Origin of the sequence: Hymenobacter latericoloratus, from assembly GCF_014199535.1 — a bacterium.
Lineage (GTDB): Bacteria > Bacteroidota > Bacteroidia > Cytophagales > Hymenobacteraceae > Hymenobacter > Hymenobacter latericoloratus.
Genome location: NZ_JACHNV010000001.1, coordinates 338,070 through 452,050 on the forward strand (window position 1 = coordinate 338,070; position 113,981 = coordinate 452,050).

Consider the following 113,981-nt stretch of genomic DNA (forward strand, 5'->3'; position numbering starts at 1 on the left):
TGAGCACCTGCAAACCAACGTGCCCGGCATCTACGCCATCGGCGACGTGATTCGCGGGGCTATGCTGGCCCACAAGGCCGAGGAAGAAGGCGTGTTCGTGGCCGAAACCATTGCCGGCCAGAAGCCGCACATCAACTACCTGCTCATCCCGGGGGTAGTGTACACCTGGCCGGAAGTGGCCGGCGTGGGCTACACCGAAGAGCAACTGAAGGAGCAGGGCAAGGCCTACAAAACCGGCTCGTTCCCCTTCCGTGCCTCGGGCCGCGCCCGCGCCTCCATGGACCTCGACGGCTTCGTGAAAGTGCTGGTCGACAAGGAAACCGACGAAATCCTGGGTGTGCACATGATTGGCCCGCGCATCGCCGACCTCATTGCCGAAGCCGTTACGGCCATGGAGTTCCGCGCCTCCGCCGAAGACGTAGCCCGCATGAGCCACGCCCACCCCACCTACGCCGAAGCCATGAAGGAAGCTTGCCTCGCTGCTACCGAGAACCGGGCTATTCACATGTAGTTCTATTTCCGCACCTGCGGGAAAGCACACGCGCCCCCTCTGCGAGCAGAGGGGGCGCGTGTGCGTTATGTTAGGCCAGGGTTGGCTTACGGCCGAAGGCGTAGTCGGCCAAGTCTTTGGGGTAGTAGCGCATGGTTTGCAACTCGGTGTCATCCAAGCAGAGGCTGTAAGCCGCCGCCGCCGCTTCCCAGCACCAGTAGCCCGTGAAGCCAGCGGCATCCAGGCGGTGGGCGTGGATGTTGTACCAGGTTGTGTCGAGGCTCTCGTACCAGCCGGCCAGGAAGCTGCGCAGCAGTTGCGGCTGCAGGTCCGGTGGGGCCTGTAGGGCGTCGCGCAGGCGGGCGTAGGTTTTAGGGAAGAGCAGCTTGGTGGTGGTAGGCAGGCGCTCGGGCAGGCGGCGGCTAATGAGCCACTCCAGCACGTAGTCTTGCTCTGCGGCTCCGATGGCATCAGCCAGGCGGCGAAACACATCTGCGTCTACGTGTAGTAGCAGCGCGATAGACAATAAGGTTACCGCCTGCATGTACTCGTCTTGCTCACCATTAAAGAAGAAATTCTCTTCTACTGGGTGCTGCTTATACTGCTCTAAGGCTTTAATAGCAGCCAAGAACTCTTGTTTCACCTCTTCGATGGGGTAACCGCGAGAGTACTTCAGTTCCGCCAATTCTACGCGGCGGTTGAAAATACCTAAATACACTAGGTCGTGGCGGACTTCGTCGGCTGGCAGTTGTGCATCCTCTTCTGAGACAGCAATAAACCGGGTGCGACGCTGAATAGATTTATCGAAGTGATCCTCCGTTAGCAGTAGCTCGCGTTTGTTCATAAGGTCAGGTTACAACAAAATGGTTTCGGTGAGCTGCCCAGTGGCATCTACGTGGTGTAGACGCTTTTCTACACGCCTTAACCGTATAGCTCGTTCTATTTCAAAAGCTTCATCTTCTCCAACTGCTTTTGTCAGACGCTTGCTCCCTACTATCCACGTGTCGCTCATCTGGCGGCCGTCCTGGGTCATGCCTAGGCGGCTCTTGCCATACTTAGCTTCTGTGATGATATAGTCGGGTGGCGGGTTGCCGTGCTTCCACACCCCGTCGATGCCGTTGCCGCGGGCCGTGCCGCCGGGAGGAGGGGGCGTTACCAGGCCACCATCGTTGAGTTTGGTGTGGCCCTGACCCCGCATGTACGTATCGGAAATGTGCTCCCCGTACACGCCCTTTTCCGAATTGTCAGTCAGCCTGGGGACGTTGCTTAGCGTTGGTGCCTGCACCTTGGCCAGTTGGCCGGTAGGTTTAGCCACAGCGCGGGCGGCCGCCAGGTTGGTTTCGTCGCCGAGGATGCGGGCGCGGCGGCGCACTTCTTCCGGTGCCTGCCAGGGCAGCACGCTGTGCGATTCGATGGTCATGCCATCCAGGGTCAGGGCCGCCGCTGTCAGGCGAAGCGTAATGGTTTCGCCGGGCCAGCCGGCTGGGTCTCCGGGCGCGAAGTAGCTGCGCAGCCCTACGCAGTGTGCCGCCTGAATGTGCAGGCGGTGTAGCCGGGACCCATCGGGGCGATACTGCTCCAGGTGGCTGCTGGCTCGCTGATAGGGGTCAAGCATGTAGCTGCTTAGGCGGGCGTCCTCGTCGGAAGCGTCGAGGGTAAGCGTAACTACCTGCGGCCGAACTGTGGTGCTGGGTCGCCCTACATAGTCAATGCCTTGGTGGAAGCCGTAGTGCCCTTCTAGCACCTTATACGTGCGCCCATTAAAGATCCAGGAAACCAGCTCAGGCGTAGCCGCCATAGAAGTTGAATAAGAATCAGGATAACATGTAAAAGCCTCTCAATATAGAGGAAGCCACTTAAAACCGACAAAATCCTGGGGTGCGCATGGGCCTGAGTATCGGGGCCGTAACGGCTATGAAGTTCCGCGCCTCGGCCGAGGACGTGGCCCGCATGAGCCACGCCCACCCCACCTACGCCGAAGCCATAAAGGAGGCCTGCCTAGCCGCCACGGAGAACCGGGCGATTCACATGTAATGATAGAATCTCCTCACTATAGAACAAAAAACCTCAGTTAATTTTTTAGGATTAACTGAGGTTTTTTGTTCTATAGTGAGGAGATTCTAAAATATCCCGTTATGCTATGTTGCTACCTACTTGCTGACCCACCTAGGCCACCGAGACCTATTAAAAAGCCAAGCCAGTAGAAAAAACCAGAATTATTATCTGCGTAAATTCCATATTTCATTCCGAATAGTTTTGCTATTAAGGCAAAGGGCAAAACTATTCCATGAATTACTCCACCAAAGAACCCGTATTCATGGCTGCCGCTATGCGCCGGTGCACAAGAGCTTATTAAACAGGCAAGCAAAATGAATATGGTTGTGTGAATGTATATTTTTTTCATAAGAGTCTTTTACGTGCTATTTCATGCCTCCGAATATTAGGCCAGCCCACCCAATAAGTAAGATGTAGCCAATTATTCCTGCTTTACCTCCGGCTAATTCCAAAGGCCATAATGGTCCAAGGATAAATGCAAAAATAATATACAGTACCAGAGCCGCAATTAACATATTTATTTTTTCAAAGATTGCCTACTCTAGATTGGTTTTCAGCTTCCCCATTATGTCGGAGTAAATCTACATCTATATCAATATAAATGGTTTTAATAATTTAAAGATAATATTTAATTTTTTTTAAAATTGCAAATATAGGTATATAAGTTCATGATTACTGTGTCAACATATTACAGATATCCTAAGTCTTCTGCACAAGCTTAAACCCATCCTTCGTCACTTGGTACTGCTGGCTCTGGATGGTGATGGTTTCGCCTTCCAGCAGCTTGCTTAAGTTCTCGATGTCGCCCTCAATGGTGTGGAGGGTGAAGCCGTGCTTGCGGGCCAGGGCGAGGTATTTGGGGTTGATGTAGTCGTGGACGCCGCAGAGGATGATGCGAACCTGGGCCGTGGTGTTTTTGAGCAGCTTGGCGTCGCGGGGGAAGGTGTAGTTGTCGGCAATCAGGATGAGGTCGGGCGAGGCGTCGGGGCCGGCGAGCTGCTGGGCGTAGAGCAGGGCTTCGGCGTCGTTTTCGGGTGCGTCGCCGCCCCCGCCGGCCTTCATGGTTTCAATCAGCTTGTTTTTAATGGCCTCGTAGCTGTCGGTTTTTACGTGGTGGAAGCCGCCGGTTTTGCCCACGCGCTTGTCTTTGTCGGGCTGGTCGTTGCCGTCGTTGAAGAACACAAAGGTTTTCGGGTCTTCGAGGGCGCTGAGCTGCAGCCAGGCCAGCAGGTCGTAGGTGTAGGGGAACATGCTGCCGGTGGCGTCGGTCACTACTACCTCCTTGTTCCACTCGGGGTGGCGCTGCATCACGCGGGTTACCACATTGGCATCGGGCGGGAGGGGTAGGGTTTCGGTGGTGGTATCCGAGGCGGCCAGCAGCTCGCCTTTCTTGGTGATGCGCGCCTCGCAGTAGTCGTGCTTGTGCTGGGCGTTCTTCTTTTTCAGAAAGACGCGGTACAGCCGGGCCACCGAATCGGGGAGGGCGAAGCTGGTGAGGGCCAGATCGGGCTTGCCCACCAGCTGCAGCGGCCCCAGCGGCAGGCGCACGGCCCCCTTCACAATAAACGGAAACATGCGGCGGTCAACGGGAAAGCCCGAGTTGAACACCACGCTTTTCCGGATGGCCTCTTCCAGCTCCGCAGTGCAGAGGGCCTTGCCGGTGGGCCGCACCTGTACGCTTTGGGTAGTACCGCGGGCATCTACCGTCAGCTGAAAGCGCACGATTTGGGGCTCCCGCTGAGGGCATTTGTAATTCCGGCGCAGGTTGCGGGCCATATCCCGGCTGCTGAATCGGCTGGAAGGCAGGTTGCAGGCTACCTGGCAGCCCTGAGTTTTCTTGGCGGCTTTGGGGCGCTTCTTTTCCAGGATGCGCAGCTTGCGCGTGAGGCTGTCGAGGTCGGCGCGGGAGGTAGCGGCGGTGGCATGCCGGGCCACGTACACCACAAACCCATGGAAAAACGGCTGGCACTCGGCGGGACTGTTGCAGCCGGTTTGCTCTACCAGGGTCCAGGTCACGGACTCATCTTGGAGCAGGCCCGGCACGCCCGCCGCCAGGTTGCGGATGCGGCTGAGGTTGAGCTGGCGCTGATTAAAGGCCGGGTTCAGGCGGAAAGCGGTGTACACCAAATCAACGCGCACGATGTGGCGGTCCTGCAGCTGCAGGGCCCGTAAGTCGGCGCCGGAAAAGGTGGAAGGGAGCCGCAGGGCTTCCAGCTCCGGCAGGGGGTGGTACCGCTCGGTGCGGTAGGCGTTAAGCTGGTCGTAGAAGGTGTTCAGCTCCGCCTCAGGGGTAGGAGATTGGGCATGCGCCGCGCTGGTGGCCAGCAACAGAATAATGCCACAGAGAAAAGCCCGAAAGAATACGCAGGACATGTAATAGGATAGCAAACACAAGAGAGTGCAAAATACGGGTTTGCTCGGAACAGGCCTTGTGTAAGCAGCAGGGGTAGGGAAATAAGAAGTCCGTCATCTCGCGTGGTTCGCCTCACCCCCCGGCCCCCTCTCCAAGGGGAGAGGGGGAGTGAATACCATTGCAACGTCAGCACGCGAGATGTCTCGACTGCGCTCGACATGACAGTTCTTCCATTCTATTTACAGCAGCCTGGCACGGGTAGGGCAGGAGCGGATGGCTGCTGCCTGTGGGCGTTCGGCTTGGTCATTGATGCGGAATACAGCAACGCACAAGCGGCTGAAGCTCTGGTAGCTTCAGCCGCTTTTGTGGGGTAGTACTTTGTTATTCTGGCTACCACAAACCCAGGAAGCCTTTTTTGGCGGCTACGTTGGGGCGGTCGAGGTCTATCACGTCGGTGATGCCGCGCTCCTCGAATTTGTCGATGAGGGCCTCCACGCCTTTGCGCATCTTCAGGTCCATTTCTTCCTTGTAAATAGCGTAGAGGGAGTAGAAATAGATAGTTTTCTCCTCGCTGATTTTCAGCGTTGTGAATTCTTCGGGCAGAACAAGGGAGGGCAGTAGCAGCATACAGCCCAGCTTGGTGTTGGAGGCGAAGGGCTCGGCGTTTTCCCCGTTCGGGATGGTGTGGCCGGAGCCCAGCCAGGTGCGGTACTCGTGGGGGAAGCGGGCCAGGTACTTCAGCCACCGGATGGGCCAGTACTGGTCTTCCGTGGCGTCCTCGTCCTCATATTCGGCCTCGGGGCCCAACTGCGGGAACTCCCAGGTGCTGGGCAACAGAATGCACAGTTCGGCGTAGCGCCAGTCTTCGGCGCCTTCGGGCACCGTCATGGGTAGGTCGCTCATGCCGGAGGTGACCAGCACCTTGAACGGAAAATCGGCGCTGGGCTCCACGAAGTGCACGTCGATGTGCACCTTATCGGAAATGATTTCGTGGAACACCCCGCTCACCGGGCCAAGGTGGCGCTCAATGTGGTTGGATATGGCCTCAATACTCTCATCGTCGCCGGAGGCCAGGCTGAACCCGGCGGGCTCTACGCCCTCGTAGCGGTACACCGGTGCCCCGGACGGCGACAGTTCCTGTTCTGAATCGGGCTCTTGCTCGGTCATATAAAGTACGATAAAGATGGAGAAACGGAGCAGGTACTACGGGCTAGCCCCGAAAGGTGCCCGCCGCTAGGTAAGCAAAAGGCCCACTACTGGGGTAGTATCAACACATCTTCCCTACCCCCGCCATAAGGCTGAACCCCAAGCGTTGGCGGCGGGGCAGAGCAACCCGGGCTTACTTTTTCAGTACGTCTTTCAGCTCCTTCAGGCGGAAGCGGCTGTCGAAGCTGAGGAACTCGCGCATCATGGCGGCGTGACCGGAGCCCACCAGCACCACCACTTTATCGTCGGTGGGGGCCACGGTTTTCTGAATGATGGAATACATGTAGAGGTTGCGGCGGTACCACTCCGACACCAGGAAAGGGCCGTTGAAATTGCTGGCGGTGCCCGCCCGGTTGACTTTATCGAGGTAGAAACCCTTGTTGGAGTCGAGGGTGGCTTGGGTGTTCTCGTCGAGCAGGAGCTGGGTGAGGGAGTAGGTGGCCAGCTTCCGGTTCATGTTTTCCTCGTACGATTTCACGTAGGCCTGCACCTGCTGGAGCAGGGCCTCCTGGCGGGCGCTCTGCATGGCGTGCATCACGCTGTCGTAGGGGAACTGGGTGTTGCGGTAATCCATGGCGTACACCCTGGGGAGCTTAGCCTTCCGGGCCGCCCGGAAAGCCAGCTGAATAATTTCATTGCGGGCGTAGAAGCCACCGGCCTGCTTGGGAAACTTCGTTTTCACGTACCCCGCGTAATCGGGGCCGAGGTAGGCCGCGTACAGGTCGTCGAGGCCCTTCTGGTCATCGGCCGACCATTCCACGAAGATTTTATCGGGCTGAAAGGCCGCTATGCGGCTGCTGATGGTTTCCAGCTCCGTCTGCACTTTGGGGGCCAGCACATCCAGGGTGTTAATCTTGGAGACGTCGAGGCCGGGATTATCGAAGTGGAAGGTGCCAATCAACAGCAAATCAGCGGGCTTGGTCTGGGCCTGGCCCGTCGTGGCGGCCAGCAGCAGGGCAAGCAAAACAAGAATAGAAAAGCGCATCGGTCGGGTTCGTATATCTTCGGCTAAAGCTACACGGCCGGGTCTGAATTTCAGCTTCCTGCGGCCCGCGGGGTAGGCGCGGCCCGCCGTGGAAGCCCCCGCAGGCTGCCGCCCCGCACGTGGTTCAGGCTACCCCCGCGGTGCGCGGTGCAAGAAGGCTGTTTGCCGCGCACTGCCGGGCTGGCCGTAAAAGGCGCCCGGCGCGGCTGCGGGCCGGTGGCGGCACAGCGGCCTGGCCCCAGGGTTTCATCATTACCGGACCAAGCGAACCGCGCACCGCGAAAAGGCCCGGAGCGGCCTGGATGGGGCTCCCGACCTTTGTTATCTTTCGCTAATGAAGAAGCTAGTGCGCGGTGCCTTACTGGGAGCGGGGCTCTGCTGGCCCCTGCTAGCCTACGCCGGCGAGCAGGAAGACAAATACGTGTTTCTGCTGGTGGGCGGCGTGGGCGGCATGCTGGTAGGGGTGGGCCTGTACGGGCTGCTGATGGTGCTGGTGGCCCTGTTTGTGCGGCCGCGGGCGGTGGTGTGGACCGCCTTTGCCCTGGGCGGGACCTTTCTGGTGTATATGCAGTACACCTCACTGCAGATTTTGGGCGCGGCTGCCCGCCTGGGGCAACGGCTGGAGCAGGCGCCCGCAGCAGGCACGGTGGCCGTGCTGCTGAAGGCCGGGGGCGTGGTAATGCTGCTGTTCGGAGTGCTGATTTTTCGAGTGGCTTTCCGGCTGTGGCAGCGTCGGGAAGCCCGGCGTAAGTAGCGCCTACCCTTGTAGACATCGGCTTTCTGTAAAAAGCAAGCGGGAGCGGCCCAGATGGCCGCTCCCGCTGCATCAGAGAGTAGCGCGGAAGAGCTAGTACGCCAGCAGGGGCGCTGCTTTGGGGTCAGGGCCGTAATGGTTGTCGCCGTGGGTGCCTTCGGTGCACATGAGCACGAGCAGCCAGATGCCGCCTACCAGCGGAATGAGAGCAATAAACATAAACCAGCCGCTCTTATTCACGTCGTGCAGCCGCCGCACGGCTACTGCCAGGCCCGGAACCAGCATAGCTAGCGTGTATATCAGGTAAATGGGGCCGTAGCCGATGCCATCCATAGTTGTGCCCAGCACGTTATCGAGCACCATGGCGGCAATGGCAAACAGCAGGTTAAACAGCACAAACATCCAGTACTCCTTGCGGCGGGCGCGGCCCCGGAAAATGGCATAGTTCTTCAGTGCTTGTAAAAAGTAATTCATGCATACGGTAATAAAGAGAGTTCCTACTCGTCAGGCTTTTCGGCAACGCCCCGTTTTTAAGGTGGTTTCTGGACTCCACCGGGAACAAGTCAGCCAGCGCGCCGTTGCAGCCGGCCGGCCGGGTTGCTGACCCGCCCGGAGGCAATATAGGGAGTTGAACAGTATCTTGGGAAGGGCCCCGGGCCAGGTTCTAGCAACGCCAGCGCCCTGCCCCCTACTACGCCGCGCGGCCGAAATACCCTCCCGGGGCCTTAGCCGCGTGGTGGGGGTAGGGGGTAGCCGGGGCTACTGCTGGGGCAGGGTCAGGCGGAAAATCTGGAAGGGCTCGGTGCGCTCCTTGCGCGGAATATGGAGCTGCGAGGTAGTAACGTAAAGTGAGTTATTGGGGCCCACGGAAAAGCTGTCGGGCCACTTCAGCTGGGTTGCCTGGGCCACCTGCTGCAGCTCGCCGCCCGGGGTAACGCGCGTCACGGCGTTGTTCTGAATGTCGGTGAGGTAGAGGTTGCCGGCCGGGTCGAAGATCATGCCATCGGGCGGGTTGGTGTTGCCTACCAGCTCAATACGCTGGGGAAGCTGCGTGGGCGCTAGGTTTTCGTCGCGCAGGTACTGGGTGGCAATGCGGTAAAGCGGCCGGCCCGTGAGGGCGTGGTAGTAGAGGTAGGCGCGGTCCGGCGACAAAGCAAGGCCGTCGGAATCAATGGAAGGCAGCTCCCCGCTGGCATTGCGCCACACCCGGCCTTCCACCGTCAGCACCAGGTTCTCTGACTTGGTAGAAGGGTTGTTTTCCAGCAGGCGCCGGGCTTTTTTGGTCGCCAGGTTTACCACAATAATAGCCCCGGAGCCCGAGTCGGTGATGTAGGCGAAGTTGTTCTGGGTATCCACGCGCACATCGTTGAGGTAGCTAGTGGGGTAGGCAATGGTTTCATCGAAATCAATGCGCTGCACCAGCTGGCGGGTGGTGGGGTCAAACTTGAGCAGCTTGGCGCCGCCGGGCACTACTCCCCGCATTTTGGGCGAGGCCGCGTCCAGCACCCACAGAAAGTTGTTGGCATCCACGTACACGCTCTGCACGCACACAAAGCGGTTCTGGGGCGGCAGGGTCCGGTCCCAGGTGTTCCACTCCGCATTAGGGAAGGGCGTGGCCTGGGTGCCGCTTACCTCCGCCACCGAGTACGGAATGGTATCGGTTTCCATGCGCGGAAAGTTGGCGAATATGCGCCCCTGCTGGGTAACGGCCACCCCGGTCCACTGCACCGTAGAGGTAGCTACCGAGGTCAGAGCCAGGTTCAGGTTGGTTAGGGTCGGCCCAAGGGCATCATCATCATCGTTGCTGCAGCCGCTAAGCAGAAGCAGCGCGGCAAAACCTGCAGTAAGTAGTTGTTTCATAGCGAGGTATAAGAAAAGTGCGGCAGGTGCTGCCTGCTGTTGCTGCTCCATGCCTACGCGCTCCGCAGGAGCCGGGGTTATCCGGAGCTCAGTCTTTGCGGTATAATTCCGCGTTTATACGGAACGCCGCTGGTGGCAAATACGGAGCGGAGGCTGCCCGGTAAACCAGCCGGGCGGCTGGGCTGTTGTGGTGCCCCGGAGCGGCCACTGCGGTTGCTGCCTACAGGCGCCGCCGCCCGGCTGGTTTACCGGCCCAGGGCATCCTGTTTCCTCACGTCTCGTGCTCTTTATGCTTTCCGAACCGACCTACCTGGCGGCCCGCATGGTGGCCCCCATGATTGAAACTCACTTTGCCCGCCACCACGCCCTGGCCATGGAGCAGGCCCTGCCCGACCTGGCCCCGCCCCCGCCCATGCAGCAGGTTGAAGCCATGATTGACGCCGCCTTCTGGGCCAGTCTGCGCCGCGAGGAGGGCCACCCGCCCCGGATTTCGCTTACCCTGCTGCGCCCCGAGCAGGCCGGGCAGCCCGTCGTGTTCGGGAAACGCCGCCTGACGCCCTACAACCTGCTGAAGCTGGCCCCGGCCGTGGAGCAGCCCAGCATTCATCTGGGCGTGTGGTACGATGACGAAGGCCTCTACGTCTGGGGCACGGCTACCGAAATTCCGCCCCTGTGCTTTGTGCTGGAGGTAGTGGAGCCGGGCCTGCTGGTAGTAAAGCACCGCCGCGCCGATGGCTTCGGGAAGTTTGTGAACGTGGCCATCCTGCGCGGCGACCAGCTGCAGCTGGTAGATGCCGAAAACGCCGCCGTGGACGACTGCCCGGCCCTGCAGCTGTTTCTGCCGGGCCAGGGCCTGCCCGCCCGCACCGGCACCACCGACAACGTGCTGGTGGAGCTGGCGGCGGCCATGCGCGCCCACGGCCGCGGCGGGTTGGTGCTGGTAGTGCCGCCCGGCTCCACTACCTGGCACGAGTCCATTGTGCAGCCCATGACCTACCCCGTGCACCCGGCCTACACCGGCATTGCCCAGGTGCAGCAAGACCTCTCGAAGCGCAAGTGGCTGGAGGAAATTCAGCGGAGCATTGCCATTGTGGGCGGCTTTACGGCCGTAGATGGGGCCACCATCATTACCCGCGACTACCACCTGCTGGCTTTCGGGGCCAAGGTGGCGCGGGCCGAGTCCAGCGCGCCCGTGGATAAAATGGTGCTCACCGAGCCCGTCGTGGGCAGTGTGGCCCGCTACCTGCACCCCGCCCAGAACGGCGGTACCCGCCACCTGGCGGCCGCCCAGTTCGTGCACGACCAGCACGATGCCCTGGCCCTGGTAGCCTCGCAGGACGGCTTTTTTACCCTGTTTGCCTGGTCCGCAACCCTGCAGATGGTGCACGCCCACCGCATTGACGTGCTGCTGCTGTAACCCCTTCTGCGCCTGGCCGCCCAGCGCCTGCTACTAGCAACGCCCAGCGGCAGCAGTCTCGAAAAACTGCCGCTGCTGGGCGTTACGCTTCTGCCCGCCAGAAGTAGAGGCTTGCCTGCTACCGGGCAGGTAGGTAGTAAGAAGTACCTATACGAGCATAAGGAGGCGGTTACGCGGCCAGGCGCACGCGCACGGCATTCAGGCCCTTCTGGCCCATCTCCGTCTCAAAGGTCACCTTATCGTTTTCCTTGATCTGGTTAATCAGGCCGTTGGCGTGCACGAAAATGCTCTCGCCCGACTTCTGGTCCTTAATGAAGCCGTAGCCCTTGGAATCGTTGAAGAAGGAAACGGTGCCCTGCCGGATCAGGTCGGCGGGATCTTCCTCTTCCTGCTTGCGGGCGCCCAGGGTAATGTCTTCTACTTTAATTTCTTTCCGCTTCCGGGTGGGGTCGGGTGGGGTAGAGGTGATGTTGCCATCCTCATCTACGTAGGCCAGCATCTCGTCGAGGTTGCCGCCGTTTTTGGCATTGGCCTGGCGCTCTTCTTTGCGCTCGGCCTTGTCCATGCGCTTTTTCAGGCGCTTCTTCTCGTTTTCTTTCTTTCCAAAAGTGGCTTGTGATCTGCCCATGGCCTGTGGTCGTTAGGATGAAATATTCTGGTAAGGGGTGGAAGTGGGGGAAAGCTTACGCACAAGCGCAAGGGCTCGTGTCGGAAAAGGGTAGCAAATGATAACTAGCCGCGCGGATAATAAATTTCATGTTCTTAGAAATTATATAGAAGCTCTGGGATATACCCGGCTGCTGAGCTGCTCTGTTCGGTAAAATACGCACCAGAGGAATACTATAAGTAATTGTTTTGCTGATGAATATGCGGGGCTGGCGGCCCCCAGGGAGAAGACGAGCCGGCCGACAGCGGACCGAGCTAGCTGGCTGCCGGGCCTGCGGGCAGCAGCAGATCGGCTACTTCCCGCACCTGGCCGGGCTGCAACTCGCCCAGTGTAATTTCACCAATACGCACGCGCACCAGGCGCAGGGTAGGAAAACCGGCGGCGGCCGTCATTTTGCGCACCTGCCGAAACTTGCCCTCCGTGACCGTGATGGACACCCAGCTGGTAGGCCCGTGGCGGTCAGAGCGGATGCGGCGGCCCCGCGGGGGTAGGGTGGGGGCTTCCGGGAGGCGGCGCACCTGGCAGGGCAGGGTCTGGTAGCGCACGGCGCGCAGGCCAATTTCCACGCCGGCCTGCAGCCGGGCCACGGCCTCGTCGGTAATCAGGCCATCGAGCTGGGCGTAGTACTCCTTCTCGATGTCTTTGCCGCGCACCTGGGCGCTGATCTGGCCATCGGTGGTGAGCAGGAGCAGGCCTTCGCTGTGCTCATCGAGGCGGCCAATGGCCATGGTGCCCGCCGGGAAATGGTGTAGCTCGCCTAAAAAACGCTTCTTACGCTGCTCCCGCTCAAACTCACTGGTAAACTGGCTGAGGTAGCCGTAGGGTTTGTAGAGCAGGAAGTGACGTTGGGGCATGTAGGCGGGGTAGGGGGCAGGAAATCCGGAGCAAAGCTAGGCACTAACACCAAGCTTCCGGCGCGCCGCCCCCGAATTAGTGCCCCGCCTGCAAACTCTACCCATGAATTACGTGGTTTTGTACAAGTACCAGCCGTGGCCCAGGGGCCTCATCACAATTACGCGCTCAGGACGCATGGGGGGCACCAGGGCGGCGTTGGGCTGATAAAGCAGGCCTACCGTATTATCGGTGACACCCCCAATGATAAACTCCAGCCCGGCGGGCGAACCCAGGGTGCGCTGCGTAACCCGGCTGATGTACAGGGGCCGCAGCAGCGCCAGCACTTCCTCATCGGCGTTGGCGGCCTGCTCGCCGGCGAGGGTAGAGTCGAGGGGGGCGGTGAAAAACTGGCGGCTCTGAATCAGGCGCGCGGCCTGCTGAAACTGGGGCCGATGGCGGTTGAAGTGCTCTAGGATGTCCGCGTCGGAGCCAATCCAGAGGCGGATGTTGCCGAGCATGAAAGCGTGACTGGCCTCGGGGTGCTTCTGGTTGTACTGCGTGATTTCAGCCGGGGGCATGTCGGCCAAGATTTTCAGCATGGGCGGCCCGAGCTGGGTCATGGCCAGGCTGCGCACGGCGGCCAGTGTCCAGGGGGCGGCGGTGGTAGCGGAGTCGCGGCGGAAGTGCAGGTAAATGTCGCTGCGGCGCACGGAGTCGCGCAGCTCCACGGTTACCACGGCCGTAGCGGGGCCCTGGTACAGCAGCTCGCAGCGGCGCTGCAGGGTAGCCGGAATCTGCTGGCCCAGGCTTTGGCGGCGGGCCTGGCCGGCGGCTTCCCCGCTCAGGTAGTCGCGCATCGCGGCCCAGCCGCCGGGGGCCACAAACTGCTCGGCAATCTGCAGGGGCTGCAGGGGTGGCTCGGCCCAGCTCAGCAGGGGCAAAGCCCACAGCAGCAACGCAAGAATATACTTCATCAAACAGGCGTCAGCTGCCCGCTACTCCCACCCGGGCGCGGCCGCCGAACCTCTAAGGTACGCAGAAAACCCGTGGGACTGAACCGCATACGCCGGCCTGGTCTTGCCATTCCGACGCAGGAGGAATCTGGGGTGATGTGGTGGATGGTAACCCCAGATTTCTCCTGCTTGGAATGACAACCTGCGCTACTCCGGCAGCCGGCGCACCAGTAGTACCACTACCCCGCCCAGCAGCGCCATCAGCCCAAACGACCAGCGCAGGCCGGCCGCCTCGGCAATAAAACCTACCACCGGCGGCACCAGCAGAAACCCAAAGTAGCCCACCGTGGAAACCGCCGCAATGGCCGAGCCGGAGCTGAGCGCCGCCGTGCGCCCGGCCATGCCAAACACCATAGGTATCACGCACGACACGCCCAGTCCCACCAATACAAACCCCAGCCCCGCCAGCAATGGCTCCGGAAACAAAGCCGCCAGCAGCAAGCCCGCCAGCAGCAGCACGCCGCTGTAGTGCAGAATAGGCTTCACCCCGAAGCGGTTGGCCAGCGGGTCGCCGCTGAAGCGCCCGGCCGTCATGGCCACCATGTACACCGTGAAGCCCAGGGCGGCGGTTTCCCTGGGCACCAGCACGGCCTTCTGGAAGTAGATGGCGCTCCAATCGTACATAGTGCCCTCGCAGGCCATGGAGGCAAAGGCAATCAGGCCAAACTTCAGCAAGGCCTTGTCGGGCCAGCGGAAGCCGCCGCGCTTGGCTTCGGGCGCGGGCGGCAGCACCAGGCTGTGGCGGTAGTTGTACAGGGCCAGGCCGGTAAGCACCACCGCCACCGCCGCAAAGTGGGTGGCGGTAGGTACGCGCTGCCTAATCAGCAAAGTACCCACGGCCGCGGCTGCGAAGCCCGCCACGCTCCACACCCCATGAAAGCTGGCAATGATGGACTGCTGGTAGCGCGCCTGCACCCCCACCGACTGCGCGTTCATGGAAATGTTGAGCAGGTTGCGCGAGGAGCCAAAGCAAAACAGCAACCCCACCAACTGCCAGGTATGCTCCACCAAGCCCAGCAGGGCCAGGGCCAGGTTGTACAGAATGGCGCCCACCAGCATCACCTGCCGGCTGCTGACGCGCTGCAAGAGCCACCCCGTGACGGGCAACGTGAGCATCAGGCCGGCCGGTAGGGCAAACAGCACGCCGCCCAGCTCGGCCTCACTCAGGTGGAGCTGCTGCTGAATAGTGGGAATGCGCGAAGCCCAGGTGGAAAAGCCAAACCCCGAAACAAAGAAAAACAGCGCAATGGCCCACCGCGCCTGCCGGGGCGTAACGTCTTCCTCTACTACCTGTGTCATGTGTTGCTGCTACCCCTTGGTTTGGGCCAAAGCTACAACCGGCCCTGAACCTTCAGGCGCCAAAACGGCCGCAACTCCGGGGAGCTACGGCCGCCTAGTGAGGTAGGGTTATGTTGAGCTGACGGGGGTAGGAGTTGAGCTACGCTACAACTCGTTGATCGGCTTGAGACGAAAACGGGGGCGCTTGCTCCGTAATGCGGCTACTTTTTGAAGAAGGCCAGCAGGTCGGCTTTGTAGGAGTTGCCGATGGGAATTAGGGTAGCGTCGAGGAGCTGCACTGTGTCGGGCTGCAGGAGCTTGATGTGGGCGGCGGCCACGATGAAGGAGCGGTGCACGCGCAGGTAGCTGGGTCCCAGAATTTCCACCATTTCCTTCATGGTTTGGTGGAGCAGGTAGGTTTTGGTGGCCGTCATCAGTTTCACGTAGTCCTTGCAGCCTTCCACATAAATAATGTCGCGGTGCGGGACTTTCAGCAGGCCCTGGCGCTCCTTCACCAGCAGGTATTTTTCCGCGGTTTCCTCGGCGGGCGGGGCCGGCTGCAGGGCTGGCAAGCGGCTGATGGCCTTCATGAACCGCTCGTAGGAAAACGGCTTGAGCAGGTAGTCGAGCACATCCAGCTCGTAGCCTTCGTAGGCGTACTCGCGGTAGGCCGTAGTCAGGACGGTTTTGGGCGGCTGGCGCAGGTTGCGCAGGAAATCGAGGCCCGTCATCAGGGGCATTTCAATATCCAGAAACAGCAGGTCCACCGGCTGCTGGGCCAGGTGCTCGTAGGCTTCCATGGCGTTGCGGCACTTGCCCGTGAGGGTAAGGCCGGGCGTCTGGCCGATAAACTGCGTGAGTACCTGGTGGGCCAGCGGCTCATCGTCCACAATCAGGCACCGGACCGGAGCAGGGGTAGTCGTCATAGCAACAAAGTGATGGAGTAATGAGGTGATAGAGTGATGAAGTAAGAAAGCCCGTCACGTTTTGCTCCCGCTCAGCACAGCGGGCAACTACAGCTGCAGCGTCAGCTCGGCGCGGTAGCGGCCCGCGTGCTCCGTGAGGTGCAGCTCGTGGGCGCCGGGGTAGTAGAGCTGCAGCCGCTGCCGGATATTGACCAGCCCGATGCCGCCGCTGCGCTTGGTGGCCGGGGCCGGCGCTGCGGGCAGCATGTCGTTTTCAATGACGAAGTGCAGGCGGCCGGGCTGAATACTCAGGGTAGCCTGCACGCTGGCCTGGTCGGAGAAGTGGTGGCGGCCGTGCTTGAAGCTGTTTTCTACCAGGGGCAGCAGCAGCAGCGGGGGCACCTGCAGGCCGGCCGTTGGGCCCTGGGTAGTAAGCTGAATCTGGGCGCCGGGGTACTTGCGCTGCTCCATCTCGAAGTAATTTTCCAGAAAGGCCACCTCCTCGGGCAGGCCAATGTATTCCTTGCCGCTGTCGTAGAGCACGTAGCGCATCAGCTCCGAGAGCAGCAGAATAAAGCGCGGCGTTTCCGGCGAGCCCGCCAAACTCAGGCCGTAGATGCTGTTGAGGGTATTGAACAGGAAGTGGGGCTGCAGCTGGCTTTTGAGCTGCTCCAGCTGCAGGGCCAGGTGGTCCTTCTCCAGGTGGCGCCGCCGGTACTCATTCTCGAAGGCATAGCGCACAAAGGCCACGCAGCTAAACGCCAGCAAATCGGTGAACAGCAGGCTGATGTAGGTATTACGCAGGGCCAGCACCTGGGCGGCCGCCCCGGCAAATCCCTGCTGGTAAAACCCGCGCAGCAGGGGCGGACTGGCTACCCCCTGAAACAGCCAGTGCGCTACGGCCACGTTCACCTTAATGCCCCACCACAAGTACAGCACCGATACTATCCCCAGCAGGGCGTAGCGCCGGCGGCGCAGCAGCACGGGCACCAGCCAGCGGTAGTACGGGATGATATAGAGGGTAGCCGCCAGGGCAAACAGGATCAGCTGCGGGTAGGGAAAGTTGGCCCCGCCGGCCAGAGGTACGGCCACGCTCTCCATGTACACGGCGTACTTGTACAGGCCCACGTACAGGCCCCACACCAGAATTTCGAAGATGAGGGGGAAGCGGCTGGGCCGGTCGGCGGTGTCCTGTTGCATGGGGGCAAGTTGGCAGATTTCCCGGCGGGCTGGTGCTTTGGTCAGCGGCTATTTCGACTAAGCGGGGTGTTTTTTCGACCAAAAAACGGGGCCTCCGGTTTGGTCGGATGCGGGGCCGGGTTGGTCTAATAAAGCTTCATTCTGGCTCAGGAAGGGCATTCCTTTGTGTCGTTGCCAGTCGCTGAACGGCTGGCTTTCCTCTGACACTCACTACCCTTCCTCTCCATGAAAACCTTCTTCCGCTCCCTGCTCGCCTCGACCCTGCTCGCCACCGCTACCCTTGCCGCCCAGGCCCAACCCAGTGCCCCCACTGCTGCCGCTGCTACCCCCACCGATACCGCCCGCCTCACCCTTGACCCTGGCCTGATCAACCCCGTGAGCATGCAGAGCTTCGAGGCCTTCCGCACCGCCGTGCAGCCCCTGGTAAAGCAAATGGCCGGCAAAAAGGTGGTGGCTATGGGGGAAGGCACCCACGGCACCGCGGAGTTCTACAAGCTGCGGTTCTGGCTGACGCGCATCCTGATGGAGGAGCACAGCTTCGACCGCCTCGGCCTGGAAAACACCTACGGCGACACCTATCTGCTCAACCAGGCCCTGCAGCAGCGCACCGCTACTACCGACCTCAAGCCCCTGATGCAGAAGCACCTGATCAGCATGTGGCAAAATCAGGAAATGGTCGAGCTGCTCACCTGGATGCAAGCTCGCAACCGCCGCCAGCGCCGCCAAGTGGAGCTAACCGGCATCGACAACATGTTCACGACCGCCGACGCCCAGCTGCTGCAGCAGGGCCTGGCCAAAGCCAAGAACCCGGAGGTGCAAGCCGCCGTGGCCCAGCTCCTGAAAAGCGCCCAGTACAACGATAACTACTGGTACAAGCTGAGCGACAAAACGTTCAAGCGCAACCGCCCCGAGTGGCTTAGCAGCGGCTACGCGGGCTACCTGGCCGCCGAAAAGCTGGTGCAGCTGCTGCCCGCCACCAAGCTGCCCCGCAAGCAGCGGGAAGTGCTGGCCGGCGCCGCCAAAAACGCCCACCTGGGCCTCGATGTGTTCTATCAGTACGAGAAATTCAAGCGCGACTCCTCCCGCGACAGCGCCTTTGCCGAAATGACCAAGTTCATTGCCGGCGGCAGCCACAAAGTGATTATCTGGGCCCACAACGCCCACGTGGGCCGCACCGTGGCCGCCACCGATGACCGCAGCAACGGCGGCGGCACCGGCGACTACCTGGAGCGCATGTTTCCCGGCCAGTATTTCGTGCTGGCTACCGCCACCGGCGCGGGCACCTTTGCGGCTACCCAGGATGTGTTTATTTCTCCCGCCAGCGTCATGGCATCCTACCCCCTCTCGGCCCCCAAGGCTGGTTCCTGGGAAGCGGCCATGAGCCAGGTAAGCAGCCCGCTTTACTTCTTCGATACCCACCAGCTGGGAGCCCAGGACCTGAAGCGCCCGCACCGCTTAGTAGGCCAAACCGTGGGCGGCGAGGACTACTACGCCGACACCCAACTCGGCGTCACCTACGATGCCATGCTCTTCGTGCGCCAGGGCACGGCCGCTACCCCGCTGCGCTAAGCCAACCTGTTATTTAAGTGTCGTATCGAAGTGCCTTATCCTTTGTGCATCATACCAGCGGCGGCAGCTCCCAGGAGCTGCCGCCACTTACTTTATAAGTCGGTATCCTGCCTTTCTTACTTCGTGACCCGCGGCTTGCCCTTATAATGAATGTCGCTGGCGCCGCTGGTGCGCGACGACAGCTCTTCGCTCACGGCCACGTAGGCATCCGAGGAGCCGCTAGCTTCCACGGCGGCCGTGCGGCTCTGCAGGTTGTAGGCCTGGTAGTCGCTGCTGCCGCTCAGGTGCACTTGCTGGCGCTCCACGCGGCCGGTCAGGCGCAGGTCGGAGGCCCCGGAGGCGTGGGCCATCAGGCTCTTGGCGTTCAGGGCCATCGTCACGTCGGAAGCCCCGCTGGCCCGGATGGTGAAGTTATCGGCCGTGAAGGGCGTGTCGCTTTTTACATCGGAAGCGCCGCTTACCTCCAGGCCCGTGAGGGTAGGGCAGGTGATGTACACATTCACTTTCTCGTTGCCCCAGGACAGCATGGAGCCCTTCTCGCGGTAGATGGCCAGGGTGTTGCCCTGCACCTCGGTTTTAATGCGCTCCAGTACGCCGGCCGGGGCATCTACCTTCACCTCCGTAGCGGCGCCCTGCCGGAGAAATACGTTGATGGCCCCACTGGCCTTGATAACCTGAAACGAGCTGACCGAGCGGGTTTGCTGGGCCGAAGCGCCCACAGCAGTAGCACTCAGAAGGGCCGCGGCGGCCAGGCTGCGAAAAAGAAAAGGAGCGTTCATGGCAGGAAGGATAAGAAGGTGAAAGGATGGGTACCAAGAGCTAGATGCCGGCCGGCTCCAAACCGTTGCCTGGGAGTGCGGTATCCGGAAGGGCTTAGCCTGAAGGTGTTACCGTAAGTAAGTCGAAAATTCTATATAGCGCGGCCACGGGCCGGCAACATCCGGGCGGTGGCCTGCGTAAGCGCCCCCAGCCCCACAGTCGGGCTTTACGTCAAGCTGAATTTCCCATGAATAAGTCATTGCTTTTACTTTCCGCCGCCGCCAGCTTGGCCGTGGCTTCCTGCACCCAGGACAAACAAGCTGCCGTGGACGCAGCTACCACGCCCTCGGCCGATACCGCCGTGGTTGTGCGTGACGAAACCATGACCACCAACGCTACGGCTACGGCTGACGGTGACACCGCCGCCTACCGCACCGAAGCCGACCGTATTGCCGACCGTATTGCCCAGGACCTGCGCCTGACCGATACCGTAGTGGTAACCCGCGTGGAAAAAACCTACTACACCCGCGGCCGCCGCCTCAACGAGGTAAACTCCCGCTACACCACCGATACCACCGGCCGCTACGCCGCCCTGCGCCAGGTAAACGACGACACTGACCGCGAGGTGCGCACCTACCTCACCGACCCGGCCCAGTACCGCACCTACCAGGAAAACCGCAACAGCTACTACGCCGGCACGCCCTACAGCAACGCCACCATCACCACTACCACTACTACCGAAACCACGCCCGCCCGTCGGCGCGGCCCATCGGTGGTGAAATACGACAAAAAAGCCAACGGCGAAACGAAAATCGTGTACTCCAACGGCAAAACCGTGAAGGTGGATAAGGACGGTGATACCAAAGTGGAGTACCCCAACGGCACCAAGGTAAAACGCGACGCCGACGACGGCGAAGTGAAAGTGAAGCGCTAAGCGCCTACCCCCGGCTATCATGAAAAAGCCCGCTTTCCAAACCGGAAGCGGGCTTTTTTGTGGCATGATAGTCCGGTAATTACTGCTTAATGCCGTATTGGCGCAGCTCCTCCTCAATGCGGCGGTTCCAGCGCTCCTGGGCCAGGGGGCTGCCGTGGGTTTCGGCGTCGTACTGCTCCTGCAGGCGGTTCATCTCGGTGAACGACTTCAGATACTGGAGCTGCAGAATGCTGTTGTAGTCCTCCACCGTGAGGCTGTCGGGGGAGGCTTTGCGGCGGAACCGCTCGGCTACCAGCCGCACAATATCAAAGTGGCGCTGCTCATGGTTGAGGTGCTCGGCCGTTTGCTGGCCCGGCCCCACCCACGAGGAGCTGCGCACCACAAACACCTTCAGAATCAGCTCCAGCTCCACTACCCCGTTCACCACCCGCGGGCGGCCCTGGTAAGCAAAGCTCGGGAACACGGAAGCGGCATAGCGTCCGCCCTTGGGCCGGGGCTGGCCCGTAAAATCGGCCCACGCCAGGGGGCGGGCCGGGTCGTAGAATACAGTGTCGGCTTCCGTTTGGGCGGTGTGGAAGCGGAAAGTGGGGTGTACGGCCGTGGCCAGGCGTACATCGTGGGCGGCGGCGCGCGTGAGCCAGGTGTTGAAATAGGTAAGCCCGCCCAGCAGGGTCTGGCGCAGGGTAGGCTCCACCACGGCCCTGTCCGCGAGTGGCCGCAGGTAGCGGGCCCCGCCGCGGTACTCCGTGAGCGTAATCGTGCGCCCTTCGGAGTTAACCCAGTCGAAAGCCAGGTGCACGTTAAGTTGGCCCGCGGCCTGCCCGTTGGCCGCTGCTGTTTCCTGTATCCGGCACTCGCGCACCCGCAGAGTAACGCCGTAGCGGGTGGGCCGGGCTGGCAGGGTGCGGCTTATAAACTGCCGCAAGGCCGCCTCGGTGCCGCCCTGCAGGTCCACGGGCTGCGCGGCCTTGGCCGCCGCCGGAGGGGTAGGCAGCAGCCACGCCACGGCCGGTCGGCCGGGCCGCTCATCGCGCACCTGCTTCACCGTAAACAGGGGCGAGGTAAAAGAAGGGGTAGCGGGCCGAAGAACCAGGGGTTGCTCTGCCACTGGCAGCCCGGCGGCCATCAGCAGCCCGGTTACCAACAGCCCCCACCAGATTCTACCACCAGCCCAACGAAAAAACAAGGCTCTCATCATAGCAGACATTCATCTGCCAGACATTTCCTACCCGCCCCGCGTTCCGTGGTGGCGAAGTGGTGAGATGGTGAGGTGGTGAACTGGTGAGTTTGTGAAGTGGTGTCAGGGCGAGGAGGCCCGACGACGCCACCCGTCCTGACCACTGTGCTACCCCCTGATAACCTGACAAGCCCTTACCTCCGTGCTGGAAGTAAGGGCCTGTCAGGTCAGAAGGCTGGTCACAAAGTGAGGAAGGATGGCCGCGCTTCGCTCGCCATGACGGCACATCAACTCACCAGCTCACCTACTTGCCCATGCGCTGGCGGCGGTACTCGGTGGGGCTTTGGCCGGTGTATTTGCGGAAGGTTTTGTTGAAGTGCGACAGGTTATTGAACCCGCAGGAGTAGCACACTTCCGTCACGGCCAGGTCATCGTCGAGGAGGAGGCGGCAGGCCTGGCCCACGCGGTATTCCTGCAGGAAATCGGTGAGGGTGTGGCGGGTCATCTTCTTGAAATAGCGGCAGAAAGCGGGCACCGAGAGGTGGGCCACGTCAGCCACTTCCTGCACCGAGAGGCTGGCCCGCTGGTAGTTCTGCTCCACAAACTGATACACCCGGCTCAGGCGCTGCTGCTCCTTGCCGCTCAGACCCTGGCCGCCCGTGCCCGCGTGCAGCGGGAGGCAGTCGGTGGCGGGCGCCTGGGCCAGCTGCTGCAACGCCTGCAGCAGCAGCAGCAGGCGCATGAAGGGCGGCGCCCCTAGCAGCTGGCGCAGCACCGGCCCCACTGCCGTGCGCGTGCTGCCCCCAAACGACAGGCCCTCGTGGGAGCGGGCCAGCAGCTGCCGGATGGCGGCCATTTCGGGCTTATCCCAGAAGTCAGAGCCCAGGAAGTCGCCGCGCAGCTGCACCACAATTTCCTCGAACGGGGTGCCTGCCGGATGGCCGTAGCTGAAGGTAAGGTGGGGCAAATCAGGCCCGATAAGCACCAGCTCCCCATCCTCGAAGCGGGAAATATGCTGGCCGATGTGCCGCCGCCCGTGGCCCTGCGGAATGTACACCAGCTCGTACTCAGGGTGGTAGTGCCACAGCAATTCGGCCTTGCCTACCTCGGTGTAATGAAGAAGAGTAAAGGAGCTGTCAACGGTTGGGTGGATGGGTTCGAATTGTAATTTCACGGCGGAGTGGTGCCCCAATGGCGGGGTGGTAACGTGAAATTAATGCATTTGGTCAACATGGCATCAAATTTTGCGAACCAGGCAGTGGTACTTCGTCGTATGAGGTAGCAACTTGCACTATCAAGTTGCCCTGCCGCATGAAAACGCTGCCCACTTACTTCCGGACTCTGGCGCTGCTGCTCCTGTTAGCGGCTGCCGCACCCGTTGCCCAGGCGGCCCGGCAGCCGGTAATGCCCGCCGCTCAAAATACGGCAGAGCAACGGGCCGACAACCTGACGCGCTACCTGGCTCAGGCCCTGAACCTAAGCCGGGCCCAGCAGAAAGCAGTGCGGAAAAGCGCCCGGCAGTACGTGCGGGAGCTTGAGGTGCTGGCCGTGAAGCCCGGGCTGGTAGCCGCCACCACCGATGACCGGCTGCTCTCGGGCCGCACGGTGGCGCAGGCCGATAAAGAATTTGATACCGCACTGGCGCGGGTGTTCACGCCGGGGCAGTACAACGCATATAGCTGGCTGCGCGAGCACCAGCCGGAAAGCCGCCGCTAGGCTGCTTTCCCAAGCAGACATCCAGCGGCTTTGGGTGGGAATTTTAGCCGCTGGCCGTTTCCCGGGTACCTTTGGCATCCGGAAAACGCAAAAAGAGGTTGAGGCTGTGGGAGCTTCAGCCTCTTTTTTTTGCTTATCCACGTATGAGGGGGCCGGAAGCAGCCTGCCCGGCACGCGGGGTCCGGCCTTTTTCCTCTACTTTAGGATTCCAAGTTGTCCTTTATGCGCCTATTCTTGCTTGGCTGCCTGTTGCTGCTCTCCCTGGGGGCGCGGGCACAGCAGCCCGATACGGCCCGCCCGGGCCGTCAGATTAACCTTTCGAACGTGGACGTAGCTCCCGCCGCCGTGGATATTTCCGGGTGGCTGCTGCTGGACAAGGATATTCAGACGGAGCTGGAAGGAGCGGTGCAGAACATCTATAACTTCAAGCACGACCGGGCCGAGCGCCAGTTCCGCAGCCTGCGCCGCCGCTACCCCAACCACCCCATGCCCTACTTCCTGCTGGGCCTGACTACGTGGTGGAAGATCATGCCGTCCAACATCACCTCCCAGCAGTACGACAAGGTGTTTCTGGCCTATATGGATACGGCCATTACCCGGGGCGAGGCCCTGTATAAGCGCGACCGAAGAAACTACGAAGCCTGCTTTTTCCTGTCGGCGGCCTACGGCTTTTCGGCCCGCCTGAACGCCGAGCGCCACAACTGGCGCAAAGCCACCGTGGCCAGCAAAAACGCCCTCGACTACCTCGAAAAAAGCCAGGAAGCCAACGGCCTGAGTCCGGAGTTTCTGTTCGGGCAGGCCCTGATTAACTACTACGCTCCCTGGATTTCGGATACCTACCCGCTGCTGCGGCCCGTGCTGCTGTTTTTCCCCAAGGGCAACAAAAAGCTGGGCCTCTCGCAGCTGCGTAGCGTGGCGGCCAACGGGTTTTATACCGCCCCGGAGGCCCGGGTTTTCCTGATGAAGATTCTGCAGAACCAGGAGAACAAGCCTGATGAAGCCCTGGCGCTGGCCCGCATTATGGCCACCACCTACCCCGACAACGGCTATTTCCAGCGCTTCTATGCCCTGATGAGCTACCAGGTAGGCGACCTGAATGAGTGTGAGCGGGTCAGCCGCGACATTCTGGACAAAATTAACCGCGGCATGCCCGGCTACGAGGGCATCAGTGGGCGCTACGCCACGTACTTTCTGGGCAGCCTGATGCAGAACCAGTACAAGGACCTGACCAAGGCCAAGGAATACTACCAGCGCTGCATTGTATTCGCGGAAAGCACCAATGACACCAAACAGGGCTTTTACCTGTACGCCCTGCTGAACCTGGGCCGCATTGCCAGCAAGCAGAACGATGCCGCCGCGGCCACGCGCTACTACAAGGAAGTACAGCAGAAAGCCGAGCGCAAATCGGAGGCGTACAATGAGGCCCAGGCGTACCTGAAAAAGAAAGGAAAGAAGCCTGCCAAGGCAGCTGGCCGATCTTAAGGGGTGCGGATTTTAGTCGAGCAAACGGCCCGGCTGGTGGCGGAGGGGTAGGGGCTTCGTCGGAAAAATGACCGAAAGAGAGGGCCGGATAGATCGGGTAGGGGGGCGGCTACGTATCTACTCCACCTCCGACCTTCTGCCGACACACACCTGTTACCCCTTTATGGTCCCCCCGTGCACAACACGCCTAGTATCCCGTTACACAGTTCAGCTTCGTATGCTTCGGTTCTGGTGGCCCGAAGCCGTTGAGTCCTTTCAGGTCGCCTCGCTGCTGACCGACGTCCTGAAAACGGTGCGGCGCTACCAGGCCCACCAACTGCTTCTGGACCTGCGGCAGATACCCCTCTTAGACGCAGAATCGCAGCGGTGGGTAGAGGCTAGCTGGCTGCCCCGCTTGCGCAGCTGCAGCCTGCGCCGGCTGGCCCTGCTGCTACCCACAGACACGTACAACAGGCTGGTAGTGGAGAGTTTGCTGTGGGTTTCGGCCCACGAATCGTTGCCCTATGAGGTGCAGTATTTCACGGAGTTGCCCGCTGCCCTCGATTGGCTCACCAACTCGGAAGTGGCTACGGCCGATGCCGACTGGCCGCGCCGCCAGCAGGAGCCCCTGCTGCGGCGGGTGCGGCGCCGCCGCTGTCCGGCCCAGTGTCTCTCGCCGGCCTAGCGGCCAGGTTGAGCGTAAGCTGTGGCCTGGCCCGCCCAAGCACCGCTGTACCAGTCAGGCCGTGGCCTGGGGGCCGGCTGCTCTGGCTACGGTTTCCGTAGCGCAGGCCGGGGCAAAACAAGCACGGCCAAAGGACGCCGCCCACTACTGCCGCTGGCCTTGGCCAGGGAGCAGGGGGTAGGGTTGGAACTGTGGTGCGCATCCGGGACTTTTACCAGTGCTTTACCCATCAGTCCGTTTTCCTGCCTCCATGCCTACTCCCGCTACTTCCGCTCCTGCTGCGCCCGCCGCCCCCGCCGGTACCCTGCCCGAGCTGTTCGCCCGCCAGCAAGTCCGGGCGGCGGCGCTGCGCCAGGAGCCCCTAGACGCCCGCGCCGCCCGCCTGCGCCGGCTCAGTGCCTGGGTGGCCGATAACCGGGCGGCCATTCAACAGGCCCTCTACTCCGATTTCAGAAAGCCTGCCCCCGAAACCGACGTTACCGAAATCTGGTCTACCCAGACGGAAATCAAGCACACGCTGCGCCACCTGCACCAGTGGGCCCGGCCCCGCAAGGTGGGCACGCCGTTGTCGTTGGTGGGCACGCGCGGCTGGGTGCAGTACGAGCCCAAGGGCGTGTGCCTGATTATTGCCCCCTGGAACTACCCCTTCTACCTGGCCCTCGATCCGCTGGTATCGGCGCTGGCGGCGGGCAACTGCTGCATCATCAAGCCCTCCGAGATGACGCCCACCGTGGCCGCCCTGCTGAGCCGCATGTGCCGGGAGGTGTTTGACCCCGCCGAGGTAACGGTGGTGGAAGGCGACAAAGACGCGGCCACGGAGCTGCTGGCTTTGCCCTTCAACCACATCTTCTTTACGGGCAGTCCGCAGGTAGGCAAAATTGTGATGCGCGCCGCCGCCGAGCACCTCAGCAGCGTAACCCTGGAGCTGGGCGGCAAAAGTCCGGTGGTGGTAGATGACACGGCCGACCTGCGCGACGCGGCCGAGAAAATTGTGTGGGGCAAGGGCCTGAACGCCGGCCAGACCTGCGTAGCCCCCGACTACCTGCTGGTGCACGAGGCCGTGCGCGACCAGCTGGTGCAGGAAATCCGGGAAGTGGTGCAGCGCTTCTACAACCCCGAGGGGCAGGGTGTAGCCGCGTCCGGCTCGTTTGCCCGCATCGTGAATGACCACCACTACGCCCGGGTAGCGGGCCTGCTCACGGAGGCCCGGGAGCAGGGTGCCACCGTGGCCCTGGGCGGCCAGACGGATGCTGCCCAGCGGTTTATTGAGCCCACCGTGCTGCTGAACGTTCCGGCCGGGAGCCGCCTGATGCAGGAAGAAATCTTCGGGCCCCTGCTACCCATCCGTTCGTTCCGGACGCTGCCGGAGGCGGTGGAGGAAGTAAACGCGCGCCCGCACCCGCTGGCCCTGTACGTGTTTTCGCAGCACAAGGACAACCAGCGCTACCTGCTGCGGAACATTCCGGCCGGGGGTGCCTGCGTCAACGAAACCATCCTGCACTTGGGCCACCCCGAGCTACCCTTCGGCGGCCTGGGCAACAGCGGCCTGGGTAGGGCCCACGGCCTGGCTGGCTTCCAGGCCTTCAGCAACGAAAAATCGGTGCTGCAGCAGCGCGTGGGCCTTACTGGCCTCAAACCCATCTACCCGCCCTACACCCCCAAAGTCAAGAAGCTAGTAAACTGGCTGCTGAAGTGGCTGTGAGAAGGTGATGAGGTGACAAGTGAGTGAATTGTGACAGGTGAGTTTCCCATCCCGGTCCGACGGGCGGAGCCCGTCCGGTTGGGTTCGTGCTGACTTCCGCCCAGGAGGGTTTGGGCAGATGGAGGGGGTAGGCGGATGCTGTTTCCGGGAAGCAGGCGGCGCGGGCGACAACCGGTCGGACGGGCTCCGCCCGTCGGACCGGACCGGGTGGCTTGCTTGGCTATCCGGCTTCACCTGCTTACTCAACTTCGTATGCAAGCCGAGCATTTTCGGGAAAAAATGCCGAACTTTTACGGCGCGGCTCCAGTGCGTTATGCCGGCCCATCCTGTTCGTTCCTACTTCGCTATGCAGTTCACCGAAGCCCAGTGCGCGACCCTGCGCGCTCTTGCTGATGCATTTATTCCGTGTTTGCCCGCCCCGGAAGGTGCGCCCGACCCGGCGTACTGGGCCCGGTGCGGCTCGGCCGGCGTGGATCTGGCTAAGGCGGCCCGGCTGATTGAGGCGCAGACGGCAAGGACGCGGCAGGAGTTTCTGCAGCTGCTGCAGTTGCTGGATACGCCCGCCCTGGGCCTGACGTGGTTTGGGCCGCTGCGGCCGTTTGGGCGGCTGGCCCCGGAGCAGCGGGAAAAGCTGCTGCAAAGCTGGGCCGCCAGCAACGTGCCCCAGCTGCGCAAGGGATTTCAGGCCCTGCGCAAGCTGTTTGTGTTTCTGTTTTACGGCGGCTCTACCCCGGAGCAGGGCAACTTTGTGTGGGAGCATATCGGCTACCCCGGCCCCCAGGTCCCCGACCCCGCCGTGGCCGCCGAGAAGCCTATCCGGACCCTGCAGCCCACCCAGGACGCGCATTACGACTGCGACGTGCTGGTGATTGGGAGCGGGGCCGGCGGCGGGGTGGTGGCCGGCGAGCTGGCCGCCGCGGGCCACGAGGTGCTGGTGCTGGAAAAAGGCCCTTACTTCCACGGCCCCGACTTCACCCAGCGCGAAGTGGACATGCTGGGGGAGTTGTACGAAGCCCAGGGCGGCCTCAGCACCCAGGACGGGGGCATTGCCCTGCTGGCCGGCTCCTGCCTGGGGGGCGGCACCACCGTCAACTGGGCCGGGGCCTTCCGCACCCCCGACTACGTGCGCGAGGAATGGGCCCGGGAGCACCAGGTGCCCCACTTTGCTACCCCCGAGTTCAGCCGCAGCCTCGATGCCGTCAGTCAGGCCCTGAGCGTAAACACCGAGTACCCCCGCCACAACGGCCAGAACCAGGCCCTCTGGGACGGTTCCCGCGCCCTGGGCCAGGAAGTGAAACTGATTCCGCGCAACGAAAAAGGCCTCACGGATTCGGAGCAGCACTTCTGCGGGCTGGGGTACAGTGGCTTCGGCGACCGGCACGGCATCAAGCAGGGCACCCTGAACACCTATCTGCAAACCGCCTTCGAGCACGGCGCCCGCCTGCTGTGCGCTACCACCGTCACGCGCATTACCCTTGCCCGCGGCCGGGCCACCGGCGCCGAAGCCGTGCATACCACCCCCGACGGCCGCTTGGTGCGCGTAACGGTGCGGGCCCGGCGGGTGGTGGTGGCCGGGGGCTCCATCCAGACGCCGGCCTTGCTGCTGCGTAGCGGCCTGCGCCACCCCCACCTGGGGCAGCATCTGCACCTGCACCCTACGGTGGCCGTTTCGGGGCTGTATCGGCAGCGCATCGAGCCCTGGCACGGCCCCATGATGTCGGTGGTGAATGACACGTTTACCCGCCTGGAGGGGAGCAACTTTGGGGTGAAGCTGGAAACGCCGCCCGCCCACCCCGGCCTGATGGCCATGGTGCTGCCCTGGCGCTCGGGCCGCCAGCACAAGGAGCTGATGCAGCAGGCGGCGCACCTGGGCTCCTTTATTGTGCTGACCCGGGACCGGGACGGCGGCCGGGTTTCGGTGGACCGGCACGGCGCCCCTTGCATTGACTATACCCTCAGCGACTACGACCGGGGCCACCTGCTGCGGGGAGTACGGGCCGCCGCCGAGGTGCACGTAGCGGCCGGGGCTCACTCGGTGTTGCTGCCCCATGGTACCCTACCCACCCTGCGCGCCGAAAACGGCCGCCTGCTCAATCCCGAGGTGCTGGCCGGCTTGCCCTACCTGAGCTGGAAGGCCAATCAGTTTGGGCTTTACAGCGCCCACCAGATGAGCACCTGCCGCATGGGCGGCAACCCGGCCACGCACCCCACCAGTCCCACCGGAGAGCTGTACGAGGTGCAAGATTTGTTTGTGGCCGATGCCTCGGCGTTTCCGGCCTGCAGCGGCGTGAACCCTATGCTCACGGTAATGGCGTTGGCTCACCATACCGCCCAGCACCTGAAAGCCAGTTTGCCGGCCGAACCAGCGCGGGGGCGGGTGGCGGTAGCCGGCGAACAGGAAAGCAGATAGCCATTGGCGCATTTTTCGCGTAGGGAGAGCACACGCCTTTCCCTTGCGCCGTATGTACATTTCCCGTTTCCCCCTCGCCCTCGCGCTGGCGGCTAGTCTGCTGGTTGGTTGCGCCCGCCGCAGCAAAGCAGTTATTCCCGCCGCCAAATCGGGGCCGGCCGCGCCGGCCCCCGCGCCCGTAGTTGCCTCCAGTGCCGCCCGCGACCTGACTGATGTGCTGACGGAGGAGCTGAACCTCACCGCCGACCAGCGCCGCAAGGTGCGGACCGTTTTCACGAACACCACCGAGCAGGCCAACGCGGCCAAGCAGCGCCTGGGCTCCAACCGGCCCGCGCTGCTCGCGGAACTCAAGCGCATCAATGCCTCCTCCGACCAGGAGCTGCAGTCTATCCTGACGGTTACGCAGTACAAGCAGCTCAAAGCCAAGCAGCGCCAGGTACAGGCCCAGATGCAGGCCCGTAAAGCCCAGTAACGGTGACACGGTGAATAAGGGAAGTGTGTCATGGCGAGCGGAGCGAAGCCATCCGTCCTGACCAGTGTGCTACCCCCTGAAACGTGACAAGCCCTTGACGACTGCGCGAGCGTCAAGGGCTTGTCTGTTTACCAGGCTTCTCACATGTAGAGAGGAAGGAGGGCGTCGGTATCCTCGCCATAACAGCTTACTATTTCACCCGCTCACCAGTTCACTGTCCTCAGGCAACCCTTTTATCCTGAATACCATCTGGCCCGGTAAGAGCCCGCCGAAGTACGGTGGGCCGACTGCACTTTTTACTTTCCGGAACCCGACGATGAAAACGCTACTTCTGGTTGCTGCCCTTCTGGCTACTTCGGCAGCCTCCGCCCAAACAGCATCCTCGGATGCGGCCCTGGCCAAGCGCCTGAACCAGCTGATGCGCGATCCGGCAGCCCCGGAAACGGAAGTGCGGGCCGTGCTGGATGGCTGCCATTTCACGCAGGTAATCCGGAAGTACCGCTCCGCCGGCCAGCAAAACGAGGCGGTGGTTTTCCAGGTGAGTCACCAGAAAAACGGTGCCGACTGGGCCGTGAAATCGGATGATAAGGTGGAGTTTGAGCTGAAGCTGGGGGTAGAGTGGAGCCAGGTTACCTCCCTGACCTACGCCCCGGCCCTCGATGAGAAAACCAACCGCCGCTATTTCGAGGTGAAAATAAAGCGGGAGCGCACCGCCAAAAACGGTTCCGGCACCAACAGCACTACCCTGGAGCTACCCCTCTACACCTCCGACGAGGCCGTGGCCCGCGACCTGGTGCGGCAGCTGGAGCAGGTGCGGCGGCGCTGCGCCGGGTAGGGCCGGGCTCAACCTTCCGCGGCCGGGTGCGTTTGCCACAAACTCCCGTGTCTTTTTCGCCTTTGTATGCCGCGCCGCCAGCCTTATACCCTCCGGTTCAACCCCAAGCTCAGCCTTAATGCCAGCGGTAAGCACGTGCGCGACGGACTTTCGTCCACGCTCCGCACCGGCGACAACCTGTGGGTGAGCTGCGACGAGCGCACCTCCATTGAGCGGCTGCGCCTGACGGGGCCGCGTGAGTTCGGCCAGCACTGCTCCTACGAGCTGACCGAGCTGCTGGACCTGCCCTCCGACAAAACCGAGGAAATTGATATTGAGGGCCTGGCCGAAGGGGAGCACTACCTCTGGATAGTGGGCTCGCACAGCCTGGCTCGTAAAAAGCCCGACGCCGACGGCAAAGACCCCGCCAAGGAAATTGCCCGCCTGGCCCAGGTAAAGTCAGAAGCCAACCGCTACCTGCTGGCCCGGGTGCCGCTGCTGCTCAACCCCACTGCCGGCGACTATGAGCTGCATCGTGAAGCCCCGCACCCCACTGACCCCACCCAAACCCTGCGGGCCGCTCAGCTGCGCTGCACCGACGACTCCAACGACCTGCGCGACCTGCTCGCCGACGACCCCCACCTGAAACCCTTCCTGGCTATTCCGGGCAAAGACAATGGGTTTGACATCGAAGGGCTGTCGGTGACGCCCGACGGGCGCCTGTTTGTGGGGCTGCGCGGGCCGGTGCTGCGGGGCTGGGCTCTGGTGCTGGAGCTGCTCCCGCGCGAGGACAAGCACGGCCGCCTGCGCCTGAGCGAGCTGCCCGGCGCTACCGAAACCTATTACAAAAAGCACTTCCTGGCCCTGGGCGGCATGGGCGTGCGCGAGCTGCGCCAGTGCGGCCCCGACCTACTGCTGCTGGCCGGCCCCACCATGGACCTGGATGGTACCATTGCCGTGTACCGCTGGCCCGAGGCCTTGCGCCTGCCCCAGGACAGCCTCATTGGCCCCGATAAGCTGGAGCGCCTCTTTGATGTGCCCCACGGCTTCGGGCCCACCGCCGGCCAGGACAAGGCCGAAGGTATGGCTCTGCTCGATGAACAGCACGTTCTGATTGTGTTCGACAGCCCGACCGATGACCGGAAGCCTACCCCCCAGGCAGTGGTAGCCGACGCCTTCAAATTAACCGATACGCTGGGCTAGGGGCGGTGCGCCTGAGCCTGCCCGGCTGATCGGCCTACCTTGTGCTCCTTAACCTGCCTGTTTTCCTTATGGCCTCATCTCTGATTAAAACGCCCGAAACCACGCACCGCATTCAGTTTCAGGACTGCGACATGCTGGGCCACCTCAACAACGCCCGCTACCTTGATTATTTCCTCAATGCCCGCGAAGAGCATACCCTGCGGCACTACGCCCTGAACCTGGGGCAGGTGGCGCGGGAGCTGGGCGCCAGTTGGGTCATTACCAAGCACTGCATTGCCTACCTGCGCCCCGCCAACCACGCCGAGATGGTGCGCATCCGCACCCAGCTGATTCACTTCGATAACTCCAACCTGGTAGTAGAAATGCAGATGCTCAGCGAGGACGGCCAGCGGCTGAAAGCCGTGCTGTGGTCGGAAATGGCCTTTGTGAAAGTGCCCGGCGGCACCCGCACTGAGCATTCCGACGCCCTGATGGATATGCTGGAAGAGCTGGACGTGGAAGAAGTAAGCTACGACCCCGACGGCTTCGACGACCGGGTGCGCCGCCTGCGCAAGCAGCTTAAGCGCGAGCGAAACGAGCTGGACTGAGCCGTAATGCCAAAATGATGCGCCAACCCCCCCGCCGGGGGGTGCGTTAAACCAAAGCCGGAGCAGCGTGAGTTGCTCTGGCTTTTTTCATCACCTGACCTGATACAACATGAATATTTTTGGAAGCAACGACTTGAAAGGTAAGAAAATAGCCATTGTCGCCACCGACGGGTTTGAACAGTCGGAGCTGGAGAAGCCCAAGAAGTTTCTGGAAGGCGAGGGCGCCGAAACCCACGTTATTTCCCTAAAAAGCGGCTCGATTAAGGGCTGGGACGAGAAGGATTGGGGCGACAAGGTGGACGTGGACAAGGTAATCGGGGAGGTGAAAGTGGCCGACTACGATGCCCTGGTATTGCCCGGCGGCCAGATGAACCCCGACGTGCTGCGCACCAAGCCCGAGGCAGTACGTTTTATAGGCGAGTTTGTACGCTCCGGTAAGCCCGTAGCCGCCATCTGCCACGGCCCCTGGACCCTGATTGAGGCCGATGCCGTGCGCGGCAAGCAGCTCACCAGCTGGCCCAGCCTCAAAACCGACATCCAGAATGCTGGTGGCCGCTGGGTTGACGAAACCGTGGTAGTAGATGGCAACCTCATCACCAGCCGCAACCCCCAGGACATTCCCAACTTCAACGACAAAATCAAAGAAGCCCTGGTAGGCAAGCAGTAGCCTACCTTTCTTCCGAAGCTCCAAGCCCCGGCTACCCGAATGGTAGCCGGGGCTTGGAGCTTCTGCTAGCACGACGACTCGCGCCGGTCCGGCGCCGAGGGCGTCCGGCCGGTTGCCGGCCGCGCCGCTTGTGCTACCCGGGAAAGGTCGGCCGCCTACCCCCTCAGGGCTCCCAAACCCTTCCGTGCCGGCATCAGCAACGAAGCCAGTCGGACGGGCTCCGCCTGCCGGGCCAGACCGGACCGGCGTGGGGCTTAGGAAAGCAACTGCAGCAGCTCGGCGGCGTGCTGGTGATACACAAAGTAGAAAGCAGCGTCAAATACCAGCAGAAAGCCACCCTGCAGCCACAACGACCGGCCAAAGCCGGCCAGCCGTTCCGGCCGGGCCGCAGCGGGGGCAGCAGCGCGGGCCCGGAGCCAGCTGCCGATGCAGAGGTAGGCCACGTCGAGGCCCACGTTCAGCAGCAGTATCTTCTCGAAGCTGAACTGGGCGCTCAGGCTTTCGGCCAGGCCCAGGCCGGCTACCTGCTGCGGGTGCGCCTGCAGAATGCCCCACACGGCCAGCAGCGCGTTTATTACATTCCAGCTCATGTTCATCAGGTGGAAGTGATGCACCTCCGAGCGGACGTCGGTGCGGGCCACGTGGTAGCAACTCACCACCAGGTTAAGCAAAGCCCAAAAGCCCAGAACAGCCATGCCGCGCTCGGCCAGCAGTTCACGGGCGTGGTTGATGCCGGGTAGCGCGGCTTCAGGAGCAAGGAGTAGCATGAGCGGAAAGGAGCAGCTGACGGACGGCATTTCTACAACAAAAAAAGGAAGTCCGGGCAGACTTCCTTTTTGAAAAACAGTAGGGTAGGGAGTGGCTAGTTGGAAATTCCGATGCCCAGATACACCTGGAACATGCCGTTCTTGATATTGGTAATGGCCGTATTGCCAGTCTTCGCCAGGTTCTGATCCTGGATAATATCGGCGAAGCCCGCCGTGTAGCGCCCGCCTACCCGGGCCGGCCCTACGCGAGCCTCTACGCCGGCGGCCAGGCCGTAGTCGAGGCTGTTGTAGCTGTAGCCGTAGGTGTCGTTTTCATCGGCAATTTTCCGCTCCCGGTCACCTTCCTTCACCTTCGTGAGCAAGGAAACCTGCGGGCCTACGTGCACGCTCACGTTGTCCAGGAAGTTATACACCAGCAGCACGGGCACCTGCACGTAGTCGAGGCGGGTGGTGTACGTGCCGGTTTGGGAGGTGCTGGCTGGATTGTCGCCCTTGAAGCCCTGGCGGCTGTAGAGTACTTCCGGCTGAATAGAGAACTTGTCGTTGAACCCAAACTGGGCATATACCCCGGCGTGGAACGTGTTATAGATGCCTTCGTTGCCAAAGTTTTTCTTGTCGTCGCCGCGGAAGTTAGCAGCCGTGAAGCCACCCTTAATGCCGAAGCCGTTGTTGCGCGAGTCGCTGCCGGTGCCGGGGGCATAATCAGTGGAGGAGCGCAGGCCGCTCACGCGAGGAGCTTCGGTTGGAGTCTGGGCCAGGGCGGTGGCGCTCAGCGCGCAGCCAGCCAGCAGGAGTGCAACGTGTTTCATGGGGAAAAGGGGGGGAGGAGGGAGTTTGCAAAGAAGTGAGCTACCGGCCGCAGCCCAGGAAGCATCAGTAAGGCGCTATACTTACGGCAGCCCAGAAGGTTACAGGGGGCAGGTGGCAAAGGCAGAAATTTTGTACCCCTCCAAGAGTAATTATCTTTTGCAAAAGAGTACCTTTGGCCCCTTACGGCCGCCGCCAGTAGGTTTTGCCGGGGCGTTAGCTCAGTTGGTTCAGAGCACTACCTCGACAAGGTAGGGGTCACTGGTTCGAGCCCAGTACGCCCCACGTCAAAACCCCCGAATCCGAAAGTAACCGCTTGAAAAGGCGGTTATTTTTGTGTGGCCCCGCCGGCAAAGGCACCGGCCATCTGCCGCCGGATGCGTAGGTTCGCGGCCTATGCTTTCCATTGCCTGGGCTCCGCTGTATGCCCACCCCCTACCGGCCAACCACCGCTTTCCCATGCTCAAGTACGAGCTGCTGCCCGAGCAGCTGCTGCGCGAGGGCATTGTGCCGGAAAGTGCCTTCTTTCTGCCCCAGCCCCCACCCGATGAGCATATTCTGCGGGTGCACGCGGCCGACTACTACCAGCGGCTGCGCACGGGCCAGCTTACCCGCCCCGAGGAGCGCGCCACCGGCTTTCCGTGGAGCCCCGCGCTGATTATGCGCGAAACCACTATCCTGGGCGGCACGCTGGAGTGCGCCCGCCGGGCCCGGCAGCACGGCGTGGCCCTCAACATTGCCGGGGGCACCCACCACGCGTTTCGTGGCCGGGGCGAAGGGTTTTGCCTGCTCAATGACCAGGCCGCGGCGGCTGCCTACCTGCTGGCCCAGCCCGAGCTGGGGGTAGAGCGCGTACTGATTGTGGATCTGGATGTGCACCAGGGCAACGGTACCGCCAGCATCTTTCAACACGAGCCGCGGGTGTTTACCTTCAGCATGCACGGGGCCCGCAACTACCCCCACCGCAAGGAGCAGTCGGACCTGGACCTGGCCCTGCCCGATGGCACCGACGATGCCGCCTACCTGGACCTGCTGCGCGAAACCCTGCCCCGCCTGCTCGACCAGCACCGCCCCGATTTCGTGTTTTATCTTAGCGGGGTTGATGTGCTGGCCACCGACAAGCTCGGCCACCTGGCCCTCAGCCGCGAGGGTTGCCGCCGCCGAGACGAGTACGTGCTCGGCCTCTGCCACCAGCACCAACTGCCGGTAGTCGTGTGCATGGGTGGCGGCTACTCTCCTCGCATCGCCGACATCGTGGACGCCCACGTAAACACCTTCCGCGCCGCCGCGGCCTTGTGGGGGTAGGGATTGAAGTGGTGATGGAGTAGTTGAGTGAAGCGCGTCATGGCGAGGGCACCGAAACCGTCCTTCCTCGCCTCTGTGACAAGCCTGATAAATAGACAAGCCCCTGACGCTAGTACAGTCGTCAAGGGCTTGTCACATGTCAGGGGGTAGGGCGTTGGGCAGGACGGATGGCTTCGTCGTACCTCCTCGCCATGACAACCCGCCAGTTCACCATCTTACTGTTTCACCACTATCACCTGCCAGCGGAAGGCCCAGCGCCAGCGGAGCTGGTAGCGGGTGGTGCCGGCACCCGCCAATAGCCGCTCCCACTCGGGGCGCGTGAAGGCGCGGGCCACGGAAAGCGGGGCGTCGTGCCGGACCAGGCGGGAGCCGCCCAGCAGGCGCGTCAGCCACCGGATGCTGTGGTAGGCCAGCGGGTGGCGGTGCAGGTCGTTGATGATGACGGCCAGGGTAGCCTGGGCCTGCCACTGCCGCAGCAACTGGCTTAGCTGCTCATCCGGGAAGTGGTGGCAGAACAGGCTGGCCGTCAGCACATCAAAGGATTGCCGCTGAAACTCGGGGGAGAAGATATCGGCCTGTTGGTAACAGATTTCGGGGTAGGCGGTGCTGCGGGTGGCGGCGTAGTCCAGCATGAAGCGGTTGGCATCAATACCGGTAAGCTCTACGGCCACGCCCCGGCGGCGGGCCCAGCGCGCAATCTGGCGCAGGGTGTCGCCGCCGCCGCTACCCAGGTCGGCCAGCCGCAGGGGGCGGCCCACCGGAAAGTGAGGGCGCAGCCGGTCCAGCGCGTCCAGCACCGGGGCGTAGCCGCCCAGCCACGTATTGATGGTTTCCAGCTCGTCTAGGTTCTGCCGCAGTTCATCGGAGGCCAGGGTCAGGTCGTCCATCAACTCTTCTTCCGTGGCACGAACGCGGAAATCAGGCATGCTATAGAGTGCGCGGAAGCGGTAGGGAAAAAGGGAATCAGATAGGTGGCCTAAGCGGGTAGTATTTCGGCCGCCTGCGCGTGGTGTTCCAGGATGTGCTTTCGAGCTGAGGGTTCCGAACCCCAGGCCACAGTCAGGAGCATGGCTTCCAGCGTCAGGCCCGGCCCGAAAGCGAAGCTGAGCACCGGCGCACCGGCATCAGCGGGGGCGAGGGTGCGCAGCAACTCCCGCAGTACAAACAGCACCGTCGCCGACGACATGTTGCCGTAGTCGCGCAGCACCTGGTAGGCAAAGCGGTTATCGTGAGCCGTCAGGCCCAGCGCCTGCTCAATAGACTCCAGAATTTTGCGCCCGCCCGGGTGAATGGCAAACGCCCGGATGTCGGCGAGCTGCACCGGCAAATCGGCCAGCAGTCGGGCCGTGAGCTGCCCAATGCCCTGCTGAATCATGCGCGGCACGTACGAGGACAGCGTCATCTCAAACCCGAAGTTGTTGATGTGCCAGGCCATATCGGCGTGCCCGTCGGGCTCCAGGCCGCAGTGAAAGGCGGTTAGGGCCAGGCTGGGGCCGGCGGCCCGGGGCCGGCCCTGCACCAGCACGGCCGCCGAGCCATCCCCGAACAAGGCATTGGACACCAGATGGTCTTCCTCGGTGCTCTTCTGAAAGTGCAGGGTGCACAGCTCGGTACACACCACCAGTACGCGGGCCGCGGGAGTGGCCCGGCAGAAGGCATCGGCCAGCTTCAGGGCATTCACGGCCGCGTAGCAGCCCATGAAATTCACGCAGGTGCGCTGCACGTGGCCTGGCAGCCCCAGGGCCGCCACCAGCTCAATATCCAGGCCCGGCGCGTACATGCCCGTGCAGCTTACCGTAATCAGGTGGGTGATGCTGGCGGCCGTGGTTTCCGGGACCTGACGCAGGCAGTCCTGGGCGGCCTGCACCGAGAGTGGCAGCGCGTGGCGGCGGTACTCGGCCATGCGCTGCCCCACCGACGGAAACGGCTCCAGGTCAGGAGTGTTGGGGAAAAACTCGAAGCGGCCGTTGGCGCGGCCGTAGTCGGGTAGCACGGTGTAGCGCTGCCCAATGCCCGAAACGCGGTACAGGGCCCGGAGCTTGCGCGTGCCGCCCTCATCGAGCTGCAACGCGCCAGCCATGAAGTCGGCAATCTGAAGTTGGGGAATGCGGTGGGGCGGGTTGGCCGTGCCAATGGCACACAGGTAGCTACTCATCAGTGCAGTTTACGCAAAATACCTCCCGGGTGCTGTTCGTTTTTTTGGGATAGGGACGCAGGGATGTACGCACAACCTGGGCCGGCCGGATGAGGCGGGCATCAGACCAGCTAAAAGGCCTGCCCATGCGTGCGGCGCATCAGGGCCCGCAGGCCGGCCGGCCACAGGCGCAGCCCGGCAACAGCTACCTCGCTCAGTAAGGGCTGCCCAAACAGCTGCTGCACGGCCCGTCCTACCCGCAGCCGGGGGCCAAAGTGGTGCTGCCACTCGTGGTGGTAGGCGGCTTCCAGGGCCGGGCGGGTTGCCCGACCCCGCAGAAAGGCATCGAGGTGGGTGGCGGCCAGCTGGGCGCCGTGCATGGCCATGGCCATGCCGTTGCCGCAGAGCGGCGTAATCAGGCCGGCTGCGTCGCCGCAAAGCAGCACGTGGTTTTCCACGCAGGTTTTGGGCGCGAAGGAAATTTCGTTGATAACCTCGGGCTGCGGGTACAGCACCTCGGCGTGCTCCAGAATATGCCGCAGGTGGGGGTTGCGGGCCAGTACCTTAGCCTCCAGCTGCGCAATGGTGCCGTGGGCCTTCAGGTTGCGCCGGGTGGTGAGGTAGCAAAAGCAGTACCGGTCGTCTTCCACCGCCGAGATGCCCGCGTAGCCATCGGCAAAGTTGTGCAGGGCAATCAGGTTGCGGGGCATGGCGGGGTAGCGCAGGTGATATTTCACGCCCAGGTAGGGCGAGCGTTGCGCGAAAAACGGCCGCTCTAGCTGCCGGTCCAGGCTGCTGCGCTTGCCGTAGGCGCCCAGCACGGCCCGGGCCTGCAGCTGACCTCCGCCGGCCAGCTCCACGGTGTGCAGGTCGGTAGCCGGGTTGAAGGCCACGGCCGTGACGGTGGTTTGCTGCCGCACCACCACGCCCGCCGCCTCGGCCGCCGCGCACAGAAACGCATCCAACTGGTAGCGGCTGATGCCAAACCCCCCCAGATCGAGAGCCGAAGTGAGCAGGCGGCCAGCCGGCGAGCTGACCTGAAAGCGGGTGATGCGGGCCGGATTCAGGACGGCTACATCCAGGCCCAGGCGCTGCAGGTAGGGTAGCACCTCGTTGGAAATGTACTCGCCGCACACCCGATGAAACGGATACTGCCGCCGCTCCAGCAGCGTAACGGCGTGGCCGCGCCGGCGCAGGTCCAGCGCCGCGCACAGTCCGCCCAGGCCTCCGCCAATAATGACAACGTCCAACTTATTTCGTCTGCTAAAAAGGTGGAAAAGAAGATAAAAGCCCGGCCTTTATCGAAGATCAGTTATATTCTAGCCCAAGTAGCTAAAACCCCTGTTACTTTTGTTAACCTAAACCCGTGTCTGTCGTTTATACGCATTCCGCTCAGGCGCAATTCTGTTCCTCCCACCACGTTGTATGATGAAACCCTTACGCTATTTAGGCTTCTTCGTTTTGCTTGCCTTAGGGCTCCGGCAAGGGCTGCCATCGGCGGCGGCCCAGCCCACGGCGCCCCGGCCCGCGCCCGCGGCACGCCCGGCCGCCGAGGAAAAAGCATTGCTGGTATATCCTAACCCGAGCACGGGCATTGTGCACATTGCTATCAACGGATTTGAGGGGCGCAAAGTGGAGTTGCGCGTACTGAACGTTATTGGCTCGGTTATGTACCGCGAAACGCTAAGTGAACTCAACGACCGGGAAACCCGCACCCTCGACCTGAGCAAGTTCGCCAACGGCCTGTACTACGTGAAGCTTGAGGCCGATAACGCCAGCGAAATGCGCAAGCTCGTTATTCGCTGAGCGAAAGGCCTGCCCATCTGACTACCGCCATTCCAGTATTGATGCAAAAAGCAGCCCGAGGGCTGCTTTTTGCATCAATACTGGAATGGCGTATCTACAGCAAGCAAAAAAGTAGGAGAAAGGCCAGAAGCTGCCTTAAAAGAAGAGCGCCCCCGCCGCAGGCGGGGGCGCTTTGGTATGGAAAGGCGGAAGCCCGGAATTAGCGGCCGTTGTTGGCGCGCACCGGAACCGGCTTCAGCATTGCTTTCACTTTGTTCACCGTGTCGAGAGCAAGCAAGGCAGTTGCTAGTGCAATCCCGAAGAAAATAAGCAACGTCATACAAAAAGAAATTAGGAGAAAAAGAAAACGCAGCCCCCAGCAAGTCTATGGTCGGCTATCCGTGGCTGAGCTGATACAAGTATAACCCTAAACTACCCTTGGTAGTTGCAGCATAATTATGTCTTTTTCAAGAGAGACGCCACCACGTAGGCCGCATCAGAACCGGCCCCGCCCATGAGGGCCGAGCGGCGGCTGTGCAGCCACGGTAACCCCAGAAAGGCTAGGCCCGGGACCGGGCTCAGCCCGCGTGCGTGGCGGGGCTGGCCGGTGGGGTCCAGGGCGCCGGGCACCTGCAGCCAGCTGTAATCGGGCCCGAAGCCGGTGGCCCAAATAACGGCGCTCAGGGGTGGAGTAGCGTAGCGCTGTCCCTGTAGGGTAGCGGCGGCCGTGGCATGCAGGGCCCGCCCAATGAAGTGCACGTTCGGGAATTGCCGCAGCCGCCGCAGGTCCTGGCGAACCACGGGTTCAGGGCGGCTGCGCAGCAGGCGGCCCACCACCGAGTTGCGGCCGACTTGCAGCAGCCCGGTGCCTAGCAGCAAGACCCACATGGCCGTATTGTTGGGCATGGCCGGGGTTTTCTCATCGAAGGCCACAAATACCTCGCGCTGACCAGCGGCGGCTAGGTCGGCGGCTATCTGCAGGGCCGAGTTGCCGGAGCCTACCACCGCCACGGGGCCGGAATCACTGATTTGGGCCGGGCGCAGATACTGGCTGCTGTGCAGCTGCTGGGTGGCCGGCGGTAGGCTCTGGCTGAAGGCAGGTACTTTGGGGGCCGTGTACGGACCGGTGCACACAATCAGCTGCCGGGTGCTGATGCGCCGGCCAGCAGCCGTCCGGACCAGAAAGCCCCCGGGTGCCGGCTGCACGCTGGTTACGCGCTGCCCGGTTTCTATTGGCAGCCGGAAGTGCTCGGCATACTGGCGCAGGTAGGCGGCTGCCTCCTGCTTGGTGGGGTAGCGGCGGCCGCGGCCGGGCCAGGGCAGTCCCGGCAGGTTGCTGGCCCAGGCCGGCGAAAACAGACGCAGCGAATCGTAACGGCCGGCCCAGACTTCACCAACGGCGGCGCGCTCATCCAGCACTACAAAAGGCACCCCGGCCCGGCGCAGGTAGTAGGCCGCCGCCAAACCGGCTTGGCCGGCCCCAACTACCACGGTATGCACTTCCGACGAGCAAGAATCAACAGCAGAGTTCATCGTGCATAGTACACCACTGGCCGCACTTAAACCAGCGCGGCCCTGTCGTTAGGGGGTTGGCTCTTCCGAGGAAAACTCCTGCCGGAGCTGCCACACTACCTCCTCCACCACCTGCCGCACCTGCTGCACCCCGCGCCGCAGCAGGGGCCATTCGGCCGACTCGGGGGTGTGCGCCGCGGCCTCCAAATCGCGCAGCACCGGGCGGAGCGCCTGCACCTGCAGCCCGTCGATGGAGCTTTTCAGGTGATGGGCCGCTGCGCCCAACTGCGCCAGGTTTTGATTTTGCAGGTGGGTTTCCAGCTCGGCCACTACCGGCGGAGTGGTGTTGATAAATAAGGTAGCCAGCCGCCGGACAAATTTTTCGTCGTTGTTGGAAAGCCGGCGCAGCCCGCTCAGATCATAGAGCTTGCCGGCCGGTAGCGGGGTCGGATCCGGGTTGGCGCCCATGGCCGGCAGCGGGGCCTCGGGGTAGGTTTGGGGAAGGCCATGGGGGTAGAGCAGCCCGGCAATGGTTTGGAAGAGCGCTTCCTCCCGGAAGGGTTTGGAGAGGTAACCGTCGAGGCCGGCAGCCTGGTAGCGCTCGGCCTCACCGTGCATGGCGTGGGCTGTAAGCGCGATGATAGGGGTAGCGGCGCGCTCCGGGTCGGGGTGTTCGCGCAGCAGGCGGGAGGCTGCTATGCCATCCATGCCAGGCATCTGAATGTCCATGAGCACCACATCGTAGTGGTGCTGGCGAAACAGAGTTAGAGCCTCGGGGCCCGAAGAAGCCGTATCTACTTCCATGCCCCAGCCCCGCAGCATTACCTGCACCAGCAGCTGGTTTACGCGGTTATCTTCGGTGAGCAGTACTCGGCGGCCCCGCAGGCGCTGGAACTCGGGTGTGGGGGTAGGCGGTGGCGGAGCGGGCGCCGCCGCTACCCCAAAGCGCAGCGCAAACCGGAAGGTGCTGCCGTGGTGGAGGCGGCTTTCGGCCGTCAGCTCGCCGCCCAGCAGCTCCACCAGCCCCCGCGAAATGCTCAGGCCCAGCCCAGAGCCCCCGTACTCGCGGGCGGTGCTGGCCTCGGCCTGGGTAAAGGGCTCAAACAGCTGCTGCAGCTGCCCCTCCGAAATACCGATGCCCGTGTCGAGCACGGCAAACTGGTAAGTCAGCTCGTCCGGGGTCTGGCTCAGGCACCGGCAGGTAAGCAGCACGTGGCCTTTATCAGTAAACTTGATGGCGTTGCTGAGCAGGTTCAGAATAATCTGCCGCAGGCGGTAAGGGTCGCCCACCACCCAGCCCGGGGTAGGCTCCGGCGGTAGCTGTAGGCGCAGACTGATGCCTTTTTCGGTGGCTTTGGGCATCAGGGCCTGGCAGCTGGTTTTCAGCACTTCCGTCAGGTCAAAAGGCACTGACTCCAGCCGCACGCGCCCGGCTCCCAGCTGGGCCATGTCCAGAATGTCGTTGATGACCACCAGCAGGTGCTCGGCCGAGTGGCGGATATGGTGCAGGTACTGCTGCTGCTCGTCGGTGAGCGGCGTTTTGGCCATGAGTTCGGCTAGCCCCATGATGCCGTTCATGGGGGTCCGGATTTCGTGGCTCATGTTGGTGAGGAAGGTCTGGCGGGCCTGGGCATTCTGCTCGGCGGTTTCCTTGGCTTCCTGCAGGGCCTGGCCCGTACGCTTCAGCTCCGTAATGTCATTATCGACGCCCAGCACCTGCACCGTGCCGTCGGCCAGCACGAAGGGGCGCTTGATGCTATGAAACCAGCGCATCTGACCGTAGGCGTCGGTGAAGGTGTCTTCCTGGGCTACCTCCTGCCGGCTCTGGATAACCAGCTCGTCCTGCACGCGGTAGCGGGCCAGGTCCGGAAACATCTGCTGGAGCTGCGGGGCGGGCGTTTGCAGCAGCTCGTCGTTGCCCAGGTTGTAGAGGTGGGCGGTAGCCTGGTTGGCCAGAATGTAGTTGCCGTTGCCGTCTTTGAGGTAAATCAGGTTAGGCACCGTGTCAATCACCTGCCGGAATAGGCGGTTCTGCTCGGCCAGGCGGCGGTTGGCCGAGCGCCGCTGCTCATCCGCAATTTTCCAGCGGGTAATATCCTCCGCCGAGCCCACAATGCGCTGTACCTGCCCGTGTTCGTCGCGCTCAAAGGGAGTATTGCTAATGCGCAGCCACCGAATAGAGCCGTTGCGGTGGTACAGGAAAAACTCCAGGTGCAGAATCTGCCCGTCGGCTACCCGCGCTACCTCATCAAAATGCCGCAGCACCCGCTGTTTCTCCGACTCCGGCATGAGCTGGCGCAGCATGCTCTTGCCCATGTACTGCAGCTCGTGCTCCGAGTAGCCCAGCATGGTTTCAATGAAGCGGTTGCAGTACACGTTGGCCTGCGTTTCCACATCGTATATATAAATCAGGTGCGGGGTGGTGTTCGTAATCCGCTCCACGAACAGGCGGCTCTGGCGCAACTCCTCCTCCGTGGTGCGGCGCTCCGTCACGTCGGCCGCCGAGCCTACTATCTGCCACACGGTCCCGTCGGGGTGGCGGGTGAAAGCGGTGCTTTTCAGGCTTAGCCACCGCCACTGGCCGTTGCGGTGCTGAAACCGGTACTCAGACGTGGACACCTGGCCTTCACTCAGGTTCTGCAGGAAAGATTGTTTCCGGCGTACCGTAGCCAAGTCTTCCGGATGAATGAGCAGCTGGGTGAGCTGGGAGCCCATTTCCCGGATTTCCTCCTCCGTGTAGCCCAGCATGGGCTCCACCTGGCGGTTGCAGTAAAGCACCGTGTACGAGTCCATATCGAACAGGAACACAATGTCCGGAACCGTGTCGTTGATGCGGGCCGTAAACAGCTGGCTGCGCACCAGCTCCGCCTCCGCGTGCCGGCGCTCGGTAATGGTGGTCAGGTACACGTTAGCTTCTTGCTCCTGTAGCAGCGGGGCAATGGTCCAGAGGTAGAACTCGTCGCCGAGGCGCTTCTCTACGGTGCGCGGCTGGTGGGTATTCAGGGCCTGGGCAATTTCCTGGCGCAGCATCAGCAGGCTGTCGAGGTTGCTGACCTCCGACAGGGCCGACAGCACAGGAGTAGCCGCCGGGTTAGCGTACTGGGCTTCGGCCTCGCGGTTAAACCGGATAATGGGCTGCGGGCTTTGCTCGGCCAGGCGCGAAAGCTCCTGCACCCGCTGCTGGGCCTGCTGGCGCACGGTCGCGTCCTCATAGCTCCAGATATGAAGCATGGTTACCCCATTCTGCACAATGGGCAGGTAGTCCTGCTGCAGAATGGTGCCGTTCTGCAGCGGAATCAGCAGGCCGCTTGCCCGCTGCTGGGCCTGCCGCAGCTGCTGGTTGCGTGCGCGGCTACCTTGCTCATCCTGGCGCAGAACCCGGCCCTCCTGCACTAAGTCCAGGCTTTGTTTGCCCAGGTAGTAGTGGGGTGGGTGGGGCAGCCCGAACAGGTCGCAGAGGCGCTGGTTGAGCAGGGTGATAATCCGGTTCTGATCTTCGGCCAGGATGCCAGTGCTCATGGTTTCCAGCAGCGCCGTCGCCTGGGCCGCCGCCGCCGAGGTCCGGGCTTTGAGCTCCGTTACCTGGCGGCGGGCCTCCTCACAGTCGGTTTGGGCCTGTTGCCAGGCCTTCCGGGCCTGGCGTAACTGACGCTCCAAGTGACGAGTACTGATAGAACTCATAAGATAGTAACTAGCTGGCTAATCTGGGTTTCAGCGAATCCGCACTTCGTTGTTCTGAACCATACGATAAATAGTGGACTTTCCGATTTGCAGCTTGGCCGCTACCTGCAAAATATTTCCGTTGTGCTCATCCAGATAACGCTGCACAATGCCAGCCATCTGCACCCGCAACGACTCGTTGGTGGTGGCCCCGGGGGCGGCAGCCTCAGTGGGGCCGTGGCGCAGGGGGAGGTCCTGGGGCTGAATTTGGTCGTTTTCAGCCAGCACCGCCGCCAGCTCCACTACCGCTTTCAGCTCCCGCACGTTGCCCGGGAAGTTGTACTGCAGCAGCTTCTGCTGAGCCGGGCCGGAAAGCGAGCAGGAGGCCATATTATTTTGAGAGCAGAAGTCCTTTAAAAAAGCCTCCGCCAGCAGCAGAATATCGTGGCCCCGTTCCCGCAGCGGCGGCAGCATAAGGGGTAGCCCGAGCAGGCGGTAGTACAGGTCTTCGCGGAAGCGGCCTTCTTTCACCTCCTGGCTTAGGTCGCGGTGCGTGGCTACCATCAGGCGGGCGTCGAACGGGATGCGCGAGTTGCCGCCCACCCGGGTTACTTCCCGCTCCTGCAGTACGCGCAGCAGCTTGGCCTGCAGCCCCAGGTCCAGCTCCGAAATTTCATCCAGAAACAGGGTGCCTTTGTGGGCTTCCTCGAAGCGGCCGATGCGCCGGCCAATGGCCCCGGTGAAGGCGCCTTTCTCGTGCCCAAACAGCTCGCTCTCCAGCAGGTCGCGCGGAATGGCAGCCACGTTTACGGCCACAAAGGCCCCGTCGCGACGGTCAGAGCGGAAGTGGATGGCCTTGGCTACGAGCTCTTTGCCCGTACCGGTTTCCCCACTGATGGAAACCGTAATGTTAGTGCGGGCTGCTTTGTCGATGAGGGCGTACAACTGCCTGATTTGAGGGCTCTCACCCAGAATAGCCCGTTGCGGATCGTACTTCTGTCCAATCTGCTCCTTCAGGCGCGTATTCTCCTGGCGCAGTTCCAGCTGCTTGCGGATGTTGCCCACCGTGTTCCACAGGCGGTCGGCGGTTTCTTCGTCCTTTACGAGGTAGTCATACGCGCCCTGCCGCAGCAGGCCAATGGCGGTTCGCACATCTTCCTGCCCCGAAATAGCAATAACGGCCACCTCAGGCAGGCGTTCCTTGATCTGGCGCAAAACCTGGTCACCGGTGCCATCGGGTAGAGAGTAGTCCAGGGTGATGATGTCAGGCTTGTCGCCCAGGTTATCCAGGCAGGCCTGGGCAGTGGTGAAGCGGCGGATGGAGTAATCTGGATTCTGAGCCAGCTTGTACTCAAGTAGCTCACCATACCAGGCATTGTCCTCGACAATGAAGATGGAAACAGGTAACGGTACGCTCATGGGGGTAGGGAAGGCCCAGAAACTGCATCATCTTATATAATCTGCTTTTCCGAAAAAGGGAGTATATAAGGAATGTTCAATTTTCAGGCAGGGGTTTTCAATAGCTCAAGACAGGGCAAAAACGGGCATGACTGCGAGTATAAGCGGGAAATATGGGGATACCAAAAATTCTCTTTTTTAGAAAAATAATCCCGGAATGGGACAATATATACATTTTATTCTAGTAATAAGTAATTGGTTATCAGTTGCTTGATAGTTTATTGGCAATCTGGCGAATGAATTGATAAGCTGAAATAGCCCTTTTAACTGCAGTGATTATCAATGTATTGCCCCTGCCATGAAGTTCTTCTACTCCCATTTCCTAGGTCGGCCACTGCTGGTGGCACTTGTTCTGCTGTGCTTCGGAGTCCACACCGGTTGGGCTGCTAGCGCCCCTATTTACTCTAATACTGGCAAAGAGGGCGCAAGCTTCACGCGCACTTGCACTACGGTGCTAGGTATCACAACCTGCTTCGGCAACATCTCGAACCCGGAGCTGGCTACTGATAGTGATTTTAACTCCGCCGCTACCATGAATGTGCCAGCCTCCCTGCTAACGGGCTCGGTGCGGCTGCGCATGAACCTAACCGATGTTGCTCCGGCCAACTACCGGGCCGGCGTGGTGGTAGAGCGCGAGGGCGATGCCTTGAATCTCTTGGGGTTAAGCTTGGCCAACGCCATAGTAGTCAGAACTTACCTGAAAACTGGTGCCACGGTAACGCTGCAGGAAGAGTACCCGGTAGATGTTAACTTGGCAAACACCCTGCTGGGCAGCAACGCGGGCAAAATCAGGGTAGAGTTTGTGGCTGCCAAGCGCTTCAACCAGATAGAGGTAGAAGCCGCTTCCGTGCTGAGCCTGGGCTATGGTCTGAACGTGTACTACGCGTATGCTATTGACGCCAACGTAGTAAACAGCGCCAACGGCTATGTTTCCCGTTTTGAAACTCCCAGCCCTAGCACGTATAGCACAGAGGTACTGACCAACAGAATCAGTGTGTGTGCCAATTCCCGGGTCAGCAATCCGCTGAGCGCCGTGGATAAAGACCTGACGAATTATGCTACCATGCGCTCGTTGGTGGATGTGAGCTGCCCCACTACCCTGCGCACCCAGCTGGAAGGTACCGCGCCGGCGGGCTACCAGGCCGGGTTTGTACTGGGTAGCGGCAGCCTGCTCGACGTGAAGGCCCTGGACGGGTTGCGCGTGACGACGTACCTGGGCGGGGTAGCGCAGGAGTCGGGGGCGGGAGCTAGCCTGCTGAACCTGGGGGTGCTGGGCAACCAGCAGTACAACGTTAGCTTCCCAACCACCAAACCTTTCGACCGGGTCGAGATTCAACAAACTAAAGTGCTCAGCGCCCTGGACGATTTGCGCGTGTACTACGGCTTTGGCGTGGAGCCCCGCGTATTCCGCGACCTGGAGCCTCGGTTATCGGAGTTTGTGGACCCTGCCGGTAACTACCAGGTAAACGGCAGCTTGGTTTGCGTGAACTGCTCAGTAACCAACCCCCAGAACGCGGCCGACAACGATGTGAAGAACAACTACGCTACGATCCGCACCGGCCTGAGCTTGGGCGGAACTACCCGCCTTAAGCTCCGCCTCGACGGACCCGGCCGGGCCGGCAACGTAGCGGGGGCCGTGTTGGGGCTGGGCGCTGGCCTTCTGGATGCGCGCCTGCTTTCCAACGTCCGGATCAATACCTACACGGGTACTCCCGGCAGTGCTCCCGGCAGCACCGATGGCGGGCAGCTGGTTGAAAGCGCCGTGGGCAGCTCTCTACTGAATCTGGAGCTGCTGGCCGATGGCCGGCAGGAAGTATCTTTCCTTACTACCCGCGACTTCGACTGGGTTGAAATTGAGCTGACAAACGGCGTAAGTCTCCTGGACAACACGCAGGTGTACTACGGGTTTGCGGAAGATCGTCCCGTGGGCTTCCCGTCGAATATTACTGTTCCCCGGCCCCTGCCGGTACAACTGACCAGCTTTACTGCCCGACCAAGCGGGGCGGTAGTCAACCTGGCCTGGCAAACCGCTACCGAGCTGAACAGCAGCTTCTTTGTGGTGGAGCGCTCGGTGCAGCCTGCTACCGGCTTTGAGGCCATTGGGCAGGTAGCCGCCGCTGGCTCCTCTTCCTCGGTGCAGCGTTATGCGCTGCTGGACCCCACGGCCGGAACGCAAGGAGCTACTACGCTCTACTACCGCCTGCGGCAGGTAGACCGGGATGGTACTGAGGTCTATTCTTCCGTGGTGGCAGCGCGCTTGCGCACGACGCCAGTTGCCTTCGCGGTTTATCCCAATCCAGCTTCCGCCTCCGACGTTCTTCGGGCCGAGTTGCCGGTTCTGGCCGAGGGAGCCTACCATCTATCGGTGTACAATATGCAAGGGGCGTTGGTGAGCCGACAGCAGGTGACGCAGCAAGTCCTGGAGCTTACCTCCTTACGGCTGCACGCTGGCCTTTATCAAGTGGTGTTAGCTGACGCCTCCGGCCAACGCATTGCCACGCAACGGCTGGTGGTGAGCAGCCGCTAATACTTATCCTTTATAATTACCCTATCTTTCTTTCATTCTATTGTTCTTGGAGAGGAAGCCCCGCTGTTGCAGGTCAGCGGGGCTTCATCCGTTATAGCGTATCCTAAATAGTACAAATGTTGGGCGGTTAATTTGTATAACATTAAGGCATAGTTGTATTGTTTCTGGAAAATGATAATATTACGGTAACCTTGCGCCGGCTTTTAGCTCCCAACTTTGCTCCGCCAAGAAACTACCGTAGTACTGCTTTTCCCATCCAACCAACCATAACACCTTCTTTTATGCACCGCACCCTTTCCCGCGTGCTGGGCCTGGCCCTGCTGACCAGTTGCGTCGTTTCCTGCTCGAAAAACGAGGTAGCCCCCACCACTGCCCCCGTAGCAGCTCCCCAGGCCGCTGATGCTACCGCCACCCGTGACAGCCACCTGACGATGGGCAACCCCAGCGGCGCAACCGCCAACACCGCCAACTACTGGAACTACCTGGTGTCAAAAGCCCAGTTCACCATGTCGTATCACCGCGACCGGGGCACGCCTAACTGGGTAAGCTGGCACCTGAGCAGCGCGTGGCTGGGCAGCACTCCCCGCCAAGATAATTTCGCCCCCGACAACACACTGCCTACCGGCTGGTACCGCCCCACGAGTACCAGCTACACGGGCTCGGGCTTCGATCGTGGCCACCAGTGCCCCTCCGCCGACCGCACAGGCTCCGTGGCGGATAACTCGGCTACGTTCCTGATGAGCAACATGATTCCGCAGGCCCCCAACAACAACCAGCGTACCTGGGCCAACCTGGAAAACTACTGCCGCACTTTGGTAAACGCCGGCAACGAGCTGTACATCATCTGCGGCAGCTACGGCAAAGGCGGTACCGGTTCTAACGGCTACGCCACTACCCTCGATGCTGGTCGGGTAACTGTTCCGGCTCAGGTATGGAAAGTGATTGTGGTGCTGCCCAACGGCACCGGCGATGCGGCCCGCGTTACCAGCAGCACCCGGGTTATTGCCATCAACACGCCCAACAACAACTCTCTGCTTACCACCTGGGGCTCATACCGCACTACCGTTGATGCCATTGAGGCGGCTACTGGTTACGACCTGTTGTCGGCCGTATCAACTTCTGTGCAGAGCGTGGTAGAGGCCCGGGTTGATAACGGCCCTACCAGCTGAGTTGGTTGTCCTCGTAAAAGTGCAAAACCTCCGGTCTGCAGGTCGGGGGTTTTTGTTTGTATCTGTCCCACGAGTGGGTTTCGGTTGCCTCTCATCGGGCAGAACCGCGTATTTACCCTCCGGTTATTGATATTAGTCTAATTCAGACTTCAGTGGCCGGGTGGATATCTTATTTTTGCAGTGAGTGAAGTGAGGATGGAAATGCGAGTTGGAATAATGGAAAAGCCGCGCTGCAACGCGGCTTTTCGCTTTTACAAGTGGTTGATAAAAAGCTGGTAAGGAGGCATAACCACTCCAGAAAGAGCACTGGCTGGGTGCCAGGTCGGCCAGTGGGTGCGCCGCTCTGCAAGTAGGTTGGTGTGCAGCCGTGGCAGCTACTTGCTTTCCTGAAATAATTCCTGTCGGGGGTGTGGCCGAAGCCGGGAAATACGGGGGCTCTCACCGCCTGCGGCTCCTGCATCATTCTCAGTGCGTTGCCTGTACGCCAGCGTTACCAGGAAATGCCCGTCGGCGTTAGTGTTGCTGTGGTTCTGCCTGAGACAGGCAGCGTACCCAGGGCACCTGAGTTCAAATTCGCTATAGGAATAACTCTCAGTAGCTTCCGCAGACTTAAATTCTGTGCGGGGCCGGCTCAGCCCGGTACGGCCTGAGGCAGGTGGTGTTTGTATATGCATAACACGAGGCCGGTTGCGCAGCCTATTCACTGCGCAACCGGCCTCGTTCAGCTAGTAGGTAAAAAATTAGTTTTCGCCCCCAGCCACGCCAATATGACCCTCCGCGGGGGTACTGTTCATGTAAGAGCGGAACGACATGGCAGCCTCGCTGGCGAGAGAGACTGCCTGGGCCGTAAGCCGCCGGTCGTTGTGAGTGCGGTCGTTGCTTTTTTCAGCACGTAGCTCAGACCGGTACTCGTCAAACGAAATTATCTGGGTGGGTTGCTTCGGATCTGGCATTACCCGGAAGGAATTCACACTGTACTCATAGCCGTTATCATTGGCCCTGAATACAAAGTCAAACAGCACCGCTACCTCTTGGTCTTTCCCCTTGGTATCAACTCGTTTCAGTTTGCTGGTGCCCGTTATGCGTACCGCCCCGGCGCCTTCCTCTGTTTTCAGGCCCGAAGCAGGTTTATACGCAAACTTATTCTGGCTCCAGTCGAGCGCGCGCCGGTAGAGCGCCATTTTGCCGGCTCCCTCCGCCGGCACTCGCTCGCTGTACTCAATACTGGTCGGCGCATCGGACTGGGCCCATGCCTCCGGTGCCAATGCCAGCATACCGATCAATAACCAACCTAGTAGTACTTTTTTCATGGTGAAAGGAGAAGAAAACTAGAAAACGGAAGAAAAAAGCTTTGTACAACAAAGATAACAGCTACGCGCCGGCTCGGTAATAATAACAAGATTATAAATATGTTAAGATAACCCGAGAATGAGCGAAGCTAGCAGTTGAAGGTATAGTGCAATACCTGAGCAGTTGCATTACTGATTGAACTTTACCAATTAAGCTCACGATTAGTGCTCATAAAGTAAAGTAGTAAGTTACTAATTTTGCATAATTCCGGTAACAGTGCTTGTGGTTATAATATGCGCACACAAAAACAGAGTAACCAGGTAGCAAATACAGGACCAGACTGTAATAATCCGCTGCGGGAAGGGCGACAAACGGATTTAGTTGAAAAGCAACACTATAGAGCGCACGGCAACGAGGGTACATCCGTAACCGGGGGGTAGGGAATACGTAACATTTTAATAACACAAAGGTAACCTGGTCTCTATTGCGCGGTCAACAGCTACTAGTACTTTTGCGACGTGCTTCACCTCAATCAATATCCATTGAAGAAGCGCGGGGCCTTCCACGAGAGCGTCCTGCGGGATGAGCAGAAAGCTGTTTCCCCCGTTAATCCTTTCGTTTTTATTGGTTTTGCGGCTTTCACCGCTTCGGTTTTCGAAGCGGTTTTTTTGTGTCCGGTCCGCTCGACTAGCTAGGCTAAAACCAGCCTGCGTCCCCGCCTATTTAAACTTCTTTTTAGCCCCCATACTGGTCAACCCATGAACGACAATACCCTCGCGCCGCAGATGGTAGCTGCTGCTCCTGCCGTCACCCGCAACATGAACCTGACCGTGGGTGCTGGTGTAGGCATGGCCCAGTTCATCCTCGGTCAGGAAGCCATCCGTTCCTGCAGGCCCTTCCTGCTCAACTACTACAACAGTATCTAGTCTGAATGTTGGGCAAGCGTCTGGTCTTCAGCTGGGCGTATTGTTTTTATCAGGTGCTGGCTGCCAGCTGCCAGCATCTGACAGTGGCAACTGAATAACCCGAAGTCCACCCAACGGCGGCATCGGGGCGAGGTGGCACAAAATGCGGGGTGATAGATATCAGGGGGGATTCTGACGTAAGTCGGTCCGCAAATTGGCCACCTCGTTTTCGGGGGCAGCAAGAATTGTAGCTAACTGCTCCGGCCTCGGCCGGCGGTAGTCTCATCTAATTTTGCTGGGCGCGCACCATTACCGGGGCACGCTACCGGCGAAATCGTAACGTTTTAAGACCTATGCAACTCGGCAAACTTACCCTGCAGAACCCGGTGTGCCTCGCAGCCGCCTCCTGGCAGCTGGATGGAACGGGCTACGAGCGGCTGGGGGCAATTTTCACCCGCACCGTAACCATGGAGCCTAAGCCCGGGCTCTATGAGGAAGGCATCTGGCAGGTCGCCGACCAAACCCTGCTCAATGCCACCAACATGCGCACCGAAAGCGCGGAAATTCTGGTGCAGGAGCACCTGCCCACTTTGCGGCGCTACGGCGTGCCGGTATTTGTGAGCATTACAGCTCCCGGCATTCCCGGTTTTCGTAAGATTGCCCGCTTTCTGGCCCGCGAAGCCGGTGAGCTGATTGCCGGGGTGGAAGTGTACATGGCCCAGCCCGACACCGCGAAAGGCGAGGAGCTCAGCGCCCGGTTTGTACGCGAAGCCACCCAGGCCGTGCGCAACGAGCTAGGACCCGAGGCCGCCGTGATAGTCAAGCTGCCGCCCTGGCCGGAACACATCCGGGGCCTGGCCCTGGGAGCCCAGGAAGGCGGCGCTACCGCCCTGGCCGCCACTAACCTACTAAAAGCCCTACACCTGCCCGCCGATGCCACCGCCGCGCCCGTGGCCGGTGGCCTCTCCGGCGAGGCGCTCCGCCCCGTAGCCCTGCGCTGCGTGTGGGAGCTGGCCCACGATGAACGGCTGACGCTGCCCATCTTTGGCACCGGCGGCGTGTTTACGGCCGGCCACGTCACGGACTACTTGCGGTGCGGAGCCAGTGCCGTGCAAATTGCCAGCGGCGAGTGGCTGGAACCTGGCCTCACGGCCCGTCTGGCCACTGAGTGCGGGCATCTTACAACCGAAACCGTTTCATCCTCCGAATGGAAAAGCTAACTCAACGCGTACAGGCAGCCAACTCCCTCCTCTGCGTCGGCCTCGACCCCGTAGGCGATGATGCGCAGGTAGTTCGCCGCCTGGCCGAAGTGATTGACCAGACCAGCAAATATGCCGCCGCTTTCAAGCCCAATCTGGCCTTTTTCCTGAGCCGGGAAGATGGCGTGAAGCTGCTGCGCGAAACGGTGCAGCGTATTCCTGAAAGCATTCCGGTAATTCTGGACGGCAAATTCGGCGACATTGCCAACACCGCCGACCATTACGCCCGCTTTGCCTACGACGTGGTGGGAGCCGATGGCGTGACGGTGAACCCTTACATGGGCGACGACGCCATTGTGCCCTTCGCGCGCCCCGATAAGCTGGTATTCGTGCTGGCCAAAACCAGCAACAAGCCAGCGCATTCCCTGCAGGATGTAGCCCTCACCCGCGGTGGCACTCTTTCGGATTGCGCTGCCAGCGTAGCCCGCAAGCTTGATGAGCAGCACGGCGGCATCGGTCTGGTAGTAGGCGCCACCAACGCCGATGCTGTAGCCCGCATGCGCAGCCTCGCGCCTGACCAATGGTTTTTGGTGCCCGGCGTAGGAGCGCAGGGCGGCGACCTGCAGGCTACACTGAAGGCTGGCTTGCGCCCCGATGGTGCGGGCCTCCTGATTAATACCTCACGCGCCCTGTGGCAAGCGGCTGATGCCGGTGCCGCCGCGCGGGAGCTGGCAGAGCAAATCAATCAGTTTCGGCCGGTAGCGGTGTAGCAGTGTCAATGCTAGCCAACTACAAACCAGTTCAAGGACGATTCAATGTAATAGACAGCTTTGCTATTCCACGACGCAATGAGTTTTATCTGATAGGACAGATTGCGGAAGGAACGATACAGGAAGGCTGGTATGCACATATTTCCCTAAACGGCTCACTGGCATTGTCCATAAGAATTGAACGGATAGAATATGCCTTGATGAAAGCACGGGACGAATATCCAGTGCTGGTTATTGCGGCTAATGATGAAGAAGTGGACTTGTTACTGTCACTTTCAATTGGTTCCGAACCGATAATGATTTCCACTGAAGGACCCGAATAAACGCTTAATGACTTCTCCCCAAACCACCCTCACCTCCGAAACCCTGGAGCAGCAACTGCTGCAGGAAGACGCGCTGCTGCGCGGGCACTTCCGGCTGTCCTCCGGCCTGCATTCCGACACCTACGTGCAGTGCGCCCGGTTTCTGCGCCGGCCCGATCTGGCGGCTCCTGCTGCGGCCGAGCTGGCCCGTCGGATTCAGGAGGCAGGGTTGCAGCCCGATGTGGTGGTGGGCCCGGCCATGGGCGGCGTGGTGATTGGGTATGAGCTGGCCCGGCAGCTGGGCGTGCCCGGCATCTTTACCGAGCGCGACGATTCGGGCCAGATGACCCTGCGGCGCGGCTTTACCATCGAGCCCGGCCAAAAAATTATCATTGCCGAAGACGTGGTAACTACCGGCAAGAGCACCAACGAGGTAGCCCGCGTGCTGGAAGGGCTGGGCGCAAAAGTTTTGGCCGTGGCGAGTTTAATTGACCGCACGGGTGGGAAAGCTGCGCTAACTTTTCCGAACTTTGCCCTGCTGCCGGTAACGGCGGCCACCTACGCACCCGATGATTGCCCGCTTTGCCGGGCAGGTATTCCGGTGGTGAAACCCGGCTCCCGGCCGGAAAAAGCGTTTTCTTAAACCTACCGCGGCGGCAACCGGCCCGGCGGCAAGGCATTTTCGGCGTACCCTGCGCGGGTATGCTTCCTCACGCGGGCACTTTTGCCTACGCGTGGGAAACCCGAAAAATAGATAACCACCCTCCTTTTGGACGCTACCCAAAGAACCATACAGCTTCTGCTCAAGCCCGGCCAACATGATGGCGAGGGCCAGCGCGTAGCCGAAGCTGCCCAACGTCACCTCGGCCTAACTACCGGCCGGGTGCAAAGCACCGCCCTCTACACGGTGCGTTACCCCCTTTCGGGCGAGCAACTGCGCGACTTCGCCACCCACTGCCTCCAGGACCCGGTGCTGCACGACGTGGCCCTCGATGAGTTCCGCCACGGCGCCGACTACAAAAGCTACATCCTGGTGGCTAAGCTGCCCGGCGTGACCGACGACGAAGGCATCTCGGCCCAGAACGCCCTCGGCGACTTCCTGAACCAGCCGCTCGACACCCATACCCAGCACATCTTCAGCAAACGGCTCTACTTCCTAGAGCACGAGCTGCCGGAGAGTAGTCTGCGCCGCCTGGCGGAAGAGCTGCTCGGCAACAAGATGATCAACCGCTTCGAGGTCGGCCCCATAGCCCAGATTCGCGACTACACGCCGCGGCCGGGCGGTGGGGCCGAATCTATTACGGACACCGTGCCGCTGGTAGGCCTTTCCGATGAGGAGATGGTGAAGCTGTCGAAAGACAACCTTTACGCCCTGAACCTGGAGGAAATGCGCGCCGTGCGTGACCATTACACCAGCATCTCGGAGGAGCGCCAGGCCGCCGGCCTGCCCCAGGACCCTACCGACTGCGAGCTGGAAATCATTGCCCAGACCTGGTCGGAGCACTGCAAGCACAAGGAGTTTTCGGCCGTTATCAAGTACCGGGATGCCGACACGGGCGAGGAGTTCGAAGTGGATTCCTTGTTCAAGACCTACATTAAAAACGCTACCTCCGAGGTAGACCGCCAGCTCCGCGCCAACGGCAACGACTGGCTGATTAAGGTGTTCTCCGACAACGCCGGCGCCGTGCGCATCAACCCCGAGTCGTTGTTTGTATGGAAGGTCGAAACCCACAACTCGCCCTCGGCCATCGACCCCTACGGCGGAGCCATTACCGGCATCTTGGGCAACAACCGCGACCCGCTGGCTACCGGCATTGGGGGCGCGCGGTTGCTGTTCAACACCAATGTGCTCTGCTTCGGCAACCCCGAGTTCAGCGGTACCCTGCTAAGCAACCAGCTGCACCCGCGCCGCATTTTCGAAGGTGTGCGCAAGGGCATTGAGGACGGCGGCAACAAGTCGGGCGTGCCCACGGTGAACGGCGCCATTGTATTCGATGACCGGTATGCGGGTAAGCCGCTGGTGTACTGCGGCACCGGCGCCGTGATGCCCATGCAGCTGGCCGGCCTCGACTCGTGGGAGAAGAAAATTGACGCCCAGGACCGCATCATCATGGCCGGGGGCCGGGTGGGCAAAGACGGCATCCACGGCGCCACCTTCTCCAGCATCGAGCTAGATGAAACCTCGCCCGCCACGGCCGTGCAAATCGGCTCACCGATTACCCAGAAGCTGGCCATGGACTTCCTGATCCTGGCGACCCGGCGCGGCCTCATCAAGTGCAGCACCGACAACGGCGCGGGCGGCTTGTCGTCCAGCATCGGCGAGCTGGCCACCATCAGCGGCGGGGCCGTGGTGGAGCTGGAGAAAGTGCCCCTGAAGTACCCGGGTCTGCGTCCGTGGGAAATCTTCGTGTCGGAGTCGCAGGAGCGGTTCTCGCTGGCCGTGGAGCCAAGCAAGATGGCTGAGTTGATGGCCCTGGGCCAGGAAATGGAAGTGGAGCTGACCGATATCGGCTACTTCACTTCGGATGGTAGCCTCGACGTGCGCTTCGATGGGGAGCCGGTGGCGCGCATTGATATGGAGTTCCTGCACAACGGCGTACCGCGCAAAGTGCTGGATGCCGAGTGGACCAAACCCACGGCTCAGGAGCCCGCCCTACCCGCCAACCTCGACTATACCGACGTGCTGAGCCGCCTGCTGGGCAGCCTCAACATCTGCTCCCGCGAATCGGTGATTCGGCAGTACGACCACGAGGTGAAGGGCCGCACGATTATCAAGCCGCTGATGGGTACTACTGGCCAGGCCCCGCAGGATGCCGCCGTGGTGCGCTTCAACTTCGAGAGCTGGGAGGGGGTAGCCGTGAGCAACGGAATTCTGCCCCGCTTCGGTGATTTGGACGCCTACCATATGTCGGCTGGTGCGTTTGACGAGGCCGTGCGCCAGATTGTAGCGGTGGGAGGGAAGCTGCCCAACCTGAGCTACGGCGACGGCAACTTCTGGTCGGTGAACGACAACTTCTGCGTGCCCGACTCGGTGTACGACCCCGCCACTAACCCTGATGGCAAGCACAAGCTGGCCAAGCTGGTGCGCATGTGCCAGGCCCTGCGCGATGCTACGGCGGCCTACTGCATCCCGCTCACGAGTGGCAAGGACTCGATGAAGAACGACTTCAAGGCCGACGGCGTGAAGATTTCGGTTCCGCCCACGGTTCTGTATTCGATGACCGCCAAAATCGAGGACGTCCGCCGCACCATTACCTCCGACTTCAAGCAAGCCGACGATGTGGTGTACCTACTGGGCGAAACTTACGACGAGTTGGGCGGCTCGGAGTTCTACCAGCTCTTTGGGAAGCTAGGCGCCAACGTACCCAAAGTACGGTTCGAGGAAGCTAAAGCCCTCTACACCCTGATGGGCGAGGCGAATGAGAAAGGCCTCATTCAGTCTTGCCACGACTTGTCGGATGGTGGCCTAGCCGTGGCCTTGGCGGAAGCCACGTTTGGTCACGGCTTTGGCGCCGATGTGGAGCTGCCCGCTACTGGCCTAGGCCTGTCGGCACAGCTGTTCTCGGAGTCGCACTCCCGCTTCGTGGCTACGGTAGCTCCCCAAGATGTAGTGGCTTTCGAGCAGCACTTCGGTGCCCGCGCTACCCGCCTCGGCGTGGTAACCCAGGACGGCCGACTCACGGTGCGCCACGGCGGCCAGACGGTCATTTCAGCCAGCACGACGGCCCTGCGCCACGAGTGGACGAATGGCCCAGTAAACAGAATTATCGGCTTCGGCCAGCACGAAGCGGCGCAATCCTAATGGAAGAACAACCCAAACTGCCGGACCTGAATACGCCTCCGCGCCCGCAGCATGACCACTCCGGCCCTACTACTGACGCCGATGGCAACCTGCAGGTGCTGGGCTTCAAGAGCGTAGATGCTGGTCATGAAACCACCGAGCCCTTGAAAGGAGCGGAAGAACAAGCTGATAACCGACAACTGGCAACCGGCAACTCAACAGTGCGCGCCCTCATCCTGACGGGTTTCGGCATCAACTGTGAAGAGGAGTTTGCCGCCGCTTACAAGCTGGCCGGCGCTGAGCCCACCATTGTGCACCTGAACCAAGTGCTGCACGGCCACGTCAGCATCCACAACTACGACATCCTGAACTTCCCCGGTGGCTTCAGCTTCGGCGACGACCTGGGCTCGGGCGTGGTGCTGGCCAACAAGCTGCGCTACCGCAAAAACGCCGAAGGCCGCACCCTGCTCGATGACATCAAGCAGTTCATTGCCAACGGCAAGTTCGTGATGGGCATCTGCAACGGCTTCCAGGTGCTGGTGAAGCTAGGCCTGCTCCCTAACCTGAGCGGCAACGTGACGCCGGAAGTAACCCTGACGCACAATGCCTCGGGCCGCTACGAAGACCGGTGGGTGCGCCTGAAAGTCAACCCGAAGTCGAACTCTCCCTTCCTGAAAGGCATCGACTCAATGGAAGTGCCCGTGCGCCACGGCGAAGGTCGCCTGATCATCAAAGGCGAAGAAACCCTGGCTGAAATTGAAGCCCGCGCCTTGAACTGCCTAGCCTATACGGATTTCGACGGCTCGCCGACGGACGTGTACCCGCACAACCCCAACGGCGCCGACCTGAACTGCGCCGGCCTGACCGACACCACCGGCCAGGTCTTCGGGCTGATGCCTCACCCCGAGGCTTTCCTGTCCCTGTACAACCACCCCGACTGGGCCCGGCGGAAACGGGCGAATCCGAGTCTGAGTGAGGAAGGGGATGGGCTACGCCTGTTCCGCAACATTGTGGAGCACGTGGCGTCGTGGCCTCACCCCCCGGCCCCCTCTCCTTCAGAGAGGGGGAGCCACGGCGGCGTGCAGGGGCAGCCTTTGCACTTGACCGCTAATAAAGAAGCGTGGTTCAAGGGGCTGAAAGAGCACGGCGCGGAAATGCGCAAGCAGGCTACTGAGGCTGAGGATTTTTTGTGGGAGCAGCTGCGCAATCGGCAGCTAGGCGGCTATAAGTTTCGTCGGCAGCACACCATTGAGAATTTCATTGTGGACTTCATTTGCCTGGAAAAGCACCTGATTATAGAGGTAGATGGCGGTGTGCATGGAGAAGCGGATCAGGCGGAATACGATGCTGGCCGCACGCACGAGCTGGAAGCACTTGGATATAGAGTAATCCGCTTCCAGAATGAGCAGGTGCTGACACAAACCAGTGAGGTGCTCCAGGAAATCTATCAAACTCTCGAACAAAGCGTCTAACGCATATACTACGCCGCCTCGGCTCCCCCTCTCTGAAGGAGAGGGGGCCGGGGGGTGAGGCCACGATACCATGAACACCCTCAACCACTTCGATACCCCCCAGCTCGAACTGCTGCACCGCGGCAAAGTCCGCGACTCGTACCGCGCGCCTTCCGGCGAGCGGCTCATTGTGGTGACCGACCGGCTGTCGGCCTTCGACTCGGTGCTGGAGACGCCGGTGGCCCACAAAGGAGCGGTGCTGAACGGGCTGGCGGCTTTCTGGTTCGAGAAAACCCGGCACATCATCCCGAACCACGTGATTTCGCTGCTCGACCCGAACGTGACGCTGGCGAAGGAGGCCGAGCCGATTCGGGTGGAGATGGTGGTGCGCAACTACCTCACGGGCTCTATGTGGCGCGGCTACCAGCAAGGCCAGCGGAGCTTTTCGGGCGTGACGGTGCCCGACGGCCTGACCAAGCATCAAAAGTTTCCCGAGCCCATCGTGACGCCCACCACTAAGGAGGAATCGGACCGCGAGATTACGCCCGAAAACCTGGTGGCGGAAGGCTGGGTGTCGGCGGAGCTGTATGAGCAGATGCGGGTGAAGTCTTTGGAGCTGTTCAACTTCGCTTCGCAGTGGATGGCAGAGCGCGGCATCATCCTAGTGGATACCAAGTACGAGTTTGGCCTGCTGGATGGGAAGTTGATCCTGATTGATGAAATCCACACGCCCGACTCGTCGCGGTTCTGGAGCGCCGAGGACTACGCCCGGAACCCCGAGGCCGCAGAGCAGATGGACAAGGAGTACGTGCGCCAATGGCTGATTGCCAACAAGCAGGACGGCCAGTACCCCCGCGCCCTTACCCCCGAAGTTTCCGCCGAAGCCACCCGCCGCTACCTCGATATCTACGAGCGTATCACGGGTGCCCCGCTGCGCACTAGCGATGAAGCTGCTGGCGGCGACGTACGGGCCCGCCTCGTGAACAATCTGGTGCAGGCTGGCATCATGAAAGAGGCCTAAACTCGTTGGTGAGTTTATCCTTGACTACCCCCAATTTCACGGTAAACCCCTTAGTTGAGTTGCGGACGCTATAATATGAAGCTCATGGACGTTGCGAAACAGAAACAACTCGTGCAAGACTACATGGAAGCGTACAACCGTTATGATGTGGCTGGCATGCTAGGCCCTCTGCACGAGGAAGTGGTGTTCCGCAACATCTCCAACGGCGAAGTCAACCTGACCTTAACCGGCAAAGAGGCGTTTCGCCAGCAGGCGCAGCAAGCGTTGCAGTACTTCTCCCAGCGGGAGCAGCGCGTCACGGGCTGGCAAACCAGTACCGATAAAGTAGAAGTGTTGCTCAACTATACCGCCGTTGCCACTATCGACTTCCCCAACGGCCCAAAAGCCGGCGATACGCTGCAGCTGCAGGGAAAGTCGGTCTTTGAGTTCTCGGACGAGAAGATCAGCGCCATTACCGATATCAGTTAGAACAGCTCTGCGGACCTCCGCGACATCCTCTACGCCCTCTGCGGGAACCATCTAAAGAACAACACCTTGAGCACTACCCATAAAACCATAGTACTCCTCGGCGGCGGGGCCCGTGAACACGCTATGGCGTGGAAGCTGACCCGCGACGGGGCCACGGTGCACGTACTGCCCGGCAACGGTGGCATTCCGAACAGCCACCCCGAAATCAGCGCCACCGATTTTCCGGCCATCCAGAGCTTCTGCGAAGCCCACGGCGTGAAGCTGATTGTAGTGGGGCCCGAAGCCCCGCTGGCAGCGGGCGTAACGGATTTCTTCGCCGGTTCTGATATTCGGGTGTTCGGCCCAAGCCGGGCCGGTGCCACGCTGGAAAGCTCTAAGGTGTGGTCGAAGGACTTTATGCGGCGGCACGGGGTAGCAACGGCTATGTCGTGGCAGTACCGCAGCGACAAGCTGGACGAGGCCCGCGCCAAAGCCACGGAGCTGGAGGGGCAGGTGGTGGTGAAGTACGACGGCCTGGCGGCGGGCAAAGGCGTGTATGTGTGCTCGGCTATTGATGAAGCGCACGCGGCGCTGGATGATTTGCAGCAGCAGCATACGGGCTGGTTTAGCTTCCTGCTGGAAGAAAAGCTGACCGGCCCCGAAATCAGCATCATCGGCGTCACGGACGGGAACCGCGTGCGGCTGTTGGCTCCTTCCCAGGACCACAAGCAGCTGCTGGCCGGCGACCAGGGCCCCAACACCGGTGGTATGGGCGCCTACTGCCCCGTCCCGTTCTGCGACGACAACGTGCTGGCCGCCATCCGTACCAGCATCGTGGACCCTACCCTGCGCGGCCTGCAGAATGAGCAATTCGACTTCAACGGCTTCCTGTATTTCGGCATCATGCTCACGCCCCAGGGCCCCAAGCTGCTGGAGTACAACGTGCGCCTCGGTGACCCCGAAGCCGAAGTGCTCCTGCCAGCCCTGGAAAGCAGCTTGCTCGAACTCATTGAAGCTGCCTTGGATGGCAAATTGCAGCAAACGGTTGTGCGCCAGCGCCGCAGCTACTACGTGGGGGTAGTGCTAGCCTCAGGGGGCTACCCCGCCGCGCAGTTTCCAACGGGCTTCCCCATCACCGGCCTGGATCAGCTGCACCCTAGCATCTTGGCGTTTCACGGCGCTACCAAGCAGAGCGCCGACGGCGAGCTGGTAACCAGCGGCGGCCGTGTGATGGTGCTGGTGGGGCATGGTGAAGAACTCGAAGATGCTGTGAATCACGTATATCGGGAAGTAGAACGAGTCAAATTTCAGGATGTGTACATCCGTACTGATATCGGCCAGCGGCCGGAACCGACCCTTGCAGGCAACTGGTAACCATAGCACCCGCAAAGCGCGCCTGGCCATTCTGCTGTCGGGTCGGGGCTCCAACATGGTGGCCCTGGTGCAGGCCGTACAACACGGCGTGTTGAGTGGCCTGGCCGAAGTAGCCGTGGTATTCAGCAACAAGCCCGATGCGCCTGGCCTGGAAACGGCGGCTGCTTTGGGCTGCCTCACTGCCAGCCTCAGCAGCCAGGGCCGCAAGCGCGCCGAGTTTGATGCCGAGGTGGTGGAGCTGCTACGCCAGTATCAACCCGATTACGTAGTGCTGGCCGGCTACATGCGCATCCTGTCGCCGACCTTTATCCGGGCGTTTGCGGGGCGTATTCTCAATATTCACCCCGCCGACACCCACCAGCACCAGGGCCTGCACGCCTACGAATGGGCCTTCGAAAACCAACTGCCGGAAACCAAAATAACGGTGCATTTGGTTGATGAGGGCCTGGATACCGGGCCCATTCTGGCCCAGCACCCCGTTGACTTGCAGGGCGCTGGCACCCTGGCCGAAGTAGAGCAGCGGGGCTTGGCCGTAGAGCACTTTCTGTACGCCGATACCCTGGCCCGCCTTATTCGAGGCGAGCTACCCCGGCGCACTCCTGAAACGGCAGGTACGGCCGTTGTTTCAGTGCATACCCCCGAACCGCTGCTGCCTTCCGCTACTGGTTCTTCTCCGCACGGAGAAGCCGCCGGCGGCTAGGCCACTTGTCCGCCTCACGCCCACGATGCACTAACCCCGCGTTGGTGTTACACTTGCCACCCCGGTAGCGGATTTCACCGCCCACTACCACCTTCCTGATACTTCCCATGTGCGGAATTGTAGGTTTTTACGGTCCCGATGACGTTGCCCACGACATCGTATTTGGCCTGACGGCGCTCCAGCACCGCGGCCAGGACGCGGCCGGCATAGCCACCTTCGACGACAACTTTCACCTCTGCAAAGGCAACGGCCTGATATCCGACGTGTTCCGGAAGAAGGAGCTCAAGAAGCTGAAAGGCAACATTGGCATCGGCCACGCGCGCTACACCACCCAGGGCTCCAACGACGCCGAACTGGCCCAGCCGTTTACCACCAGCTACCCCTTCGGGCTGGCCATGGTGCACAACGGCAACGTTATCAACTTCCGCTCGGCCGCCAAGCGCCTGCACGAGAAGTACCACGTGCTGCCCAAAACCAGCAACGACCTGGAGCTGATCATGTACACCTTCGCCTCGGAGCTGCGCCTGAAGAACCTCGATGCCCTTTCGGTTATCGATATTTTTGATGCGGTAGAGACGACGCAGGAGCTGGTGAAAGGGGCCTACGCTACCATCACCGTCATTGCCGGGCACGGCCTGCTGGCTTTCAATGACCCGCTGGGTATTCGCCCACTGGTGCTGGGCCGCCGTGATACGGAGAAGGGTCCCATCTATGCTTTCGCCTCCGAAAGCACCTGCTTTGATTACCTGGGCTTTGAGTTTATCAAGAACGTAGGCCCGGGCCAGGCCATCTTCATCGACAAGGATTTCAAGGTTCACTACAAGAACCCCTACGCCCAGCCCAAGGCCTTCTGCGTGTTCGAGCACATCTACTTCGCCCGCGAAGACTCCACCATTCACGGCCGGCTGGTGGCCCGGGAGCGGGTGCGGCTAGGCAAGATGCTGGCCAGGAAAGTGATTGAGTCGGGGATTCAGCCGGATATGGTGATTGACGTGCCTTCATCGGGGTACTTCTCGGCCTCGGGTCTGGCGGAGGCTATTGGCGTGCCCTACCGCCGGGCGCTGGTGAAGAACAACCACATGGGCCGCTCCTTCATCGTGAGCAGCCAGGCCGGCCGCGAGGACATCGTCAAGAAGAAGCTGAACCCCATCCGGGAGTTTGTGGAAGGCAAGAAGATTGCCGTGGTCGACGACAGCATTGTGCGCGGCACCACCTCGCGGCGCATTGTGCGCATTCTGCGCGAGGCTGGCGCGGCCGAGGTGTACTTTATCAGCAGTGCTCCGCCCATCGTGTCGCCCTGCATCTACGGTATTGATATGGCCATGAGCACCGAGCTGATTGCGGCCAACTACACCGAAGAGGAAATCTGCCGCTACATCGAGGCCGACAAGGTTATCTACCAGTCTATTGAAGACCTGCAGGAGCTGTTTTCGGAGGACAAAGGCCACGGGGGCAACTGCTTCGCCTGCTTCACGGGCAAGTACCCTACCGGCGACGTCACCAAGTACCTGCGCCACATTCAGGAGGAGCGCCAGAGCCACCGCTCCGACAAAGACAAGAAAGAACAGCCTACCTCCGTCAGCGCCAAAGCTCCCGCACCTACGGAGCATTAACCTTAAAATTCACCTGTCATCCTGAGCGGAGCGAAGGACCTTCTCGCAGTAGTACAGCTGTCATAGGAACAGCTCGTTCTTCGGATATAAGGTCCTTTGCTCCGCTCAGGATAACAGCTATTTCATACGACTGCCCCTCTGCCATGAGCCAGACCTCTGCTGATACTGCCCTTAAAGCCACCGCCGGCTACTCCATCGAAGAAGGCAACGCCGCTTCCAAGAACGCCTACCACTGGGCCCAGAAAACCTTCGCGACCCGTGCCGGCAAGCCCGGCGAGCCGGCACAGGACTTGGCCGGGGGCTTCTCCAACGAAATCCGGTTTGGGGCGGAGCGGTTGGGCATCGGCTCCGATGGTATCGGGACGAAGATTGAGGTAGCCGAGCGCCTGGACCGCTACGATACGCTGGGCTACGACCTGATTGCCATGGTAGCCGACGACCTGGTGGTGGCCGGTTTCATCCCCACCAACCTGTCGAACATCATCGACGTGAACACCCTTAACTACGAGGTGGTGAATGAGCTGATGCGCGGCCTGCACGACGCGGCGCAGTTCAGCCAGATTGCCGTAACGGGTGGCGAAATTGCTGAGCTGGGCAACCGCATCGGGGGCTACCCCGGCGCCCGCATGAACTTCAACTGGTGTTCCACGGCCGTGGGCGTGTTGCACCCGAGTCTGGAGCGGCCCCTGAGCGGCGCCAACGTGCGCGCCGGGCAGGCCGTGGTAGCGCTTCGCTCGCCGTCCTTCCGCTCCAACGGCTACTCCCTGGCCCGCCGCGCCCTCACCAAAACCTTCGGTGAAGCCTGGCACACGGCCCCCTACACCGGCCCCGACGCCGCGGAAATGGGCCAGACCTGGGGCGAGGTGATGCTGGCGCCTTCGCTGATTTTTGCGCCCGGTGTGGTGGCAGTGCTGGATGCGGGCCTACCCCTGCACGCGGCGGCGCACATCACCGGCGGCGGCATTGCCGATAACTTTAAGCGCGTGCTCAAAAACGGGGTAGGCGCCGAGCTGACCAACCTCTTCGAACCGCTGCCGGCCATGCAGCAGCTGGCCGAGCTGGCCGGCATCAGCCCCCAGGAAGCCTACCTCTACTGGAACATGGGCAACGGCATGCTCCTCGTCACCGACGAAGCCCAGGCCGAAGCCGTAGCCGAAACCCTGCGCGCCCGCGGCTACCAGGCCCAGGTGGCAGGACGCATCACCCCGGAGCCCGGCGTGACGCTGCGCGTTGGCGTCGGCGAGCTGCGCTATGAATAACCGTCATTGCGAGGAGGCACGACGAAGCAATTCTTCCTGTTCAATGTGAAGAGCCTTAGAGAAATGAAAAGCCCTTACTACCGCGTGGCAGTAAGGGCTTTTCAGTAGGTCAGTGTTTCGCGCACAGAGAAGGAAGGATTGCTTCGTCGTGCCTCCTCGCAATGACAGGATGCTACGCTGGCTCGATATCAAACCCGGCTTGCGAAACCGACTTCATAATCAGTTCGGGAATGGGGTTTGCGCCCTCCACCGTGAGAATTTTCTCGGGGCTGTTGGTGTCCACGCTCCACTTCTCCACGCTGGCTTCGGCGTCGAGGAAAGGCGTGACGGCGCGCACGCAATTGGCGCAGTTGATGCTGGTTTTAAATTTCAGGGTTGACATGGGGAGGAAGTTCTGGGCCACTGCCGGGGGTAGGGAAGTCGGCAGCGGCGGGTGAGTTGCTGCTATAACAACGAAGTAGCAGCAAAAGTAGCTGTTGCCAGGAGGCCTAGAAGTATAGGCTTTGGCCGAAGGAGTGCAGAGTTTTGCCGTATTTCGGGGCTCTTATTTCTGCCTGCCATGAAGCGCTATTTTATCAACCAAGAAGGTGAAGCCAACAAATTCTGGAATATCGAAATTGATGGCTCAGCTTATTCTGTAATCTTTGGTAAGGTTGGAACGAGAGGTCGGGAAAGCCGCAAGGAATTAGGTGATGCTACTGCCTGTGCGGCGGAAGTATCAAAGTTGATTCAGGAGAAGCAGCGTAAGGGCTATCAGGAAATAGAAGAAAATGCGCCTGTTCCTGAAAAAAAGGCAGCTACATATCGACCAATGGACGAGGCACTGTTCTGGGAAATTTTAGATCTGTTAAATTGGAAGAGAGCTGGCAATGATGACGCAGTGCTACTGCCGGCCGAAAAACGCTTAGCTACATTGCCTCCAGAGGATATTTTTGCTTTTGAGGACATTTTGGCCGAGAAACTCTATCAGCTAGATGGCGAGAAGTATGCCGCGGCCTGTTATCCGGGAGAGGATATCCGGACTATTTCAGGTGATGCTTTCCTCTATGATAGGTGCAGTGTACTTTGTAATGGTCCTGCTTTCTATAAGGCCGTTCTGCAAGACCCTTCCAAATGGCCGGTTGGGTTAGAATTTGAAAGCCTTCTGTACTTAGCAAGCAAAGCGTACACCCGAAAAACCAAGCAAGAAGATTTCCCGCACAACCCTCGCATTTCCTATGAAACTGGAAGCAATGCGGCTGGTTGGCCTTCTGTGTGATGATGAGTGACAAGCCCTGCCTACGCCGGCCGCAGCGGCCGTTTCTCCAGAATCAGGTTGGTGCGGAAGGTGTTCAGGCTTTCTTCCAGACCCACGGGGTAGGTGTGGGGGTTGAGGAAGCGGCGGATGCTGGGGTCGAGGCTGAGGACTTCGCGGTGGGCACGGTTGCGACTTTCCTGCAGGGTAGGCAGTTGGTGCACCAGCTCACCGCGGCGGAAAATGGGCTCCAGCAGCTCCCGGTAGGGCGCATCGGGGCGCACGGGGCGGCGGCGGGTAGCATCCACGGGGTCGATGATGGTGAGGCGCTCGGGCAGGGGCTCGGCGGTGTTGTAGAGCATGTCGGCGCGGGGCTGGCCATGTTCGTTTTGGTAGCGGCGCACCTGCAAGATGCCGGGAATGCTGGTTTTAGCCAGCTGCTCACTGAGCTTGATGGTGAAGTCCCAGCCCGAATCATCAGGTTTGCGCAGGGCGGCCAGCTTGTACACCCCGCCCAGGGCCGGCTGGTCGTAGGCCGTTACGAGCTGGGTGCCGATGCCCCAGGTATCAATTTGGGCGCCCTGTAGCTTGAGGCTGGTAATGAGGTTCTCCTCCAGATCGTTGCTGGCCACGATGCGCACGTTCTCGAAGCCGGCCTCGTTGAGCAGGGCCCGGGCCTCGCGGCTTAGGTAGGCCAGGTCACCCGAATCGAGGCGGATGCCGCCCAGCTCGTGGCCGTTAGCACGTAGTTCGCGGGCTACCTTGATGGCGTGGCGCACGCCTTCCAGCGTGTCGTAGGTATCGACCAGAAACACGGAGTCGTCGGGGAAGGCCTTGGCGTAGGCGGTAAAGGCGGCCACTTCGTCATCGAAGGCCATAACCCAGCTGTGGGCGTGGGTGCCTTTCACCGGAATGTTAAAGCGCTGCCCGGCCAGTACGTTGGAGGTAGCATCAACCCCACCCAGGTAGGCGGCCCGGCTGGCGCTCAGCCCCCCATCAAAGCCCTGGGCGCGGCGCAGGCCGAACTCCAGCACGGTATCGGAGCCGGCTGCTTCCCGGATACGGGAGGCTTTGGTAGCAATCAGGGTCTGGAAGTTCACGAGCGTGAGCAGGGCGGTTTCCACCAGCTGCGCCTGCAGCAGCGGGCCCTGCACCCGAATCAGGGGTTCGTTGGCAAACACCACCGTGCCCTCGGCAATGGCGTCCACGTCGCAGGTGAACTGTAGCTCGCGCAGATAGTCCAGAAACTCCTGCGGAAACATGGCCGCGCCTTTGGCGCTTTGCAGGCCACCCAGGTAGGCCAGGTCGTCGTCCGAAAAGCGCAGGTTCTCCAGAAAGTCAACGGCGTAGGCCAGGCCGGCCGCTACGGCGTAGCCCCCGCTAAAGGGCGGGCGGCGGAAGTACAAGTGAAACACGGCTTCGCGGTCCTGCAAGCCCTGCTGCCAGTAGCCGTAGGCCATGGTAACCTGGTACAGGTCGGTGAGGAGGCTAAGCGAAGGAGCATACAGGCCGGAAAGCGGAGCAGGGTTCATGCAAAGCAACGGTTGAGACACCGAAGCTTACGCAGAATATTTGATTTCGTCGGTGCTCTGCTCCGGGGTGCGGTCCGGAGTGGTAACAAGATGCCCTTACCGGCTCCCGAAAAAAGCCCATACCCGGGGGGCTACCCGGCTGGCCGCTGCGCACCCGAAGCAGCCGCGCCGGAACGGGCGTGAGCCCTACTCGGCGGAAAGCGGAAGCTGGGTGCGGCAGTAGTGCTCCGCGTCCAGCAAGGACGGTACTACCGGCGGGCAGAGGGCCGCGGGCAGGCGGGTAAGTAGTTGGCCGGCCGAGTCGCCGAGGTGGCAGAGCACCAGCGGAATCCGGCGCTCCTGCAGGCGCCGGTAGTAGCGCACCAGCACGCGCAAGGTGGCAAAAGAAAGGTTGCGCAGGTGGCTGCAGTCAATCCAGATGCTGGGTTTGCCGCTACGGCAGGCGCGCCGCAGCGCGTACGAGAGTTCAGCCCCTCCCGTTGGCTCGTCGTCATCGGCCAGAATCAGTAGGTAGCTTTCGGGCAATATCTCGCGGTACACTTCCATGGGGCAGCACAATAGCTAAACAACACCGCAGCCAGAGCCAAAAAAGCACTCGGGCGTTTTCAGTAAACTGTTTACAGTTTGAGAAAAAGTATCCAAATATACGGTGGATAGCAAATGAGGTGATGGGGTAAAACACTGATTTATAAGTAGGTGAATATACGTAACGAGGAGCAGTAACGCTATTTTCGCCGGGCAGCAGGGTGGGCCTGACTGCCCGAGAGCTGCAGGCCGCAGCAGCCTTCAGCTTACTTATTGCGTACTATTGCCGGGCCGCAGGAGCGCGGTTTCCTGCTGCTGAATTTGACTGACCTTCCTCTATGATTCGCATAATGCTTGCTGATGACCACGCCATTCTGCGGGAAGGCATCCGGGCCATTCTCTCCCAGCAGCCTGGTATGCAGGTAGTAGGCGAGGCCGGAAATGGGCAAGTGTTGCTGGAACTGTTGGCCACTACCCCCGCCAACGTGGTGCTCATGGACGTGAACATGCCCGTGCTCGATGGCTTTGCGACCATAAACCTGCTGCGCAGCCGCTTCCCTGAGGTGCGGGTGTTAGTATTGTCCATGCTCGACCACGAAAGCTACGTGTACCGTATGTTACAGGCCGGCGCCCTCGGGTACGTGCTCAAAAACTCCGATACTACCGAAATTACCTACGCCATTCGCACGGTAGCGGCGGGCCGGCAGTTTCTGTGCACCGAAATCGGCCTGAACCTGCTGTACCGCTCGGTTCAGCACCAATCCGTCGCCCCTGAGGCCGCCGAGGCTCTGTCGGCCTACCGCATGTCCTTGCACCGCAATGATGCCATTGAGCTATCGGGGCGGGAGATGGAGGTGCTCAAGCTGATTGCCGAAGGCCTGACCAATGCCGAGATTGCCGAGCAGCTGTTCGCCAGCAAGCGCACCATCGAAACTCACCGCCAGAACATCATCGAGAAAACCCAGGCCAAAAACACGGCCGCCCTCATCCGCTACGCCATGAGCCACGGGCTGATAGAGTAAAGGTGAAATAGTGAGCTGGTGAACCGGTGCGTTTGATGTTCAGTTGGTGCTATCTGCGCCGCCAGAACGTAAAACTCACCAGTTTACCAGCTCACTATTTCACCTTTGTGTAGCCGCGGCGGGAATCGAACCCACATCTAAAGTTTAGGAAACCCTTATTCTATCCGTTGAACTACGCAGCCAGTAGTTGGGCACTGGCGCAAAGTTACGCCGAAAGCAGCGCCTGCCCAAACCAGCAGGCGCTGTGGCTATGCACAGCTGCCCCGCGTAGCCTATCTTGTTTCGTCCTCACTGTTTTTTCTTTTCAGGCTTCATGGGTTTACTGGACGACTTGCGGGCTGACCGGCGGGTAGCAGGCACGGCGCCGCACACCGGCCCCGATAAGCAAGTGCCCGCGCTGCTGCTAATCCCGGATATCAGCGGCTTTACGCGCTTTATTGAGGAGTCGGGGAGCCCGCAGGCCCCGTTTCTGGTGGCCGATCTGCTGGAAATTCTTATCGAAGCCAACACCCTGGATCTGCAGGTAAACGAAATTCAGGGCGACGCCGTGCTGTTTTACCGGCTGGGGCCGCCGCCACCCGTGGCCGAGCTGGTGCGCCAGTGCCGCCGCATCTACCTCGATTTTCAGAACTACCTGCGCCTGGTAGCCCGCGACACGGGCTCGGAGCTGGCCGCTGCCCTGCACGAGCTGGCCCTCACGCTTAAAATTGTGGTGCACTACGGCCGCGTGAGTGTGGCCCGCATCCGGGAGTACACCAAGCTGATGGGCCGCGACGTGATTGTGGTGCACCGCCTGCTCAAAAACAACGTCACGGGCTCGGAGTACGTGCTGCTCTCGGCGGGCTACGTGGCCACCCAACCGCCAACCGCCCTGGCTCAGGCTTTTTCCTGGACGCGCCTGCTGCCCGGCGCCACGTACTACGAGTACCTGGGTGAAACGCCCTACCACTACGCCAGCCTCTCGCCCCTGCGCCTGCTGCTGAGCACCCCGGAAATTGACGACGATGTGCCACCGGGCCGTGGTTGCGCCCTGAAGGTGCGGCGGGCCCTGCGCATCCCGGCCCCGTATGCCCTGCGCATTATCACCAACTTCCGCCTGCGCCCCCGCTGGATGGAGGGCGCCACCGCCGTGCACTACGACGTGACCAAGGTAGGCCGCCTGGGCACCAGCTATAAGGTGGATGTGTTTGGGGGCCAGATTGACTTCCAGGCCGTGCAGCAGTTTGAGGACGAGGATGGGCGCCTGGAGTACGTGGAGAAGATTTCGCACTTCCGGCTTTTCCCCAACACTTTGCTGTTCTACTCCATTGAGGCCGTAACCGCCCATGCGTGCCTCGTGACCATGGAGCTGCGCTACGGCCACATTGCCAGCGCCAGCCGCGTCGTCCGGTTTGGGCAGCTGCGGCGCCTGCACCGGTTTCTGGGTCGCTCCATCCGTGGGCTGGCTCAATTGCTGGGGGAAGTGAGGGAGGTAACAGGTGAGGGTGACAGGTAGTAAGAAAAAGGTGACGAGTAATGACGAAGTGAGGAAAAGGCTGCCATCTTGAGCGCAGCGAAGGACCTTATCACGCGTGAACGAACTGTTGCTACGACAGTCGTTCTGCTGTGACAAGGTCCTTCGCTGCGCTCAGGGTGGCAGCCTCTTTGGTATTTCGTCATTTGTCACACCCCGCCTGTTACCGGCCAGCCGTCACAATTCACGCCCCTCGCCGCTCACTCCGCTATACTTTGTACAGGAGCGCGATACCAAACGACAGGGCCGTCAGAATAAGGCCCACCATGAAAATGGTGTAGCTCAGGCGCAGCAAGCGGTACTTCTTCGTGAGCACGTCGCCGAGGTAGTAAATGTCGGTCACCATGTTGGTGTACAAGGCCTCCTTCTGGCCCATAATCTCCGTCATGCCATGCTGAAAGTCGTCGAGGCTGAGCTTGCTGAAGTTGCCGAAGAAGAGCAGGTTCACGCGGCGGTTGGTGGCAATCTGGGGGCTGCGCTTCAGCCACTTAAAGCTCGTGACATCGGGCTGGGCGCAGAGAATGGCCGTGATAACCGAAGCCAGGGCCGTAGCCAGCAGAATGCCCATGGGCACCGCAATAATGGGGTTCCGGATAAGGCCCACGTTGCTCAGGGCCGCCGTTTTGCTACCCAGCTTGGCGCCGAAATAGGTAATAATCAGGGACATGAGCACCGCGTTCAACGAAATCATCATGTTGGCCTTCTTATCGGCCATGTCCGAGAGCTTCATGTGGTTGCTGTACATGGTCCGGAACATGGTTTCGATGCCGCGCTTGGGCTCAGCGAAGGTGCCTTCGGCTTCTTCCTCCTTCTTCTTTTTCTTCTTCTCGGTTTTCTTGACCAGCTTCCGCTGCTCCTTCACGTTTTCCTTAAACTGCTCCTGGTAGCGTTCCTTGGCCGCCTTGGTATAGTACTTGCCGGCCAGCAGGAAGGCCAGCTGCGTTTCGGCCCACTCCGTGTTCGAGTAGGTTTTGCCCAGCATGGCTTCCCATTCGGCCCGGAGCAGCTCGGCCTCGGCAAAGAAACTCTCGCGGCCCATGTTGCTCATGTCGGCATCCACCAGCAGCTGCTCCAGCTCCGTCTGGCGGGGCGCATCGCGGTGGGTGGCCTTAATCAGGTGTTGCACCAGCTCAATGCGCTCGGGGGGGTAGCCCTGCCGCTGCAGCCACTCGGCGGCCATATCGGCGCTCCGGAACTCGTGCCCGTCGTACACTTCGGTGTAGCCCACGTCATGAAACCAGGCTGCCAGCACCAGCGCTTCCTGGTCGGCCTCGCTTAGGCCAGCCGCTTCGCCCAGGGCGCGGGCCTCCTTTACTACCGTGGCCGTGTGCTTGGGCGAGTGGTACACCAGCTGGGCCGGCAGCTTAGCCTCCAGCAGCGCCTGCACGTGGGCCTTGGCATTTTTAACGATTTCGGCTTTGGCCGGTTTCTGTATAAGAGTGGGTTCCATCAGCGGAGGGCAACAACAAAGAAACAACAGCGAGCGGCTGCTGGGCTTACAACGCGATTCGCGCGGCTTGGTTTTCGGGGCGGCGGCCCAACCGTAGCCGAGCGAATTGCGTAGGGCAGCGCACCATACCTGCACGCATCCGGCACTTTAGCCGTGAGTGGTAAGTTTACCGTATTTCCTGAACATCCGTTCCCCTGCCTTGGTGCCCGGGCAAGCACCGGGCTTTTCCGCTACTTTCTCTTTTGTATGAGCAGACATTTCCTGTCGTCCTGTTGCCTGCTGCTGGCCCTGGCCGGCGGGGCCGCGCCGGTGGCGCTGGCCCAGCAGAAAACCCAGACGCCCCACCCCGAGCGCCCCAACTACCGCAAGGGGGGGCTGAACTGGGAGTCGAAGACGCCGCCCGACAGCTCCCTGATCCGCTACACCGTGTTTCTGATTGGCGACGTGGGCAAGCCGATTCCGGAGGCCGAAGGCGGGGAGCCTTCCCTGAATTACCTGCGCAAGCAGATTCTGGCCGCCGGGGCCAAAAGTACCACCGTGTACCTCGGCGACAATATATACGAGTACGGCATGCCCGAGGCTAAAGCCTCGGACCGCCAGGAGTCGGAGCGGCGCATCATCGACCAGATGAAGATTCTGCGCGACTACCAGGGCGAGAAATACATGATTCCGGGCAACCACGACTGGAAGCAGGGCAAGCGCGGAGCCGTGGAGCAAGTAAACCGCGAGCAGTTCTTCGTGGAAAACTACTTGCAGAGCGACTCGGCGGCTTTCCCCTATACCGGCGACTTTTTCCTGCCCCGCAATGCCTGCCCCGGCCCCGTGGAGGTGCGCCTGCAGGACGACCTGGTGCTTATTGCCATCAACTCGCAGTGGTTTCTGCAAACCTCCGGCGAGCGGCCCTACGGCGCCAACAGCGGCTGCGGCGTGGCCAACGAAACCGATTTCTTTACCCAGGTAGAGGACATTATCCAGCGCAACGCGGGCAAGAACATCATGGTGGTAGCCCACCACCCCCTGTTCTCCGACGGTATTCATGGTGGCTACTTCACCCTGGCCGACCATTTCTTCCCGCTCAGCATTGTCTACAAATACGCCTTTGTGCCCCTGCCGGTCATTGGCTCCATTTACCCATTTGCCCGCAAGTACGGCGGCATTTCGCAGGATATTCCGCACCCGCTGTACCAGGCCTATAAAAAGGGCCTGATGGAAATCTTCAATAAGTACCCCAACGTGGTGTACGCCGCCGGCCACGAGCACAACCTGCAGTATTTCAAGGAAGGCAACCTCAACCACATCGTCAGCGGCTCGGGCTGCAAAACCCAGCACGTGAAGCCCGGCAGCGGGGGTGAGGCGTTCTTCTCCGACAAGGAAAAGGGGTTTGCCCGCGTGAACTACTACAACAACGGCGAGGTCTGGACGGAGTTTTACGTGCCGAACGGCACGGGTGAAACCGGCCGCCTCGTGTTCCGCACGCCCATGTACGCCCAGCAGGCCGTGGCCTCTACCGACTCGGTGGCCCGGCCCCTGGCTGGCCCGCGCCCCCGCTTCGCCGACAGCACCGTGACGGTAGCGGTTAACAAGCAGTACCTCGACCGCAGTGGGGTGCACAAGCTGTTCTTCGGCAAGCACTACCGCCAGGAGTGGGCAACCCCCGTTACGTTCCCGGTGCTGGACCTGGCCACCGAGAAGGGCGGCCTGACGCCCTACAAAATAGGGGGTGGCAAGCAGACGGCTTCCCTGAAAGTACGCAACGAGGAGGGCCGCAACTTCACCATCCGCAGCCTCAACAAAGACCCCTCGGCTGTGCTGCCCGAGGCCCTGCGCGAAGGTGCCGCCGCTGATATTCTGCAGGATCAGATTTCGGCCCAGCACCCGTACGCTGCCCTGGCCATTCCGCCCCTGGCTACGGCGGCCGGCATTCTGCACACCAACCCCGAGCTGCGCTACATCCCCCAGGACCCCCTGCTGGGCCAGTACCTGGAGCGCTTCGGCAACACGCCGGGGGCCATTGAGGAAGATGCCAAGGACGACCAGAGCAACGTGGAAAGCCTGGGCAACGCCAAAAACCTGGTGGGCACCGACAAGGTGTTTGAGCGCATCACGGAAGACAACGACAACCGCGTCAATGAAAAAGCCTTTGCCCGCTCCCGCCTCTTCGATATGTGGATTGGCGACTGGGACCGGCACGAGGACCAGTGGCGCTGGGCCGAGAAAAAAGATAAGGACGGGGACCGGAAATTTACAGCCGTGCCCGAGGACCGGGACGTGGCCTTCTTCAAGGGCGACGGTATTTTCCCCTACCTGGCCTCGCGCAAGTGGGCCATCCGCAACTTCCAGAACTTCGGGAAGGATTATGCCGACTGGAAAGGCCTGAACCTGACGGCCCTGAGCAACGACCGGGTGTACCTGGCCTCGGTAACCAAGGAAGAGTGGGTAAAGCAGGCCGAGGAAATGAAGGCTGCCCTCACCGACGACGTAATTGAGCAAGCCTTCCGGGAGCGGTGGCCCCAGCAGATCTACGCCCAGCACGGCCCCGAAATTGTAGCCAAGCTGAAAAGCCGCCGCGAGCTGCTGCCCCAGGTAGCCGCCGATTACTACGAGGTGCTCAGCAAGGTAACCGAGGTAAAAGGCTCCAAGAAGCGGGAGCGGTTTGTGGTGGAGCGCCTGCCCGAGGATAAGACGCGCGTAACAGTGCAGAAAATCAACAAGGAAGGCGAGCTGACCAAGATACTCTTTGACCGCACCTTCGACAACAAGGTAACCAAGGAGCTGCGCCTCTACGGTTTCGAGGGCCAGGACCGGTACGAGGTGAAAGGCGACGTGAAGCGGGGCCCGCTGGTACGCATCATCGGCGGCCTTGATCGGGACTCCATCATCAATACCTCCAACGTGGGAGGCCTGGGGCACCGCCTGCACATCTACGACGCCGACACCGGCAACGTGATTGTGGCCGGCCAGGATTCCCGCCTGCGCCTGGAGCCCGGCATTGACGTAAGCCGCTACGACGTGCACACGCGTGCCAACCGCAAGGACTATACCCTCAACTACTTCGGGCCTACCGCTTACTTCGGCTACAACGTCGATGACCGGTTGTTCTTCGGTGGGGGGGTAGTGTACCGGACCTACGGTTTCCGGAAGGAGCCCTACGCCACCGAGCAGAGCCTGGCCGCCAACTACTCGCCCTCCCAGAGCGCCTACAACGTGCGCTACCTCGGCCACTTCGTGGACGTGCTGGGCCGCACGGACCTGCGCCTGACGGCCCAGCTCTACGGCCCGCAGTTGCTCTATAACTTCTTCGGGTTGGGCAACAACACGCGCAACATTCTGGCCGACGACCGGGATACCCGCGCCCGCGACATCAACGACACCTACCGCATCCGTTTCTCGCGCCTCTACGTGTCGCCGATGCTGGAAAAGGATGTGTTCAGCTTCCTGCGCTTCGGTTTCGGGCCCCAGTACGACCAGTTCCGGGTGGACCGCAGCCAGATTGGGCAGGAAATAGCCGCTGGCCTCGATGAGAACGGCAACGGCCGCGAAGGCACCGCCGCCGCCGGCATCCGCAGCTCCGATTTTGGCCTGAACCGCTACCTCGGGGCCCGGGCCTACCTGAACCTCGACGCCGCTTCCTCGCCTAAAAATCCGCGCATTGGGCTGCGCTGGTACAACTCGGCCGAGTACAACCACCAGCTCAATGGCGAGAAGCTTACCTATGGCCGCCTGGCCACGGAGTTCCGGGCCTACCTCTCGCCCAACTTTCCGTTCCAGCTGACCTGGGCCGGCCGCATCGGGGCCAGCCGCAACCTCGGCGACTACCGCTTCTTCCAGGCCAACACCCTGGGCGGCACCACCAACCTGCGCGGCTACCGCCGCACCCGCTACGCCGGGCGCTCCTCGGTGTACGGCAACGCGGAGGTGCGCGTGCAGCTGTTTACCTTCAACGCCTACCTGGTGCCCGGCAAGTTCGGCATCCTGGGCCTGGCCGATGCCGCCCGCGTGTACTCCTCCCGCGACACCGAAACGGGCCTGAAAGCCTTCCACACGGCCGTTGGGGGCGGCATATGGGTTGATATTCTCAAGCAGGCCGTTGTCAACGCCACGTATTCCGTGGGCGAGGAAAACCTGATTTTTGTCGGTTTCGACTTCCTGTTTTAAGTGATGAATGAGTGAGTGAATTGCTGTCAGGGCAAGGCACGAAGCCATCTTTCCTCTCTTTTGTAACCAGCCTGATAACCTGATGAGCCCTTACTTCCAGCACGGAGGTAAGGGCTTGTCACATTTGAAGGGGGTAGCACATTGGTCAGGACGGGTGGCGTCGTCGGGCCTCTTCGCCCTGGCAACTCACTCCTTCACTTCCTTCACCCATTCACTGTATCACCAGCTCCCTATCCTTTTTACGCGAAAGACGTTAAGGCTAGCCTGACGCCTTTGCGTTGTGTTTACCCTCCGCTTATCACCCGTATGATTCTTGTTTCCGTTCCGAAAACGTTGAGGATGCTGCGGCCACTGGTGGCTTCGGCGGCGGTGCTGTGCGCCGCGTCGGCCCAGGCCCAGATTACACCCACCGCGCCCCCCGTGTACCCGCCGCCCGCCCCGCCCCTCGGCGACACGGCTGCTGCGGCCAACACCCAGGAGTTTGCTACCCCCTCCGTGGTAGGCATGGGCCCCAGCAAAGGCCTGGTGTTTCACTACGAGCGGATGCCGCGCTTCAATGTGGCCTCCGATGGCAAAGTGGTGGGTTTGCAGGACTACAACTCGCAGGCTACCAAAAACGCCCGCCTCGTCATCAAGGGGTACATTCCCATGCTCAACCGCCCGCACCTGAAGCTGATTCTGGGGGTGAACTACGAGCGGGAGGAATTTAAATTCCGGGAGTTTCCGACCCGCTACGAGCTCTACGACAACATCGAAAACAAGGGCCTGAAAACCCTGGGTACCCAGCTGGCCGTTATCCGGCCGGTAAACGAGGTGAACTGGTATATCTTCCGGGTGAAGGGGGAGCTGAGCGGCGACTATACCTCCTCGGAGCTGAGCGTGCGCGACTACCTGCGCGTGTCGTCGGAGTTTCTCTACGGCTGGAAGCGCAGCCCCACCTTCTCGTGGGGGGTAGGGGTGCAGCTGGGCTACACCTTCGGGCGGCAGAGCATTTACCCGGCCGTGCTGTATAACCGCACCTTCAACAACCGCTGGGGCGTGGAGGCCCTGTTCCCGGCCCGCATTACCATGCGCTATAATGCCTCGCCCCGGTCTTTGTTTTTCGCGGGCTACTCTGTTGATGGCCTCAACTACATTATTAAGCTGCGCGAGCCCCTGCGCCGCGAAAACGCCATTGACCTGCGCACCCTGGAGCTGCGCGAAACCGAAGTGAAATTCCGGGGCCGCTGGGAGCGGGAAATCTATGACTTTCTGTGGTTTGGGCTGGAGGGCGGCTACCGCTACAACTACGCCTTCGATGCCTTTGACCGTACCAACGACAATCGCGTCAAGATCATCGACAGCAAGCTGGCTGGCGCGCCCTACGCTTCCTTCGAGTTATTCATTGTGCCGCCGCGCAAATTCCTGAGGAAAACCGTGGATAAGTAGGCTGCCAGGTCTTTTTCCCAGCCCGGCAAACTTTATGCGCAGGCCCCCGACTCATCGGTCCATTGGGACGTGGGCCGGGGGCCCGTTCATGAAGTTGCCCGGGCCAATCTGAACAGTAGCAACCTTGCCCTAACCCGCCTACGTTATCTGCCTTCTTCCTCTCTCTATTCCTATTCCCATGCAGATTTCTAAGCACACAGACCTCCGCGACGGCAGCAGCTGCATCCTGGAGTACGATGAAGCCAACGGCTGGCTCCGTGCTACCTGGCTGGGCCACGTTGAACCCCGCGAAGCCTACAACGGCGCGGCGCGCTACCTGCAGGCCCTGCAAAATGTACGGTGCCCGTATTTGCTGAATGATAACAGCCAGCTTTCCGGCCCCTGGTTTGATTCGGTGGAGTGGCTGCGCACGGTATGGCTGCCGCGGGCCCTGCACATGGGGCTGCGCTACGTAGCCCACGTAGCCCAACCCCACGACCTGCTCGACGAGGCCGCCAGCATGGGCCGTAGCCTGCTGGAGGGCCAGCTGCACCTGCAGGTGTTCGATGATGTGGCCTCTGCCGAGGAGTGGCTGCACCAGATGCAGGCCGACGCCGCCTAGCGCCCTACCCCCCCCGGCCCGGCCCAAACGCCAAGGCCCCGACGCTGATGAGCGCCGGGGCCTTGGTGCTAAAAGAACAGAGTGCCTTAGGCTGGCTCTTTCAAGGACTGCATATCGATGACGTAGCGGTAGTGCACCTCTTCGTCCTGCATCTTATCGAAGGCCTTATTGATGTCCTGGATGGGAATCATTTCCACCTCGGGCAGAATGTGGTGCTGGGCGCAGAAGTCCAGCACTTCCTGGGTTTCCTGAATGCTCCCGATGATGGAACCCGCCACGGAACGCCGGTGCATGGCCACGTCCATGTTGTTGAGGGGCTTTTTGTACTCGCCCAGCAGGCCCACCGTGACAATCGTGCCGTCGCGGCGCAGCAGGTTCACGTAGTCGTTGATGTCGTAGCTGTCGGGGATGGTGCTCAGGATAAAGTCCAGGGTCAGCTCGTGCTGCTCCACGGCTTTTTTATCGGTGGACAGGATGACGTGGCGGGCGCCCAGCTTGGCGGCGTCGCCCTGCTTCTCTTCTGAGGAGGTAATCACCGTGACTTCGGCGCCCAGCGCGGCGGCCAGCTGCACGGCCATGTGGCCCAGGCCGCCCAGGCCCACTACCCCCACCTTGTGGCCCGGCCCGATTTTCCAGTGCTTCAGCGGGGCATACGTAGTTACGCCGGCACACAGAATAGGGGCCACGGCCTTGATATCGAGGGCCTCGGGAATGCGCAGCACGAAGGATTCCTTCACCACAATATCCGTGGAGTAGCCGCCGTAGGTGTTGTAGCCGCTGCCATCGGGCTTCATGTAGCCGTTGTAGGTAGCGGTCCAGCTCACGGGGCCCTCGCAGTAGTTTTCCTCCTTTTCCTGGCAGGGGGCGCAGGTGCCGCACGAGTCAATCATGCAGCCCACGCCCACTACATCACCCACCTGAAACGTAGTGACGGCGCTGCCTGCACGCACCACCCGCCCGATTACCTCGTGGCCGGGCACGCAGGGGTAAATCGTGTTTTTCCAGTCGTTTTTTACCTGGTGCAGATCGGAGTGGCAGACGCCGCAGTACAGCACCTCAATGTGCACCTCATCTTCTTTGGGAGCGTGCCGCTCAAACTTCATTTCCGAGAGGCCATTGAAGATGGAGTTGGAGGCGCCATAGCCTTTGGCTTGAATCGTTTCCATGCAGGGTTTGGGTTGAAAATGAAGGATATAGATACTCTAAACCCATACGCCCCGCCTACAGGCGTGATTGTGCCGGGCTGGCTGAGCCGCCAAGCAATGCGGGCAGTAAGCAAAAAGCCCCTACCGGGGGCAGGGGCTCAAAAGGGCAGTACCAGAACCGAAAACGGCGCTACCATAGCTTGGTGTTGCTGATGCCGGCCGGCAGGGGCGGGTGCTCGGAGAGGCCCAACACGCACCAGCCCGCTTCAACCCCAAAGGAGCCGCCCTGCAGCAGATAACTCACCCACCGCTCGGTGCTGCGGCCGCTGTACTGCTCGCTTTCCGGTTCGTACTCGCGCAGCAGCAGGGCATCGCCTACCTCGAAGTTCCGGTCGTTGAGGCGCACGTCGAAGGGCTTGGTGCCCGCCACCACAGCGGCAAAGCAGGCCGGCCATACCTTCAGCTCGTGGCGGTTGGTCGTAGCGCCTCGAACCGGCGCCAGCGTACCCGAAGATGTATAGTTCATGGAAGTGAAGTCAAAAGGGTGAAGGAGCGAAGGCAGAGAAAAATCATGCCGTATTGCCCAAGTAAAACCAGTTATGGTTCTGAAACAGACAATACAGGCGTACTGTTTAGCCTACGCGCCCGGCACTGCAAAGTTGCCGGGCACGTATTACCTAATGATGAAGGCACTGCTAGGATGCTGCTGCGGTGGCTCCGGCGGTGTGGCGCCCCGGGCCTATCAAAAAAGCCCCTGCCGGTGGGGCAGAGGCTTTTAGCGGGAGGCAGGATGCCGGGCCGGTGGGGCTTACTTGCGCTTCTTACCCGGTTTGCAGAGGCTTTTCAGGTACTCGTAGGTATCAAACTGGGAGCGGATGCGGGCCGCGGCCGTGTCCTCGGGGCCAATGAAGCGGTTATGGAAGTCGCGGGCCTTCACGTTGTCCTGGCGCTGCAGGTCCAGCAGGTGGCGCACCTCAGCGCGCAAATCGGGCTGTAGAATGGGGAAGGCCACCTCCACGCGCCGGTCGAGGTTGCGGGCCATCCAGTCGGCGGAGGCCACGTACACTTTTTCCTCGCCCCCGTTGCCGAACACGTATACCCGGGCGTGCTCCAGAAACCTATCGACCATGCCCCGCTGCCGGATGTTCTCGCTCTGGCCCGGCAGCTCCGGAATCAGGCACGAAATGCCCCGAATCAAGAGCTCTACCCGCACGCCGGCCTGGCTGGCCTCGTAGAGCTTCAGAATCATGCGCTCATCCTGCAGGGCGTTCAGCTTCAGAATGATGTAGGCCTCTTTCCCGTCGCGAGCCAGCTCTATCTCGTGGTCGATGAGGGCGTTGAGCTTCTCGCGCAACTCAAAGGGCGCCACCAGCAGGTGCTGAAAGTGGCCGGTTTTGTCCTGACGGTCGTGGAAATAGCGGAACACTTCCACTACCTCCCGCGTGAGGTCAGGGTTGCTCGTGAACAGGCCGTGGTCGGCGTACACCTCGCTGGTTTTCTCGTTGAAGTTGCCCGTGCTCAGGTAGGCATACAGGCGGTTCTGGCCTTCCTCGGAGCGGGTGATGAGCAGCAGCTTGCTGTGTACTTTCAGCTCCGGAATGCCGTAAATAACGTTGGCGCCGGCTTTCTGCAGCTTCTCGGCCCAGAACATGTTACTTTCCTCGTCGAAGCGGGCTTTCAGCTCGACCACTACCGTTACCTGCTTGCCGTTTTTGGCGGCTTTCAGCAGGGCTTTGGCTACTTCGCTTTTGCCGGCCACCCGGTAGAGCGTGATGCTGATGCTGCTGACCTGCGGGTCCTGGCCGGCCTCGTTGATCAGGCGCGTTACGTAGTCGAAGGACTGGTAGGGCGGGTGCAGCAGGTGGTCGCGCTCGGCAATGGCGGGCAGCAGCTTGCCAGTGCGCGGCAGGGTAGGGTGGGGCAGGGCCGGCATGGGCTCGTACTGCAGCTGAGCCAGCCCGAAGTCCGGGAACCCGAAGAAGTCGCGGAAGTTGTGGTAGCGGCTGCCTTCCACCAGCTCGTCTTTGCCGATGCCGGTTTTCTGCATCACGGCCCGCAGCACCTCCTGGGGCATGGCCGGGTCGTAGAGCAGGCGGGCGGGGTAGCCGGTTTCGCGCTTCTGCAGGCTGCTTTTGATTTTGGCCAGCATGTTGCCCGATACTTCCTCCTGAATGTCCAGCTCGGCGTCGCGGGAGAGCTTAATGGCGTGCACCTGCACCTTCTGGTACTTCGGGAACAGCTCTTGGGCGCAGCACCGGATGACGTCGTCGAGAAACATCACGTACTTGTCGTCGCCCTGAGCCGGCAGCTCCACGAAGCGGCTGCCGTGGCGCTTGGTGGGCAGCTCCATCACTACCACGCGCTCCTCGTCCTGCTTTTTGCGGTTTTCGGGCTGGGTCAGCAGGAAGGTGAGGTACACGCTCTGGTCGCGCAGGAACAGGTGGTGCAGGTTGTCGTCGAGGATGAGGGGCGAAAGCAAATCCTGTACCTGCTCCCGGAAGTAGGTCTGCACCCAGGCGCGCTGCTCGGCCGTGAGGTCATGCTCCGATACCAGATGAATGTGCTGGGCCTTCAGGGCCGGCAGAATGTCGTTGCGAAAGGTTTCGCCGAAGGCCTCCTGCTGCCGGCCTACTTCCCGCAGCAGGTCCCGGAGCTGGGCCACCGGGTCTTCGCCCAGCTTGGCGCGGGTTTTCTTTTTGAGCTTCACCAGCCGGCGCAGGGTAGCCACGCGCACCTTGAAGTATTCATCGAGGTTGCTGCTGAAGATGGCCAGGAACTTAATGCGCTCCAGCAGGGGCACCTCGGGATTCTGGGCTTCCTGCAGCACCCGGCGGTTGAAGGCCAGCCAGCTCAGTTCCCGGTTCAGCAGCCGGGGCTGCGCCTGTGTGGTTTCGGACATGGAGAATCAGTTGCCAGTTGTGAGTGGTCGTTGTGAGTGGTCGGTTATGAGTGGTCAGCATATGCTATTCGCAACTGACCGCTCACAACCGACTACTCACAACTGATTACTGGTTTTTTGGGTGGTCGTAGAAGTAGTATTCGGCATTGGCCCGGTCAATTTCCGTCCAGCGGGCGCAGCTGAATTTCAGGCACACAATGGCGGCCGTGGGCATGTCGGGGATGCTGCTGGGGGAGAGGACGTTGGCAAACTCCGTGATGGTAGGGTTATGGCCTACCAGCAGCACCGAGTCGGCGGGGTCGGGTAGCTGGCGCACTACGGCCAGCAGGTCGGGCACGGTGGCTTCGTAAATAGGCTCTACCACCTCCACCCGCTCGGGGGGGTAGTCCAGCTCCCGGGCCACCAGGGCGGCCGTGCTCAGGGCCCGCACCGCCGGGGAGGTTACCAGCAGATCCAGCTGAATCTGGCGCTTGGCCAGGGCCTGGCCCATGGCCGGCGCATCGTCGCGGCCCCGGTCGTTGAGCGGGCGCTCCTTGTCGGTTAAGTCGTCGAAGCTCCAGCTGGATTTGGCGTGGCGCATCAGGTACAACGTCTTCATAAGGGGTAGGGAGTCAGGTGGCAGGCCTCTTTACTGTGGCGTTTGGAAAAGGTTATGTTCAGATTGGCCGGCCCGGCTGCCAAACGAAAAAGACCCGCCCAGAGCGGGCGGGTCTTGTTATACGAAGCCGGGCAAACTCGGGCCAGCCGGGGCCGGCCGCTTACTGTTTGATAAAGCGCTGGTGCGACACCTGCTGCCCATCCGTGATGCGAAGCGTGTACACGCCCCGGGCCAGCTGCCCGATGTGGAGCAGGTTGCCATCGAAGGTTACCTGCTTCATTTCGGCCCCGCGCACATCAAACACCCGCACCGATACGGCACTGGGGCTGATGGCGGCCGGAATTTCCAGGTTGAGCACATCGGTGGCCGGGTTCGGGAAGAGGCGGTAGCCGGCCGCCTCGGCCGTTTCGCCGGCCTGGCGGGCCGTGCCGCCCGTGATGTTGACGGTGTAGTCCTCGGTTTCGCCGTAGCTGTAGCTGTTGCAGCTGGTAGTGGCCGAGGCGTCGCTCATGACGATGCGCAGGCGAGTGGCGCCGGTTTTAGCCGTGGCGGGCACCGTGAACGTGCTGGTCAGGGTGCTGGCCGAAGAGCTGCTACGGCTGGCTACCAGCTCGCCCGAGTCGGTAAAGTCGCCGTCCTGGTTGTAGTCAATGTACACCTTCCAGTACTCCGGGTAAGCCGAGGAGGCGTAGGCGGCCGAGTAGCTGATGGTTTGCGAGGAGCCGGCCGTTACCGTAGTGCTCAGGGCCGTGCCGTCGTAGTAGCCCGCGTTGGCCCCCGAGGTGCGGTTGATAGAGCCTAGCTGCACTAGGTCAATCCACTCGTAGGCTACGTTGTTGCCTTTGCTGGCGCAGTAAGTAGGGGTGGTGGGGGTAGGAGTAGGCGGAGGGGTAGTGCCGCCGGGAGCCGTGCCGCCGTTCGAGGTAACCAGGGAGGCGCGGGCGCCCCCGGTAGCAAACAGGGCGTTCATGCGCGTGGACTGGCCGTTGGAGAACATGTACATGCAGGCGTCGTCCACGTAGTCCATGTAGTTCATGAACATGTCGCCGTTGGGGCCGTTGGAGCAGGTCACCTTCGGAAACGAGGGGCAGCTGTAGTTGCTGGTCTGTTGGGTAGGCGTGTCGGCTACCAGGTCGTTGCCGCAGCTGGCGTCGCCCCAGATGTGGCGCAGGTTCAGCCAGTGGCCTACCTCGTGGGTGCCCGTGCGGCCCAGGTTGAACGGGGCCGACGAGGAGCCGCCCCGCCCGAACGCCGAGGTCAGGATTACTACCCCATCGGTGCTGGCCGGGCCGCCCGGAAACTGCGCGTAGCCCAGCGTGCCGCCCGAAAGGTTGCACACCCACAGGTTCAGGTACTTGCTGGCGTCCCAGGCGTCGAGGCCGCCGGAGCTGGCCTTTTTCATGGCGTCGTTGGTGCCCCAGCTGGTCTTGGTAGTTGATTTGCGCTCAATGCCCGTGGTAGCCGCGCCCGTGGGGGTGCGTTTGGCCAGCACAAACTGCAGGTTGACATTGGCCGCCAGCCCGGCAAAGGCTGCCGGCGTTTTGCTGATGTCGGCGTTGGTTTTGCTGAAATCCTCGTTCAGCACATCAATCTGCGACTGAATCTGGGCGTCGGAAATGTTCTGGGCCGCGGTGTTATACAGCACGTGCACCACTACCGGAATGGTAATAGCGGCCGTGGCGCGCCGGGCCAGGGGCCGGCTGGCAAACTCCTGGGTCTGGCCCTCAATGCCGGCCAGGCGCTGGGCCAGTTCCGGGTCGGCGGCCAACTGAGCGGCCAGGTTTTCCATGGTGGCGCACTGGCGCACCGTCTGTGCTTCGGCCGTAAGCGAGGCACCCAGCCCAAGGCAGGCCAGGGCCATTGCGTAAATGGTTTTTTTCATAGAACGTGTTTTGGTTGTGAAAAAGAGAGCGTAAGCGTAAGAACGTAGAAACAGGCGTGTGGTTGTGAGAAAAGGAGCGAAGCGTCCAATTTATTGAAAATATTTGAACATTTTGCTTAATAATTGATAAAACGGTAGAGATATGGTAAAACGCAGTATTCCGGCTTTGATACTATTTCTCAGATAAGTGCAAACAGGAGAAGGGAGCGGTAAATAGCGGCAGCTCAGCCCGGTAAGCGGCTCCGCCCTTCTGCCCCGCCCCGGCCGCCACCTGCCGCATCCCGGAATGAGCCGGGCCGGGCGGTTTGCTGCCTGACCGGAACAGGAAATAAGAAGCCGGAGCATGTTTTCCAGGGAAAGGAAGTGCCGCTCCCCTGACGGGCACAAAAAAACGCCCGGCCGTAGGGGGCCGGGCGCTGAAAATCAGTTACGAGAAATGCGCTACGCTTCGGAATCGTCGGGCTGCACGGGCTGCACGGAGGGGTAGCGCTCCTGGTACAGGGCCGATACGTTGCGCACGAGCAGGGCCCGCAGCTCATCAAGATTCTCGCGCTCCTGGGCCGAAATAAAGATAACCGGGTCGTGGAGCTTGGCCATGTAGGTGGCTTTCAGCTGCTCCAGGGTGGGGCGGGGGGCCGGGCCCTCCTCGTCGTCGGGGTTCATTTCCTCGAAGCCGCCGTGGTGCTCTACGGCCGGCTCCTGAGTGTACTGGTCAATCTTGTTGAAGACCAGCAGCATGGGCTTGTCGGCGGCCTCAATGTCTTTGAGGGTTTCGTTGACTACCGCAATCTGTTCCTCGAAGGTGGGGTGGGAAATATCCACGACGTGCACCAGCAAATCGGCCTCCCGAATTTCATCGAGGGTGCTCTTGAAGCTCTCAATCAGGCGGGTGGGCAGTTTCCGGATAAACCCTACCGTATCAGAAAGCAGAAAAGGTAGCGTGTCCAGCACCACCTTGCGCACCGTGGAATCGACGGTGGCGAAGAGCTTGTTTTCGGCGAATACTTCGGCCCGGCTCAGCAGGTTCATGATGGTGCTTTTGCCCACGTTGGTGTAGCCTACCAGCGCCACCCGCACCACGCCGGTGCGGGCCTTGCGCTGGGTGTGGCTCTGCTTGTCCAGCTCCTTGAGGCGGTCCTTCAGGAAGGCTATCCGGTCGCGCACCACGCGGCGGTCGGTTTCAATTTCCGTTTCACCGGGGCCGCGCTGGGCCACGCCCCCGCCGCGCTGCTTGTCCAGGTGAGTCCAGAGGCCGGTGAGGCGGGGCAGCAGGTACTGGTACTGGGCCAGCTCTACCTGGGCCCGGGCCGTGGCGGTTTTGGCCCGCTGCGCGAAAATATCAATGATGAGCAGGGAGCGGTCCACGATTTTGACCTTCAGCTCGGCCTCCAGGTTGCGCAGCTGGGAGGGCGAGAGGTCGTCGTCGAAGATGACCATGCTGGCATTGGTGTGCTGCACGTAGGCCTTAATTTCCTCCAGCTTGCCCTCGCCCACGAACGTGCGCAGGTCGGGCTTGTCGAGGCGTTGCACGAAGCGCTTGGTAACGGTGGCCCCGGCGGTTTCGGCCAGGAAGGCCAGCTCATCGAGGTATTCCTGGGTGCGGGCGTCGGCCTGGCGCTTGTCGGGCACGGCCACCAGCACGGCGGTTTCGGCCTCGGCGGCGGTTTCGTAGGTGGCGTCTTTGTTGCCCTGGGCCAGAATGCGGCCGGCCCGGCCCTTCACGGTATCGAAGGAGCCGTGGTGGCGGGTGCTGTTCTGGCGGCGTTTAGATTCTTTGGCCATAGTGGTGGGAAAGGAAAAAGGCCGGCGTAAGCGGCGCGGGTAGGGGCAGGGTTATTTCAGAGTAAGAGAGTATTCCGCCACTTGCCGGATCTGCTCTTCGGTGAGTTGGTCTTTGAAGCCGGGCATCTTGCCCAGGCCGTTGGTTACCATGTACACGCGGCCGGCGGTGTTCAGGTTGCTTTTGGTCAGGTCGTGGGCGCCGTTGAGGCCCAGCTTGCCATCGGGGCCGTGGCACACGGCGCACCGCTGCAAGAACAGTGTTTTGCCCGCCGCTAGTGCCTCGGCGGGTTCGGTGGCTTCGGTGGCCGCGGCCAGGGTAGCAGCCTCCGCGGCAGAAAGGCCGGGCGCGGCATGGGCGGCCGTGTCCACGGGGGCGTCGGCTTCGGGGGTAGCGGTGGCCTCGGCCAGGCCCGGGCCGCTGGCGTAGGCGGGGCCGGTGGCGCCGTCCGGCACGGCGGGCTTCTGCAGGGCCAGGGAGCCGGTTTCCGACACGCCGTACACGTACACGAACCCCAGCAGCGTCAGGACCACGCCCAGCTTCTGCTGGCGGCGCATGGCCGCAATAGCCAGGGGTAGCAGCACCAGCACCAGGCCCAGCTTCACCCACACCCAGCCCGGCACGCTCCCGGGCAGGGTAGCCAGCAGCGCCCCGCCCGAGGCCAGAATCAGCAGGCCCAGGCCCGAGTCCACGATGCGGGTGCGGGCGCGCAGCGTGCGCAGCATGTCGAGGCGGCCGGAGAGCAGCAGCCCCGCTTTCAGCAGGTAAAACAGCAGAAACGCCAGCACCACCACCAGGTGCAGGCGCAGGAAAAAGGGAAAAGCAGCCATAGACGGGCAAAGATAGGGGCTGCCGGGCAGGCCGGCCAGGGTGGGCGGCCGGTGGGGGGCAGGGCGGGCGCATGTCACAACCTGAGCAGTAGCCGCCCGCAGCAGGAGGGGGCAGGTGGCCGGAACCCCCTGCTACCCAGGTTACTGCCGCCGCGCCGCCGGGCCGGGCGAGGGCCGGGAGGCGAAAAACCAGCCCTACAAAAACCCTGGTTTTGTCCTGGCGGGTTGGCCTTTTTCTGTTGTAACCTTGCCGGGGCGTACGGCCGGCGGCCTACGCTGCGGGGCAGCTGCCCGCCTCTCCGCTTCTGTTTTTCCTTATTCCTCTGTTAGCATGCGCTACTACTCCTTCCTGCTCCCGCTGCTTGGCGGGGCAGTGCTTCCGGCCGCGGCCCAGGTCCCGGACTCGGCCACCACGTACCGCCACCAGGTGGGCCTGACGGCCAGCCCCGTGCTGGAGGGCCTGTTCAAGAACAACCGCAGCCTGCCCCTGGGGGTGCTCTATAAGCGCCAGCTCACCCCCGCCCGGGCCCTGCGCCTGGGTGCGGTGGCCAACTACCGCTACCAGAAGCGCTACGACCCGGTGCCCTTGTCCAACCGCGACTTCCGCCAAACCGACACGGGGCTGCAAGCCTACGCTGGCCTGGAATGGCAGCGCCCGCTCAGCCGCCGCTGGGTAGCCTACGCCGGGGTGGACGTGGGAGCCGCCTACAGCAACGAGTTTTCACAAGAGTACAGTGAGAGCAGTGCCCTATACAACGGTATAAACACCACTTTCTCACTTGATGAAGACCTGACTATGCGCACTTATACTGCCTTCGTGCGTCCACTAGCCGGAGTGCGCTATCATCTCCGCTCCTTCCTGTACGTGAGTGCGGAGGCAGCTTTACCTCTACAGTACTCATATTATAAGTTGAGGAGTAGCACTGCTCGTTGGTTTAAAGACAGTGGCCAGATGATAGGCACCGACATCGGTGGTTTCCAGGAACACCGTTTGAATCTCAATTTTCGCCCTGTGAGCCAGTTGAGTGTGCATTACCTGTTCGGGCGCTCTTAGATGATTGCAACACGTCTTTTTTCATTTCTTAACCTATTCACTATGCGCTTACGCATGGCGTTTTGTGTAGCCTTGGCGACTCCCATCTGCGGCGCCTGGGCCCAGACCCCTCCCTCGGTCCCGGATTCGGCCACCACGTACCGCCACCAGGTGGGCCTGACGGCCAGCCCCGTGCTGGAGGGCCTGTTCAAGAACAACCGCAGCCTGCCCCTGGGGGTGCTCTATAAGCGCCAGCTCACCCCCGCCCGGGCCCTGCGCCTGGGTGCGGTGGCCAACTACCGCTACCAGAAGCGCTACGACCCGGTGCCCTTGTCCAACCGCGACTTCCGCCAAACCGACACGGGGCTGCAAGCCTACGCTGGCCTGGAATGGCAGCGCCCGCTCAGCCGCCGCTGTGTGGCCTACGCCGGGGTGGACGTGGGGGCCGCCTATACGAGTTGGCTGCTTAGAGAGTATTCAGAAAATGGTGAATTGTTTAACGGGGCCTACTCTATTATAGGCATGGATCAACAAGCTAGGCAGCGTACATATAGCGGTTTTGTACGCCCACTAACGGGCATTCGCTTCCATCTCCGGCGTTTCCTATATCTGAGCGCAGAAACTACACTACTTGCTCAATACTCATACTCTACATGGAAAAGCGAGTTCTCCCGCCGGGTTAAAGACACAGAACAGATACTGTCAACTGGTTCTGGCCACTTCAAAGATCGTGATATTAGGGTAGAGATTCGCCCTGTAAGCCAGCTGAGTGTGCATTACTTGTTCGGGCGTATCTAATATAAAAATGCTCTGTTTTCTTCCAGTTTTAATCATTTTATAATGTCAAGAAAGTATTTACCCTGCTCCACTAAAATAATTCTATTAACAATCTTAAGTTGCTGGCTAAGAGTGAATACTATTTATGCCCAGGCATTTCGTAGTTACACCAAAGCAGTATGTCCTAACCAAACAGTTGTATATATCTTAGAAGGCATTCCGTCAGGTTACCGAATTAATGGTGCCAGTGCTACCGGTGGCGCAGTACTGAACTCTCCAAGCGTAAACACGAACACCAATACAGCGGAGTATCAAGTAAAGTGGGGAACAGGTGCCACTGGCTCTGTCGCGGCTGGGTTACAACGCCCCAGGAAAGACTCGAATGGGAATACGGTTTGGGACGATGTGCCCATCTCTCCATCACCTTCAGTTATCATCAAGAGTGTATTTGGGATAAACATCAACGGGCCAATCACCAGCAGTGGTGGCACGGACCTGCCCCTGTGCGGCGGGGCGCAGACGCTCACGCTCTCCGTGCCACAATACTACTACGACGATGCCCGCCAGTACCCGGCCGAGGCCTATGTGTGGGAGATTCCCAGCAACTTTACCGTCGTCAATGGGGTGCAGGCTACAGAATTTGGCGCGGGCCGCTGGCTGAGTGGCAATTCCATTACTATTACAGTACCAGCCGGGCAGTTCAGCCAAGTAGTGCGCGTGGTTATCTGGAGCAAGGACTGCAACCAGAACCCAGCCTACGGCAACCCCCCGGCCACGCTTATTAGCTTTGCCCAGAGTGTAGTAATTCGTCGTACTACGCCCGTAATCAGCAGCGTTACGGCCAGCCGCGCCAGCCTCACCTGCGGCGACCGAAGTCCCCTTACGCTCACGGCTATTACCAGCCAGGCTGGAGTCAGCTCTTTTCAGTGGAGCCTACCCGCCGGATGGGCGTTTGCATCGGGTAGTAGCTCCAACGCGGCCAGCATATCCGTTATACCAACTGGCAGTGCGCCTGCCGGTGGGAGCAATATATTCCAGATAGGTGTTACAGCCCGCTATGCCTGCGTAGTACCCGCCTGCGAGGCATCTTTATAAAAATCAATTAGTTATTCTAATCAAGTAGCCGCCCCCGTAATTTCCGGCAGCCAGCCGGTTGTCATCTGCAATGGGGCCAGTACCGATTTAAGTGCATCGGCCGTAGGGGCGTTGCGCTACGAGTGGACAACCAGCGGCCCTGGCTTGCAGGTAGCGTACCTGACCGGCAACGGTAGCCAAGTGCGGGTTACGGCTCCCGCGTCAGGCAGCTTCGATGCTACCGTACAAGTGCGGGCCTACAACGACGTGAACAGCTGCGCGGCCAGCAACCCCGCTACCTACCGGTTTCGGGTCGGCAATTCTGCCACCCCCGCTGAGATATTCATCAACGGCTACTACCCCACCAGCAACGGACAATACGTGCCCCCGCAGCCCTGCGGTACCGTGTATTTCCAGCTCATGAACGGCTCACCCGCCGATGTCACGGGCGTGGTCTGGACCACCGATGGCACCATCATCAGCGGGCAGGGCAGTGGCGTTGTGCAGATTCGCTTCCCTGATAATGCCGTCTATGGCTCAGCCGTTGCCCGCTTCACCAACGCCTGCGGCACCTCCGATGGCATCCTGGCTACGGTTCCCTTCCGGGAAGAGTGCTATAACGGCGGCGGTCCGCCCCGCGACTGTATTGACTGCGAGGTCTATGGCTTCCGCAGCGCCTACCCCAACCCCGCCGACCAAGAGCTGGTGCTGGAGCAGGCCGCCGGCGCCCCTACCCTCTACAACAGCTACGGCCAGCCCGTCCGGCAGCTAAACGCCCAGTCCGGCACCCTCCGCCTCCCTACCCACGATTTGCCGGCCGGTATCTACTACCTGGAAGTGCGGAGCCCGGCCAAGGGCTACAAGCGCCTGCGGGTCCGGATTCAGCACTAACCCCCCACATAGGGAAAACCGCTTCTGGCGGCGTCCGTATCTTTGCGGCCCGGCCCCTCGAATGGGGCCGGGCTTTTTCTATGCGCGTTGCCATTGTAATTAATACCAGCTGGAACATCTGGAACTTCCGGCGCAGCCTGGTGCAGGCCCTGCAGGCCGCCGGCCACGAGGTGCTGGCCATTGCCCCCCCCGACGACTACTCGGCCCGCCTGGAAACCGAGCTGGGCTGCCGCTTCGTGCCCATCCTGATGGAAAACAAGGGCACCAACCCCGTAAAAGATGCCCAGCTCACGCGCCGCTTCTACCGCCTCTACCGCCGCGAGCGGCCCGACGTGGTGCTGCACTACACCATCAAGCCCAACATCTACGGCACCCTGGCCGCCAAGCTGGCCGGCATTCCCAGCGTCAACAACGTCTCGGGGCTGGGCACGGTGTTTATCGTGAAAAACCTGGTAAGCAAAGTGGCCCTGGGCCTCTACCGCTTCGCGTTCCGGTTCCCGAAGCGGGTATTTTTCCAGAACGACGATGACCGCCAGCTGTTTCTGGAGCACGGCCTGGTGGAGAAGCGCATCACCGACGTGCTGCCCGGTTCCGGCATTGATACCCACCGCTTCCGGCCCGCCCCCACGTTCGAGCGCCACGAGCCGTTTACCTTCCTCATGATTGCCCGCGTGCTCTACGAGAAAGGCGTGGAGGAATACTTTGAGGCCGCCCGGCTGGTGCGCGAGGCCGCGCCCGGCACCCGCGTGCAGCTGCTCGGGGGTATTGACGAAAGCGGGGGGGTAGGCGTGAAGCGGGCCGTGTTTGAGCAGTGGCTGCAGGCCGGCCACGTGGAGTACCTGGGCACCTCCGACGACGTGGCGGCCCACATCCGGCAGGCCGACTGCGTGGTGCTGCCGTCCTACCGCGAAGGCACGCCCAAAACCCTGCTCGAAGCCGCCGCCATGGGCAAGCCCATCGTCACCACCGACGTGCCCGGCTGCCGCGAAACCGTGGTGGACGGCCAGAACGGCCTGCTCTGCGCCGTGCGCAACGCCCCCGATCTGGCCGAGAAAATGCTGCGGGTGCTGCGCCTGCCCGCCGCGGAGCTGGAGCAGATGGGCCGCGCCGGCCGCCGCCTGGCCGAGCAGAAGTTCGATGAGCGCATTGTGCTGGATAAATACCTCAACATTGTGCGGGAAGTAACCGGCACCAGTGCAAGCCGCGCGTAATTCCGTCTAATTTTGCGGCGGCGGACTGCTACATCATTAACTAAGACTACATGGAGTTTAGATACTTTGCTATACAGGGGGTAGTAGAAATTCTGCCCCGGGTGTTCGGCGACGCGCGCGGGGCCTTTTTCGAGTCGTTCAGCGCCCAGAAAATGACCGAGGCCGGCATCGTGGGCGAGTGGGTACAGGACAACCAGTCGCGCTCCGACCGGGGCGTAGTGCGGGGCCTGCACTTCCAGAAGCCGCCCTACACCCAGGCCAAGCTCGTGCGCGTAGCCCAGGGCCGCGCCCTCGACGTAATCGTGGACATCCGCCGGGACTCGCCCACCTACGGCCAGCACCTGATGGTAGAGCTGGACTCGGAGCGTTACAACATGCTGTACGTGCCGCCCGGGTTTGCCCACGGCTTCACGGCCCTCGAAGACAACACGCTCTTCCTTTATAAGTGCACCAACTACTACGCCCCCCAGTCGGAGGGCGGCCTGCTCTGGAACGACCCCACCCTGGGCATTCAGTGGGGGGTAGAAAATCCTACCGTCTCGGCCAAAGACCAGATCCTGCCCACCCTCGCGGAATTAGACAGCCCGTTTTGAGGGGTGAGGAGGTAAATGGTGACAGGTGAAAGGATGGCTGGCGGCAGACTTCTGGCCGGAGGCCAGGCGTCTGCCCGCCGGCCAATTAGGCAAGTCTCCCGACTTGCGGCCGCCAACGGCGGCCAGCTCGCGTCTGCGCCGCTTGCGCCACCAGAGCGGCCTGGGTATAGCCGGGCTATAGCATCCACTGAAAAAAAGCCCGTGCAGCAGTGTTGCACGGGCTTTCCTCTTAGAAAGGATGGTTGGGGTAGCAGTTCAAAAGCTCCCGAATGGCGCAAGCGCGAGCTGGCCGCCTTCGGCGGCCGCAAGTCAGGAGACTTGCCCCATTGGCCGGCGGGCAGACGCCTGGCCTCCGGCCAGAAGTCTGCCGCCAGTCGTCCATTCACCTGTCACCATTTACCTCATCCCCTCATCACCTCCTACACCAGCTCCACCAGGGTTTCCAGGCCCATGCCGCGGGAGCCTTTGATCAGGAGCTGGCGGTTACGCAGGGGGTGGGCCTGCAGCCAGGCGGCGGCTTCGGGCTTGGTGGCGAAGTGCAGGAAGCTGGCATCCAAAGCGGCGTGGCGCATATCGGGACCTACCAGGATAACCGTTCCGAAGGGCAGGCCGCTCAGCAGCTGCCCGATGGCGCGGTGCTCGGCCTCACTGTCGGGGCCCAGTTCAAACATGTCGCCCAGAACCACCACCTTATCGGCGGGGTTGCCGGGGCGGGCGGCAAAGCTGTTCAGCGCCGCCGTCATGCTGCTGGGGTTGGCGTTGTAGGCATCCAGCACCAGCTCGTTGTGGGCGGTGCGCACCAGCTGGGAGCGGTTGTTGGTGGGCGCGTAGCTGGCCAGCGCCTCGGCAATGGCGGCCGGCTCTACCTTGAAGTAGGCGCCCACGGCGGCGGCGGCAGCCAGGTTCGGAAAGTTGTAGCCGCCCGTAATCTGGGCCTCTACCATCGTGCCCTCGAACAGGCGCAGCACCACCTGCGGGGCCGCGCTGATCAGCTCAGCGGGGTAGCTGTCGGTGGGGCCGGGGTAGGTAATGCGCTCCGCCACAGTAGCGGCCATGCCGGGCAGGCGGGCGTCGAGGGTGTTCACGAAGGCCAGGCCGCCTACCTGCTCCAGAAACCGGAACAGCTCGCCCTTGCCCTTCACGATGCCCTCTACCCCCCCGAACCCCTCCAGGTGGGCCTTCCCGATGTTGGTAATCAGGCCATGGGTAGGCTCGGCCAGGCGACAAAGCAGCTCAATCTCGCCCTGGTGGTTGGCGCCCATTTCCACGATGGCCACCTCATGCTCGCCCGGCCGGATGCTGAGCAGGGTAAGCGGTACCCCGATGTGGTTGTTGAGGTTGCCGCGGGTGTACTGCACTTTGTAGCGCCGGCTCAGCACGGTGTACACCAGCTCTTTGGTGGTGGTTTTGCCGTTGGAGCCGGTAATAGCCAGCACCGGAATAATCAGCTGGCGGCGGTGGTAGTGGGCCAGCTCCTGCAGGGCCAGCAGTGGGTCGGGGGCGAAGGTGTAGCACTCCGGGTCCTGGGCGGCCAGGGCCTCGTCGTCCACTACGGCGTGGCGGGCGCCCTTGGCCAGGGCCTGGGGGGCAAAGTCGCGGCCCCGGAACGAGGGGCCATTCAGGGCAAAGAACAAAGTGCCGTCCTGGGGCTGGCGCGAGTCGGTGCTGACGGCCGAAGCGGCCCGGTACCGGTGGTAGAGCGCCGCGAGGTCGGGCGTGCGGTTTTGCATGTAACTTAGGACAGTAGAAGTGTGTTCGTAACTCGGACCATAACGCCCGTATGCATGCGCCAGTATTTTACCGCCAGCTTTCTGGCCGCTCTTCTCGGCGGCATTTCCTTTCCGGCTTTAGCCCAGAGCAGCGCGCCCTTTGGCTTTGAGTACCGCGACGTGGCAAAAGTAGTGCACGGCACCAATACCCTGCGCAACCCCTGGGTGGGGGGCCTGAATTCGCCCCAATTTTCCAACATCGACCTCAACGCCGACCAAGAGCCCGACCTGTTTGTGTTTGATAGGGCTGCGGGCCGGGTGTTTACGTTTCTGAGCGTGGCCGCCCCCACGGGCCGGGCCTGGCAGTACGCCCCCGAGTACGAGGCCCTGTTTCCGGCCGGCCTGCAAAGCTGGGCCCTGCTGCGCGACTACGACTGTGACAACCGACCCGACCTGTTTACTTACGCCAACGGGGGCAATATCCGGGTGTACCGCCACGTGCCCGATGCTCAGGGGCGGCCGGGCTTCCAGCTGGTTACCAGCCAACTCACCTACTTCGACCCCGACCCCCTGCTGGGCGGCAACATCAACATCACGGGCGGGGGCTACAACATGCCCGACATCCGGGACGTGAACGGCGACGGCCGCCTGGACATTGTGACCTACGACTTTGCCTCGCCGTTTCCGGCCGTGAACTACTATCGCAATACTGCCACCGCCGCCTGCGGGGGCCTGCAGTTCGCGCTGGGCTCCGACCAATGGGGCCGCTTTTCGGCCTGCCTGGGCCCGTGCACGAGCTTCGCGTTCGGCACCGAGCAGTGCCAGTCGGCCCCGTTGCGGCCCCAGCACACGGGCGGCTACAACCTCACGCTGCTGGACCTGGACGGCGACGGGGACCAGGACGTACTCACGGGCCGCGACAACTGCCCGGAGCTGGTGAGCCTGCGCAACGATGGCACGGCCCAAACCGCCAGCATGCCCCGCAGTGGCCTGAACACCGCCTTTCCGGCCGGAGCCGCCGCCGCCCGCGTGCCCAACTTCCCGGCCGCCTACCTCGCCGACGTGACCTTCGACGGGCGCCCCGATGTGCTGGTGGCCCCCAATCTCTACGACAACGTGGATACCGTGGAAACCCGCCAGTCGGTGTGGCTGTACCGCAACACGGGCACCGGCGCGGCCCCGAATCTGGTGCGCGAGCAAACCGATTTTCTGCAGCGCGACATGCTGGAGGTAAGCGAAGCCGCCGCCCCCACCTTCGGGGATGTGGACGGCGACGGGCTGCTGGATATGCTGGTGGGCGGCGTAAGCCGCAACAACGCGGGCGGGTTCTACCGGGCCGGCCTGACCCTGTACCGCAATACGGGCACGGCCACCCAGCCCGCGTTTCAGCTGGTCACCACCGATTATCTGGGCCTGCTCAGCCGCAAATACACCCAGCTGAAGCCCGTACTGGCCGACCTCAACCGGGATGGGGCCCTGGACCTGGTGTACTCGGCTACCCGGCCGGGCGCCACGGCGGCCCAGGCTACCACCCATGCCGTGTACTACCTGCTCAATACGGCCGCTCCGGGCCGGGCCGCCGTATTTGGTACTACCCCGGCTACGTTGGCTACTCTGCCCGCCAGCGCCGGCAACGCGCTTTGTTTCACGGATGTGGATGCCGATGGGCGGGTGGATCTGCTGCTGGGAACTAACGCCCCCGACGAGGGCGGCTCCCTGCGCTACTACCGCAATACGGGTGCAGCTAACCTGAGCCAGGCCTTTGCCCTGCAGGAGGCCGACTTCGGGCAGCTGCGCACCGCTACCGGGCAGCGCCCCGTGAACCTGCACCCCGCCGTGGCTGATTTCGACGGGGACGGCCGCCCCGATTTGCTGACGGCTGATGCCAGTGGCCAGATTCGATTTTTTCCGGATTACCGCGGCCAGACCGGCGCCTTCCAGGGCCGCACCAACTTGTTTTATAACGCCCTGACCGGGCAGTTTCTGGCCGGGCGCCTGGGCACGGCCGCCCTGTTCCACTACGCCCCCGCCGCCTCCGACCTCACCGCCGACGGCGCCCCCGAGCTGTTTCTGGGTCTGGAGGGTGGCGGTGTCACCAGCTTCATAACCCGCAACCGCCTCATTACCTCTCAGCAAACGGCTCAGGCTACCCTACCCCTGCAGGTGTACCCCAACCCTGCCGTGGCCGCCGCCACCGTGGAAGCGGCCCAGCCCGTGCGCGTTACCCTGCTGGACCTGGCCGGGCGCGTGGTGCGGCCCGCTACCCCCGCCGCCCGCCAGCACCAACTGGACCTGACGGGGCTGGCCGCTGGTATTTACCTGGTGCACTGCCAGGCCCTGACCGGCGAAACGGCCGTGCGTCGCCTGGAGGTAGCGGCCGGACGGTAGCCGGTTCCCTGGTCGTTACACACGCCGAAGCCCGCGGCATCTGGTAGCAGATGCCGCGGGCTTTCGGGTTTTACGAGGGCTTAGCGGGAGGCGGGCTGCTGCAGCACCAGGCTTTGCAGGGCAAAATGGTCGCCGTCCTGCAGGGCCGGGAACCGCTCCCGGAAGGCCTCCAGCTCGGAGCGGCGCAGGGCGCGGGTGATGCTGGTTTCCTGGTTGCCGACTTCCACCAGATACTCGCCGCGCATGTCCAGCAGGGCCGAGTCGCCGGTGTAGGCGTGGCCGTTGCCATCCAGCCCCACGCAGTTCACGCCCATGGTGTAAGCCAGGTTTTCGATGGCCCGGGCCCGCAGCAGGGTTATCCAGGCCGTGCGCCGGATGGCGGGCCAGTTGGCCACGTACAGCAGCAGGTCGTAGGGATTGTCGAGGGGGTTGCGGCTCCAGACGGGAAAGCGCAAATCGTAGCAGATCAGGGGGCAGATGCGCCAGCCCCGCCACTCCTCAATCAGGCGGCTCTGGCCCGGGCTGTACACCTCATGCTCCCCGGCCATGGTAAACAAATGGCGCTTGTTGTAGTGGCTGATGGTGCCATCGGGCCGCACCCACAGCAGGCGGTTGTAGTAGGCCTCCTGGTCTTTGATGATGATGCTACCCACCACTACCGCGTCGCGGGCGGCGGCCAGTTGGCGCATCCAGTCGGTGGTGGGGCCGTCCATGGGCTCGGCCAGCTCCGCCGCCTTCATGCTGAAGCCGGTAGTGAACATCTCCGGCAGCACAATCAAATCCGTGGCAATGGATATTTCGTCGATATGGCGACCCAGCTCCCGGCGGTTGGCTTGCGGATCGTGCCACTGGAGGGAGGCCTGCACGAAGGAAACAGTCAGATCAGACACGGCAACAAGGTTAAGGCAGAAGGCAAACGGTTGGATTCTGTAGTATACCGAAAAGCAGGCATATCCGGCGCATAAAACCGGTAAGTGGCCCCTGGCAGCCGGCCAAAGCCCGTTCTTCCTGTTTCTTACAGGTGCCGGAGCCGCTCGGCGGCGGCGCGCAGGGTAGCTTCTTGTTTGGCAAAGCAGAAGCGCACGAGCCGGTGGTCCTGGCGGTTGTGGTAAAAGGCTGACAGCGGCACCACCGCCACTCCGGTTTCCTGGGTCAGGCGGCGGGCAAAGGTTTCGTCGTCGAGGTCAGGGGCCAAGGCCTGGTAGTCGGCCACCTGGAAATAGGCCCCCTGCACCGGCAGCAGCCGGAAACCCGTGTCACTCAGCAGCTCCCGGAACAGGTCGCGCTTCTGCTGATAAAAGGCCGGCAGTGCATCGTAGAGGCTGGTTTCGGGCAGCACATCGGCCAGGGCATGCTGGGTGGGCGTGCTCACGCTGAAGGTAATAAACTGGTGCACCCGGCGCAGCTCCGCCGTGAGGGCCGCCGGAGCCACGCAGTAGCCTACCTTCCAGCCCGTGGCATGGTAGGTTTTGCCGAATGAGGACAGCACGAAGGCCCGCTCCCGCAGCTCGGGGTGGCCCGCCACGCTGCGGTGCGGCTCGCCGTCAAATACCATGTGCTCATACACTTCATCACTGAGCAGCAGGGTAGGGGTAGGGCGCAGCAGCGCGGCCAGCGTATCCAAATCAGCCGGCGTGAGGGTGGCGCCGGTGGGGTTGTGCGGCGAGTTGAGCATGAGCAGACGGGTACGGGGCGTAAGGGCCGCCGCCACTTGGTCCCAGTCGGGGCGGAAATCGGGCAGCAGCAGGGGCACGTACACGGGCACGCCGCCCTGCAGGCGCACGGCCGGGGCGTAGAGGTCGTAGGCCGGTTCCAGAATGAGCACCTCGTCGCCGGGGCGGACCACGGCGGCTAGTACCGCGTACAGGGCCTCGGTGGCCCCGCTGGTAACGGTAATTTCGGTGGCCGGGTCGGGCGTGTGGTGATACAGGCGGGCGGTTTTGGCCGCAATGGCCTCGCGCAGGCGCGGGAGCCCCGGCATGGGCGCGTATTGCTGGTGGCCGGGCGTGAGCACGTGGCGGGCCAGCGCTTCCAGCAGAGGCCGGGGCGGGTCGTAGTCGGGGAAGCCCTGGGCCAGGTTGATGGCCCCGCTGTCCTGGGCCAGCTGGGTCATCACGGAGAATATACTGGTGCCCACATCGGGCAGCTTGGAGGCGAGGGAGGGGTAGGGCATAGCTGAGGATAGAAACCAATACCCAAGGTAGCACGGCCACCGTAGGTTCCCAGGGCCGGAGCGCCGCCCGCCGCGCTACAACGCGGGCAGGGTGCTGGCCGGCAGCGACACCCGGAAGGTAGTGCCCTCGCCCACGGTGCTGTCCACGGCAATGTGGCCGCCCACGTTCTGCACCACCCGGTTCACCAGGTACAGGCCCAGGCCAGCGCCTTCCACGTGGTCGTGGAAGCGGCGGAACAGCTGAAACAACTCTCCCCCGAAGCGCTGCAAATCCAGCCCCAGACCGTTGTCCTGCACTTCCAGCACGGGGTGACCTTCCAGTAGCAGAGTGCGAAGCACAATGCGGGGGCGGCGGTGCGGAGCCGCGTATTTCAGGGCATTGCTGAGCAGGTTGTACAGGACGCTCTGCAGGTGGGGCCGCACAAAGAGCAGCACGGGCACGGCCGCGAAATCTACCTCAATCAGGGCGCGCGAACTGGTTACCTGCTCCTGAATGCTGAGCAGTACTTCCTCCGTCAGCTGGGCCAGGTTGAGCGGCTCGGCGGGCTGCTCGTGGCGCAGCTTCTGCAGGCGCACCAGCTCCGTGAGGTTGTGGATGGTGCCATCAATCTGGTGCAGCGACTTCTCGAACATGGTGATGAGCTTCATGGCGTCCGGGTCGCGGAAGAAGGCCGTGCGGATCAGCTCCTGAAAAATGCCCGCCATGTTGTGGATGGGCTGCTTCAGGTCATGCGAAACGGCGTACACAAAACTGTCGAGGTCTTGGTTGGTGCGGGTCAGCTCGGCGTTTTTCTCCTCCAGGCGCTGCTGCACCTGCTTGTAGTCGTCGATGTCGGTGGTGGTGCCAAACCAGCGCTGAATCTGGCCGTACTCATCGCGCAGGGGGCTGGCCCGGTGCAAAAACCAGCGGTACTGGCCGGTGCGCACGTTCAGCAGGCGGCTTTCCATATCCAGCTCGGTGCCCGTCCGGATGCTGTAGCTGAACTCGCTGTGCACCGTTTCCTGCTCGGCCGGCCAGAGCAGCCCGGTCCAGCCCTCCTGCAGGCTCTGCTCCACGGCAATGCCGGTGTAGTGGGTCCAGCGGGAGTTCAGGTAATCAATGCCCCCATCGGGGCGGGCCGTCCAGACAATGGCCGGCACGCTTTCGGCCAGAAAGCGGAACTGTTGCTCGCTGCGCCGCAGTTCCTCGGCCAGCAGGCGCTGGTCCTGCACATCGGCGCAGGCCCCGTAAAAGCATTGCAGCTGGCCATCGACCGTAAACGAGGGTACCGAGCGGCTCAGGTGCCAGCGGTACTGCCCGTCGTGGCGGCGCAGCCGCACTTCCACGCTAAACGGGCTGGCCGTGGCAATGGCCTGCTCAAAGGCCTGGCGGGCTATGGCCGTATCATCGGGGTGGAGGGCCAGGCTCCAGCACCGGGGCAGGTCGTCGATGGTCTGGCCCGTGTACTCAAACCAGTGCGGACTCAGGTACTCCATGGAGCCATTGGGCAGGGTAATGCTGGTAATCTGAGGCAACGACTCGGTCATGACCCGCAGAATTTCATCCTGGCGGCGCAGTTCCTGGTTCAAATCGTCGAGGCGCAGGCGGGCCTGCACGCGTTCCGTTACTTCCACCGCAAACACCAGAATGCCCTGGGGGTGGCCGGCGGCATCCAGCAGGGGCTGAATGGTAAAGTCGAAGTAGCGCTGCTGCTGCGCCTCTGCGGGCCCTACCCACACGCCGCGCTCCTGCTCCACTAGGGTCTGGCCGCTGGTGTAGGCCTCGTCCAGCAACTCAAACAAGCCCTGGCCGGCCAGCATGGTGGCGGCCTGCCGGGCCATTTGCCCTACCCGCACCTGCCCGCCCAACAAGTTGCTGAAGTGCTGATTAATGAAGCCTACTATGTGCTGCGGCCCCAGCAGCGTGGCAATAAAGGCCGGCACCTTGCCCAGAATCAGCTGCAGCTCGTGGTCTTTCTGCTCCAGCAGCTGCTGGGTTTGCTTCTGGGCCTCAATATCGGTGCAGGTGCCAAACCACTTGGTTACCTGTCCGGCCTCATCGAGCACAGGGCGGGCCTGGGCCAGAAACCAGCGGTACTGGCCTTCCTGGCTGCGCAGGCGGTAGTCGCACTGGTAGTTAGAGCCGGTTTGCTGGGCCTGCTGCCACCGGGCAATGGCGCGCGGCCGGTCCTGGGGGTGCACCAGGGCCGGCCACTCGGCGTCGTGGAAGCTGGGCAGGCCGGTGTAGTCTATCCAGCGCTGGTTGGTATAGAGGCTTTGTCCGCCGGGCGCGAGTACCCACACCAGCTGTGGAATGAAGTCGGCCAGTACCTGAAACTGCTCCAGGCTATAGTGCAGGGCCCGTTCGGTGGCCCGGGCCTGGGTTGCGTCCTGCACGGCCCCGAGCGCGCGGATTCCCCGGCCTTCCTCGTCGCGGATGATGTGGAAACGGTCCACGGCCTCGGCCCAGCTGCCATCGGCCCGGCGCAGGCGGTAGCTGAGCTGGTAGTCGGTTGCCTGGCCGGTGCGCATGTCCAGCATTGCCGCGTTTATCTGGGGGCGGTCATCGGGGTGCAGGCAGCTGTACCAGAACGCTGAGGTTTGATACTCCGGCGTGCGGGGGTAGCCGAAAACGATGGTAAACATTTCGTTGTGCCACAGCTGCCCCGTGCGCAGGTCCAACTCCCAGAGCACGTCGTGGCTGGTGCGGGCCAGCGTCGAAAAGTTTTCGTGGCTTAGCTGCACCTGCTGCTCGGCCTGCACCTGGGCGGTAACGTCGAGTACCCGCACCAGAATGTAGCGCAGCTCGCCGGCCGGAGTCAGCACTGGTTTCAGCAGAACCTGGGCGTAACGGGTAGCGGGCGCCTGACCGGGCAGCTCGTAGCGCAGCGCATCCAGGCGGCTGGTGGTCTGCTCCCGCACTACCTGCTGCAGGGCAGCCTGCCAGCGGTCCAGCTCTGGCGATTTTGTGTGGGTTGGCAACACCGCCAGGGCCGGCTGCCCCACTACCGCCTCCCGCGGCTGAGCCAGCAGCTGGCACATGGCCTCGTTAAGGGCTGCTACCTGAAGCGCAGGCGTTAACACAAGGTGGGGGGCTGGCAGAGCCTCAAACAGGAGCTGGAAATCGAGCGACTCAGGAGCCATGGTAAAACGGGGGCGGGACTAGGCAAAGATACGCAGGCGGCTGCGGCGGGCCTACCGAAAAGCTCAGCGGTTTTCGGGCGGCATAAGACTGCCTGAAGTGCCATCCGGCCGGCCTACCCCGGCGCCCGGGCCCAAGTGCCGCCAATGCCGTTTCTTTGCGGCCAGATTGAACGCACTATGGCCTTACGACTGCTGCACCAGGACGAGCACATCAGCGTTTACTTCGACTACGCCAACGACTGGCTGTACGCCGACTGGACCGGCGACCAGAGCGGGGAATCCGTGCGGGCCGGCTGTGGGCGCATGCTGGAGCTGCTGCGGCAGGAACAGTGCCACAAAGTGCTCAATGATAACCGCCGCGTAACCAGCATGTGGCTGGATGCTTCGGAGTGGGGCGGCAAAGAGTGGTTTCCGGCCATGACGGAAGCCGGCCTGCAGTACTTCGCCTGGATTTACTCGCCCAACGTGTACAGCCGCCTCTCCACCGACCTGACCCTGGAGCACACTACCCGCCCCGTGGTGCTGACCTTTGATAACCCCGAAACCGCCGCCTCCTGGCTGCGCCAGATGTAGCCCGGCCCGCGGGCCGGGCGGTTTGCTTTCGGGCCGGAAGCGTAGTTTCTTCGGGGAATTTCCATTCGATTTCTCCCGCGTGACTTTCTCTCTGCGTACGTTGCTGCCGGCGGCTCTGCTGGCGGCCCTGCCCTACGGGGCGGCCCTGGCCCAAACCCTGCCTGTGCTCGACCAGGTGCCGGCTTCCGTGCGCTGGTACGAAGTGCGCACGCCTCACTTCCGGGTCCTTTACCCCGAGGGGTTTGCCGAACGGGCCCGCCGCACGGCCCACCGCCTGGAGCAGGTGCACGAGCCGGCCGGCGCCTCGCTGGGCCTGAGCGCCCGGCCGGTTACCGTGGTGCTGCAAACCCGCACCACCATCGGCAATGGCTTTGTGACGCTGCTGCCGCGCCGCTCGGAGTTTTTTACCGCCTTCCCCCAGGACCCTTTCCTGGCCGGCACCCTCGACTGGCTGGACCAGCTGACCGTGCACGAGTACCGCCACGTAGTGCAGTACGATAAGGCCCGGCAGGGGGTAGGGCAGTTGGGCTACCTGCTGGGCGGCTACGGGGGGCTGGGCCTTACTACCCTGGGCATCCCCGACTGGTTTGCCGAAGGCGACGCCGTGGGCACCGAAACGGCCCTGACCCGCAGCGGACGGGGCCGCATTCCAAACTTCGAGGCCTACCTGCGGGCCAACCTGCTGGCCGGGCGCCGTTACTCCTACGCCAAGGCCGTGGCCGGCTCCTTCCGCGACCAGGTGCCCAACCACTACGTGCTGGGCTACTTCCTGACCACCCGCCTGAAGCGCACCGCCGGGGCCACGGCCTGGAGCGAGGTGCTGAACCGCTATTACCGTTTCCCGGTGTACCCGCTGTCGTTTTCCGATAAGCTGCGCCGGGCTACCGGCCTGCGCACCGACGACCTGTACCAGCGCACCATGCAGGAACTGGACAGCACCTGGCGCGCCCAGCAAGCCGGCCGCGAGCTGACGCCCGCCACCGACCTGCCCGTAGCCGCTACCGAGAAAGTATTCACCGAGTACCAGTACCCGCAGTACATTGATAACACTAGGGTCTTGGCGTTGAAGAGCGGCCTGGGCCACACGCCGCAATTAGTGGAATTGCGCCGGGGCGGGCAGGAGCGGCAGCGCCTGGTACTGGGCCTGCAGCACAACACCGAGCAGCTCTCGGTGGGCGGGGGCCGGGCGGCCTGGCTGGAGTTCCGGTACAGTCCGCGCTGGCAGCAGCAGGTGTACTCTGAGCTGCGCGTGCTGGACCTGGCCACCGGGCAGCTCAGCCGGCCCGGGCGCCGCACCCGCTACACGGCCGCCGTGCTGGCCCCGGATGGGCAGCGCCTGCTGGCCGTCAGCACCGACTCCAGCTACCAGCACCGCCTCCACCTGCTGGATGCCGCCACCGGAGCCGTGCTGCGCACCTTCGAGAACCCCCGGAACCTGCCCTACCTGCACCCGCGCTTCGGGGCCGATGGCCGCACGGCGGCCGTGGTGCGGCTGGAAACGGCGGGCAAAAGCCTAGAGCTGCTGGAGCTGGAAACCGGCCAGAGCCGCCCCGTGCTGCCCGCCGCCAACGACAACCTCTCGCACCCCCAGCCCTGGCAGGAGTACGTGTTGTTCAACTCCCCGCGCTCCGGGCAGGAGGAAGTGTACGCCGTGCACATCCGTACTGGCCAAGTGCGCCAGGTGACGGTGCGCCCGGTGGGCGCCTACCACGCCGCCGTTTCGCCCGACGGGCAGCGGCTGGCCTTCCAGGAGGTGCGGGCCCAGGGCAGCCGGGTGCTGGAAATGCCCCTGCGGCCGGAACAGTGGCGGCCGGTAGCGGCTGCGGCTGCTACCGTACCCGCCAACCTTTACGCCGACGAGCTAACGGCCCGGGAGCCCGGCGCCCGCACGGTAGGCCCAATCCTACCTCAGGACTCGGTGGCCGGTGCCCCGCTGATTTCGCGCCGCTACCGCCGCCTGCCTCACGCCCTGAATCTGTACGGCTGGGGGCTGGTACAGAGCCCCTCCGGCACGGGCCTGAACCTGGGCCTGCGGGCCCAGGACGTGCTAAGTACTACCCAGCTGCTGGTGGGCGCCGGCTACGATGGGGTGGAGCGCACCGGGCGCGTGTTTGCTGATGCCAGCTACCAGGGGCTCTGGCCGGTGCTGGACCTGAGCCTGGAGCACGGCGCCCGCCGTGTAGCCGGGCGTCTGGCCACGGGCAACACCGACTACGACCGGTGGCAGTACAACCGCCTGAGCGTGGGCGCCCGCCTGCCCCTCACGCTTACCACTTCCCGCATGCTCACGGCCCTTACGGTGGGCACCTACTACCAGCTGGAGCAAACCCAGGGCTACGAGCTGGCCTTCCGGCCCATTACTGAGGCGGGCCGCCGGCCCCTGCACGCACTGGTGGGCAGCGTGGCCTTTGCCCGCACCCTGCGCCAGAGCTACCGCGACGTGGCTCCGCGCTGGGGGCAGAGCCTGAACCTGGTGTGGCGCGGTACGCCCTTCGGCACGGGGCTGGCGGCCGAGCAGCGGGCTGCGCAGGCTAGTTTGTTTCTGCCGGGGGTAGGGCTGCACCACGCCGTGCGCCTGCGGGCCGGCTACCAGTGGCAGCAGCAGCAGGAGTACCGGTTTGGCTCGGCCATCTTCTACCCCCGCTCCCTGCCCTACCTCAGCTACAACACCCTGGCCTCCTTGAGCGCCGAGTACCGTCTGCCCCTGGCCGACGTGCACTGGGAGCTGGGCCGGGTGCTGTACGTGCAGCGCCTGAAGGCCAATGCCTTCGCCGATGGCGTCCGGGGTGAGTCGGGCCCGCTGCGGGGTAGCTATTATGCCCTGGGGCTGGATGTGTCGGCTGTGTTCAACCCCCTGCGCCTGCGCACCCCACTGGAGGCCGGGGTGCGTACCGTCTATAACTCCTACTATAAACGCTGGGAGCTGCAGCCCCTGGTGCTGAATGTGGGCTTCTGAGCACCCGCGCCGAACGGCCGGGACGCACGCCTGCTCCGGCTATTCGGCTGCTTTGAAAACCAGTATGGGTTGGGGGTGGTCGGCATCATACAGCGCCAGCCGGCGGTTGCTGATGGCGTAGCGGGTTACCTGGGGCAGCAGCTGAAAGTAGTGCGTTTCCAGGTTTTGGTTGGCGCAGGTAGCGTAGGTAGCAAACTGCGTGGAAAAGCTCAACTGAGACGTGCCCGAGTTCAGCAGGTAGCTGCCGCCGTAGCGGTTGCAGGCCGCCTGGCCCGTGTTGTTGCTGCCCACGGCGTTCAGCAGCAGATCGGTGGCCGAGCTGCCGGGCTGCTGGCTGGGGGCCTGGCCCTCTATTTCAACCAATACCCAGCGCTGATCCAGCAGATAAACCGGTGCAGGAACTGGTTCCATGTCTTTCGCGCAGCCCGTGAGCAGAGCCGTGCCGGTAAAGAGGAGAAGGGGTAGAAGACGCCGCATAAAACAAGCCGTGTGCAAGGAAACCAGGTGTTGAAAGGAGCAAGGTAACCGACAAATGGTTGCATACTTGCGCCATGCCTACCGAATTACCGCTCCCGGCCACCGATTTTACCCTGCTCTTCCCCGACCACTACCTGCGGGCCCGGACCCTGCGCCACCCCAGCCCGGCGGCCGACGGGCGGCCCTGGCTGGTATTGCTGCACGATTCCCTGGGTAGCATCCGGCTCTGGCGCGACCTGCCGGCGCGGCTGGCCACCGCCCTGGAGTGCCACCTACTGCTCTACGACCGGCGCGGCTACGGCGAGTCGGCGCCGCTGGGGCCGCACCCCCGCACGCCGGCCTACCTGGAGGAAGAAGCCCAGACCATACCCGCCGTGCTGGCCGCCTGCGGCATTACGCGCGCCGTACTGTTCGGCCACTCCGACGGGGGTACGCTGGCTTTGCTGGCCGCTGCCACAGCGCCGGCCCTGGTAGCGGCGGCCGTAACCATTGGGGCGCACGTGTTTGTGGAAGAAGAAACCCTGCGAGGCATCCGGGCGGCCCGGCAGCAGTACACCACCACCGAGCTGCCCCAACGCCTGACCCGCTACCACGGCGCCAACACCGAGGGCCTGTTTCGGGCCTGGACCGATACGTGGCTGAGTCCCGCATTTCGGGCCTGGAACATCGAGCCTTACCTGCCCCGGGTGCAGTGTCCCGTGCTGGTGCTCCAGGGCACCCACGATGAGTACGGCACCGAGGCTCAGGTAGCGGCTATTGCCGGCCAAGTGGCGGGCCTCGCGCAGGCTAAGCTGCTGGAGGGCCTGGGCCACACCCCGCACCGGCAGGACCCGGCCCTGGTAGTACACCTGACTGCTACCTTCCTGCGGCCTTACCTGGGTTTGGGGCCGCTGCCTGGGTAGCCCCGAGCCCCCTCAGGACCAAGCACTGCTGCCCAATAAACTTCGGAAAACAACTGCCCGAATTTTGGTAGTTAATTAAGTGTAATTATAGTTATTTAGAGGGGCGCTTAGCTTCCGGCCAAGGCAGGGCAACGTTTCCTGTTCAAGAAAGCATCGGTTGGGCTAACCCGTTTTCCTATCCAGTCCAAGTAGTACCGTGCCCTCCCGCCTTTTTGCTCCGCACCCGGGTCATTCGTCTGCCCCTCAGCTTTCCGATCTGCAGTTACTGCAGGAGCTGCCGCACCTGCGGCTGTTGTCTGACGCCGCCACTGAGCTGCTGTGGGCTGATTGGCGCGGGCCCCAAACCGCGGCTACCGTTCAGGAAGGCGCCGAAGCCGTGCTGGCCGCCGTGCAGGCCGGTGGGTACACCAAGCTCCTCAACGACAATACCCACCTGACGGCCATGAACGTAACGGCGCAGGAGTGGGACTCCATTCAGGTGCTGCCCCGCTTGTTCAGCGCCGGCCTGCAGTACCTGGCCTGGGTGTACCCATCCGATCCGCGCGGTCGGTGCCACACCGATAGTTCCGTCAACCGCAGCCCCTGGCCCCTGGTGCTTACCTTCGAGGAACGCCAGATGGCTCTCGAGTGGCTCTGGGAGCACTAAAGGCTACCCGCACTACGGGCGGAAAAGCGCGGGCTTTGGCAATTATTTCAGGGTAGGCCGTGTTGGGCAGGCAGCGTTTCACTGCCTATCTTCTGCCATGCGTGTACCGAAATTTCTCGGCCTGACTGCTTTTTGCGCCGCCGGACTGGTGGTTCCAACGACTTCCGCAACGGCCGGCGGCCTATCTTCCGTTACGGTGGTGGTGTCGGCTTTGGCTTCCACCTCTGCCGCCGTGAAGCTGTATTTCTATAACGCCCGCGACAAGTTTCTGACCAAAGGCGGCTACGCCTTTATGCGGGTGGTGAAGCCCGGCGGGCAGCGGCAGGTAAGCCTGCCCGTTGAGCTGCCGGCCGGCGAGTGGGCCGTGGCCATCACGCAGGATACCAACAACAACGACAAGCTGGACAAGAACTTTATGGGCATCCCAACCGAGCCCTTCGCCTTCAGCAACAACGTGCGCCCCCGCCTGACCCCGCCCGATTTCAACGACTGCAAGTTTACCGTGGGCGGCCCGGGCAAAGTGGTCAATATTGTGCTGACCAAATAGCTACTCTTTCCGGAACGGATTGGCCCCGCGTGCCAGGCGGCCGGTTGCCTCCACGGCCCGGCGGGCGCGGGTTTCTGCCTGCCGCGCCGTGCTGACGTGCCGGGCCAGCGCCCGCCGGGCCCCGGGGGGCAGGGCAGTAAACCTGAGCAGGGCTTCGGGCCAGGCAGCAAGGGCTTCGGCCAGCTCGGGGGGTAGGGTCGGGCTCCAGCTGCAGCCGCACGCGCTGGCCTACCTGCACCCCGGCCGCCAGGCATAACTCTTTGTTGATCATGAGGTAGCGCCCGCCGCCGGCCTGGGGCAGCAAACTCAGCCGAATGGGGTGGTCGTTCAGGGTTCCGCGCACGCGCTTGGTGGTGTTGCCGCCCACGGCTGCCACAAGCAGCGGCGAGAGGTGCACCACCTGGGTGGGCATGAAGCTGGGCCCGCCGGCTTCCAGATAAGCATCAAAGGAGTGCAGAGGCATGCAGCAAGGATGGGGGTAGGGCCGCGGCGTGGTACGGGCGGGTTGCGCCGGGCCGGCGGCGTAAAACTTTTCGTCGGGTATGCGGCTTATACCCGTCTGAAACTTGTATTATGTTACGGACATGAAAATAGAAATCTGGTCTGATATTGTTTGCCCGTTCTGCTACATCGGCAAGCGGCGCCTGGAAAAGGCCCTGGCCAACTTTGCCCACGCCGATGCGGTGGAAATAGAGTGGCGCAGCTTCGAGCTGGACCCGGAAACCCAGCCCAAACCCGGCGTCAGCCTCTACCAGCTCCTGGCCGCCAAGTACGGCAATACCGAGGCCTGGGCCCGCCAGATGAGCGCCAACATGACCCAAATGGCCGCCGCCGAAGGCCTGGCCTTTGATTTTGACCGGGCTGTGCATGCCAACACCTTGCATGCCCACCGCCTGGTACACCTGGCGGCCCGCCACGGCAAGCAGGACGCGGCCAAGGAGCGTTTCTTTCAAGCCTACCTCGAAGAAGGCCAGGACCTCAACGATGCCGCTACCCTGGCTCGCCTGGCTACCGAGCTGGGCCTGCCCGCCGCCGAAGTAGAGCAGGTGCTCCAGTCCGATGAATTTGCCCAGGAGGTGCGCCACGATGAGTACCAGGCCCGCCAGATTGGGGTGCGCGGGGTGCCCTACTTCGTGTTCGACGATAAGTACGCCGTGTCCGGGGCCCAGCCCACCGAGCTGTTCCAGGAGGTGCTGGAGAAAGTATGGGCAGAAAGCCGCCCCCGGCCCGTGCAGCTGGCCGGCGCCGATGGCGCCGCCTGCGGCCTTGATGGCAGCAACTGCTAAGTTGGTTTAGCGCCAGTAAAAAAGCCGCCCCTGCCATCAGGGGCGGCTTTTTTGTTGTATTTAATCGGCCTTTTCAAAGATGAGCAGCGGCCGGAGCGTGTTGCTGGCATCATAGAGCCGCAGTTCCTGCCCGCTGATTTCGTAGCCGGCGGTGCGGGGCAGGGCCGCCAGGTATTTGTCTTCCAGCGCCTGGGCGGGGCAGGTGGCCTTGGTGGAAGATTGGCCGCTGATGCTGAGCACGCCGCGGCTACTGCCCAGCGTGAAGGTGCCGCCAAAAGAATTGCACGGCGCCAGCCCCTCCGTACGGTTAGGGCCGGTAGTAAACCGGATGTAGGAGCGGAAAGTATCGGAGTAGCTGGAAACAGAAACAGGCGTTTCCTCTACCTGTACCAGTTGCCAGCGGGTATTAAGCAGCAGCTCCTCCGGGTTCGGGTCCCGGTCGTCTTGGCAACTGCCCAGCACACTGAGCCCGGCAAAACCTAATGCAAGCGTAAAAAGGCGCATGATAACCAGTTAAGAAGGTGGCAGAACACTACACGAGGCAGCAGTTATAGACAGGAGCCCCGTACCCCGCCAAAGGTTGCACCCAAAAAAAAGCGCCGCCCACACGGGGCGGCGCTTTGTAGTACACTTCGCACACGGCTTACGGCCGTGCCTACAACTGCGCCAGCTGCTGGCTGATGAAATCCACCTCCTGGGGCGAAAGCTGCACATGGATGGCCCGGGCGTTCTGCACGGCCTGCTCGGCGTTGCGGGCACCCACCAGCGCCACCGAAATGCCCGGCTGCGCCAGCGTCCAGCGTAGCACCAGCTGACCCAGGGTAGCGTCTTTGCTTTCCGCCATGGGCCGGATTTTGTCCAGAAACGCGTTTACGTGGGTCACGAACTCGGGCTTGAATAGCGGGTGCGTGGCGCGCAGGTCGCTGGCCTCGAAGTGCTGGCCGGGCTTGATCTTGCCCGTCAGCAAGCCCAGCTGCATGGGGCTATAGGCCAGAATGGCCTTGTTGTGCTCCAGGCAGTATGGCACCACGTCCTGCTCAATATCGCGGCGCACCATGCTGTAGGGCACCTGGTTCGAGGCTAGGTTTACTACCTGTTCGGCTTCCCGCATCTGCTCCACGGAGTAGTTGCTCACGCCCGCGGCGCGCACCTTGCCCTGCTCAATCAGGCGCTGCACGGCTTCCATGGTGTCCTGAATGGGCGTGGTTTTGTCGGGCCAGTGAATCTGGTAGAGGTCAATATAGTCGGTGCCGAGGCGGCGCAGGCTGTCCTCGCACTCCCGGATGATGCTCTGCGGGGCCGCGTACTTGTACACATCAATGTCTTGGCCCTGGTTGTTCTTGCTCTTGAAGCCGAAGTCGCCCTTCTGCTCGTCCCAGCGCATACCAAACTTGGTCAGGATCTGCACCTGGTCGCGGGGTAGGGTTTTGATGGCTTCGCCCACAATTTCCTCGCTCAGGCCCTGCCCGTAAATCGGGGCCGTATCGATGCTGGTTACGCCCAGCTCGAAGGAGGCGCGGATGGCGCCTACGGCGTCGTTCTGCTCGGTGCCGCCCCACATCCAGCCGCCGGCGGCCCAGCTCCCGAACGTAATGCGCGAGGCGCGCACGCCGGAAGAGCCTAGTTCAATGTATTCCATGGTGATGATGAAAGGATAGAGAAGTGTCGGATTTTCCTGGGCTGCTTACGGCCCGGAATCAGTACCAACCGGCTGCCCTGGGCAAAGGTTGCGGCGGCCCGTACCCGGCCCGGAGGCTAGCTCAACCGTACCCGGCCGCCCAAAACCACGGCCGGAGGCTACTTTTTCCGGTACGGGAACCCGGCCGCCGACGTGCGCACCAGGTCGCGGGTGAGGCGGGTGGGCCGGAGGGCCGCGTTGCCCAGGCGCTCAAAATCAAAGCGCCACACCAGCTGCCCGGTGCGGCAGTCGTGCAGGGTGAGGTTGGTGGTGGCCTGGCTGCTCGGAATGGCCGAGGGCGCGGTGGAGCCCAGCAACGGCTCTTGCAGCAGCGCGCGGGCCGCAAAGCCCAAGCCGGCGGGCAGGGGCTGGTACAAATCGGTCTGCCCCGAGAGGATGGCGTCAACGCCCAGCACCTGTCGCAGCTGCTCCATGGATTGCTCGGGCAGGGTGGCGTAGCTGATGCCCGCCTGCTGCAGGCGGCGGTTGGTTTCGGCTACCTCCTGAAACTGCACGGAGTAGCCCAGCGGGGGCTGCTGCTCCCGCAGCCGGGCCTGCAGCAACGCTTGCAGCTGGTAGGCCACGGCCTGGCCCTCGCGGCGCTGCTTGTCGTGCCATTCCTGCTGCACCCGCTGCAGGGCCGCCCCCGAGGTATCGGCGGCGATGTAGTGAATGTCGCGGAGGCGGAGGCGGTCCTGGGTTACTTCAAATGGCAGAATAGCTACCGTCCGGTGAGCCACGAGGGCGGGCGCATTTAGGGTGTGGGCAGCGTAGCGGGCCGGGGCGCAGGCCGTAGCCAGCAGCAACAGGCCAAAAAATAGCCGGAGCATATGGGTAGGGAATGGGGGGGTAGGAACTGGCGGCCTCAGGCCACAGGAGCAGGCTGCGGCAAAGGTAGCGGGCGCGCTTTGTCCCGCATGACACCCCGCGGCGCCCCTACC

Annotated in this window: 96 protein-coding genes, 2 tRNA genes and 1 pseudogene (1 of these 99 only partly in view); 53 read left to right on the forward strand and 46 right to left on the reverse strand. The window is 62.0% G+C overall.

The features are described 5' to 3' along the window. On the forward strand, positions 1 to 511 hold the 3' end of the coding sequence (lpdA, locus tag GGU46_RS01540; protein ID WP_183401828.1) for a dihydrolipoyl dehydrogenase. 896 nt of this gene lie to the left of the window's left edge; the window shows 511 of its 1,407 coding nt (coding positions 897-1,407); its start codon lies off the left edge, out of view; it ends in the stop codon at positions 509 to 511. A gap of 70 nt (positions 512 to 581) precedes the next feature. Here lpdA and GGU46_RS01545 read toward each other — a convergent pair whose 3' ends face one another. Both GGU46_RS01545 and tssD read right to left on the reverse strand, forming a co-directional pair. Next, on the reverse strand, positions 582 to 1,334 hold the full coding sequence (locus tag GGU46_RS01545) for a PoNe immunity protein domain-containing protein (RefSeq protein WP_183401829.1): 753 nt from the start codon (positions 1,332 to 1,334) through the stop codon (positions 582 to 584). Positions 1,335 to 1,343: 9 nt separating this feature from the next. Beyond that, the gene (tssD, locus tag GGU46_RS01550; RefSeq protein ID WP_183401830.1) at positions 1,344 to 2,288 is read right to left on the reverse strand and encodes a type VI secretion system tube protein TssD; all 945 of its coding nucleotides are present in this window, start codon (positions 2,286 to 2,288) and stop codon (positions 1,344 to 1,346) included. A 104-nt stretch (positions 2,289 to 2,392) separates the two neighbouring features. On the opposite strand from tssD, the pseudogene GGU46_RS01555 reads away from it, so the two are divergent. Then, positions 2,393 to 2,524, forward strand: a pseudogene (locus GGU46_RS01555) (hypothetical protein); the annotation flags it as partial. A 720-nt stretch (positions 2,525 to 3,244) separates the two neighbouring features. Here GGU46_RS01555 and GGU46_RS01560 read toward each other — a convergent pair. From GGU46_RS01560 to GGU46_RS01570, 3 genes are all read right to left on the reverse strand, one after another. After that, positions 3,245 to 4,918 (reverse strand): vWA domain-containing protein, encoded by a 1,674-nt coding sequence (locus tag GGU46_RS01560; RefSeq protein WP_183401831.1) that lies wholly within the window; start codon positions 4,916 to 4,918, stop codon positions 3,245 to 3,247. A 370-nt stretch (positions 4,919 to 5,288) separates the two neighbouring features. Beyond that, the gene (locus GGU46_RS01565) at positions 5,289 to 6,065 is read right to left on the reverse strand and encodes a suppressor of fused domain protein (RefSeq protein WP_183401832.1); all 777 of its coding nucleotides are present in this window, start codon (positions 6,063 to 6,065) and stop codon (positions 5,289 to 5,291) included. A 172-nt stretch (positions 6,066 to 6,237) separates the two neighbouring features. Next, positions 6,238 to 7,068, reverse strand: a complete 831-nt coding sequence (locus GGU46_RS01570; protein WP_184093913.1) for a DUF5694 domain-containing protein — start codon at positions 7,066 to 7,068, stop codon at positions 6,238 to 6,240. A gap of 355 nt (positions 7,069 to 7,423) precedes the next feature. Here GGU46_RS01570 and GGU46_RS01575 point away from each other — a divergent pair, with 355 nt between their 5' ends. Beyond that, complete coding sequence (locus GGU46_RS01575) at positions 7,424 to 7,843, forward strand: hypothetical protein (protein ID WP_183401834.1); 420 nt, start codon at positions 7,424 to 7,426, stop codon at positions 7,841 to 7,843. 93 nt (positions 7,844 to 7,936) lie between these two features. Here GGU46_RS01575 and GGU46_RS01580 read toward each other — a convergent pair whose 3' ends face one another. Both GGU46_RS01580 and GGU46_RS01585 read right to left on the reverse strand, forming a co-directional pair. Continuing rightward, complete coding sequence (locus GGU46_RS01580) at positions 7,937 to 8,317, reverse strand: DUF805 domain-containing protein (protein WP_183401835.1); 381 nt, start codon at positions 8,315 to 8,317, stop codon at positions 7,937 to 7,939. A gap of 285 nt (positions 8,318 to 8,602) precedes the next feature. Beyond that, positions 8,603 to 9,703, reverse strand: a complete 1,101-nt coding sequence (locus GGU46_RS01585) for an L-dopachrome tautomerase-related protein (RefSeq protein ID WP_183401836.1) — start codon at positions 9,701 to 9,703, stop codon at positions 8,603 to 8,605. A 289-nt stretch (positions 9,704 to 9,992) separates the two neighbouring features. Between GGU46_RS01585 and GGU46_RS01590 the strand changes: the two genes are divergently transcribed. Further along, on the forward strand, positions 9,993 to 11,120 hold the full coding sequence (locus GGU46_RS01590; RefSeq protein ID WP_183401837.1) for a putative sensor domain DACNV-containing protein: 1,128 nt from the start codon (positions 9,993 to 9,995) through the stop codon (positions 11,118 to 11,120). A 169-nt stretch (positions 11,121 to 11,289) separates the two neighbouring features. On the opposite strand, the gene GGU46_RS01595 is transcribed toward GGU46_RS01590, so the two are convergent. The 6 genes from GGU46_RS01595 to GGU46_RS01620 form a co-directional block, all read right to left on the reverse strand. Then, positions 11,290 to 11,748 (reverse strand): cold-shock protein, encoded by a 459-nt coding sequence (locus tag GGU46_RS01595; RefSeq protein WP_139925407.1) that lies wholly within the window; start codon positions 11,746 to 11,748, stop codon positions 11,290 to 11,292. Positions 11,749 to 12,041: 293 nt separating this feature from the next. Then, positions 12,042 to 12,641 carry a pseudouridine synthase gene (locus GGU46_RS01600; RefSeq protein WP_183401838.1) on the reverse strand — a complete coding sequence of 200 codons (600 nt, stop codon included), beginning with the start codon at positions 12,639 to 12,641 and terminating at the stop codon, positions 12,042 to 12,044. Between the two features lie 108 nt (positions 12,642 to 12,749). Next, a complete protein-coding gene (locus GGU46_RS01605) occupies positions 12,750 to 13,595 on the reverse strand; it encodes a hypothetical protein (protein WP_183401839.1) in 846 nt (281 codons plus the stop codon). Between the two features lie 186 nt (positions 13,596 to 13,781). After that, positions 13,782 to 14,933, reverse strand: a complete 1,152-nt coding sequence (locus GGU46_RS01610; protein ID WP_183401840.1) for an MFS transporter — start codon at positions 14,931 to 14,933, stop codon at positions 13,782 to 13,784. 200 nt (positions 14,934 to 15,133) lie between these two features. After that, positions 15,134 to 15,838 carry a LytR/AlgR family response regulator transcription factor gene (locus GGU46_RS01615; RefSeq protein ID WP_110976443.1) on the reverse strand — a complete coding sequence of 235 codons (705 nt, stop codon included), beginning with the start codon at positions 15,836 to 15,838 and terminating at the stop codon, positions 15,134 to 15,136. Between the two features lie 87 nt (positions 15,839 to 15,925). Beyond that, positions 15,926 to 17,017 carry a sensor histidine kinase gene (locus tag GGU46_RS01620; protein ID WP_183401841.1) on the reverse strand — a complete coding sequence of 364 codons (1,092 nt, stop codon included), beginning with the start codon at positions 17,015 to 17,017 and terminating at the stop codon, positions 15,926 to 15,928. A gap of 225 nt (positions 17,018 to 17,242) precedes the next feature. Here GGU46_RS01620 and GGU46_RS01625 point away from each other — a divergent pair, with 225 nt between their 5' ends. Continuing rightward, positions 17,243 to 18,586: an erythromycin esterase family protein gene (locus tag GGU46_RS01625; RefSeq protein WP_183401842.1), complete on the forward strand. Its 1,344-nt coding sequence runs from the start codon at positions 17,243 to 17,245 to the stop codon at positions 18,584 to 18,586. A 116-nt stretch (positions 18,587 to 18,702) separates the two neighbouring features. Here the strand turns inward: GGU46_RS01625 and GGU46_RS01630 are convergent, their stop codons facing one another. Continuing rightward, complete coding sequence (locus tag GGU46_RS01630; protein WP_183401843.1) at positions 18,703 to 19,365, reverse strand: head GIN domain-containing protein; 663 nt, start codon at positions 19,363 to 19,365, stop codon at positions 18,703 to 18,705. Between the two features lie 227 nt (positions 19,366 to 19,592). Between GGU46_RS01630 and GGU46_RS01635 the strand changes: the two genes are divergently transcribed. Continuing rightward, on the forward strand, positions 19,593 to 20,279 hold the full coding sequence (locus GGU46_RS01635; protein ID WP_183401844.1) for a T-complex 10 C-terminal domain-containing protein: 687 nt from the start codon (positions 19,593 to 19,595) through the stop codon (positions 20,277 to 20,279). A 79-nt stretch (positions 20,280 to 20,358) separates the two neighbouring features. Here GGU46_RS01635 and GGU46_RS01640 read toward each other — a convergent pair whose 3' ends face one another. Both GGU46_RS01640 and GGU46_RS01645 read right to left on the reverse strand, forming a co-directional pair. Then, entirely contained in the window at positions 20,359 to 21,477 is a 1,119-nt protein-coding gene (locus tag GGU46_RS01640; RefSeq protein ID WP_215906239.1) for a lytic polysaccharide monooxygenase, read from the reverse strand. A gap of 283 nt (positions 21,478 to 21,760) precedes the next feature. Further along, positions 21,761 to 22,630: a helix-turn-helix domain-containing protein gene (locus GGU46_RS01645; protein ID WP_183401846.1), complete on the reverse strand. Its 870-nt coding sequence runs from the start codon at positions 22,628 to 22,630 to the stop codon at positions 21,761 to 21,763. A gap of 137 nt (positions 22,631 to 22,767) precedes the next feature. Here GGU46_RS01645 and GGU46_RS01650 point away from each other — a divergent pair, with 137 nt between their 5' ends. The 10 genes from GGU46_RS01650 (at position 22,768) to GGU46_RS01695 (ending at position 33,173) form a co-directional block, all read left to right on the forward strand. Further along, on the forward strand, positions 22,768 to 23,172 hold the full coding sequence (locus tag GGU46_RS01650) for a hypothetical protein (RefSeq protein ID WP_183401847.1): 405 nt from the start codon (positions 22,768 to 22,770) through the stop codon (positions 23,170 to 23,172). A gap of 222 nt (positions 23,173 to 23,394) precedes the next feature. Next, entirely contained in the window at positions 23,395 to 24,654 is a 1,260-nt protein-coding gene (locus GGU46_RS01655; RefSeq protein ID WP_183401848.1) for a tetratricopeptide repeat protein, read from the forward strand. Positions 24,655 to 24,871: 217 nt separating this feature from the next. Then, positions 24,872 to 25,318: a hypothetical protein gene (locus tag GGU46_RS01660; protein WP_183401849.1), complete on the forward strand. Its 447-nt coding sequence runs from the start codon at positions 24,872 to 24,874 to the stop codon at positions 25,316 to 25,318. A 250-nt stretch (positions 25,319 to 25,568) separates the two neighbouring features. Then, positions 25,569 to 27,020: an aldehyde dehydrogenase family protein gene (locus GGU46_RS01665; protein WP_183401850.1), complete on the forward strand. Its 1,452-nt coding sequence runs from the start codon at positions 25,569 to 25,571 to the stop codon at positions 27,018 to 27,020. A 346-nt stretch (positions 27,021 to 27,366) separates the two neighbouring features. Then, a complete protein-coding gene (locus GGU46_RS01670) occupies positions 27,367 to 29,430 on the forward strand; it encodes an FAD-dependent oxidoreductase (RefSeq protein WP_183401851.1) in 2,064 nt (687 codons plus the stop codon). Positions 29,431 to 29,482: 52 nt separating this feature from the next. Beyond that, on the forward strand, positions 29,483 to 29,902 hold the full coding sequence (locus GGU46_RS01675; protein WP_183401852.1) for a hypothetical protein: 420 nt from the start codon (positions 29,483 to 29,485) through the stop codon (positions 29,900 to 29,902). Positions 29,903 to 30,218: 316 nt separating this feature from the next. Next, complete coding sequence (locus tag GGU46_RS01680; RefSeq protein WP_183401853.1) at positions 30,219 to 30,737, forward strand: hypothetical protein; 519 nt, start codon at positions 30,219 to 30,221, stop codon at positions 30,735 to 30,737. Positions 30,738 to 30,803: 66 nt separating this feature from the next. After that, positions 30,804 to 31,919 carry a DUF3616 domain-containing protein gene (locus tag GGU46_RS01685; protein ID WP_183401854.1) on the forward strand — a complete coding sequence of 372 codons (1,116 nt, stop codon included), beginning with the start codon at positions 30,804 to 30,806 and terminating at the stop codon, positions 31,917 to 31,919. A 68-nt stretch (positions 31,920 to 31,987) separates the two neighbouring features. Next, positions 31,988 to 32,506 carry an acyl-CoA thioesterase gene (locus tag GGU46_RS01690; protein ID WP_183401855.1) on the forward strand — a complete coding sequence of 173 codons (519 nt, stop codon included), beginning with the start codon at positions 31,988 to 31,990 and terminating at the stop codon, positions 32,504 to 32,506. Positions 32,507 to 32,615: 109 nt separating this feature from the next. Continuing rightward, positions 32,616 to 33,173 carry a type 1 glutamine amidotransferase domain-containing protein gene (locus GGU46_RS01695; protein WP_183401856.1) on the forward strand — a complete coding sequence of 186 codons (558 nt, stop codon included), beginning with the start codon at positions 32,616 to 32,618 and terminating at the stop codon, positions 33,171 to 33,173. Between the two features lie 254 nt (positions 33,174 to 33,427). Here the strand turns inward: GGU46_RS01695 and GGU46_RS01700 are convergent, their stop codons facing one another. Further along, complete coding sequence (locus tag GGU46_RS01700) at positions 33,428 to 33,940, reverse strand: DUF6992 family protein (RefSeq protein ID WP_183401857.1); 513 nt, start codon at positions 33,938 to 33,940, stop codon at positions 33,428 to 33,430. Positions 33,941 to 34,035: 95 nt separating this feature from the next. Beyond that, on the reverse strand, positions 34,036 to 34,749 hold the full coding sequence (locus GGU46_RS01705) for a porin family protein (RefSeq protein WP_183401858.1): 714 nt from the start codon (positions 34,747 to 34,749) through the stop codon (positions 34,036 to 34,038). Between the two features lie 208 nt (positions 34,750 to 34,957). Between GGU46_RS01705 and GGU46_RS01710 the strand changes: the two genes are divergently transcribed. Then, positions 34,958 to 35,032, forward strand: a tRNA-Val gene (locus tag GGU46_RS01710). Positions 35,033 to 35,143: 111 nt separating this feature from the next. Then, positions 35,144 to 36,052: a histone deacetylase family protein gene (locus tag GGU46_RS01715; RefSeq protein ID WP_183401859.1), complete on the forward strand. Its 909-nt coding sequence runs from the start codon at positions 35,144 to 35,146 to the stop codon at positions 36,050 to 36,052. Between the two features lie 215 nt (positions 36,053 to 36,267). On the opposite strand, the gene GGU46_RS01720 is transcribed toward GGU46_RS01715, so the two are convergent. From GGU46_RS01720 to GGU46_RS01730, 3 genes are all read right to left on the reverse strand, one after another. Then, positions 36,268 to 36,978, reverse strand: a complete 711-nt coding sequence (locus tag GGU46_RS01720; protein WP_183401860.1) for a methyltransferase domain-containing protein — start codon at positions 36,976 to 36,978, stop codon at positions 36,268 to 36,270. Between the two features lie 50 nt (positions 36,979 to 37,028). Further along, positions 37,029 to 38,207 carry a type III polyketide synthase gene (locus GGU46_RS01725; protein ID WP_183401861.1) on the reverse strand — a complete coding sequence of 393 codons (1,179 nt, stop codon included), beginning with the start codon at positions 38,205 to 38,207 and terminating at the stop codon, positions 37,029 to 37,031. 110 nt (positions 38,208 to 38,317) lie between these two features. Beyond that, positions 38,318 to 39,436, reverse strand: a complete 1,119-nt coding sequence (locus tag GGU46_RS01730) for an NAD(P)/FAD-dependent oxidoreductase (protein WP_183401862.1) — start codon at positions 39,434 to 39,436, stop codon at positions 38,318 to 38,320. Positions 39,437 to 39,611: 175 nt separating this feature from the next. Between GGU46_RS01730 and GGU46_RS01735 the strand changes: the two genes are divergently transcribed. Continuing rightward, on the forward strand, positions 39,612 to 39,992 hold the full coding sequence (locus GGU46_RS01735; protein WP_183401863.1) for a T9SS type A sorting domain-containing protein: 381 nt from the start codon (positions 39,612 to 39,614) through the stop codon (positions 39,990 to 39,992). A gap of 435 nt (positions 39,993 to 40,427) precedes the next feature. Here GGU46_RS01735 and GGU46_RS01740 read toward each other — a convergent pair whose 3' ends face one another. The 3 genes from GGU46_RS01740 to GGU46_RS01750 are packed head-to-tail and all read right to left on the reverse strand — an operon-like array spanning position 40,428 to position 46,562. Further along, positions 40,428 to 41,504, reverse strand: a complete 1,077-nt coding sequence (locus tag GGU46_RS01740) for a flavin-containing monooxygenase (protein WP_183401864.1) — start codon at positions 41,502 to 41,504, stop codon at positions 40,428 to 40,430. A 48-nt stretch (positions 41,505 to 41,552) separates the two neighbouring features. After that, positions 41,553 to 45,164 (reverse strand): PAS domain-containing hybrid sensor histidine kinase/response regulator, encoded by a 3,612-nt coding sequence (locus GGU46_RS01745; RefSeq protein WP_183401865.1) that lies wholly within the window; start codon positions 45,162 to 45,164, stop codon positions 41,553 to 41,555. A gap of 30 nt (positions 45,165 to 45,194) precedes the next feature. Further along, on the reverse strand, positions 45,195 to 46,562 hold the full coding sequence (locus GGU46_RS01750; protein WP_183401866.1) for a sigma-54-dependent transcriptional regulator: 1,368 nt from the start codon (positions 46,560 to 46,562) through the stop codon (positions 45,195 to 45,197). A 490-nt stretch (positions 46,563 to 47,052) separates the two neighbouring features. Here GGU46_RS01750 and GGU46_RS01755 point away from each other — a divergent pair, with 490 nt between their 5' ends. Beyond that, positions 47,053 to 49,128 carry a T9SS type A sorting domain-containing protein gene (locus GGU46_RS01755; protein WP_183401867.1) on the forward strand — a complete coding sequence of 692 codons (2,076 nt, stop codon included), beginning with the start codon at positions 47,053 to 47,055 and terminating at the stop codon, positions 49,126 to 49,128. 281 nt (positions 49,129 to 49,409) lie between these two features. After that, entirely contained in the window at positions 49,410 to 50,297 is an 888-nt protein-coding gene (locus GGU46_RS01760; protein ID WP_183401868.1) for a DNA/RNA non-specific endonuclease, read from the forward strand. Between the two features lie 740 nt (positions 50,298 to 51,037). Here the strand turns inward: GGU46_RS01760 and GGU46_RS01765 are convergent. After that, a complete protein-coding gene (locus tag GGU46_RS01765; protein WP_183401869.1) occupies positions 51,038 to 51,607 on the reverse strand; it encodes a DUF4468 domain-containing protein in 570 nt (189 codons plus the stop codon). A gap of 738 nt (positions 51,608 to 52,345) precedes the next feature. Between GGU46_RS01765 and GGU46_RS01770 the strand changes: the two genes are divergently transcribed. From GGU46_RS01770 to GGU46_RS01830, 13 genes are all read left to right on the forward strand, one after another. Continuing rightward, on the forward strand, positions 52,346 to 52,513 hold the full coding sequence (locus tag GGU46_RS01770; RefSeq protein ID WP_183401870.1) for a hypothetical protein: 168 nt from the start codon (positions 52,346 to 52,348) through the stop codon (positions 52,511 to 52,513). A gap of 332 nt (positions 52,514 to 52,845) precedes the next feature. Then, the gene (locus GGU46_RS01775; protein WP_183401871.1) at positions 52,846 to 53,712 is read left to right on the forward strand and encodes a dihydroorotate dehydrogenase; all 867 of its coding nucleotides are present in this window, start codon (positions 52,846 to 52,848) and stop codon (positions 53,710 to 53,712) included. Then, entirely contained in the window at positions 53,700 to 54,461 is a 762-nt protein-coding gene (pyrF, locus tag GGU46_RS01780) for an orotidine-5'-phosphate decarboxylase (protein ID WP_183401872.1), read from the forward strand. The genes GGU46_RS01775 and pyrF overlap by 13 nt, the downstream gene beginning before the upstream one ends. 8 nt (positions 54,462 to 54,469) lie before the next feature. Beyond that, entirely contained in the window at positions 54,470 to 54,784 is a 315-nt protein-coding gene (locus tag GGU46_RS01785) for a hypothetical protein (protein ID WP_183401873.1), read from the forward strand. Positions 54,785 to 54,791: 7 nt separating this feature from the next. Then, a complete protein-coding gene (pyrE, locus tag GGU46_RS01790; RefSeq protein ID WP_183401874.1) occupies positions 54,792 to 55,406 on the forward strand; it encodes an orotate phosphoribosyltransferase in 615 nt (204 codons plus the stop codon). Between the two features lie 126 nt (positions 55,407 to 55,532). Beyond that, on the forward strand, positions 55,533 to 58,565 hold the full coding sequence (locus GGU46_RS01795; RefSeq protein WP_183401875.1) for a phosphoribosylformylglycinamidine synthase subunit PurL: 3,033 nt from the start codon (positions 55,533 to 55,535) through the stop codon (positions 58,563 to 58,565). Then, the gene (locus GGU46_RS01800; RefSeq protein ID WP_183401876.1) at positions 58,565 to 60,016 is read left to right on the forward strand and encodes a phosphoribosylformylglycinamidine synthase subunit PurQ; all 1,452 of its coding nucleotides are present in this window, start codon (positions 58,565 to 58,567) and stop codon (positions 60,014 to 60,016) included. The genes GGU46_RS01795 and GGU46_RS01800 overlap by 1 nt, the downstream gene beginning before the upstream one ends. 70 nt (positions 60,017 to 60,086) lie before the next feature. Then, positions 60,087 to 61,016, forward strand: a complete 930-nt coding sequence (locus GGU46_RS01805) for a phosphoribosylaminoimidazolesuccinocarboxamide synthase (protein ID WP_183401877.1) — start codon at positions 60,087 to 60,089, stop codon at positions 61,014 to 61,016. A gap of 84 nt (positions 61,017 to 61,100) precedes the next feature. After that, a complete protein-coding gene (locus tag GGU46_RS01810; RefSeq protein WP_183401878.1) occupies positions 61,101 to 61,484 on the forward strand; it encodes a nuclear transport factor 2 family protein in 384 nt (127 codons plus the stop codon). A 66-nt stretch (positions 61,485 to 61,550) separates the two neighbouring features. After that, complete coding sequence (gene purD / locus GGU46_RS01815) at positions 61,551 to 62,837, forward strand: phosphoribosylamine--glycine ligase (protein ID WP_215906241.1); 1,287 nt, start codon at positions 61,551 to 61,553, stop codon at positions 62,835 to 62,837. After that, positions 62,821 to 63,537 carry a phosphoribosylglycinamide formyltransferase gene (gene purN, locus GGU46_RS01820; RefSeq protein ID WP_246398695.1) on the forward strand — a complete coding sequence of 239 codons (717 nt, stop codon included), beginning with the start codon at positions 62,821 to 62,823 and terminating at the stop codon, positions 63,535 to 63,537. Before purD ends, purN begins: the two co-directional genes overlap by 17 nt. 107 nt (positions 63,538 to 63,644) lie before the next feature. Further along, positions 63,645 to 65,150 (forward strand): amidophosphoribosyltransferase, encoded by a 1,506-nt coding sequence (purF, locus tag GGU46_RS01825; RefSeq protein ID WP_183401881.1) that lies wholly within the window; start codon positions 63,645 to 63,647, stop codon positions 65,148 to 65,150. Positions 65,151 to 65,293: 143 nt separating this feature from the next. Next, positions 65,294 to 66,409 (forward strand): AIR synthase-related protein, encoded by a 1,116-nt coding sequence (locus GGU46_RS01830; protein WP_183401882.1) that lies wholly within the window; start codon positions 65,294 to 65,296, stop codon positions 66,407 to 66,409. Positions 66,410 to 66,581: 172 nt separating this feature from the next. Here the strand turns inward: GGU46_RS01830 and GGU46_RS01835 are convergent, their stop codons facing one another. Beyond that, a complete protein-coding gene (locus GGU46_RS01835) occupies positions 66,582 to 66,791 on the reverse strand; it encodes a heavy-metal-associated domain-containing protein (protein ID WP_183401883.1) in 210 nt (69 codons plus the stop codon). Positions 66,792 to 66,968: 177 nt separating this feature from the next. Between GGU46_RS01835 and GGU46_RS01840 the strand changes: the two genes are divergently transcribed. After that, positions 66,969 to 67,667, forward strand: a complete 699-nt coding sequence (locus GGU46_RS01840; RefSeq protein ID WP_183401884.1) for a DUF4240 domain-containing protein — start codon at positions 66,969 to 66,971, stop codon at positions 67,665 to 67,667. A 20-nt stretch (positions 67,668 to 67,687) separates the two neighbouring features. Here the strand turns inward: GGU46_RS01840 and GGU46_RS01845 are convergent, their stop codons facing one another. Together GGU46_RS01845 and GGU46_RS01850 are read right to left on the reverse strand one after the other, a co-directional pair. Further along, the gene (locus GGU46_RS01845; protein WP_183401885.1) at positions 67,688 to 69,175 is read right to left on the reverse strand and encodes a nicotinate phosphoribosyltransferase; all 1,488 of its coding nucleotides are present in this window, start codon (positions 69,173 to 69,175) and stop codon (positions 67,688 to 67,690) included. A 186-nt stretch (positions 69,176 to 69,361) separates the two neighbouring features. Beyond that, positions 69,362 to 69,721: an STAS domain-containing protein gene (locus GGU46_RS01850; RefSeq protein ID WP_183401886.1), complete on the reverse strand. Its 360-nt coding sequence runs from the start codon at positions 69,719 to 69,721 to the stop codon at positions 69,362 to 69,364. Between the two features lie 317 nt (positions 69,722 to 70,038). Here GGU46_RS01850 and GGU46_RS01855 point away from each other — a divergent pair, with 317 nt between their 5' ends. Further along, positions 70,039 to 70,722, forward strand: a complete 684-nt coding sequence (locus tag GGU46_RS01855) for a response regulator (protein WP_183401887.1) — start codon at positions 70,039 to 70,041, stop codon at positions 70,720 to 70,722. Positions 70,723 to 70,832: 110 nt separating this feature from the next. Here GGU46_RS01855 and GGU46_RS01860 read toward each other — a convergent pair. Next, positions 70,833 to 70,904: transfer RNA gene (locus tag GGU46_RS01860), tRNA-Arg, on the reverse strand. Positions 70,905 to 71,035: 131 nt separating this feature from the next. Between GGU46_RS01860 and GGU46_RS01865 the strand changes: the two genes are divergently transcribed. Then, entirely contained in the window at positions 71,036 to 72,217 is a 1,182-nt protein-coding gene (locus tag GGU46_RS01865; RefSeq protein ID WP_183401888.1) for a DUF2652 domain-containing protein, read from the forward strand. A 226-nt stretch (positions 72,218 to 72,443) separates the two neighbouring features. Here the strand turns inward: GGU46_RS01865 and GGU46_RS01870 are convergent, their stop codons facing one another. Next, entirely contained in the window at positions 72,444 to 73,685 is a 1,242-nt protein-coding gene (locus GGU46_RS01870; protein ID WP_183401889.1) for a Pycsar system effector family protein, read from the reverse strand. 246 nt (positions 73,686 to 73,931) lie between these two features. On the opposite strand from GGU46_RS01870, the gene GGU46_RS01875 reads away from it, so the two are divergent. From GGU46_RS01875 to GGU46_RS01885, 3 genes are all read left to right on the forward strand, one after another. Next, complete coding sequence (locus GGU46_RS01875; protein ID WP_246398692.1) at positions 73,932 to 77,840, forward strand: metallophosphoesterase; 3,909 nt, start codon at positions 73,932 to 73,934, stop codon at positions 77,838 to 77,840. 306 nt (positions 77,841 to 78,146) lie between these two features. Next, complete coding sequence (locus GGU46_RS01880) at positions 78,147 to 79,268, forward strand: DUF6268 family outer membrane beta-barrel protein (protein WP_183401890.1); 1,122 nt, start codon at positions 78,147 to 78,149, stop codon at positions 79,266 to 79,268. A 178-nt stretch (positions 79,269 to 79,446) separates the two neighbouring features. Continuing rightward, the gene (locus GGU46_RS01885; RefSeq protein ID WP_183401891.1) at positions 79,447 to 79,869 is read left to right on the forward strand and encodes a hypothetical protein; all 423 of its coding nucleotides are present in this window, start codon (positions 79,447 to 79,449) and stop codon (positions 79,867 to 79,869) included. 86 nt (positions 79,870 to 79,955) lie between these two features. Here GGU46_RS01885 and GGU46_RS01890 read toward each other — a convergent pair whose 3' ends face one another. The 7 genes from GGU46_RS01890 to GGU46_RS22280 form a co-directional block, all read right to left on the reverse strand. Next, on the reverse strand, positions 79,956 to 81,035 hold the full coding sequence (locus tag GGU46_RS01890) for an NAD(P)-dependent alcohol dehydrogenase (RefSeq protein WP_183401892.1): 1,080 nt from the start codon (positions 81,033 to 81,035) through the stop codon (positions 79,956 to 79,958). Positions 81,036 to 81,204: 169 nt separating this feature from the next. Next, positions 81,205 to 81,540, reverse strand: coding sequence for an ASCH/PUA domain-containing protein (locus GGU46_RS01895; RefSeq protein WP_183401893.1), 336 nt, complete (start codon positions 81,538 to 81,540; stop codon positions 81,205 to 81,207). A 282-nt stretch (positions 81,541 to 81,822) separates the two neighbouring features. Further along, on the reverse strand, positions 81,823 to 83,913 hold the full coding sequence (gene ppk1 / locus GGU46_RS01900; protein ID WP_183401894.1) for a polyphosphate kinase 1: 2,091 nt from the start codon (positions 83,911 to 83,913) through the stop codon (positions 81,823 to 81,825). Positions 83,914 to 84,019: 106 nt separating this feature from the next. Next, positions 84,020 to 84,511, reverse strand: coding sequence for a SixA phosphatase family protein (locus GGU46_RS01905; RefSeq protein ID WP_183401895.1), 492 nt, complete (start codon positions 84,509 to 84,511; stop codon positions 84,020 to 84,022). A gap of 160 nt (positions 84,512 to 84,671) precedes the next feature. Beyond that, complete coding sequence (locus GGU46_RS01910) at positions 84,672 to 86,393, reverse strand: GEVED domain-containing protein (RefSeq protein WP_183401896.1); 1,722 nt, start codon at positions 86,391 to 86,393, stop codon at positions 84,672 to 84,674. 441 nt (positions 86,394 to 86,834) lie between these two features. Further along, positions 86,835 to 88,175, reverse strand: a complete 1,341-nt coding sequence (gene hflX, locus GGU46_RS01915) for a GTPase HflX (RefSeq protein WP_183401897.1) — start codon at positions 88,173 to 88,175, stop codon at positions 86,835 to 86,837. A 51-nt stretch (positions 88,176 to 88,226) separates the two neighbouring features. After that, positions 88,227 to 89,003 (reverse strand): c-type cytochrome, encoded by a 777-nt coding sequence (locus tag GGU46_RS22280; RefSeq protein WP_183401898.1) that lies wholly within the window; start codon positions 89,001 to 89,003, stop codon positions 88,227 to 88,229. A gap of 331 nt (positions 89,004 to 89,334) precedes the next feature. Here GGU46_RS22280 and GGU46_RS01925 point away from each other — a divergent pair, with 331 nt between their 5' ends. The 6 genes from GGU46_RS01925 (at position 89,335) to rfbC (ending at position 94,582) form a co-directional block, all read left to right on the forward strand. Then, positions 89,335 to 90,057: a hypothetical protein gene (locus GGU46_RS01925; protein WP_183401899.1), complete on the forward strand. Its 723-nt coding sequence runs from the start codon at positions 89,335 to 89,337 to the stop codon at positions 90,055 to 90,057. Between the two features lie 42 nt (positions 90,058 to 90,099). After that, a complete protein-coding gene (locus tag GGU46_RS01930; protein ID WP_183401900.1) occupies positions 90,100 to 90,834 on the forward strand; it encodes a hypothetical protein in 735 nt (244 codons plus the stop codon). Positions 90,835 to 91,218: 384 nt separating this feature from the next. After that, a complete protein-coding gene (locus GGU46_RS01935) occupies positions 91,219 to 91,908 on the forward strand; it encodes a hypothetical protein (protein ID WP_183401901.1) in 690 nt (229 codons plus the stop codon). 144 nt (positions 91,909 to 92,052) lie between these two features. Next, the gene (locus GGU46_RS01940) at positions 92,053 to 92,778 is read left to right on the forward strand and encodes a T9SS type A sorting domain-containing protein (protein ID WP_183401902.1); all 726 of its coding nucleotides are present in this window, start codon (positions 92,053 to 92,055) and stop codon (positions 92,776 to 92,778) included. A gap of 80 nt (positions 92,779 to 92,858) precedes the next feature. Then, complete coding sequence (locus tag GGU46_RS01945) at positions 92,859 to 93,989, forward strand: glycosyltransferase family 4 protein (protein ID WP_183401903.1); 1,131 nt, start codon at positions 92,859 to 92,861, stop codon at positions 93,987 to 93,989. Between the two features lie 50 nt (positions 93,990 to 94,039). After that, positions 94,040 to 94,582 (forward strand): dTDP-4-dehydrorhamnose 3,5-epimerase, encoded by a 543-nt coding sequence (gene rfbC / locus GGU46_RS01950; protein WP_183401904.1) that lies wholly within the window; start codon positions 94,040 to 94,042, stop codon positions 94,580 to 94,582. A gap of 419 nt (positions 94,583 to 95,001) precedes the next feature. Here the strand turns inward: rfbC and GGU46_RS01955 are convergent, their stop codons facing one another. Next, positions 95,002 to 96,312 (reverse strand): UDP-N-acetylmuramoyl-tripeptide--D-alanyl-D-alanine ligase, encoded by a 1,311-nt coding sequence (locus tag GGU46_RS01955; RefSeq protein WP_183401905.1) that lies wholly within the window; start codon positions 96,310 to 96,312, stop codon positions 95,002 to 95,004. A 54-nt stretch (positions 96,313 to 96,366) separates the two neighbouring features. On the opposite strand from GGU46_RS01955, the gene GGU46_RS01960 reads away from it, so the two are divergent. Next, positions 96,367 to 98,679, forward strand: coding sequence for a T9SS type A sorting domain-containing protein (locus GGU46_RS01960; protein ID WP_183401906.1), 2,313 nt, complete (start codon positions 96,367 to 96,369; stop codon positions 98,677 to 98,679). A gap of 80 nt (positions 98,680 to 98,759) precedes the next feature. Here the strand turns inward: GGU46_RS01960 and GGU46_RS01965 are convergent, their stop codons facing one another. From GGU46_RS01965 to GGU46_RS01975, 3 genes are all read right to left on the reverse strand, one after another. Then, a complete protein-coding gene (locus GGU46_RS01965) occupies positions 98,760 to 99,569 on the reverse strand; it encodes an amidohydrolase (protein ID WP_317171833.1) in 810 nt (269 codons plus the stop codon). A 125-nt stretch (positions 99,570 to 99,694) separates the two neighbouring features. Further along, complete coding sequence (locus tag GGU46_RS01970; RefSeq protein ID WP_183401907.1) at positions 99,695 to 100,852, reverse strand: methionine aminotransferase; 1,158 nt, start codon at positions 100,850 to 100,852, stop codon at positions 99,695 to 99,697. Between the two features lie 75 nt (positions 100,853 to 100,927). Beyond that, positions 100,928 to 103,975, reverse strand: coding sequence for a PAS domain-containing protein (locus GGU46_RS01975; RefSeq protein WP_183401908.1), 3,048 nt, complete (start codon positions 103,973 to 103,975; stop codon positions 100,928 to 100,930). Between the two features lie 177 nt (positions 103,976 to 104,152). On the opposite strand from GGU46_RS01975, the gene GGU46_RS01980 reads away from it, so the two are divergent. Both GGU46_RS01980 and GGU46_RS01985 read left to right on the forward strand, forming a co-directional pair. Then, a complete protein-coding gene (locus GGU46_RS01980; RefSeq protein WP_183401909.1) occupies positions 104,153 to 104,548 on the forward strand; it encodes a hypothetical protein in 396 nt (131 codons plus the stop codon). 79 nt (positions 104,549 to 104,627) lie between these two features. Continuing rightward, on the forward strand, positions 104,628 to 107,504 hold the full coding sequence (locus GGU46_RS01985; RefSeq protein ID WP_317171834.1) for a TolB family protein: 2,877 nt from the start codon (positions 104,628 to 104,630) through the stop codon (positions 107,502 to 107,504). Between the two features lie 39 nt (positions 107,505 to 107,543). Here GGU46_RS01985 and GGU46_RS01990 read toward each other — a convergent pair whose 3' ends face one another. After that, positions 107,544 to 107,915, reverse strand: a complete 372-nt coding sequence (locus GGU46_RS01990; RefSeq protein ID WP_215906242.1) for an META domain-containing protein — start codon at positions 107,913 to 107,915, stop codon at positions 107,544 to 107,546. A 140-nt stretch (positions 107,916 to 108,055) separates the two neighbouring features. On the opposite strand from GGU46_RS01990, the gene GGU46_RS01995 reads away from it, so the two are divergent. The 3 genes from GGU46_RS01995 to GGU46_RS02005 all read left to right on the forward strand — a co-directional run bounded on the left by GGU46_RS01995 (position 108,056) and on the right by GGU46_RS02005 (position 110,076). Next, positions 108,056 to 108,883 (forward strand): alpha/beta fold hydrolase, encoded by an 828-nt coding sequence (locus GGU46_RS01995; RefSeq protein WP_183401911.1) that lies wholly within the window; start codon positions 108,056 to 108,058, stop codon positions 108,881 to 108,883. A gap of 196 nt (positions 108,884 to 109,079) precedes the next feature. Beyond that, the gene (locus GGU46_RS02000; RefSeq protein ID WP_183401912.1) at positions 109,080 to 109,529 is read left to right on the forward strand and encodes a hypothetical protein; all 450 of its coding nucleotides are present in this window, start codon (positions 109,080 to 109,082) and stop codon (positions 109,527 to 109,529) included. 97 nt (positions 109,530 to 109,626) lie between these two features. Continuing rightward, positions 109,627 to 110,076: a DUF2141 domain-containing protein gene (locus GGU46_RS02005; protein ID WP_183401913.1), complete on the forward strand. Its 450-nt coding sequence runs from the start codon at positions 109,627 to 109,629 to the stop codon at positions 110,074 to 110,076. Here the strand turns inward: GGU46_RS02005 and GGU46_RS22655 are convergent. Then, positions 110,054 to 110,539: a DUF1905 domain-containing protein gene (locus tag GGU46_RS22655; RefSeq protein WP_215906243.1), complete on the reverse strand. Its 486-nt coding sequence runs from the start codon at positions 110,537 to 110,539 to the stop codon at positions 110,054 to 110,056. The two genes, GGU46_RS02005 and GGU46_RS22655, sit on opposite strands and share 23 nt — an antisense overlap. Positions 110,540 to 110,660: 121 nt before the next feature. Here GGU46_RS22655 and GGU46_RS02015 point away from each other — a divergent pair, with 121 nt between their 5' ends. Next, complete coding sequence (locus tag GGU46_RS02015) at positions 110,661 to 111,362, forward strand: DsbA family oxidoreductase (RefSeq protein WP_183401914.1); 702 nt, start codon at positions 110,661 to 110,663, stop codon at positions 111,360 to 111,362. Between the two features lie 60 nt (positions 111,363 to 111,422). On the opposite strand, the gene GGU46_RS02020 is transcribed toward GGU46_RS02015, so the two are convergent. From GGU46_RS02020 to GGU46_RS02030, 3 genes are all read right to left on the reverse strand, one after another. Further along, positions 111,423 to 111,866, reverse strand: a complete 444-nt coding sequence (locus tag GGU46_RS02020; protein ID WP_183401915.1) for an META domain-containing protein — start codon at positions 111,864 to 111,866, stop codon at positions 111,423 to 111,425. 151 nt (positions 111,867 to 112,017) lie between these two features. Next, positions 112,018 to 113,001 carry an aldo/keto reductase gene (locus GGU46_RS02025; RefSeq protein ID WP_183401916.1) on the reverse strand — a complete coding sequence of 328 codons (984 nt, stop codon included), beginning with the start codon at positions 112,999 to 113,001 and terminating at the stop codon, positions 112,018 to 112,020. Positions 113,002 to 113,159: 158 nt separating this feature from the next. Further along, entirely contained in the window at positions 113,160 to 113,870 is a 711-nt protein-coding gene (locus tag GGU46_RS02030) for a hypothetical protein (protein WP_183401917.1), read from the reverse strand. Between the last annotated feature and the right edge of the window lie 111 nt (positions 113,871 to 113,981).

Excerpts from the sequence above, each read along its gene's own strand:
- GGU46_RS01545 (WP_183401829.1), bottom strand. The coding sequence starts at position 1,334 with ATGAACAAACGCGAGCTACTGCTAACGGAGGATCACTTCGATAAATCT.
- tssD (WP_183401830.1), bottom strand. The coding sequence starts at position 2,288 with ATGGCGGCTACGCCTGAGCTGGTTTCCTGGATCTTTAATGGGCGCACG.
- GGU46_RS01560 (WP_183401831.1), bottom strand. The coding sequence starts at position 4,918 with ATGTCCTGCGTATTCTTTCGGGCTTTTCTCTGTGGCATTATTCTGTTG.
- GGU46_RS01565 (WP_183401832.1), bottom strand. The coding sequence starts at position 6,065 with ATGACCGAGCAAGAGCCCGATTCAGAACAGGAACTGTCGCCGTCCGGG.
- GGU46_RS01575 (WP_183401834.1), top strand. The coding sequence starts at position 7,424 with ATGAAGAAGCTAGTGCGCGGTGCCTTACTGGGAGCGGGGCTCTGCTGG.
- GGU46_RS01580 (WP_183401835.1), bottom strand. The coding sequence starts at position 8,317 with ATGAATTACTTTTTACAAGCACTGAAGAACTATGCCATTTTCCGGGGC.
- GGU46_RS01585 (WP_183401836.1), bottom strand. The coding sequence starts at position 9,703 with ATGAAACAACTACTTACTGCAGGTTTTGCCGCGCTGCTTCTGCTTAGC.
- GGU46_RS01590 (WP_183401837.1), top strand. The coding sequence starts at position 9,993 with ATGCTTTCCGAACCGACCTACCTGGCGGCCCGCATGGTGGCCCCCATG.
- GGU46_RS01595 (WP_139925407.1), bottom strand. The coding sequence starts at position 11,748 with ATGGGCAGATCACAAGCCACTTTTGGAAAGAAAGAAAACGAGAAGAAG.
- GGU46_RS01600 (WP_183401838.1), bottom strand. The coding sequence starts at position 12,641 with ATGCCCCAACGTCACTTCCTGCTCTACAAACCCTACGGCTACCTCAGC.
- GGU46_RS01605 (WP_183401839.1), bottom strand. The coding sequence starts at position 13,595 with ATGAAGTATATTCTTGCGTTGCTGCTGTGGGCTTTGCCCCTGCTGAGC.
- GGU46_RS01610 (WP_183401840.1), bottom strand. The coding sequence starts at position 14,933 with ATGACACAGGTAGTAGAGGAAGACGTTACGCCCCGGCAGGCGCGGTGG.
- GGU46_RS01615 (WP_110976443.1), bottom strand. The coding sequence starts at position 15,838 with ATGACGACTACCCCTGCTCCGGTCCGGTGCCTGATTGTGGACGATGAG.
- GGU46_RS01620 (WP_183401841.1), bottom strand. The coding sequence starts at position 17,017 with ATGCAACAGGACACCGCCGACCGGCCCAGCCGCTTCCCCCTCATCTTC.
- GGU46_RS01625 (WP_183401842.1), top strand. The coding sequence starts at position 17,243 with ATGAAAACCTTCTTCCGCTCCCTGCTCGCCTCGACCCTGCTCGCCACC.
- GGU46_RS01630 (WP_183401843.1), bottom strand. The coding sequence starts at position 19,365 with ATGAACGCTCCTTTTCTTTTTCGCAGCCTGGCCGCCGCGGCCCTTCTG.
- GGU46_RS01635 (WP_183401844.1), top strand. The coding sequence starts at position 19,593 with ATGAATAAGTCATTGCTTTTACTTTCCGCCGCCGCCAGCTTGGCCGTG.
- GGU46_RS01640 (WP_215906239.1), bottom strand. The coding sequence starts at position 21,477 with ATGATGAGAGCCTTGTTTTTTCGTTGGGCTGGTGGTAGAATCTGGTGG.
- GGU46_RS01650 (WP_183401847.1), top strand. The coding sequence starts at position 22,768 with ATGAAAACGCTGCCCACTTACTTCCGGACTCTGGCGCTGCTGCTCCTG.
- GGU46_RS01655 (WP_183401848.1), top strand. The coding sequence starts at position 23,395 with ATGCGCCTATTCTTGCTTGGCTGCCTGTTGCTGCTCTCCCTGGGGGCG.
- GGU46_RS01660 (WP_183401849.1), top strand. The coding sequence starts at position 24,872 with ATGCTTCGGTTCTGGTGGCCCGAAGCCGTTGAGTCCTTTCAGGTCGCC.
- GGU46_RS01665 (WP_183401850.1), top strand. The coding sequence starts at position 25,569 with ATGCCTACTCCCGCTACTTCCGCTCCTGCTGCGCCCGCCGCCCCCGCC.
- GGU46_RS01670 (WP_183401851.1), top strand. The coding sequence starts at position 27,367 with ATGCAGTTCACCGAAGCCCAGTGCGCGACCCTGCGCGCTCTTGCTGAT.
- GGU46_RS01675 (WP_183401852.1), top strand. The coding sequence starts at position 29,483 with ATGTACATTTCCCGTTTCCCCCTCGCCCTCGCGCTGGCGGCTAGTCTG.
- GGU46_RS01680 (WP_183401853.1), top strand. The coding sequence starts at position 30,219 with ATGAAAACGCTACTTCTGGTTGCTGCCCTTCTGGCTACTTCGGCAGCC.
- GGU46_RS01685 (WP_183401854.1), top strand. The coding sequence starts at position 30,804 with ATGCCGCGCCGCCAGCCTTATACCCTCCGGTTCAACCCCAAGCTCAGC.
- GGU46_RS01690 (WP_183401855.1), top strand. The coding sequence starts at position 31,988 with ATGGCCTCATCTCTGATTAAAACGCCCGAAACCACGCACCGCATTCAG.
- GGU46_RS01695 (WP_183401856.1), top strand. The coding sequence starts at position 32,616 with ATGAATATTTTTGGAAGCAACGACTTGAAAGGTAAGAAAATAGCCATT.
- GGU46_RS01700 (WP_183401857.1), bottom strand. The coding sequence starts at position 33,940 with ATGCTACTCCTTGCTCCTGAAGCCGCGCTACCCGGCATCAACCACGCC.
- GGU46_RS01705 (WP_183401858.1), bottom strand. The coding sequence starts at position 34,749 with ATGAAACACGTTGCACTCCTGCTGGCTGGCTGCGCGCTGAGCGCCACC.
- GGU46_RS01715 (WP_183401859.1), top strand. The coding sequence starts at position 35,144 with ATGCTTTCCATTGCCTGGGCTCCGCTGTATGCCCACCCCCTACCGGCC.
- GGU46_RS01720 (WP_183401860.1), bottom strand. The coding sequence starts at position 36,978 with ATGCCTGATTTCCGCGTTCGTGCCACGGAAGAAGAGTTGATGGACGAC.
- GGU46_RS01725 (WP_183401861.1), bottom strand. The coding sequence starts at position 38,207 with ATGAGTAGCTACCTGTGTGCCATTGGCACGGCCAACCCGCCCCACCGC.
- GGU46_RS01735 (WP_183401863.1), top strand. The coding sequence starts at position 39,612 with ATGATGAAACCCTTACGCTATTTAGGCTTCTTCGTTTTGCTTGCCTTA.
- GGU46_RS01740 (WP_183401864.1), bottom strand. The coding sequence starts at position 41,504 with ATGAACTCTGCTGTTGATTCTTGCTCGTCGGAAGTGCATACCGTGGTA.
- GGU46_RS01745 (WP_183401865.1), bottom strand. The coding sequence starts at position 45,164 with ATGAGTTCTATCAGTACTCGTCACTTGGAGCGTCAGTTACGCCAGGCC.
- GGU46_RS01750 (WP_183401866.1), bottom strand. The coding sequence starts at position 46,562 with ATGAGCGTACCGTTACCTGTTTCCATCTTCATTGTCGAGGACAATGCC.
- GGU46_RS01760 (WP_183401868.1), top strand. The coding sequence starts at position 49,410 with ATGCACCGCACCCTTTCCCGCGTGCTGGGCCTGGCCCTGCTGACCAGT.
- GGU46_RS01765 (WP_183401869.1), bottom strand. The coding sequence starts at position 51,607 with ATGAAAAAAGTACTACTAGGTTGGTTATTGATCGGTATGCTGGCATTG.
- GGU46_RS01770 (WP_183401870.1), top strand. The coding sequence starts at position 52,346 with ATGAACGACAATACCCTCGCGCCGCAGATGGTAGCTGCTGCTCCTGCC.
- GGU46_RS01775 (WP_183401871.1), top strand. The coding sequence starts at position 52,846 with ATGCAACTCGGCAAACTTACCCTGCAGAACCCGGTGTGCCTCGCAGCC.
- pyrF (WP_183401872.1), top strand. The coding sequence starts at position 53,700 with ATGGAAAAGCTAACTCAACGCGTACAGGCAGCCAACTCCCTCCTCTGC.
- GGU46_RS01785 (WP_183401873.1), top strand. The coding sequence starts at position 54,470 with ATGCTAGCCAACTACAAACCAGTTCAAGGACGATTCAATGTAATAGAC.
- pyrE (WP_183401874.1), top strand. The coding sequence starts at position 54,792 with ATGACTTCTCCCCAAACCACCCTCACCTCCGAAACCCTGGAGCAGCAA.
- GGU46_RS01800 (WP_183401876.1), top strand. The coding sequence starts at position 58,565 with ATGGAAGAACAACCCAAACTGCCGGACCTGAATACGCCTCCGCGCCCG.
- GGU46_RS01805 (WP_183401877.1), top strand. The coding sequence starts at position 60,087 with ATGAACACCCTCAACCACTTCGATACCCCCCAGCTCGAACTGCTGCAC.
- GGU46_RS01810 (WP_183401878.1), top strand. The coding sequence starts at position 61,101 with ATGGACGTTGCGAAACAGAAACAACTCGTGCAAGACTACATGGAAGCG.
- purF (WP_183401881.1), top strand. The coding sequence starts at position 63,645 with ATGTGCGGAATTGTAGGTTTTTACGGTCCCGATGACGTTGCCCACGAC.
- GGU46_RS01830 (WP_183401882.1), top strand. The coding sequence starts at position 65,294 with ATGAGCCAGACCTCTGCTGATACTGCCCTTAAAGCCACCGCCGGCTAC.
- GGU46_RS01835 (WP_183401883.1), bottom strand. The coding sequence starts at position 66,791 with ATGTCAACCCTGAAATTTAAAACCAGCATCAACTGCGCCAATTGCGTG.
- GGU46_RS01840 (WP_183401884.1), top strand. The coding sequence starts at position 66,969 with ATGAAGCGCTATTTTATCAACCAAGAAGGTGAAGCCAACAAATTCTGG.
- GGU46_RS01845 (WP_183401885.1), bottom strand. The coding sequence starts at position 69,175 with ATGAACCCTGCTCCGCTTTCCGGCCTGTATGCTCCTTCGCTTAGCCTC.
- GGU46_RS01850 (WP_183401886.1), bottom strand. The coding sequence starts at position 69,721 with ATGGAAGTGTACCGCGAGATATTGCCCGAAAGCTACCTACTGATTCTG.
- GGU46_RS01855 (WP_183401887.1), top strand. The coding sequence starts at position 70,039 with ATGATTCGCATAATGCTTGCTGATGACCACGCCATTCTGCGGGAAGGC.
- GGU46_RS01865 (WP_183401888.1), top strand. The coding sequence starts at position 71,036 with ATGGGTTTACTGGACGACTTGCGGGCTGACCGGCGGGTAGCAGGCACG.
- GGU46_RS01870 (WP_183401889.1), bottom strand. The coding sequence starts at position 73,685 with ATGGAACCCACTCTTATACAGAAACCGGCCAAAGCCGAAATCGTTAAA.
- GGU46_RS01875 (WP_246398692.1), top strand. The coding sequence starts at position 73,932 with ATGAGCAGACATTTCCTGTCGTCCTGTTGCCTGCTGCTGGCCCTGGCC.
- GGU46_RS01880 (WP_183401890.1), top strand. The coding sequence starts at position 78,147 with ATGATTCTTGTTTCCGTTCCGAAAACGTTGAGGATGCTGCGGCCACTG.
- GGU46_RS01885 (WP_183401891.1), top strand. The coding sequence starts at position 79,447 with ATGCAGATTTCTAAGCACACAGACCTCCGCGACGGCAGCAGCTGCATC.
- GGU46_RS01890 (WP_183401892.1), bottom strand. The coding sequence starts at position 81,035 with ATGGAAACGATTCAAGCCAAAGGCTATGGCGCCTCCAACTCCATCTTC.
- GGU46_RS01895 (WP_183401893.1), bottom strand. The coding sequence starts at position 81,540 with ATGAACTATACATCTTCGGGTACGCTGGCGCCGGTTCGAGGCGCTACG.
- ppk1 (WP_183401894.1), bottom strand. The coding sequence starts at position 83,913 with ATGTCCGAAACCACACAGGCGCAGCCCCGGCTGCTGAACCGGGAACTG.
- GGU46_RS01905 (WP_183401895.1), bottom strand. The coding sequence starts at position 84,511 with ATGAAGACGTTGTACCTGATGCGCCACGCCAAATCCAGCTGGAGCTTC.
- GGU46_RS01910 (WP_183401896.1), bottom strand. The coding sequence starts at position 86,393 with ATGAAAAAAACCATTTACGCAATGGCCCTGGCCTGCCTTGGGCTGGGT.
- hflX (WP_183401897.1), bottom strand. The coding sequence starts at position 88,175 with ATGGCCAAAGAATCTAAACGCCGCCAGAACAGCACCCGCCACCACGGC.
- GGU46_RS22280 (WP_183401898.1), bottom strand. The coding sequence starts at position 89,003 with ATGGCTGCTTTTCCCTTTTTCCTGCGCCTGCACCTGGTGGTGGTGCTG.
- GGU46_RS01925 (WP_183401899.1), top strand. The coding sequence starts at position 89,335 with ATGCGCTACTACTCCTTCCTGCTCCCGCTGCTTGGCGGGGCAGTGCTT.
- GGU46_RS01930 (WP_183401900.1), top strand. The coding sequence starts at position 90,100 with ATGCGCTTACGCATGGCGTTTTGTGTAGCCTTGGCGACTCCCATCTGC.
- GGU46_RS01945 (WP_183401903.1), top strand. The coding sequence starts at position 92,859 with ATGCGCGTTGCCATTGTAATTAATACCAGCTGGAACATCTGGAACTTC.
- rfbC (WP_183401904.1), top strand. The coding sequence starts at position 94,040 with ATGGAGTTTAGATACTTTGCTATACAGGGGGTAGTAGAAATTCTGCCC.
- GGU46_RS01955 (WP_183401905.1), bottom strand. The coding sequence starts at position 96,312 with ATGCAAAACCGCACGCCCGACCTCGCGGCGCTCTACCACCGGTACCGG.
- GGU46_RS01960 (WP_183401906.1), top strand. The coding sequence starts at position 96,367 with ATGCGCCAGTATTTTACCGCCAGCTTTCTGGCCGCTCTTCTCGGCGGC.
- GGU46_RS01970 (WP_183401907.1), bottom strand. The coding sequence starts at position 100,852 with ATGCCCTACCCCTCCCTCGCCTCCAAGCTGCCCGATGTGGGCACCAGT.
- GGU46_RS01975 (WP_183401908.1), bottom strand. The coding sequence starts at position 103,975 with ATGGCTCCTGAGTCGCTCGATTTCCAGCTCCTGTTTGAGGCTCTGCCA.
- GGU46_RS01980 (WP_183401909.1), top strand. The coding sequence starts at position 104,153 with ATGGCCTTACGACTGCTGCACCAGGACGAGCACATCAGCGTTTACTTC.
- GGU46_RS01990 (WP_215906242.1), bottom strand. The coding sequence starts at position 107,915 with ATGGAACCAGTTCCTGCACCGGTTTATCTGCTGGATCAGCGCTGGGTA.
- GGU46_RS01995 (WP_183401911.1), top strand. The coding sequence starts at position 108,056 with ATGCCTACCGAATTACCGCTCCCGGCCACCGATTTTACCCTGCTCTTC.
- GGU46_RS02005 (WP_183401913.1), top strand. The coding sequence starts at position 109,627 with ATGCGTGTACCGAAATTTCTCGGCCTGACTGCTTTTTGCGCCGCCGGA.
- GGU46_RS22655 (WP_215906243.1), bottom strand. The coding sequence starts at position 110,539 with ATGCCTCTGCACTCCTTTGATGCTTATCTGGAAGCCGGCGGGCCCAGC.
- GGU46_RS02015 (WP_183401914.1), top strand. The coding sequence starts at position 110,661 with ATGAAAATAGAAATCTGGTCTGATATTGTTTGCCCGTTCTGCTACATC.
- GGU46_RS02020 (WP_183401915.1), bottom strand. The coding sequence starts at position 111,866 with ATGCGCCTTTTTACGCTTGCATTAGGTTTTGCCGGGCTCAGTGTGCTG.
- GGU46_RS02025 (WP_183401916.1), bottom strand. The coding sequence starts at position 113,001 with ATGGAATACATTGAACTAGGCTCTTCCGGCGTGCGCGCCTCGCGCATT.
- GGU46_RS02030 (WP_183401917.1), bottom strand. The coding sequence starts at position 113,870 with ATGCTCCGGCTATTTTTTGGCCTGTTGCTGCTGGCTACGGCCTGCGCC.